Source organism: Methanomassiliicoccus sp. (genome assembly GCA_033485155.1).
In the GTDB taxonomy this organism is placed as follows: Archaea; Thermoplasmatota; Thermoplasmata; order Methanomassiliicoccales; family Methanomassiliicoccaceae; genus UBA6.
The window spans coordinates 1-112,759 of sequence record JAWQJJ010000005.1; the positions used below are offsets into that span (position 1 = coordinate 1).

125 protein-coding genes, 3 tRNA genes and 1 rRNA gene (1 of these 129 cut by a window edge) are annotated in these 112,759 nt (G+C 56.8%); 63 read left to right on the forward strand and 66 right to left on the reverse strand.

The window, feature by feature from the left end; all coding sequences use genetic code 11:
• Window positions 1-968 precede the first annotated feature (968 nt).
• The gene (locus tag SA339_08200; GenBank protein ID MDW5563194.1) at window positions 969-1,508 is read right to left on the reverse strand and encodes a hypothetical protein; all 540 of its coding nucleotides are present in this window, start codon (window positions 1,506-1,508) and stop codon (window positions 969-971) included.
• A gap of 672 nt (window positions 1,509-2,180) precedes the next feature.
• Between SA339_08200 and SA339_08205 the strand changes: the two genes are divergently transcribed.
• Window positions 2,181-2,732, forward strand: coding sequence for a hypothetical protein (locus SA339_08205; protein MDW5563195.1), 552 nt, complete (start codon window positions 2,181-2,183; stop codon window positions 2,730-2,732).
• A 1,586-nt stretch (window positions 2,733-4,318) separates the two neighbouring features.
• Here SA339_08205 and SA339_08210 read toward each other — a convergent pair.
• From SA339_08210 to SA339_08240, 7 genes are all read right to left on the reverse strand, one after another.
• A tRNA-Ala gene (locus SA339_08210) sits at window positions 4,319-4,395 on the reverse strand.
• Between the two features lie 167 nt (window positions 4,396-4,562).
• Entirely contained in the window at window positions 4,563-6,209 is a 1,647-nt protein-coding gene (ilvD, locus tag SA339_08215; protein MDW5563196.1) for a dihydroxy-acid dehydratase, read from the reverse strand.
• Window positions 6,210-6,339: 130 nt separating this feature from the next.
• Window positions 6,340-6,651 carry a 30S ribosomal protein S10 gene (gene rpsJ, locus SA339_08220; protein ID MDW5563197.1) on the reverse strand — a complete coding sequence of 104 codons (312 nt, stop codon included), beginning with the start codon at window positions 6,649-6,651 and terminating at the stop codon, window positions 6,340-6,342.
• A gap of 34 nt (window positions 6,652-6,685) precedes the next feature.
• Window positions 6,686-7,963 (reverse strand): translation elongation factor EF-1 subunit alpha, encoded by a 1,278-nt coding sequence (tuf, locus tag SA339_08225; GenBank protein MDW5563198.1) that lies wholly within the window; start codon window positions 7,961-7,963, stop codon window positions 6,686-6,688.
• A gap of 81 nt (window positions 7,964-8,044) precedes the next feature.
• Window positions 8,045-10,243, reverse strand: a complete 2,199-nt coding sequence (locus SA339_08230; protein ID MDW5563199.1) for an elongation factor EF-2 — start codon at window positions 10,241-10,243, stop codon at window positions 8,045-8,047.
• A gap of 25 nt (window positions 10,244-10,268) precedes the next feature.
• Window positions 10,269-10,862, reverse strand: a complete 594-nt coding sequence (locus tag SA339_08235) for a 30S ribosomal protein S7 (protein MDW5563200.1) — start codon at window positions 10,860-10,862, stop codon at window positions 10,269-10,271.
• Between the two features lie 4 nt (window positions 10,863-10,866).
• Window positions 10,867-11,295 carry a 30S ribosomal protein S12 gene (locus SA339_08240; GenBank protein MDW5563201.1) on the reverse strand — a complete coding sequence of 143 codons (429 nt, stop codon included), beginning with the start codon at window positions 11,293-11,295 and terminating at the stop codon, window positions 10,867-10,869.
• Between the two features lie 365 nt (window positions 11,296-11,660).
• Here SA339_08240 and SA339_08245 point away from each other — a divergent pair, with 365 nt between their 5' ends.
• On the forward strand, window positions 11,661-12,344 hold the full coding sequence (locus SA339_08245; protein ID MDW5563202.1) for a hypothetical protein: 684 nt from the start codon (window positions 11,661-11,663) through the stop codon (window positions 12,342-12,344).
• Here SA339_08245 and SA339_08250 read toward each other — a convergent pair.
• The 4 genes from SA339_08250 to SA339_08265 form a co-directional block, all read right to left on the reverse strand.
• Complete coding sequence (locus tag SA339_08250) at window positions 12,341-12,919, reverse strand: DUF99 family protein (GenBank protein MDW5563203.1); 579 nt, start codon at window positions 12,917-12,919, stop codon at window positions 12,341-12,343. The genes SA339_08245 and SA339_08250 overlap by 4 nt on opposite strands.
• Entirely contained in the window at window positions 12,916-13,269 is a 354-nt protein-coding gene (pth2, locus tag SA339_08255) for a peptidyl-tRNA hydrolase Pth2 (protein ID MDW5563204.1), read from the reverse strand. The genes SA339_08250 and pth2 overlap by 4 nt, the downstream gene beginning before the upstream one ends.
• Window positions 13,270-13,434: 165 nt before the next feature.
• Window positions 13,435-14,286, reverse strand: a complete 852-nt coding sequence (locus SA339_08260; protein ID MDW5563205.1) for a site-specific integrase — start codon at window positions 14,284-14,286, stop codon at window positions 13,435-13,437.
• A gap of 63 nt (window positions 14,287-14,349) precedes the next feature.
• The gene (locus tag SA339_08265; protein MDW5563206.1) at window positions 14,350-14,526 is read right to left on the reverse strand and encodes a hypothetical protein; all 177 of its coding nucleotides are present in this window, start codon (window positions 14,524-14,526) and stop codon (window positions 14,350-14,352) included.
• Between the two features lie 97 nt (window positions 14,527-14,623).
• Here SA339_08265 and SA339_08270 point away from each other — a divergent pair, with 97 nt between their 5' ends.
• Window positions 14,624-14,845, forward strand: a complete 222-nt coding sequence (locus SA339_08270; GenBank protein MDW5563207.1) for a hypothetical protein — start codon at window positions 14,624-14,626, stop codon at window positions 14,843-14,845.
• Window positions 14,846-15,270: 425 nt separating this feature from the next.
• Here the strand turns inward: SA339_08270 and SA339_08275 are convergent, their stop codons facing one another.
• From SA339_08275 to SA339_08300, 6 genes are all read right to left on the reverse strand, one after another.
• A complete protein-coding gene (locus SA339_08275) occupies window positions 15,271-15,678 on the reverse strand; it encodes a hypothetical protein (GenBank protein MDW5563208.1) in 408 nt (135 codons plus the stop codon).
• Window positions 15,679-15,872: 194 nt separating this feature from the next.
• Window positions 15,873-17,093, reverse strand: coding sequence for a hypothetical protein (locus SA339_08280; GenBank protein ID MDW5563209.1), 1,221 nt, complete (start codon window positions 17,091-17,093; stop codon window positions 15,873-15,875).
• The gene (locus SA339_08285) at window positions 17,077-17,769 is read right to left on the reverse strand and encodes a hypothetical protein (protein MDW5563210.1); all 693 of its coding nucleotides are present in this window, start codon (window positions 17,767-17,769) and stop codon (window positions 17,077-17,079) included. The genes SA339_08280 and SA339_08285 overlap by 17 nt, the downstream gene beginning before the upstream one ends.
• Window positions 17,766-18,533 (reverse strand): hypothetical protein, encoded by a 768-nt coding sequence (locus tag SA339_08290; protein ID MDW5563211.1) that lies wholly within the window; start codon window positions 18,531-18,533, stop codon window positions 17,766-17,768. Before SA339_08290 ends, SA339_08285 begins: the two co-directional genes overlap by 4 nt.
• 17 nt (window positions 18,534-18,550) lie before the next feature.
• On the reverse strand, window positions 18,551-19,735 hold the full coding sequence (locus SA339_08295; GenBank protein ID MDW5563212.1) for a hypothetical protein: 1,185 nt from the start codon (window positions 19,733-19,735) through the stop codon (window positions 18,551-18,553).
• The gene (locus tag SA339_08300; protein ID MDW5563213.1) at window positions 19,732-20,067 is read right to left on the reverse strand and encodes a hypothetical protein; all 336 of its coding nucleotides are present in this window, start codon (window positions 20,065-20,067) and stop codon (window positions 19,732-19,734) included. Before SA339_08300 ends, SA339_08295 begins: the two co-directional genes overlap by 4 nt.
• 243 nt (window positions 20,068-20,310) lie before the next feature.
• Here SA339_08300 and SA339_08305 point away from each other — a divergent pair, with 243 nt between their 5' ends.
• From SA339_08305 to SA339_08350, 10 genes are all read left to right on the forward strand, one after another.
• A complete protein-coding gene (locus SA339_08305; protein MDW5563214.1) occupies window positions 20,311-20,994 on the forward strand; it encodes a hypothetical protein in 684 nt (227 codons plus the stop codon).
• A 43-nt stretch (window positions 20,995-21,037) separates the two neighbouring features.
• Window positions 21,038-21,679 (forward strand): CPBP family intramembrane glutamic endopeptidase, encoded by a 642-nt coding sequence (locus SA339_08310; protein MDW5563215.1) that lies wholly within the window; start codon window positions 21,038-21,040, stop codon window positions 21,677-21,679.
• A gap of 1 nt (window position 21,680) precedes the next feature.
• The gene (locus SA339_08315) at window positions 21,681-21,962 is read left to right on the forward strand and encodes a hypothetical protein (protein ID MDW5563216.1); all 282 of its coding nucleotides are present in this window, start codon (window positions 21,681-21,683) and stop codon (window positions 21,960-21,962) included.
• Window positions 21,959-22,180, forward strand: coding sequence for a hypothetical protein (locus SA339_08320; GenBank protein MDW5563217.1), 222 nt, complete (start codon window positions 21,959-21,961; stop codon window positions 22,178-22,180). Before SA339_08315 ends, SA339_08320 begins: the two co-directional genes overlap by 4 nt.
• 14 nt (window positions 22,181-22,194) lie before the next feature.
• Window positions 22,195-22,776 carry a hypothetical protein gene (locus SA339_08325; protein MDW5563218.1) on the forward strand — a complete coding sequence of 194 codons (582 nt, stop codon included), beginning with the start codon at window positions 22,195-22,197 and terminating at the stop codon, window positions 22,774-22,776.
• Window positions 22,773-23,570, forward strand: a complete 798-nt coding sequence (locus SA339_08330; protein MDW5563219.1) for a hypothetical protein — start codon at window positions 22,773-22,775, stop codon at window positions 23,568-23,570. Before SA339_08325 ends, SA339_08330 begins: the two co-directional genes overlap by 4 nt.
• Window positions 23,560-23,721: a hypothetical protein gene (locus tag SA339_08335; protein ID MDW5563220.1), complete on the forward strand. Its 162-nt coding sequence runs from the start codon at window positions 23,560-23,562 to the stop codon at window positions 23,719-23,721. Before SA339_08330 ends, SA339_08335 begins: the two co-directional genes overlap by 11 nt.
• A 169-nt stretch (window positions 23,722-23,890) precedes the next feature.
• Window positions 23,891-26,578 carry a polysaccharide deacetylase family protein gene (locus SA339_08340; GenBank protein MDW5563221.1) on the forward strand — a complete coding sequence of 896 codons (2,688 nt, stop codon included), beginning with the start codon at window positions 23,891-23,893 and terminating at the stop codon, window positions 26,576-26,578.
• A complete protein-coding gene (locus tag SA339_08345; GenBank protein MDW5563222.1) occupies window positions 26,575-26,853 on the forward strand; it encodes a hypothetical protein in 279 nt (92 codons plus the stop codon). Before SA339_08340 ends, SA339_08345 begins: the two co-directional genes overlap by 4 nt.
• 4 nt (window positions 26,854-26,857) lie before the next feature.
• A complete protein-coding gene (locus tag SA339_08350) occupies window positions 26,858-29,485 on the forward strand; it encodes a hypothetical protein (GenBank protein ID MDW5563223.1) in 2,628 nt (875 codons plus the stop codon).
• 20 nt (window positions 29,486-29,505) lie between these two features.
• On the opposite strand, the gene SA339_08355 is transcribed toward SA339_08350, so the two are convergent.
• The 18 genes from SA339_08355 to SA339_08440 form a co-directional block, all read right to left on the reverse strand.
• Window positions 29,506-29,766 (reverse strand): hypothetical protein, encoded by a 261-nt coding sequence (locus SA339_08355; protein MDW5563224.1) that lies wholly within the window; start codon window positions 29,764-29,766, stop codon window positions 29,506-29,508.
• Window positions 29,763-31,019 carry a hypothetical protein gene (locus SA339_08360; protein ID MDW5563225.1) on the reverse strand — a complete coding sequence of 419 codons (1,257 nt, stop codon included), beginning with the start codon at window positions 31,017-31,019 and terminating at the stop codon, window positions 29,763-29,765. Before SA339_08360 ends, SA339_08355 begins: the two co-directional genes overlap by 4 nt.
• Before the next feature lie 68 nt (window positions 31,020-31,087).
• On the reverse strand, window positions 31,088-31,939 hold the full coding sequence (locus SA339_08365; protein ID MDW5563226.1) for a hypothetical protein: 852 nt from the start codon (window positions 31,937-31,939) through the stop codon (window positions 31,088-31,090).
• A 318-nt stretch (window positions 31,940-32,257) separates the two neighbouring features.
• Complete coding sequence (locus SA339_08370) at window positions 32,258-32,599, reverse strand: hypothetical protein (protein MDW5563227.1); 342 nt, start codon at window positions 32,597-32,599, stop codon at window positions 32,258-32,260.
• Window positions 32,596-32,823 carry a hypothetical protein gene (locus tag SA339_08375; GenBank protein ID MDW5563228.1) on the reverse strand — a complete coding sequence of 76 codons (228 nt, stop codon included), beginning with the start codon at window positions 32,821-32,823 and terminating at the stop codon, window positions 32,596-32,598. The genes SA339_08370 and SA339_08375 overlap by 4 nt, the downstream gene beginning before the upstream one ends.
• The gene (locus SA339_08380; GenBank protein MDW5563229.1) at window positions 32,820-33,464 is read right to left on the reverse strand and encodes a tyrosine-type recombinase/integrase; all 645 of its coding nucleotides are present in this window, start codon (window positions 33,462-33,464) and stop codon (window positions 32,820-32,822) included. Before SA339_08380 ends, SA339_08375 begins: the two co-directional genes overlap by 4 nt.
• 458 nt (window positions 33,465-33,922) lie before the next feature.
• Entirely contained in the window at window positions 33,923-34,219 is a 297-nt protein-coding gene (locus SA339_08385; protein ID MDW5563230.1) for a hypothetical protein, read from the reverse strand.
• A complete protein-coding gene (locus SA339_08390; protein MDW5563231.1) occupies window positions 34,216-34,569 on the reverse strand; it encodes a hypothetical protein in 354 nt (117 codons plus the stop codon). The genes SA339_08385 and SA339_08390 overlap by 4 nt, the downstream gene beginning before the upstream one ends.
• A 360-nt stretch (window positions 34,570-34,929) precedes the next feature.
• Entirely contained in the window at window positions 34,930-35,088 is a 159-nt protein-coding gene (locus SA339_08395; protein MDW5563232.1) for a hypothetical protein, read from the reverse strand.
• A gap of 245 nt (window positions 35,089-35,333) precedes the next feature.
• Window positions 35,334-35,579 (reverse strand): hypothetical protein, encoded by a 246-nt coding sequence (locus SA339_08400; GenBank protein MDW5563233.1) that lies wholly within the window; start codon window positions 35,577-35,579, stop codon window positions 35,334-35,336.
• Entirely contained in the window at window positions 35,576-35,887 is a 312-nt protein-coding gene (locus SA339_08405; GenBank protein ID MDW5563234.1) for a hypothetical protein, read from the reverse strand. The genes SA339_08400 and SA339_08405 overlap by 4 nt, the downstream gene beginning before the upstream one ends.
• A complete protein-coding gene (locus SA339_08410; protein MDW5563235.1) occupies window positions 35,887-36,045 on the reverse strand; it encodes a hypothetical protein in 159 nt (52 codons plus the stop codon). Before SA339_08410 ends, SA339_08405 begins: the two co-directional genes overlap by 1 nt.
• Window positions 36,045-36,296, reverse strand: coding sequence for a hypothetical protein (locus SA339_08415; GenBank protein MDW5563236.1), 252 nt, complete (start codon window positions 36,294-36,296; stop codon window positions 36,045-36,047). Before SA339_08415 ends, SA339_08410 begins: the two co-directional genes overlap by 1 nt.
• Window positions 36,293-36,610: a hypothetical protein gene (locus SA339_08420; GenBank protein MDW5563237.1), complete on the reverse strand. Its 318-nt coding sequence runs from the start codon at window positions 36,608-36,610 to the stop codon at window positions 36,293-36,295. The genes SA339_08415 and SA339_08420 overlap by 4 nt, the downstream gene beginning before the upstream one ends.
• A 4-nt stretch (window positions 36,611-36,614) precedes the next feature.
• Complete coding sequence (locus tag SA339_08425) at window positions 36,615-36,854, reverse strand: hypothetical protein (GenBank protein MDW5563238.1); 240 nt, start codon at window positions 36,852-36,854, stop codon at window positions 36,615-36,617.
• Complete coding sequence (locus SA339_08430) at window positions 36,847-37,305, reverse strand: hypothetical protein (GenBank protein ID MDW5563239.1); 459 nt, start codon at window positions 37,303-37,305, stop codon at window positions 36,847-36,849. Before SA339_08430 ends, SA339_08425 begins: the two co-directional genes overlap by 8 nt.
• The gene (locus tag SA339_08435; GenBank protein ID MDW5563240.1) at window positions 37,305-37,673 is read right to left on the reverse strand and encodes a hypothetical protein; all 369 of its coding nucleotides are present in this window, start codon (window positions 37,671-37,673) and stop codon (window positions 37,305-37,307) included. The genes SA339_08430 and SA339_08435 overlap by 1 nt, the downstream gene beginning before the upstream one ends.
• A gap of 158 nt (window positions 37,674-37,831) precedes the next feature.
• Window positions 37,832-38,170, reverse strand: a complete 339-nt coding sequence (locus tag SA339_08440) for a hypothetical protein (GenBank protein MDW5563241.1) — start codon at window positions 38,168-38,170, stop codon at window positions 37,832-37,834.
• 833 nt (window positions 38,171-39,003) lie between these two features.
• Between SA339_08440 and tgtA the strand changes: the two genes are divergently transcribed.
• Window positions 39,004-40,956, forward strand: a complete 1,953-nt coding sequence (gene tgtA / locus SA339_08445; protein MDW5563242.1) for a tRNA guanosine(15) transglycosylase TgtA — start codon at window positions 39,004-39,006, stop codon at window positions 40,954-40,956.
• Here the strand turns inward: tgtA and SA339_08450 are convergent, their stop codons facing one another.
• From SA339_08450 to SA339_08460, 3 genes are all read right to left on the reverse strand, one after another.
• Window positions 40,957-41,184 (reverse strand): KEOPS complex subunit Pcc1, encoded by a 228-nt coding sequence (locus tag SA339_08450; protein MDW5563243.1) that lies wholly within the window; start codon window positions 41,182-41,184, stop codon window positions 40,957-40,959.
• A 75-nt stretch (window positions 41,185-41,259) separates the two neighbouring features.
• On the reverse strand, window positions 41,260-41,643 hold the full coding sequence (locus tag SA339_08455; GenBank protein ID MDW5563244.1) for a hypothetical protein: 384 nt from the start codon (window positions 41,641-41,643) through the stop codon (window positions 41,260-41,262).
• Between the two features lie 4 nt (window positions 41,644-41,647).
• The gene (locus SA339_08460) at window positions 41,648-42,004 is read right to left on the reverse strand and encodes a hypothetical protein (protein ID MDW5563245.1); all 357 of its coding nucleotides are present in this window, start codon (window positions 42,002-42,004) and stop codon (window positions 41,648-41,650) included.
• A gap of 119 nt (window positions 42,005-42,123) precedes the next feature.
• On the opposite strand from SA339_08460, the gene SA339_08465 reads away from it, so the two are divergent.
• Complete coding sequence (locus tag SA339_08465; protein MDW5563246.1) at window positions 42,124-42,645, forward strand: nitroreductase family protein; 522 nt, start codon at window positions 42,124-42,126, stop codon at window positions 42,643-42,645.
• A gap of 25 nt (window positions 42,646-42,670) precedes the next feature.
• On the opposite strand, the gene SA339_08470 is transcribed toward SA339_08465, so the two are convergent.
• The 5 genes from SA339_08470 to SA339_08490 form a co-directional block, all read right to left on the reverse strand.
• Window positions 42,671-42,743, reverse strand: a tRNA-Gln gene (locus tag SA339_08470).
• A gap of 91 nt (window positions 42,744-42,834) precedes the next feature.
• A complete protein-coding gene (locus SA339_08475; GenBank protein ID MDW5563247.1) occupies window positions 42,835-44,076 on the reverse strand; it encodes a tRNA (N(6)-L-threonylcarbamoyladenosine(37)-C(2))-methylthiotransferase in 1,242 nt (413 codons plus the stop codon).
• Between the two features lie 46 nt (window positions 44,077-44,122).
• Window positions 44,123-45,574 (reverse strand): hypothetical protein, encoded by a 1,452-nt coding sequence (locus SA339_08480; GenBank protein ID MDW5563248.1) that lies wholly within the window; start codon window positions 45,572-45,574, stop codon window positions 44,123-44,125.
• 129 nt (window positions 45,575-45,703) lie between these two features.
• The gene (locus SA339_08485; GenBank protein ID MDW5563249.1) at window positions 45,704-46,222 is read right to left on the reverse strand and encodes a flavin reductase family protein; all 519 of its coding nucleotides are present in this window, start codon (window positions 46,220-46,222) and stop codon (window positions 45,704-45,706) included.
• A gap of 196 nt (window positions 46,223-46,418) precedes the next feature.
• Window positions 46,419-46,985, reverse strand: a complete 567-nt coding sequence (locus SA339_08490; protein MDW5563250.1) for a hypothetical protein — start codon at window positions 46,983-46,985, stop codon at window positions 46,419-46,421.
• Window positions 46,986-47,232: 247 nt separating this feature from the next.
• Here SA339_08490 and SA339_08495 point away from each other — a divergent pair, with 247 nt between their 5' ends.
• Window positions 47,233-47,925: a hypothetical protein gene (locus SA339_08495; protein ID MDW5563251.1), complete on the forward strand. Its 693-nt coding sequence runs from the start codon at window positions 47,233-47,235 to the stop codon at window positions 47,923-47,925.
• Window positions 47,922-48,206, forward strand: coding sequence for a winged helix-turn-helix domain-containing protein (locus SA339_08500; protein ID MDW5563252.1), 285 nt, complete (start codon window positions 47,922-47,924; stop codon window positions 48,204-48,206). The genes SA339_08495 and SA339_08500 overlap by 4 nt, the downstream gene beginning before the upstream one ends.
• Before the next feature lie 98 nt (window positions 48,207-48,304).
• Here SA339_08500 and acsA read toward each other — a convergent pair whose 3' ends face one another.
• Window positions 48,305-50,059: an acetate--CoA ligase gene (gene acsA, locus SA339_08505; GenBank protein ID MDW5563253.1), complete on the reverse strand. Its 1,755-nt coding sequence runs from the start codon at window positions 50,057-50,059 to the stop codon at window positions 48,305-48,307.
• A gap of 20 nt (window positions 50,060-50,079) precedes the next feature.
• Window positions 50,080-50,235 (reverse strand): hypothetical protein, encoded by a 156-nt coding sequence (locus SA339_08510; protein ID MDW5563254.1) that lies wholly within the window; start codon window positions 50,233-50,235, stop codon window positions 50,080-50,082.
• A 370-nt stretch (window positions 50,236-50,605) separates the two neighbouring features.
• Here SA339_08510 and SA339_08515 point away from each other — a divergent pair, with 370 nt between their 5' ends.
• From SA339_08515 to SA339_08535, 5 genes are all read left to right on the forward strand, one after another.
• Window positions 50,606-50,968 carry a four-helix bundle copper-binding protein gene (locus SA339_08515; GenBank protein MDW5563255.1) on the forward strand — a complete coding sequence of 121 codons (363 nt, stop codon included), beginning with the start codon at window positions 50,606-50,608 and terminating at the stop codon, window positions 50,966-50,968.
• Window positions 50,969-51,115: 147 nt separating this feature from the next.
• Entirely contained in the window at window positions 51,116-52,144 is a 1,029-nt protein-coding gene (locus SA339_08520) for an ATP-binding cassette domain-containing protein (protein ID MDW5563256.1), read from the forward strand.
• Window positions 52,141-52,926 carry an ABC transporter permease gene (locus tag SA339_08525; protein ID MDW5563257.1) on the forward strand — a complete coding sequence of 262 codons (786 nt, stop codon included), beginning with the start codon at window positions 52,141-52,143 and terminating at the stop codon, window positions 52,924-52,926. Before SA339_08520 ends, SA339_08525 begins: the two co-directional genes overlap by 4 nt.
• Window positions 52,927-53,185: 259 nt before the next feature.
• Entirely contained in the window at window positions 53,186-54,025 is an 840-nt protein-coding gene (locus SA339_08530) for a hypothetical protein (protein MDW5563258.1), read from the forward strand.
• A gap of 179 nt (window positions 54,026-54,204) precedes the next feature.
• Entirely contained in the window at window positions 54,205-54,768 is a 564-nt protein-coding gene (locus SA339_08535; GenBank protein ID MDW5563259.1) for a flavodoxin family protein, read from the forward strand.
• A 127-nt stretch (window positions 54,769-54,895) separates the two neighbouring features.
• On the opposite strand, the gene SA339_08540 is transcribed toward SA339_08535, so the two are convergent.
• The 3 genes from SA339_08540 to SA339_08550 all read right to left on the reverse strand — a co-directional run bounded on the left by SA339_08540 (window position 54,896) and on the right by SA339_08550 (window position 56,475).
• Window positions 54,896-55,462 (reverse strand): DUF1269 domain-containing protein, encoded by a 567-nt coding sequence (locus SA339_08540; protein MDW5563260.1) that lies wholly within the window; start codon window positions 55,460-55,462, stop codon window positions 54,896-54,898.
• A gap of 309 nt (window positions 55,463-55,771) precedes the next feature.
• Entirely contained in the window at window positions 55,772-55,963 is a 192-nt protein-coding gene (locus tag SA339_08545) for a hypothetical protein (GenBank protein MDW5563261.1), read from the reverse strand.
• 179 nt (window positions 55,964-56,142) lie between these two features.
• Window positions 56,143-56,475 (reverse strand): hypothetical protein, encoded by a 333-nt coding sequence (locus SA339_08550; GenBank protein ID MDW5563262.1) that lies wholly within the window; start codon window positions 56,473-56,475, stop codon window positions 56,143-56,145.
• Window positions 56,476-56,809: 334 nt separating this feature from the next.
• Here SA339_08550 and SA339_08555 point away from each other — a divergent pair, with 334 nt between their 5' ends.
• Together SA339_08555 and SA339_08560 are read left to right on the forward strand one after the other, a co-directional pair.
• Window positions 56,810-58,180, forward strand: a complete 1,371-nt coding sequence (locus SA339_08555) for a DUF1254 domain-containing protein (protein ID MDW5563263.1) — start codon at window positions 56,810-56,812, stop codon at window positions 58,178-58,180.
• A gap of 222 nt (window positions 58,181-58,402) precedes the next feature.
• A complete protein-coding gene (locus tag SA339_08560) occupies window positions 58,403-63,199 on the forward strand; it encodes an Ig-like domain-containing protein (GenBank protein ID MDW5563264.1) in 4,797 nt (1,598 codons plus the stop codon).
• Between the two features lie 188 nt (window positions 63,200-63,387).
• Here SA339_08560 and SA339_08565 read toward each other — a convergent pair.
• A tRNA-Ser gene (locus SA339_08565) sits at window positions 63,388-63,474 on the reverse strand.
• An 830-nt stretch (window positions 63,475-64,304) separates the two neighbouring features.
• Here SA339_08565 and SA339_08570 point away from each other — a divergent pair.
• Both SA339_08570 and pyrG read left to right on the forward strand, forming a co-directional pair.
• A 16S ribosomal RNA gene (locus SA339_08570) occupies window positions 64,305-65,772 on the forward strand.
• A 368-nt stretch (window positions 65,773-66,140) separates the two neighbouring features.
• Window positions 66,141-67,775, forward strand: a complete 1,635-nt coding sequence (gene pyrG / locus SA339_08575) for a CTP synthase (glutamine hydrolyzing) (GenBank protein MDW5563265.1) — start codon at window positions 66,141-66,143, stop codon at window positions 67,773-67,775.
• Window positions 67,776-67,991: 216 nt separating this feature from the next.
• Here the strand turns inward: pyrG and SA339_08580 are convergent, their stop codons facing one another.
• Window positions 67,992-68,717, reverse strand: coding sequence for a 4Fe-4S binding protein (locus SA339_08580; GenBank protein MDW5563266.1), 726 nt, complete (start codon window positions 68,715-68,717; stop codon window positions 67,992-67,994).
• 210 nt (window positions 68,718-68,927) lie between these two features.
• Here SA339_08580 and SA339_08585 point away from each other — a divergent pair, with 210 nt between their 5' ends.
• From SA339_08585 to SA339_08610, 6 genes are all read left to right on the forward strand, one after another.
• The gene (locus tag SA339_08585; protein ID MDW5563267.1) at window positions 68,928-70,016 is read left to right on the forward strand and encodes an MtaA/CmuA family methyltransferase; all 1,089 of its coding nucleotides are present in this window, start codon (window positions 68,928-68,930) and stop codon (window positions 70,014-70,016) included.
• A complete protein-coding gene (locus SA339_08590; GenBank protein MDW5563268.1) occupies window positions 70,016-70,849 on the forward strand; it encodes a corrinoid protein in 834 nt (277 codons plus the stop codon). The genes SA339_08585 and SA339_08590 overlap by 1 nt, the downstream gene beginning before the upstream one ends.
• A gap of 44 nt (window positions 70,850-70,893) precedes the next feature.
• The gene (locus SA339_08595; GenBank protein ID MDW5563269.1) at window positions 70,894-72,006 is read left to right on the forward strand and encodes a hydantoinase/oxoprolinase N-terminal domain-containing protein; all 1,113 of its coding nucleotides are present in this window, start codon (window positions 70,894-70,896) and stop codon (window positions 72,004-72,006) included.
• Complete coding sequence (locus tag SA339_08600) at window positions 72,006-73,580, forward strand: methylamine methyltransferase corrinoid protein reductive activase (protein MDW5563270.1); 1,575 nt, start codon at window positions 72,006-72,008, stop codon at window positions 73,578-73,580. Before SA339_08595 ends, SA339_08600 begins: the two co-directional genes overlap by 1 nt.
• Before the next feature lie 86 nt (window positions 73,581-73,666).
• On the forward strand, window positions 73,667-74,302 hold the full coding sequence (locus SA339_08605; protein MDW5563271.1) for a translation initiation factor IF-2 subunit beta: 636 nt from the start codon (window positions 73,667-73,669) through the stop codon (window positions 74,300-74,302).
• 94 nt (window positions 74,303-74,396) lie between these two features.
• Entirely contained in the window at window positions 74,397-75,572 is a 1,176-nt protein-coding gene (locus tag SA339_08610) for an MFS transporter (GenBank protein MDW5563272.1), read from the forward strand.
• Here SA339_08610 and SA339_08615 read toward each other — a convergent pair.
• Complete coding sequence (locus SA339_08615; protein MDW5563273.1) at window positions 75,560-76,081, reverse strand: hypothetical protein; 522 nt, start codon at window positions 76,079-76,081, stop codon at window positions 75,560-75,562. The genes SA339_08610 and SA339_08615 overlap by 13 nt on opposite strands.
• 61 nt (window positions 76,082-76,142) lie before the next feature.
• On the opposite strand from SA339_08615, the gene SA339_08620 reads away from it, so the two are divergent.
• The 6 genes from SA339_08620 to SA339_08645 all read left to right on the forward strand — a co-directional run bounded on the left by SA339_08620 (window position 76,143) and on the right by SA339_08645 (window position 79,891).
• Window positions 76,143-76,694: a pyridoxamine 5'-phosphate oxidase family protein gene (locus SA339_08620; protein ID MDW5563274.1), complete on the forward strand. Its 552-nt coding sequence runs from the start codon at window positions 76,143-76,145 to the stop codon at window positions 76,692-76,694.
• A gap of 90 nt (window positions 76,695-76,784) precedes the next feature.
• Window positions 76,785-77,705, forward strand: a complete 921-nt coding sequence (locus SA339_08625; GenBank protein MDW5563275.1) for a presenilin family intramembrane aspartyl protease PSH — start codon at window positions 76,785-76,787, stop codon at window positions 77,703-77,705.
• Window positions 77,706-77,747: 42 nt separating this feature from the next.
• Window positions 77,748-78,395, forward strand: coding sequence for a metallophosphoesterase (locus SA339_08630; protein MDW5563276.1), 648 nt, complete (start codon window positions 77,748-77,750; stop codon window positions 78,393-78,395).
• Window positions 78,396-78,570: 175 nt separating this feature from the next.
• Window positions 78,571-79,077, forward strand: coding sequence for a cysteine peptidase family C39 domain-containing protein (locus tag SA339_08635; GenBank protein MDW5563277.1), 507 nt, complete (start codon window positions 78,571-78,573; stop codon window positions 79,075-79,077).
• Between the two features lie 93 nt (window positions 79,078-79,170).
• Window positions 79,171-79,554, forward strand: coding sequence for a 30S ribosomal protein S8e (locus SA339_08640; protein MDW5563278.1), 384 nt, complete (start codon window positions 79,171-79,173; stop codon window positions 79,552-79,554).
• Between the two features lie 37 nt (window positions 79,555-79,591).
• The gene (locus SA339_08645) at window positions 79,592-79,891 is read left to right on the forward strand and encodes a signal recognition particle subunit SRP19/SEC65 family protein (protein MDW5563279.1); all 300 of its coding nucleotides are present in this window, start codon (window positions 79,592-79,594) and stop codon (window positions 79,889-79,891) included.
• 46 nt (window positions 79,892-79,937) lie between these two features.
• Here SA339_08645 and SA339_08650 read toward each other — a convergent pair whose 3' ends face one another.
• Window positions 79,938-80,228, reverse strand: a complete 291-nt coding sequence (locus SA339_08650; protein ID MDW5563280.1) for a DUF211 domain-containing protein — start codon at window positions 80,226-80,228, stop codon at window positions 79,938-79,940.
• 151 nt (window positions 80,229-80,379) lie between these two features.
• Between SA339_08650 and SA339_08655 the strand changes: the two genes are divergently transcribed.
• The 3 genes from SA339_08655 to SA339_08665 all read left to right on the forward strand — a co-directional run bounded on the left by SA339_08655 (window position 80,380) and on the right by SA339_08665 (window position 83,390).
• Window positions 80,380-81,813 (forward strand): NAD(P)H-hydrate dehydratase, encoded by a 1,434-nt coding sequence (locus SA339_08655; GenBank protein ID MDW5563281.1) that lies wholly within the window; start codon window positions 80,380-80,382, stop codon window positions 81,811-81,813.
• A 39-nt stretch (window positions 81,814-81,852) separates the two neighbouring features.
• The gene (locus SA339_08660; GenBank protein MDW5563282.1) at window positions 81,853-82,530 is read left to right on the forward strand and encodes a metallophosphoesterase family protein; all 678 of its coding nucleotides are present in this window, start codon (window positions 81,853-81,855) and stop codon (window positions 82,528-82,530) included.
• A 62-nt stretch (window positions 82,531-82,592) separates the two neighbouring features.
• Window positions 82,593-83,390: a metallophosphoesterase gene (locus SA339_08665; protein ID MDW5563283.1), complete on the forward strand. Its 798-nt coding sequence runs from the start codon at window positions 82,593-82,595 to the stop codon at window positions 83,388-83,390.
• A gap of 1 nt (window position 83,391) precedes the next feature.
• Here the strand turns inward: SA339_08665 and SA339_08670 are convergent, their stop codons facing one another.
• From SA339_08670 to SA339_08690, 5 genes are all read right to left on the reverse strand, one after another.
• Window positions 83,392-83,994, reverse strand: coding sequence for a GyrI-like domain-containing protein (locus SA339_08670; GenBank protein MDW5563284.1), 603 nt, complete (start codon window positions 83,992-83,994; stop codon window positions 83,392-83,394).
• A gap of 87 nt (window positions 83,995-84,081) precedes the next feature.
• A complete protein-coding gene (locus SA339_08675; protein ID MDW5563285.1) occupies window positions 84,082-85,596 on the reverse strand; it encodes a Ni/Fe hydrogenase subunit alpha in 1,515 nt (504 codons plus the stop codon).
• The gene (locus SA339_08680) at window positions 85,593-86,603 is read right to left on the reverse strand and encodes an oxidoreductase (GenBank protein MDW5563286.1); all 1,011 of its coding nucleotides are present in this window, start codon (window positions 86,601-86,603) and stop codon (window positions 85,593-85,595) included. Before SA339_08680 ends, SA339_08675 begins: the two co-directional genes overlap by 4 nt.
• Before the next feature lie 17 nt (window positions 86,604-86,620).
• On the reverse strand, window positions 86,621-87,127 hold the full coding sequence (locus SA339_08685) for a hydrogenase iron-sulfur subunit (GenBank protein MDW5563287.1): 507 nt from the start codon (window positions 87,125-87,127) through the stop codon (window positions 86,621-86,623).
• A gap of 2 nt (window positions 87,128-87,129) precedes the next feature.
• A complete protein-coding gene (locus SA339_08690) occupies window positions 87,130-90,150 on the reverse strand; it encodes a CoB--CoM heterodisulfide reductase iron-sulfur subunit A family protein (GenBank protein ID MDW5563288.1) in 3,021 nt (1,006 codons plus the stop codon).
• Window positions 90,151-90,667: 517 nt separating this feature from the next.
• Between SA339_08690 and SA339_08695 the strand changes: the two genes are divergently transcribed.
• The 13 genes from SA339_08695 (at window position 90,668) to SA339_08755 (ending at window position 98,973) form a co-directional block, all read left to right on the forward strand.
• A complete protein-coding gene (locus tag SA339_08695; GenBank protein MDW5563289.1) occupies window positions 90,668-91,354 on the forward strand; it encodes a zinc ribbon domain-containing protein in 687 nt (228 codons plus the stop codon).
• A 130-nt stretch (window positions 91,355-91,484) separates the two neighbouring features.
• Window positions 91,485-92,549: a cell division protein FtsZ gene (ftsZ, locus tag SA339_08700; GenBank protein ID MDW5563290.1), complete on the forward strand. Its 1,065-nt coding sequence runs from the start codon at window positions 91,485-91,487 to the stop codon at window positions 92,547-92,549.
• Window positions 92,550-92,568: 19 nt separating this feature from the next.
• Window positions 92,569-92,880: a hypothetical protein gene (locus tag SA339_08705; protein ID MDW5563291.1), complete on the forward strand. Its 312-nt coding sequence runs from the start codon at window positions 92,569-92,571 to the stop codon at window positions 92,878-92,880.
• Between the two features lie 101 nt (window positions 92,881-92,981).
• Window positions 92,982-93,704 carry an archaeal proteasome endopeptidase complex subunit alpha gene (gene psmA / locus SA339_08710; GenBank protein MDW5563292.1) on the forward strand — a complete coding sequence of 241 codons (723 nt, stop codon included), beginning with the start codon at window positions 92,982-92,984 and terminating at the stop codon, window positions 93,702-93,704.
• A 12-nt stretch (window positions 93,705-93,716) separates the two neighbouring features.
• Complete coding sequence (locus SA339_08715) at window positions 93,717-94,421, forward strand: ribosome assembly factor SBDS (protein ID MDW5563293.1); 705 nt, start codon at window positions 93,717-93,719, stop codon at window positions 94,419-94,421.
• Between the two features lie 111 nt (window positions 94,422-94,532).
• Complete coding sequence (rrp4, locus tag SA339_08720; GenBank protein ID MDW5563294.1) at window positions 94,533-95,234, forward strand: exosome complex RNA-binding protein Rrp4; 702 nt, start codon at window positions 94,533-94,535, stop codon at window positions 95,232-95,234.
• A 10-nt stretch (window positions 95,235-95,244) separates the two neighbouring features.
• Entirely contained in the window at window positions 95,245-96,024 is a 780-nt protein-coding gene (gene rrp41 / locus SA339_08725) for an exosome complex exonuclease Rrp41 (GenBank protein MDW5563295.1), read from the forward strand.
• A 2-nt stretch (window positions 96,025-96,026) separates the two neighbouring features.
• Window positions 96,027-96,800: an exosome complex protein Rrp42 gene (gene rrp42 / locus SA339_08730; protein MDW5563296.1), complete on the forward strand. Its 774-nt coding sequence runs from the start codon at window positions 96,027-96,029 to the stop codon at window positions 96,798-96,800.
• A gap of 5 nt (window positions 96,801-96,805) precedes the next feature.
• Window positions 96,806-97,111 (forward strand): 50S ribosomal protein L37ae, encoded by a 306-nt coding sequence (locus SA339_08735; GenBank protein MDW5563297.1) that lies wholly within the window; start codon window positions 96,806-96,808, stop codon window positions 97,109-97,111.
• A 2-nt stretch (window positions 97,112-97,113) separates the two neighbouring features.
• Window positions 97,114-97,248, forward strand: a complete 135-nt coding sequence (locus SA339_08740) for a DNA-directed RNA polymerase subunit P (protein MDW5563298.1) — start codon at window positions 97,114-97,116, stop codon at window positions 97,246-97,248.
• A gap of 24 nt (window positions 97,249-97,272) precedes the next feature.
• Window positions 97,273-97,494 (forward strand): KEOPS complex subunit Pcc1, encoded by a 222-nt coding sequence (locus tag SA339_08745; GenBank protein ID MDW5563299.1) that lies wholly within the window; start codon window positions 97,273-97,275, stop codon window positions 97,492-97,494.
• Entirely contained in the window at window positions 97,487-97,873 is a 387-nt protein-coding gene (locus tag SA339_08750) for a prefoldin subunit beta (protein ID MDW5563300.1), read from the forward strand. Before SA339_08745 ends, SA339_08750 begins: the two co-directional genes overlap by 8 nt.
• Before the next feature lie 137 nt (window positions 97,874-98,010).
• Window positions 98,011-98,973, forward strand: a complete 963-nt coding sequence (locus SA339_08755; protein ID MDW5563301.1) for a DHH family phosphoesterase — start codon at window positions 98,011-98,013, stop codon at window positions 98,971-98,973.
• Here the strand turns inward: SA339_08755 and SA339_08760 are convergent.
• Window positions 98,964-99,668, reverse strand: a complete 705-nt coding sequence (locus tag SA339_08760) for an HAD family hydrolase (GenBank protein ID MDW5563302.1) — start codon at window positions 99,666-99,668, stop codon at window positions 98,964-98,966. The two genes, SA339_08755 and SA339_08760, sit on opposite strands and share 10 nt — an antisense overlap.
• A gap of 78 nt (window positions 99,669-99,746) precedes the next feature.
• Window positions 99,747-100,790 (reverse strand): tyrosine--tRNA ligase, encoded by a 1,044-nt coding sequence (locus tag SA339_08765; protein ID MDW5563303.1) that lies wholly within the window; start codon window positions 100,788-100,790, stop codon window positions 99,747-99,749.
• Between the two features lie 339 nt (window positions 100,791-101,129).
• Between SA339_08765 and glnA the strand changes: the two genes are divergently transcribed.
• A complete protein-coding gene (gene glnA / locus SA339_08770; protein MDW5563304.1) occupies window positions 101,130-102,578 on the forward strand; it encodes a type I glutamate--ammonia ligase in 1,449 nt (482 codons plus the stop codon).
• 68 nt (window positions 102,579-102,646) lie between these two features.
• Here the strand turns inward: glnA and SA339_08775 are convergent, their stop codons facing one another.
• The 4 genes from SA339_08775 to SA339_08790 all read right to left on the reverse strand — a co-directional run bounded on the left by SA339_08775 (window position 102,647) and on the right by SA339_08790 (window position 105,209).
• On the reverse strand, window positions 102,647-103,138 hold the full coding sequence (locus SA339_08775) for a hypothetical protein (GenBank protein MDW5563305.1): 492 nt from the start codon (window positions 103,136-103,138) through the stop codon (window positions 102,647-102,649).
• 179 nt (window positions 103,139-103,317) lie between these two features.
• The gene (locus SA339_08780) at window positions 103,318-103,464 is read right to left on the reverse strand and encodes a hypothetical protein (GenBank protein ID MDW5563306.1); all 147 of its coding nucleotides are present in this window, start codon (window positions 103,462-103,464) and stop codon (window positions 103,318-103,320) included.
• A gap of 109 nt (window positions 103,465-103,573) precedes the next feature.
• Window positions 103,574-103,858: a MoaD family protein gene (locus SA339_08785; protein MDW5563307.1), complete on the reverse strand. Its 285-nt coding sequence runs from the start codon at window positions 103,856-103,858 to the stop codon at window positions 103,574-103,576.
• 1 nt (window position 103,859) lies between these two features.
• Entirely contained in the window at window positions 103,860-105,209 is a 1,350-nt protein-coding gene (locus SA339_08790) for an FAD-dependent oxidoreductase (protein MDW5563308.1), read from the reverse strand.
• A 145-nt stretch (window positions 105,210-105,354) separates the two neighbouring features.
• Here SA339_08790 and SA339_08795 point away from each other — a divergent pair, with 145 nt between their 5' ends.
• Together SA339_08795 and SA339_08800 are read left to right on the forward strand one after the other, a co-directional pair.
• Window positions 105,355-106,353 (forward strand): archaeosine biosynthesis radical SAM protein RaSEA, encoded by a 999-nt coding sequence (locus SA339_08795; protein ID MDW5563309.1) that lies wholly within the window; start codon window positions 105,355-105,357, stop codon window positions 106,351-106,353.
• Between the two features lie 10 nt (window positions 106,354-106,363).
• A complete protein-coding gene (locus SA339_08800) occupies window positions 106,364-106,684 on the forward strand; it encodes a DUF5611 family protein (GenBank protein ID MDW5563310.1) in 321 nt (106 codons plus the stop codon).
• Window positions 106,685-106,700: 16 nt separating this feature from the next.
• Here the strand turns inward: SA339_08800 and SA339_08805 are convergent, their stop codons facing one another.
• A complete protein-coding gene (locus tag SA339_08805) occupies window positions 106,701-106,997 on the reverse strand; it encodes a hypothetical protein (GenBank protein MDW5563311.1) in 297 nt (98 codons plus the stop codon).
• Between the two features lie 289 nt (window positions 106,998-107,286).
• Between SA339_08805 and SA339_08810 the strand changes: the two genes are divergently transcribed.
• Window positions 107,287-108,543 (forward strand): APC family permease, encoded by a 1,257-nt coding sequence (locus tag SA339_08810; protein ID MDW5563312.1) that lies wholly within the window; start codon window positions 107,287-107,289, stop codon window positions 108,541-108,543.
• A 24-nt stretch (window positions 108,544-108,567) separates the two neighbouring features.
• Here the strand turns inward: SA339_08810 and SA339_08815 are convergent, their stop codons facing one another.
• A complete protein-coding gene (locus SA339_08815; protein ID MDW5563313.1) occupies window positions 108,568-108,891 on the reverse strand; it encodes a hypothetical protein in 324 nt (107 codons plus the stop codon).
• 690 nt (window positions 108,892-109,581) lie between these two features.
• Here SA339_08815 and SA339_08820 point away from each other — a divergent pair.
• The 5 genes in view from SA339_08820 to SA339_08840 are tightly spaced (at most 9 nt apart) and all read left to right on the forward strand, a layout consistent with a single transcriptional unit that may run on beyond the window.
• Window positions 109,582-110,583 carry a 50S ribosomal protein L3 gene (locus SA339_08820; protein MDW5563314.1) on the forward strand — a complete coding sequence of 334 codons (1,002 nt, stop codon included), beginning with the start codon at window positions 109,582-109,584 and terminating at the stop codon, window positions 110,581-110,583.
• Window positions 110,584-110,588: 5 nt separating this feature from the next.
• Window positions 110,589-111,359: a 50S ribosomal protein L4 gene (rpl4p, locus tag SA339_08825; protein MDW5563315.1), complete on the forward strand. Its 771-nt coding sequence runs from the start codon at window positions 110,589-110,591 to the stop codon at window positions 111,357-111,359.
• 2 nt (window positions 111,360-111,361) lie between these two features.
• Window positions 111,362-111,643: a 50S ribosomal protein L23 gene (locus SA339_08830; GenBank protein MDW5563316.1), complete on the forward strand. Its 282-nt coding sequence runs from the start codon at window positions 111,362-111,364 to the stop codon at window positions 111,641-111,643.
• Window positions 111,644-111,652: 9 nt separating this feature from the next.
• Window positions 111,653-112,348: a 50S ribosomal protein L2 gene (locus SA339_08835; GenBank protein ID MDW5563317.1), complete on the forward strand. Its 696-nt coding sequence runs from the start codon at window positions 111,653-111,655 to the stop codon at window positions 112,346-112,348.
• A 5-nt stretch (window positions 112,349-112,353) separates the two neighbouring features.
• On the forward strand, window positions 112,354-112,759 hold the 5' portion of the coding sequence (locus tag SA339_08840; GenBank protein MDW5563318.1) for a 30S ribosomal protein S19. Its footprint extends 56 nt past the window's final position; only the first 406 of its 462 coding nucleotides appear in the window; it begins with the start codon at window positions 112,354-112,356; its stop codon lies beyond the right edge, outside the window.

The following is a 112,759-nucleotide window of genomic DNA, read 5'->3' on the forward strand; positions in this document are numbered from 1 at the left end:
TGGCGATATGCAAGAAGATCGTGGAGCGTCACGGCGGCAGAATATGGTTCGAGAGCGAACCGGGCAAGGGGACGACGTTCTTCTTTACGATCCCGACATGATCCCCCGGCGTCGCTATGGTGGGTTAGACGCCCTATGCGCCGAGCATCGGGCCCTTCGTCTAGATATTCCAGATGACCCAGTCGGTCAGCCCATCCTATGTGATCTTCCGCACAATACTGAGCGTCAGATATTCGTGGGACAATGTGTATTCTCAACAATTTCACAAGTGTAGCCCAATAACTTAGGTGGATCCGAATTACCAATGAAGAATGTCTCAGGTAGAGATGTATCGAAAGTGATGTCGGCCACGATGGTCTGCCCTGCTGGTACAGTGATGACAGCGTAGTCTCCTGTCCAATTCCCCCATGAGGAGCTGTTTCCGATGTAGCTGATGCAGTGTAGTTCCACCGTCTGATCTGCCGATCTGCCATTGACCAGAGTGACGCTGTAGGTCACATTGGCCGTATGTCCGTCAAGAGTCAGTCTTGCTGAGTATCCATCGATATGAGTTCCGTTTAGAATATACCGGAAAGCGATGACAGCGGCGATTGCAACAATTACCACGGCGACAATGGCTAGAGTGGCGAGCCAGAGTTTTCGAGTCTTTTTTTCTTTGGTGGTGGTAAATGGGTTCTTCGTTTCCGTTCTTACTTTTTCCTCATCGGATTATTTTAATTCATCTAATTTTGACTCTGGCATTAACTTCCCCGAACGATGTATCCGATTACAATCAAATAAAAACCATACATTCAGAACCTATTGAATAGATTACGCCTTTAAGCGATAGGAAGCATTCAGCATACATTAGCACGCAGATCATATCACTTCCGTAGACATGGCTGGTTAAACAATTCTCCGATTCCTTCCGCTTCCCCGGATGATTTTAATTATGGTCAGTTGAATTCCTGGCGTCAATATCTTCATTTTTAAACCATCTTCTCAGCCTGTATTTGTGCAACCTGAGTAATGTTCGAACTGGTCCATCCGAATGAATTGTTCCAGCCGAACTGCATGATTGCCAAATAACTGCCTTTGACGACATAGATATTCTGACATTGATCGACATCGAGTATTGTGTGCATATCATCCAGCATAAACGCCGCATCGCCGGCTGCTATCAAAGCAACGTTTCTAGATGTATTATTTTCGAATCCAGAGAGTATGGAGCCGAATATTACTCGAGCTGCTTCGGTCGAATTGAAATGGTATAGATCGATAACAATCGCCGCTTGCATTCCGGTTGAGTTTGTCCATTCCATCGATGACGTGCATGAGTCATCAGATACTACATAGTTCATAGCTGGACCATAAATGACGTTTTGCTTCCACCCTTTTTCATGCAAATCCGAGACGATGAGAACTGCTTTCTCAGATGGCGTCCTGATAGGCGTGGATTGGAATAGAGTCATGCTAACCAGAACAATTGCTACAATGGCGACAGCTATCAATATCAATTTCCTATTCATGCTTCCCCGATTTGAATATAGCAGAACCAAACTTTATGGTTATCTTCAGAATAATCGGAGCGACGTTTGCTTCCTGCACACCATGGGTGTGTCGTTCATTGTATGCGAGGAGATTGCGAAAACTACCGAGGAGATACACCTCGCTCGCACTGGCCAATGACTACGCGAAGGTGCAGACTCTGCTCCTCTCGATCATGCTCATGGCGCGAATGGACGACGATCGAAGGGGAATCGCAGCGGCCATGCTCTGCCCTAAGCTTGAACGAGACATCGCTCAAAGACACTCTCTTGCCACTAAGTCCTGATACTATCTGCGTCATGGGATCGAGCTCCGATGGTCACTCAATAGCGTCCTCAGGCTCGATGAGGCTGTAGTCCTGGCATCCATCGTCAGCGAGGAATAGCGACCGAGGAATCCACCCACACTGGAACAGCGTCCCTCAAATCAGTTAATTATATTCCAGCCTGCCCTAAAAGGGCAATTCTGGAAAGGTCTGTAAAATAGTGGATGGACCGGGATTTCTGAACGAGAAAGTTACTGTGTAGGTCCTCAAAATACCCCAAATCGGGCAAATCGCCCTGAAGTTATGAAAAGTAAATAAAAACCCTTCATTTTCTTTTATTTATAAAAGTGTTATTTATCTCCCAACCTCATTCAAGATGGGGAATTGGATGAAACGGATTCATTTAGTGATAGCGATTGTAGGCATTGTAGCTGCTATTATCATCTCAGGGGCGGCGGTAGCTGGCGTCTTCGATCCGCCTCCGAAGAATGTCATTCTCAAAGCGCAAGACATGGAATTGATACCGGGTCTTCATGGCGATTGGACTCAGACCACGCTAGATCTGCGGAACATAACCTATTCGCTGGATGGGGCGAAAAATACGGCGCTGTCCTGCATGGAACTCGAGAACGCCACAGGACACAGTTCGTGTACGATCATAGTGGCGGAGATGCATTCCGCGGAACAGGCAAAGGAGCAATACCTCGAGGCCATATCCCCGAATTCATTTCAGAATAGCAGTTTCTGGAACCAAACATCCCTAGACTCTATTGGTGATGGAGGAGTAATGTTCACAAGCAACTCGCCAACACCGCTGACGGGCTGTTGGGTTTTCTTCCACAAGGGCGTCTACATGGTGAAGATGTTGGGAGTGGGAGACGTTAACGAATGCCAGTCAATTATGCTCAGACTTGCGGAAGCTCAGGCTGACAGACTCTAGATGGAGGCTGCGATGAAAATACCAAACCATCTTCTTTTCCTTTTTTTATCCCCAATATATCAGCGGGAGAGCCCTAAAGCCCAGCCTAGAGAGGATGCTCCGTGAGGGCAGAGCTCGACACTTCGATGCCGTTCTAATTGTCAGGTTGGACCGATTAGCCCGATCGGGAAAGCAGCTATTGGGTATCATAGAGAACCTCGACAGTTTCAAAGTGGCCCTGGTCTGTATGGATCAGGAAATGGACACCAAAAGCCCCTGCTGGAAGACTCCTTTTGACAGTCCTTGGGGCGGTCGCAGAGCTCGAGTTGGACTTGATAGGGAAGGGACTAAGGCGGACTCGCTAGAGCCCGGGCGGAGGGCAGGAAGCTAGGGAAACCGCCTAAGCACGAGCTCACCGAAAAAATGGAGAGGCTTCGAGCCCAAGGCCTTCCCTTCGGCAGATCGGGGAGAGATTGGGCATCAGTCATCAAACTGTCAAGCAGAGGATCCGTAGGGCTAGGGTACAAAACCGGGTGGATTCCCAGAATGATGCCAGTTAAATCGCTTACCGATGCCCGAGACGGGGCTTCGGAATCGTTCGATAAATTTACGTCTATCTCTGCCCATTGTTCCCTTCAGAGGAGCTAAGATGCCTAGAGTATGGAGGCTCCTCGAGGACGAGATAGAGGACTATCTAAAGGAACTAGAATCTGGACAGAGAAGCCCGGAGACCATCAACGACTCCGCCGGACCTTGGTTTACATGTTTGGAGCCTTGAGGGATGCAAAAATGACGGTGAATCCTCGCGAATTTGCCGAAAGGAGCTGGATTACCTCAAGGACGATTTCTTAGAAGGGCAGTCAAGCAACTACCGATCTAACCAGATAAAACGCCTCTTTAAATTCCTGAGATGAGCGGGAAACAACGAGGTAAGGTGCATTAGACTGAGCTATGGCAATCTGGATTCGCCTAATATCAAATGGCTAAGCGATGACGAAGCCCTGAGCCTGAAGCTCAATGCTACTGGCATTGCCAAGATGATAATTCATTGTGAGCTGGATCTTATGACGGACAGGATTGAACTCCTAAGGCTAAAGGTAAGCGATTTCAAAACTGGCAGAAATCCTTCATCCATGTCCATGAAAAGGGCAGGTATGGAGGGAAACATGCCGACATCGCTTGGCATCCAGAACTGCTGCCATATTAGAGAAACATCTTACCGAGGTTCGAGAGAAAGAGGTTCAGAAGGCGCTCAGGAAACAACCCTTGGTTGTTGCGCCCGACAATCTCTTTATCTAAGAACGGAACGGGTAACTTCACGCATACAAGAAAACGGCCATTGACTCATTTCTAAAGAACTTTGGCCGGACCCTAGGAATGGAGATCTCCAACCATGACCTAAGGCGAACGGGCGGCAGAATGATGCATCGGGCAGGAGTCCCTATCGAGGAGATAGCTAGGGTATTGAGGCATTCGGACACGAAGGTTACAATGCACTATCTAGGGCTTGATAGGGACGATATGAACCGAGCAATGGAACAATACCGCTAGTATCAGAAAAATGTGATTTGCCCTAAAACGGGCATTTTTGAAGTTAGCCAGTGTAATGGTGGACGGACCGGGATTTGAACCCGGGGCCTCGTGATTGCAAATCACGCGATCTTCCGAGCTGATCTATCCGCCCTTGTCTCCCTCGTAGCGCCATTTCGGATAAATAGGTTCCCATGTACCCAGCATAGCGTGCAAAGGTAATATGGAAAAAAGATAGCGACCTCGGTGGTACATTCACGGACTAAGCCGTGAACCGGCGCGGACCACGAGGCCGGTCGTTCTCCGATGGTCGGGGCGACCTCACTTCAGCACGGCGCCCTGGGCCCCGCTCCCCACCAGCTTGCGGTACTTGGCCAGGATGCCGGTCACCGGACGATCGACGATCCGCACCTCCTTGAGCCGGCATTCCATCTCCCGATCGGTGATCTCGAGCTGCAGCTTGCGGCCGGGTATATCGATGGTTATTGCGTCGCCTTCCCTCACCGCGGCGATCGGACCCTTGGCATAAGCCTCCGGGGACACGTGACCGATGCACGGCCCCCGGGTGGCCCCGGAGAACCGGCCGTCGGTGATCAGCGCGACGTCGTTGGACAGGCCCATACCGGAGATGAGGGAGGTGGGGGAGAGCATCTCTGCCATGCCCGGACCGCCCTTCGGCCCCTCGTAGCGAATAACGACAACGTCACCCTTGACAATCCTGCCGGCCATGATGGCTTCCATGGCCTGAGCCTCCGAGTCGAACACCCTCGCTCTCCCGGCGAAGTGCATCATCTTCTCCGAGACCGCGGCCTGCTTCACCACCGAGCCCTCCGGGGCGAGGTTGCCGTATAGCACGGCGATCCCCCCCTGCTCGTGGAACGGACGGCTAAAGGGACGAATCACTTCCTCGTCGGCGATGACTGCTTCATCCGCGATCTCGTAGAGCTTCCTGCCCGAGGCGGTGTCCTCGTTGGACAGCTGACCCTTGAGCCGCTTGAGGATCGCGGGGATGCCCCCGGCGCGCTCCAGGTCAGCGATGTGATAGGGGCCGGAAGGACGGATGGAGGTGATATGCTTCACCTGCCGCGACAGCTCATCAAAGGTGCGCAGATCGATCTCGATGCCGAACTCGTGGGCGATGGCCGGCAGGTGGAGGGCGGTGTTGGTCGACCCGCCGATGGACATGTCAACCTTGATGGCGTTGAGCATCGAGGCCTCGGTGACTATGCTCCGAGGCGTCACGTTGTCGCGGACGAGCTCCACGATGCGGCGGCCGGTGGCGCGGGCGATCTCCCGCTTCTTCTTGCTGATGGCGAGCGACGTGCCGCAGCCCACCAGGCTCATCCCCATGGCCTCGGTCAAGCAGGCCATGGTGTTGGCCGTGAACAGGCCGGAGCAGGAGCCCTCTCCCGGACAGGCAGCGCACTCGACCCTCATGACCTCGTCCGCGGTCCTCTTTCCGGCGGCGTGCTCCCCCAGCGCCTCGAAGATGTCCTGGAGGTCGATCTCCCGCCCGTCCAGAGTACCCGCTTCCATCGCTCCCCCGGTGACCATGATCGCCGGGATGTTGAGGCGGCCGGCGGCCATCAGCATGCCCGGGGTGACCTTGTCGCAGTTGGTTATCCCGACCCACCCGTCGAACATGTGAGCATTGTCCATGATCTCCACGCAATCGGCGATGGTCTCTCGGGAAGGGAGAGAGAACCGCATGCCCGAATGGCCCATGGTGATGCCGTCGCACACCGCCGGCACTCCGAAGACGAAGGGCACACCCCCGGCCTCCACGATCCCCCGCTTGACCTCATCCACCAGCTTGTTGAGGTGGACGTGCCCGGGGACGATCTCGTTCCAGGAGTTGGCGATCCCGATGAACGGCTTGTCCATGTCCTCGGAAGTCACACCTGAAGCTCGCAGAAGGCTCCTGCTCGGGGCCTTGTCCAGTCCCTTCTTGACCTGATCACTCCGCATCTTATCGGAGCATGATACGACTCAGGATAGAAAATGTTTCTATGCTTTCGAACGAAGGAACACGAGCAAACGAGTGAATGAAACAAAAAGAAAATTGGTGGGTAAATCGTTTCAGAAGGGGTTTCGCCGCTTAGGACCTGAGGACGATCTCGATATTGACGCCGTCAGGGACCTGGATCCTCATGAGCTGGCGCAGTGCACGCTCGTCAGCGTCTAGATCAATAAGACGCTTGTGGATCCTCATCTCCCACCTGTCCCAGGTTTCCGAGCCCTCTCCGTCGGGGCTCTTCCTCACCGGGACCACCAAGCGCTTGGTGGGCAGGGGGATAGGTCCGCGGATGGCGACACCGGTCCTCTGGGAGATCGACTTGATCTGTCCGCAGACACTGTCGACCTTCTTGGGGTCAGTGCCGCTCAGCGATATTCTTGCTCTCTGTGCCATAGATTAGTCCCCCAAAAATTTGGGAGGAAGGGGTTTACATTACCCTCTTCTCGACGTCCAGGCAGATACCTGCAGCAACGGTCTGGCCCATATCCCTGATAGCGAACCTGCCGAGCTGGGGGAACTCCTTGGCCTTCTCGATGACCATCGGCCTGGAGGGCTGGATCTTGACGATCGCAGCGTCACCGGTCTTCAGGAACTGGGGGTTCTCCTCCTTGACGGCACCGGTCGCGGGGTCCAGCTTCTTCTGGAGCTCCAGGAAGGTGCAGGCCACCTGAGCGGTGTGGATGTGGAAGACGGGGGTGTACCCGACAGTAATGACCGAGGGGTGGTTCAGGACCATGATCTGGGCGGTGAAGGTCTTAGCCACCGAGGGCGGGTTGTCGACCGGACCGGCCACATCGCCGCGCTTGACATCATTCTTGGCGATGCCACGGACGTTGAAGCCGACGTTGTCACCGGGGTAGGCAGCGGGAAGCTGCTCGTGGTGCATCTCCACGCTCTTGACTTCACCGACGACGTGGGCGGGCTCGAACATGACCTTGGTCTCAGGCTTCAGCACACCGCACTCGACACGGCCCACAGGGACGGTGCCGATACCGGTGATGGTGTATACATCCTGGATAGGCAGCCTGAGCGCCAGGTTGGTGGCCTTTGCGGGCTCCTTCAGGTTGTTCAGCGCATCCAGCAGGGTGGGCCCCTTGTACCAGGGCATGTTGGCGGACGGCTTGGTGGCGTTGTCGCCCTTGAAAGCGGAGTAGGGGATGAAGGGGACCTCGTCGAGCTTGAATCCGATGGACTTCAGGATCTTGCCGACTTCTTCCTTGACCTTCTTGTACTGCTCCTCAGAGTAGGCAGGCTTGGTGGCGTCCATCTTGTTGAGGCCAACGATGATCTGCTTCACGCCAAGGGTCCTGGCCAGGAAGATGTGCTCCTTGGTCTGGGCCTGAGGTCCAGCGCCAGCGTCCACGACAAGGACTGCGGCATCAGCCTGGGAGGTACCGGTGATCATGTTCTTGACAAAGTCACGGTGACCAGGGGCGTCAATGACGGTGAAGTAGTACTTGTCGGTGTTGAACCGCTTGTGGGCGACGTCGATGGTGACACCTCTCTCCCTCTCTTCCTTCAGGGAGTCCATGACCCATGCGAATTCGAAGGTCGCCTTTCCCTTCTCCTCAGCCATCTTCCTGTACTTCTCGATGAGGTACGCATCTACGTTTCCAGTGTCGGCAAGCATCCTGCCTACGGAGGTGGACTTGCCGTGGTCAACGTGACCGATAAAGACTAGATTCAAGTGTGGTTTCTCTGCCATTTTTACTGCCTCCTACGTTTATATACTGTTATATGAGTTTTTACTCCATACCATTTTTCGTATTTAATCGTTGTTCAGCGCTCAGCCCGAATAGTACGCAGCGTCGTACGGCTCTGGCTTCAGTCCCTTCCGGGTCCTGATCTCGGCTACAACCTTGGTCTGAATTTCGTTCGGGACTGGTACGAATCCCGAGTTCTCAGTGGACCAAAGGGCACGGCCCTGGGTGGCACCGCGGATGGCGGAAGCGAATCCGAACATCTCGGCGACCGGCGCCTTGGCGGCGATAATCGTCGCCTCGCCTTCCTGATGAATGTCCTCGATGGTACCGCGCCTCTGCTGCAGCTCGCGCAGGGCGTCGCCCATGACGGACTCAGGGCAGTTGATGTAGATCTTGGTGAGCGGCTCCATTAGGATCCTGTTACCAAGGCACATCGCACCGTAGACAGCGGACCGGAACGCGGGGATGACCTGCGCCGGACCCCTGTGGATGGAGTCCTCGTGGAGCTTGGCATCCACGAGCTTTACCTTCAGCCCCATGACCTTTTCCTGGGCGAGCGGTCCGAGGTTCATTGCCTCCTCGAATCCCTGCTTGCACAGTTCAATGGTCTCGTTCAGGTATTGGATACCTTTGGTACCGTCGATGAAGACGTTGTTGTCCTTGAACATGACAACGCCCCTAGCCTCGTCACGGTCCATGCCCAGGTCCTGCAGCTTCCTGGCCAGTTCCTTGGCATCCTTAATCTTGCCCTCGACCACCAGTTCGCCGCTCTTGATGGCGTCGACGATGGGCTGCTCCAGCTGGGATACCTCCACGAAGAAGCGGTTGTGCTTGTTCGGGGACTTGCCCTCGAAGGCGGGGCTCTTGTTCTTGACGTTCTCCCTGTACACCACGATGGGCGGGGAGGACTTGATCTCGACCTTATGATCGTTGACGATACGGTAGGTGGTGATCTCGAGGTGCAGCTCACCCATGCCCGACAGCAGGTGCTCGCCGGTCTCGTTGTTGATCTCGACCTGGATGGAGGGATCGGCCTTGGCCACGGTCCTGAGGACCTCGACCAGCTTGGGCAGGTCCTTCATGTGCTTGGCCTCGATGGCCACGGTGACGACCGGCTCGGTGTAGTGGGAGATCTTCTCGAACGGCTCCATGGCCTTGTCCGAGCTTACGGTGGAACCGGCCATGGCATCCTTCAGACCGGCCACGGCAACGATGTTGCCCGCTTCCATGTGGTCGATGGGAATCCTGTCCGCGCCGACGCTAAGGGCGATGGTCTGGGTCCTCTGGGGATTGGGCATTCCGGACACCCATAGCTCCATGCCCCTGGTGACGGTGCCGGAGAACAGACGGCCGATGGCGACCTCGCCAGCATGGGGGTCGACGATGATCTTGGTGATCATTAGGGCGACCGGACCCTTGGCGTCGCAGTTGAGCATGGTCTTCGCGACCTCGGACTCCTTGTCGCCCTTCCAGATGACCGGGATACGGATCTTCTGAGCGTCAAGGGGGTTGGGGACGTGCTCGATAACCATGTTGAGCAGGACCTCGTGGACCGGGGCCTTCTTGGCCAAGGTCTTCTGGTCGTTGTTCTTGCAGTACTCGTAGACCTTGGCGAAGTTGATGCCGGTCTTCTTCATGGACGGGACGTTGACCGCCCAGTTATGGAACGCGCTACCGAAGGCAACAGTGCCGTCCTCCGCCTTAACCTGCCATTCCTTGTTGAGGGGCTCAGGCAGCTGGGAGGCGATACGGCGGTTGACCTCGGTGATGATGGTCACGAACTTCTTCTGCATCTCCTCGGGAGTGACCTTCAGTTCGTTGATCAGGCGATCCACCTTGTTGATGAACAGAACAGGGCGGACACGCTCCTTGAGGGCTTGCCGGATAACGGTCTCGGTCTGGGGCATGATGCCCTCGACCGCGCAGACCAGGATAATGCAACCATCCAGAGCGCGCATGGCCCTGGTGACGTCGCCACCGAAGTCGACGTGGCCGGGAGTGTCGATCAGGTTGATCAGGTACTCGCTGCCGTTGTACTTGTGAACCATCGAGGCGTTGGCGGCGTTGATGGTGATACCACGGGCCTGCTCCTGCTCATCGAAGTCGAGCAGTAGCTGCTTACCGGCGAGGTCCTCGGACATCATGCCGGCGCCAGCGATGAGGTTGTCGCTCAAGGTGGTCTTTCCGTGGTCGATGTGGGCGGCGGTCCCGATGTTCCTGATGAACTCAGGATTCTTGGAGATCGCTTGGGCCCTTGCGATGTTGTCTTCCTTGCGTCCCATAAGATTTCACCTATGTTAATCTTGATTACCGAGCCGATGATGCAACGCGCTCCAGCTCCTCCTTCTTGGCAACAGAGAACGAATTCATGTCGCCCTTGGAAGCAAGGATGAGCTCGTCGGCGAGGCATTCCTCTACCGGCTTCTTGTTCTTGAAGGAGGCGTCCACGGTTCCCTTGGCGATGTTCCTGAGGGCGATGTCCAGCCTCCTGCAGGGAGCCACGTCCACGGCCTTGGGGACGGAAATACCTCCGAACTGCAGCCGAGTGATCTCCTCACGGGGAGCGGCGTTCTCGAGCGCTTCCACCAGAACCTGCACAGGGTTCTTCTTGGTCTTGTTGGCGATGATCTCGAAAGCGTCCTTGACCACTCCCAACGACTTTGCCTTCTTGCCAGTGTACACCTCGGTCCTCATGAGGTTGTTCACCAGGCGCTCGACGATGCTGACCTTGGACTTTCCGAAGGACCGGTTGGCATGCTTGCCCCCAGTGTGGGGGATGGCGACGGGGGTGAGGTCTATGTACTTGGCTAGGCCACCGTCCCTGATGCCAATCCCGGTCATCTCGTACTTGCCAAAGAGCATTACGCCGCTAGCGATTTGAGCTTGAGTTTCTCCTTCCACAATATCACCTCACCGGCTTCTCCTTGCGACCCCTGACGAGCTCGTTGAGGGAGACATTGTTGACCTGGACGACCTTGTAACGTACTCCAGGAATATCGCCGTAGGACCTTCCCAGCCTGCCGCCGATACCCTCTACCATGACCTCGTCATGCTCGTCAATGAAGTTGATGGCGCCGTCACCGACAGCGAACGCGGTGATCTGACGGCCGTTCTTGATAAGTTGGACCTTGACGCACTTTCTGATGGCGGAGTTCGGTTGCTTGGCCTCGATACCTACCTTCTCCAGTACGATGCCACGGGCCTGAGCCGCACCCTCCAGGGGGTCGGACTTCTCCCGGAGCTTCAACATTCTCCGCTTGTATGTGCTATCTGACCATCTGAATTTCTGACGGTCGACCTTGAGCTTCCTAGCCGTGTAAAGACCTCTAGCCAAATGATTCACCTTCTTTGTGAGAAGCGGGCTCCTTATTATGGTAGTTATATTTAAGGGTTAAGGGTTTTTCAGAGACCGTTCAGGCTACTCTTATTAGGCATCTATATTAAAACTATTCGGTAAGAGAAAAAACATGCTGGCCAGGCCCAAAGGACGGGAGGAGAGGCGCCCCGGGGCTCACCGGGGTGAGGACGAGAGGAGAACGCACAATTGTATACATTCGCACCAATATTAACGCCAACGGGCTCTCTTCCGGCGGTCCGGCAACGAAGAGTGGGCGGCTCGACCGCCTGAGCAATCCAGATTCTCTGAACGGGGTCGAAAGAGATTTATCGAGATGCCTCAATCCCCTACTGGGATGGGATATGGGCGACGAAAGGGATGCGGCCCGTCGGTTGAACAAGGCACAGCGCATTATAGAGTATGGCTTGGCAGTAGCTGTGCCCCTGCTCCTGACGCTGATGCTCTACTCTTATGTGATATATAACGATCTGTTCACGCCGCTGTTCGTCCTCGTCGTGGTATTCGCCGCGCTGATGGTCGTTCCGGCATACATGGCCCTCCGGCTCCACTACGACTGCTGGGCCCGCAACACCATGCCCCAGCGCCTGGCCACCGGACTGGTGGGAACGATCTACATCTCGGCGGCCTCGGTCTTCGGGGTGTCCCTCATGTCCACCACCAAAGGCCTCGACCCCGAGCAGCCGCTCACCTTTGCCGTGTTCGCGTTGCTGGCCATGCTCCTGATAGCGGTGATGGCCTACAACTCGAGGTTCAAGGCCCAGAACGAAAGAACCGACATTCGGTTCTTCCACAAGGAGAGCGACACCCTGGCCACTGAGATCCGGACGGTTTGCGACACCCAGAAGATCGGCTACAAGGTGATAAAGAACGGAAAGGTCATCACTATGGAGCTACCGGACAGCAAGGTGTTCATCACCCTCCGGAAGCAAAAGCCTTCCGCCACCGAGGTCATGGTGGAGTGCCAGGACCCTGTCGGCACCGAGTTCTGCTCGACCCTGAAGCAGTCCCTGGATCAGGAAGCCTAGGCCCGGCCGTGGGACTCGCCCCGCACCATCGCGCTCGATATCAGGTGGGCAATCCGCAGCGGCTCCGGCAGGCGGCCTTGGACGGTGCATTCCCCCAGGATCATCTCCAAGGCCTCCGCATCCATCCCGGCGATGGAAGCGAACAATGATCTTCTGCGGGGACCGATCTTGAAGAGAGGGTTCCGCTTGATTATTCTCAGCCGCTCCTGCCAGTCGGGAAAATGAGCTCGGAGGGCCGCCTCCATCTTATCGAAGTCGGGCATCTCCCGGGTGACCGTGGCGCAGGGGATGCCCGTCCGGCGGTACATCATGTCCACGTCGATGACATTGAAACCCCCGACAGCCACTCCGTCGAAGAGGATGAGGCGAAGCTGTTCCCGGTACCTCGACCGTCCGACCATGGCCGAGATGGCCTCGTTGGCATCGCTACCGTCCACTTGGACCTCGGTGCGCATGATCCCCTCGATGTACATCGGCAGGCGGGCCACCACCCCCACGACCAGAGCCCTCTCGGACCGGAAGTCGAACGGGGAATCGTCGATGCCCAGGATGCGCACGTGCCGCTTCACGCTCATACCAGCTTGAGGTGCCCGGTGACCTTGTCTAGCACGTCGTTCGGTCCCGGGCCGATACCCAGGCAGGTCACGGTATTGGGCGGGATCTCAGTCATGCCCGCGTCGGTGATCAGCGACGTGACCAGCCGGAGGGCCTCAGCGTTGCTCTTGACCTCGTACAGGTCATCCAGGGTCGGTACCTTGACCACGACCTTGCGCTGCCCCTCGGCATACCAGCGGTCGAACCATTCGGGGCTCCTCTTCTTGGCGGCGAGGGCGCAGTTGACCGCGGCGTGGGCCACCTGCGCCGCCATCTTCCCGGCCGACAGCTTGAGGTCCCAGCGCACCACGATCACGAGCTTGTATTCCATCAATATCACGACGATGCCTGGTTAGCGTGTGCCTGCTTATAATCCTGATGAATCTGGCCGTGAGGGGCTCCTGGATCGACGATCGGCCGATAGGCTCGGGCCTCGGGTAAAAGACTTTTAAACCGACTTGTGACTGGATAGAAGAACTAGGTTCAATTTCGATGCTTAATGGTACCTCGGCTGAAATTTGTCCACAGAATTGTCTAAATCGGAGTCTTTGAGGCCGAGATATTGAATTGTGGTCTCCACCCTTTCGTGACCTGCAAATCGCTGGATCTCTGGGAGCGACATCCCGGCGAAGTAAAGATCTCGAAGGCAGGATCGCCTGAAGGTGTGAACGTCCAGAGATATGCCGATCCGCTTTCCATGACAATGAATTGCGGAGTAGATCCCGTCGTCTGTATATGGTCCGACTGGATGACCGTTCCTGGCTGGATGGAGCATGAAGAATTCGTTCCTTATCGTCCTCCTCCACGCCATATAAGGTTCGATCGCTTCCCAGAACTGCCTGGTCAATCTTATTCGCCGACCTTTGGATCCCTTTCCGAGAACAGTCAAATGATCCTGGTCGACCTCCGACCACTTCAGCTCTGAAAGTTCCGTTTCCCTGAGTGCTGTATATATCAATATCAGCATTAGGGTCTTCGTCCAGAGATCTTCGCATGACGAGATCACTGCAATAGTCTGTTCTTTCTCCAACCATCGAACTCTTGATCTCGTTACCTTGATCCGCAGCCGGAACTTTTCCGGCCATGATAGTCCCACATGCTCTAGGAAGAGCAGCATTACCATCATGTATCCCATCTGCGTCGAGGTTCGATACTTCTTCACATGCCTTTGATACTCTTGGGCATGGGAAGCTTCCCACTTCTTCGGGTTGTCCGGCCAGTTGTGTGACTCTCCGAACTTGATCGCCTGTAGAATTTCGCTCTTGTAGGTCTTCAGGGTTGTCTCCGGATAGTTCTGTTCCCTCAACTTCTCTATCCATTCGAGAGCCAATTTCCTGCTCGGTCTCATCCGTGGCATCCACCGCCCCCCCGAACTTTACAATGACTATCTGGTTAGGCAGCGGAGCAGAGCTCACGCCGAAACCTCCCCGATTCCACGAATGGCCTTCTGGATGATCAGGCGCTTGCTGTTGGGGTCCTGTAGGATCTCATAGGAATCACCTTCCTGGCAGCCAATATAATCCAGGCCTTCGGCCGGTATGCGGCTGTTATAACGGTCCTTGACCTGGCGAACTCCTATCAGTTTCATTGCTCATAGTAATGGGCTTCTACGTATTTAATATATCTCATAGACTTTGAGATAACTATATCTATATTGGTATGAGAATAGTAATTAAATGTAGTAAATGGTATGGCGCATAAGAATGAAACTAAAACGTTTAGATGGTGTCTCGAAAGTTCAGGGGTTCAATCAGATCACAATAGTCAAGGATGCCAGGGAGATACTGGGAGCTACGAAGGGGGATACAATAGGTTTTTTTGAGATCGAAGGAACTCCAGGAATTGTCGTGATAGCGAAGGTAAGTGTCGTGATTTCGAGTGACTTTGAAGTAAAAGTTGACGATTGATCTCTTTTCGAGCATCCTCCAAAATTATTTTCATTTTTTCATCCGTGATGCTTATCTCAGGGAGTCTTTCCAAGTATAGTTCAAGACAAACAGTTTCAGAGTTCCCATCTTTTAGCGCGATTCTATATTTTGCTCGCAGTTTCAATTCCACGTCTAAAATATCATCAAATTCCAAACTCTCAACATCGCAGATCATTTTAGTCCTCCTCCAACTTTTTCGAACCCCCCCCCCCCCCTGGAAAGAATTGGAAAGGATTTCTAGACTCATAATTAGCTGGAACTCGGGAGGTTGGCCACGTACTTCCTTACGTCATTTTCAACGTATCATAAGAATTATTGAAATATAGATAGATATTTCTCCAAGAGGTCACCGAAAGTGAAAAAGACCAGGGAAAAAAGATGGATGAAAGTGTTTTAGAATAGGCTCATTCAAGCCACCTATCATAACTGTCGAGCGAGGTCCCGAACGGAATATCGACCTTAATATCATAGCTTGCAGTCTCAGCCGGAGCTAATGTGACCTTCAGAGTGTTCTCATAAGAATTAGTCCCGCTCAAGATCTTGACATGGATCGTCTTCATTCCAATGGCATCCCCGGTATTGGTTACCTTAACAGTTACCGTCGCATCTCCCCAAACACTCTGATCGATGCTCGAGGTGACGATCTGCAGGTTCGCCTTCGGGACATAGGTCGGAGTATCATCCGACGTGGATCCTGATCCTGAACTCCCGGAAGAATTGGCATTTGAAACGACCAGGAGAGTCGCGAATATGATCACGATCAAAAGCGCTACTACACCAATTACAAGGGCTGCAATGTGCAATGGTTTCAAGAGGCTTCCCCGATTGACTATTTTGATGGAAGCTTATCAAATTATATTTTCAATTATCACTCAAAAATCCTGCATATTTCCTATAATGTGGAGGCGCGCACGCATATTGCATGAAACTTATCACCAGTATCACCAATGGTTATAATTCAACATTTCAAACTTTTGCAAATTTCTAAATAGAAGTTAAAGTTTTATTATGTAACCCCCATCGCAGTTAGCCATCTGGATATGGTCGACTGATTCACCGGATGATCATCGAGTGAGACACATTCTGCGATCTGATTCTGCGTCATGATGCCTTTGACATAGCAGATCTTCGCGAACGCCATGTAATCTTGTTTTGTGATCTGCGACCGATCAAGGTTCAAAAAGTCAAGGATGAGCTTGAATGCATTGACCTCTTTTCCTTCCTTATACGCCATCTCTTCCTGTTCGATCAGATAATCATGCATCGCATCGATGTCGAGGTCATCAAGCCTGAACGAACCGGGGTGTCCGGTCTGGAACTTGAGCTTAGTTCCAGGGACCTGATAAACCATCTCATCGACCGTACTCATACCCTTGATCACAAAGTGAACTCTCATTATCTCTTTCTCTATCTTTTGAACATGCCATACACCCATTTCTTGAATGGCGGTTGGAACTTCTACCTCTCTTTGCGACAGCGCGATGATATTCAATCCGATCTTACGACATAGATAGAGAAGCTTCTTCAGATTGACCCAATCGCCCTTTGTGGCCTTTTCCTTGCTTACTACCTGCAGGAACTCATCCAGGAACGCGAAGGTAAGCTTTCCTTGGAATAGATTATTGATCGCAAGTTCGACCAGTCCGCGTAGGCCGAAAATCCTTGTTACTCCAGGAGGAGCATCTTTCATCACGATGTTGGTCGCTACGCATTGACCCATTTCGAGAACAAATTCCATCATCCGGCAGGCAAAATCACTCTTACCAACTCCCAAAGGCTTGCCCTTTGGTCCGCTGATATATCCGAATGATCCTGGCTCTTTGATGGCATCAGTGAAATATTCCTTGGAGCAATGCGAGAATATCCGTCCACGCTTAGACTTGGAAGGATAGACGCCCATAGCCGCTACCCTAGTCATTGGATCGAGAGATTGGAGGGTTTTATTCATCAAACCAAAGACCTTATCGATGAAAACACGCTGGAAGTCCTGATCATTATAATTATCCCTGAATACCCAGGAATCGCGATCAACATCCTTGGGGTCTGAATAGCTATAATTTATGAAGATGAGCATTTCCTCATAAGCTTTATCAGATGCAATGGTGCCAGCAAGTCTCACCAGCTTGTATCTGGTCCATTCATCTTCCTCAACCAATTGGAAGATCTCATCTAACGCTCGCTGTATCTGCAATCGAACTTCCATCATTTGCTCAGAAGCTTCGGCCATCTCCCCTCCTCTGGCGAAGCTTTTCCTCTTCACTCAGCATCTTTTCGGCTCGAGGCCTTTCAGCTATGATATTTACAATCTCCTCTGGTTTAATATAGGAGGTAAGATAGGCCAGCTTCATAACCTTGTAATAGAGCTGCCTGGCGGTGCAATTGATACTTCTATAGCCATTCTCTTTTTGAGCATCAAGGGCCACGGCATAGTCTTGGATATTGCACACCAATTCACTATTCTTGACCTCGCTCAAGCTTGCCTTTTCTTCTTTATTCTCTCTGCTTGATACATAGCCGAAGACCTTCATTTCTCTTGAATCATTGACTCCTGCTTGGTCCGATCCAACAGTAACGATGTTGCAAGCATTCATCATATCTTCGATCTCATCGAATAATCGGCGCCACTCTGGATGCTTCTCTTCATTTCCAAGAACCAGAGGAGCTAAAACCGACATGATAAAGGAGGTCGACATCGTACAGCGATGGTTGAGTTCCTGTTCACTCTTGGATTCGGCGATCCATATGTGGCTAGTCATGATCATAGCTTTAGTTGCATCAAAATTAAAATCATCATGACTCATCGCCGCCAGCACTTGCATGTATCTTAGGAAAGTGGAACTTTCCTGAGCCGTCTGGATAGTAGGGAAAGGTAAGACGGATTGAGGCTGATTGCCAGCTTTCATCTTTCCTCAACCCCCTCTTCCTCTTCTCTTGGAGCATCCCAGCGCTTTCGTTCCACGCTAGTACCTCTACTAGCGAGCATCGCACGTTCGTGCGCGCCAGCCTGATAGATGCTTCCCTTATTGATCGAGTCAAGTTGCTTCTGTAGGGATGAGATCGTGGAATTGGCCTGCTCCCATAAGGATCTGAAATACTTCTCTTCCTTCTGAATGGCGGTCAGCTTCTTCCGGTTCTCATGTGGCGCCCAGAACACCGCAATCGGCCCTTCCGGATCGAAGGCTACGCTCTGCACCATGGTCTTGATTTGCTCCGGGAGCCATTCGAAAGGCTTGTACTTCCCTCCCGGCCGGACATTCATCTTGTACCAATCGGGAGATGAAAATATCCAGACATTGGTCTCCTCTCCTGGTATGGTGACCAAGCAATCGTCGCGGACCACTAGGCAGCCATGTTTCTTCCCTCCCTTGATATAATACGGACCCTGGCACCCATTGGCCAGGAATAAATGAAAGGTATGAGGGTCCTCATCCTTTGCACCTGGAAGTTCTACACTCGCCATAGGCTGATCTGTGCATATCGAGGTATGAATTCCGAAGGCCTCGGCATGGCAGCTATGTTTTCTCGCAACCTCCAGGCCCCACAGGCCGAATAGGATGAAGATGAGAGCGATCATTCCAAGGAAGAGAAGACTGGATACCTGAGTCTTCGGGTACGGGAAGATGAAAGTTATGATGAATAGCCCTAGCATTCCAAGGCCGATCAGCAATAGAGCGGTCCAGTTCCTCATTGCCCACCCTCCTGCTCAATAGGCTTCTTAGGCTTGGCCGGCGCGCGCTTACGTGGCGCAGCTGACTTCTTCGTCTCCTTGGGCTTGGTGACCTTGGGCTTAGGCTTCACCTCTTCCTTCGCCTCTTCGATCTCCTCCTCAACCTCAAGCTCCTTGACGCTCACATGATCATCATTCATAGGATCCTCTCGGAACAATGGCTTTCTCTGCGGTCTCTGGGGTCTCGGCCTCGGCGGAGGTCGGGAAAGAAGCCGCTTCAATAATCCTGGCTTGGTCGGCTCCTGAACTTCGACCTCCTCAATTGCATCCTCAACCACCTTTTTCTTTGGAGCCTTGATCTCGCTCTCTCCTACGTCCTTCTTGATCTCGATCGGATTAAGGGGAAGAACCACACCCTTCTGCGCTGGGTCCGGACTCGGCACTACCACATATCCATTGTCGACCGGCTTTCCTTCCTTGAGCAGCTGAGCCCTTAACCGCTCCATCTTAGCCTTCATGCCATCATGAAGGAAGGTCATCTCACCATCCGGAGGTGGGTTCATTAACAGGTACCATGTCGCCTTGATCGAGGACTCGAGGCCCTGAGCTCTCTTCATCGCCGACCAGTTCCAGTTGCGCCAATCCTTCCGGTTCACCCAGACATACGCCATTGTTCCGCCTGCGAAGAATAAGGTCATCAGGCCGAACCACTTGATCTGCTCAAGATTGTCATTCAGCAAGGCAACCTGCTTGGCATACTCCAGGGTGATATTCTGCTGTCTCTGATACTCGGCCTCCAATGCCGCTATCTTGGCCTTGCTCCAAGTCTCATAATCGAATAGGACGCTGATGGTGCAATTAGCGACCTCTGTACCATCCAGGGAGACTGAAGCGTAGTAGGTTCCGGCAACCGCGCTGATCGGGATGGTAATATTCACCGTGGCCAATCCTCTTGGGTCAAGCTGCGCGAACTCCTCCCCGATCTCGATGCCCTGGCTAGAATTGTCTCCGGAAGTCAAGGTAACGAAAACATAGCTCATCGGTGTACCGCTGATGGCGAAGGACACGTTATCGCCGATGAAGGCGAAGTCTGGAGTAGGCTGGACGCTGAAGCTATAAGTTCCGGTAGCGGCCGATGCTGGCGGCGTGACAAATACTACAGCGAGAGCAATGGCCATCAAGGCGATCAGAGAGCGCTTCATCTCTTCTCACCCTCCACGATCAAAAAGGCCTGAAGCGTAGCCATGGGATTACTAGATAAGATCAGACAATAATCGCTCATCTTCTCGAAGAAATCCCTTATTAGCGCCCAATCATCCTTTCTGATGTCGGCCTCATACTTCACGCTACCAAGGGTTGTGATGAGGTTCTGGCTAACTTCCGATAGATGCTGGAGCTGGCCCAAAGGACCGCCGTACAATTTTAATGCCTCCGGGATCAAGGCATGAAAGAGAATGAGCGAATCTGAATCCTTCAGCTCGAAATTGCTCTGGAAGACCCGCATCTGTTTGATCGCCCTGGGGTCCCATTGCATTCGATAATGGAAGGATGGTGCCTCTTCAAAACCCTGGGGGCTATTAAAAGTCATGAATAGTACAGCAAATAATTAACTATTTTAAATTATAGGCACTTAGGCTATAGTGTATAAGTGTTTTGCGGTACTTCCTTTAATTTTCACCATAAGTCATTAAAAAATAAAGCAAGTATTATATACTAAGGGAGTTCGCTCCCCCGCCCAACGAATGCTCTCCGTCGGGGAGCGGGATAGTGAAAGAAAATGGATCTCTTGTTCGGTTTGACCGCCGGAGCGATGCTCTTCCTTGGCGTAGTCGTCTTCCTTATCGGGTGGATCGGGTTCGGTATCCCCAAGAAGTACGGCTCGTGGATCAAGGTAATCGGCGGAATAATGGTCCTCATTGGCGCTGGGGCTTATGTTGGACTCATCGGCACTAGCGGCACTCCCCAGGCCACGATCGAAACCGCGACCTACGACATCGGCTACACCGAGTCCCAGGCCTGGCAGACCTATGATTCTGAGACCCACGTGATCACGGTCGCCATGAACTACAACCTGACCAACAAGGCCTTCGTTGGCGGGACTGGCTCCATTACCGGCGTCTTCGCCCTCACCAGGTCCGATGCTCTGACCACCGATGCCAGCGCTCTCGGTACCCTCGGCAACGTGGCCATGGTCGATGTGACCGGCGCCTCTCCTGAGCCCATCCTGGCCCAGAACTCCGACAACTCCTACCAGTTCGTCTGGACCAAGGCCTCTGGCGCCACCGTTCACCCTGATGTCTCCGTGCTCGTGCCTGCCGGCGATAGCGTCAATGTGACCCTGACCGTCACCTTCAACGCTGATGCCGTGGACGCGATGGCCCACTACGAGACCCAGGACGTGACCTTCACCCTGGCCGGTGAGCAGTTCACCATCCACGCGATCCTGGCCACCGTGGCATAAACCCCTTCCCTCTAACTCTTTTTCAAACGAGGGAGACGTATGCATGAGCGACCAGGGTGTGAAGGTACTAACGAGAGTGGCAAACTCGGAGTTCGCGTTTGTCCTATCGGTAGCCCAGCTGGTCGCTCTGATACCGCTCAGGATCTACCTGCCAGACCTGGACTGGAATGTAGCGATAACCTACATGCTGATCCCGGTTCTCCTGACGTACTACGGGAAGCGGCTCCCGGACCTCATTCGGGGCGTCCGGCTGGTCGACATCATGTGGTATGGCACCATCGCGTTCACCCTTACCACCGTGGTCACGCTCTACCTCTTCCGCGTAGTTTTAGGCACCACGCTAGGAACCCTGAATCCGCTGGAAGCGACCAGCGTGATAGCGACGCAGGTATTGTTCGTGGCTCCGAGCGAGGAACTGGCCTTCCGGTTCGCCGTTCCTTCATGGTTGAGGATGAAGTTCCCGAGGTCCTGGAAGTTCACCCCGATGCTGATAGCCTCGGCGACCTTCGCGCTCTTCCATTATACGGCCTACGCGGGCTCGTGGACCTCGATACTGATAGCGTTCATCATAGGACTGATCTGGGCGCTGGCTTACAGCCGATGGGGGCTCGGCGCCACAATAGGATCCCACTGCGCTTACAACCTGGTCGTTGCCGGCATGTGGTCACTCATCGGAGGTCTCTGACATGAGTTCTGCAATGTCGTTACTCGGAAGCTCAAAGCTCCTGATTGTACTCTTGGTGCTGGGAGCCATCTTCTCATGGGTAGGTCTGGCCTTCTTCGGAGTGGCCATCCTATCGGCTGCGATAATAGGGGCGCTGATCGGGATATTCATTCCCGCCATCCTCATCCTGGTGGCCTTCCTGGTGCTGATCGGCATAGTCCCGACACCCGGCTGGCAAATGAGGATGATCATCAGCATTGGACTGATCATAGTCGCCTGGATCATCTCCAAGGGGATAATATGAGCATCTGGCCGATAAGCTGGTTCGAAGGCGCGGTCCAGAGCCAGACTGACCACATGATGTCGATGATAATACTCGTCGTGGTCGGACTTTTCATCGCTGTGGCTGGGCTCGCGATCGTGGCAAGGAAGATCCCCGTCCCTGGAGGCATCTGGGGCCAGTACATAGTCGGCTTCGGGGTCACCATCTTCGGGCTTCTAATGGCAGCGGGAGTGATGTGATGATACCAAAGAGGATGAAAGACAGGAAAGGAGCGATGGGGCTGGCGGTCTCGGCCCTCATCGTGATCATGATAGTCATCATCGCTGGGCTGACCATGTACGTCATTGCCGGTGATGTTCTGACCGGCAATCCGGATGACGATACGCCATATAAGCCTGGAGACAACAGCACCTCGGCGCCGATCTTCGCCTACTTCACCGTAGTTGCTCACTGCAAGTTCGATAACTCGCAGTACGACAACCACGTGATCTACGGACTCAACTCGATCGACGTTACCTGGAACTCCGATCCGTCAAGCGAGAGCATGACCATCTTCGATGGCTTCGGAAAGCTGGCCGACTGGTTCACGGCGCATGATGCGAAGTACAAGGTGACATACAAAGTCACGTCTCCGGCTGAGGCGGGTTATTCAAAGACATATACCGCAACTGGAGAACAGCACGTTGGAGCCTTACAAAGCAAGAATGTTGATGTCTCCATGCCTGGCTCTCCCGGGATTCGCTACGAAGGCCCATACACTGTTCTGGTGACGCTCTTCGATGGCGATGGCAATGTTGTGAGCTCCCTATCCAAGACTGTGCAGGTGACGAAATGAAGCGACTCTTCCTAGTAATTGGCGCCATTCTGGCGATCGCCATCCTTGGTTTCGCTATCCTAGGTCCCGCATTGACCAAGGGGGCCAGCGATGCATGGGATGATCTCAACGGGAAAGATGAATCGGTCCAGGCCACCGCGACCATCTATATCGCCGATGGTAGCGGCAATATCATGACCGCTGATGTTCCCATCGGTGATGCTACTCCAGGAGAAGCGATGATGCTGGCTTTCGGGCAGGGCATCAGGGGAGTTCAGTTCGAACCGCTTTCGTACTCTGCATCCACCTCTAAGCTGTGGTTCACCGGCGTCAACTATCAGATCTGGGGCGTGGTCAATGCCCAGCTGACCAGCAATAATGCCCAGTTTACTAAGGTATCAGCGACCTTCACCGGGCTCTCTGGTGCTACCCAGCGCGATGCTCCAGGTGTCTCTCCGAATCACCTTACCAGCGCCTACAAGATGCTGGGAAAGGATAAGTCGACCTCATCCTTCACCGTCACCCAGACCAGCGGCCTGGGCAATGGTGCGACCGTCAGCCTTAACCAGGATACAAAGGCCTCGGATGATTCGGATAGGTTCTGTTACTTCAGCGACTCCGTTAGCACTTCGATCCTCAGCGGGGATTACGTCGATGGTTCGATGATAAAGGTGAAGCTGGAGGTCTACGGCACGACTCCGGATGGCCAGCAGAGCTACAACTACTATAACGCGGACATCCTGATCAGCGCTAGCAGCTGGGATAGCGGCTATGTCTCGGCCTCGATCACCGGAATGAGCGCAGGTGGTATCTGAGGTCGGCATGGCCTACTTCAAGGAGCGCGAAAAGGAGATCGCGCGGTTCGATCTCCCGGACCGTCAGCGGGAAGTAAGGAAGATCCAGGAACAACATGCCGAGAAGCATTCGGGAAAGGATCCTCCGATACCAAAGGAGCGGAGGCTATGATCTCGGATCATGCCTCTCAAACCCCTTTCATTTTAATCCTACCTAGACGATATACTTTTCTAGGGGTGGGGAAATGAACTTTTCCAGAACATTCGCTCTAACCATCCTGGCAGTTCTATTGCTGTCAGGTTTCGCTTGCTTGATGGTCGCTCCCAGCGGGATCTCTCCCATGGGGAATGCCAGCGCAACCACGGCACATGGTGGTTACCTTTGCATCACCTTCGATGATGGCACTCAGGGAGAATATGATAATGCATTTGGAACGCTGTCATCATATGGAATTCCTGCAACCGTTTACATGCCTTCTGATTTTGTCGGGATGGATGGGCGCCTGACCGCTTCTGAACTCATCGAGATGCAAGATGCAGGATGGGAGATCGGAAGCCACGGCAAGACCCATACCGACTTCACCAATCAATCAGCCGAGACTTATACAGCGGAGATGGCCGACTCCAAGGCCGCTCTAACGGCACTCGGGCTGAACGTGGTCTCTCTGGCCTACCCTTTCGGGGGCAATAACGCAGCCATACGCGCTACTGCTGCCACTTACTATGAGAGGATGAGGACCGCCAATGATTATGAGATCTACCAGAACCACTTCACCTCATCGGTCCGCAATGTCGGCGTAGTATTCCCAACCACCATCACCGATGTCAATGCTGAGCTGGATCGTGCCATCGCCACCAACTCATCGATATGCTTCATCTATCATCAGGTCCTGGCCGGGGGGGTCATCGACGGCACATCGTACACAGTAACCCAGCTCTCCGATGCCGTGATAGCCAAGGAGACCGCCAACGGCCTGCAGGCTCTCAGGTTCAGGGACCTGAGCAGCATTGGCACTACCGATATATGCGAGTGGGTAGCGACCGCCGATGGCGTCTTCTCCAACGCTGCCAATTGGGCCGATGGCGTAGTTCCAACCACCGGCAAGAACATACTGCTCTCTTACAGATCCAACAAGAATATCACCTTCGATACTGCCATCACTCTCGGCGACATCTATGGCACGATCGATTATACTGGCTCTCTGATCCAGGGGTCGGTCGCGCTTCACTATCGGAGCATGAACATGGCCGGAGGGGTCTACACTCCGAGCAGCACGGCCGCTTACACCAACATCTGCGATAATCAGCTGAGGCACCGTGGCACTATCGGCAACAATGGTTACCTGACCATCAACGGGGTCGGCGTCGATCTCAATTCCGGCGCTACCTGGACCTCCCTGACGGTCAACGGCGCCATTCGATTACAGCAGACCTGCGGTTACAAGACCCTGCATGTCGCGTCCGGAGCCAGCATCAGCATCATTGCCACGAAGAACTTTATCCTCAATACCGGAGGAACCTTCGACAACCAGGGTACCATCAATGGTCCGGGTGGCGTGGTCTTCTACGTCACCGCAAACTACAACGTGAATCTAGGGGTCATCAACGCGCCGATACGCTTCAACGCGCCTTCCTTCACTTCCAGTTCCTATACCGCCTCGCTCTCGGCGAATGCGGTCATGGGGAGTACCTTAGGAGTGGATTCGAGCCATGCCTCGAGGACCGCAACCCTGGATGTCAATGATAAGGACATCAGCTGTACGGGAGTTTCAGTAACCGTAAGAGCGGTCATGATGGGCGGTACCGGGACCATCACCGATAGCGGCAACTGGGATACCAGCGCCGGTACCTGGACGCCGGAAAGCTCCAAGCTCATCTTCACCGGGACCAGCGCCACGGTCAAGACCGCTGCCGCCCAGACCTTCTATGATCTCACCGTAGCAGCCGGCGCTTCCGTGACCCTGCAGAGCGATGTGGTGGTCACCCATGCCTTCCATCTCAATGGCACGATCAATAAGAACGGCCATAATCTGACCGTCCCGGCCGGATACGAGAACCAGATCACCAGCACCCCTACCTATAACGTGGCTCAGGATGCGGCCTATTCCTACACTCCGACCGCCAACCAGGTAGGGACGTTCAACGCTACCAGCTCAGCCTCATGGCTCACCTGGGATGGCTCAAAGCTGGTCGGAACTCCCAACGCCGGCGATGTCGGTTCGGTCAACGTCGATGTATCCTTCACCAATGGGGTCTCGACCGTCCACCAGCTCTACACCATGAATGTAACCAATGTGGCGCCGGTCTTCACCGTCGACCCCATCGACAGCTGGAGCTACGGAAATACTTATCTCTTCGATGCCCAGACCAATGAGGAGGGGCTTGGAGTAACCTATTCCTTCACCACCAGCAGCACATCGATGGACTTCTGGATAGAGCCGGACAGCGGGGTATTGAGGGCGCACATAACCGACGTGAACGATACGCAGATCTCGATCATCGCCAACGATGGTCATGGCGGGATCGCATACCAGAACTACACTCTCCATGTGACCTCTGCCCCTTGGGATCACGAGATCACCATCCTCTATACTGAGGGTCTGAACTACCGCGTCAGCTTCGATTTCGCCATGAACGACAGCGCGAAGGGGAGCATCGATCGCATACAGTGGAACTTCGGCGATGGAAACGGCTCGAGGGATATGACCCCGGTTCACACCTATGACCAGCCGGGAAAGTACCTGATCACATGCTGGGTCCGTCTTACCGATGGCACTGCCAGCGCCAAGAGCATGGAGATATCCGTAGGCGATCCGCAGACCGTCGCCAACATCGATAATGCGGTCATGGAGAAGCTTACCCAGGCGCTCTATATGGTCGCCTTGGTGGTCGTGGCCGGCGCTGTTCTGATGTTCGCCTATGCTCGCTACTCTGGACTTCGCGGACGATTCAATCAGATGGTCCTTTACCTGATAGCGGTTGGCATCGTGGCCATCTCCATCATCATCGTAGGAGGTGCATTGATATGAAGAGACTTGGATCCGACAATGGCGCTTTCATCCTCAACATCGGATGGCTGGCCCTAATATCATATGCCGTGATAACGGTGTGCAGCATCAGCGTGTACCTGCATCATGCCGATCTCCTGCAGGATACCTTCATGGCATCGGTCTACTCATGGTCCTGGCTCATCTTTGGCCTCTGCATTGGGTTTTCAGTTGCCTCAAAAATCACGGATGCACGAATCTGCATCCTACTCATGGGAATTGCCTGCTCTGTCTGGTATTTCGTGGTCATGGGGTGATGGCGTGAGGAAGAGCATAGCGATCGCCCTGGTCGCCCTCCTCATGGCCTCTTCGCTCCTGATCATCGGCCCGGGAACGCAGCAAGCCAGCGCCAGCTCTACCACCATAGTTTACAGCACTTCGCAGGATGGAGCGATAGGCACCAACTATACTACTGATGTTCCTTTCGAATTCTACACTACAGGCACCAGGATGAACCTGGGGCCGTTCACAGCCGATTTCTATGGTAGAGGCTATTTCTTCTTCGATCTGACCTCAATAGTGCCATCGGGAGCGGTTGTAGATTCGGCGACGCTTAATCTGCACTTCGCCAGCGTTTCAGGCACCAAGAGCATGGCGGTATATTCTGGCAATCTGGGCTCGACTCTGGATCTCTCGGACTGGGGGCAGGGAGTTACCAACGGCACTTATCTCGGAACCGCTGTGATGTCCGGGACCTCTGGATGGACCTCGATCGACATATCCTCATCATCCATCACATCCTCCATGCTGGGTATCGAGATGGCCATGGTGAATGAGAAGACCTTCTGGAATTCTGCTGGGATCCATACATCAGAGGCCGAAGTAACCTACAGGTCCTATCTCTCCATAACTTATCATTTCGTTGGATCCCTAACTTACCAGTTGTCGGGGGGCGGTCAGTATGGGTCATCCATACCGCCGATCGTGAGCGCCTATAACAGCACCCATGATACCTACCTCTTCGAGTTCGACACCTGGACCGGAGTTAATAACGTCACGATAGCCAAAGGAAGCTCATCCTGGGCGCTGCTAGCATCAACTCCCCAGGCTACGAGCGTCACCGATAACGCGACAGTGATCAAGCTTACCGGAGTGGTGTCTCCAGCTACCTATCGCGTTTATGTGAGCGTTCCAAGGACTTCCATGAGCACGATCCATGTCGGCACCTACGTATCGAGCACAGGGGAGGGTCTGGCCTTTGAGACATTCCATATGAGGTATTGTCTCGGATTGACGTACAATGCTTCGGCGGCGCAGGAGATCGTCGATGCGAACTTCCTGGTGCCATACGGTCCTAGCTACACCATCGCCGTGCTGGATTACTTCGGGAACGTGATAGCGACACAGAGCTTCGTGGCCAGCGCTGATGTCAAGTACATCAGCATACCGCTGGACATCTACAGCTTCAAGAGCTATAACCAGCAGGACGATTTCGCGCGGTTCAGGATCTACTACAACAATACCGGCGATCCCCTGAGCTTCTATCTTGCTCCCCAGGAGACCGTAGAGCGGTTCCTGCGTCCAGGCGCTTATACCGTGGTAGTTACGAACTACCCGGCCGCAGTGGCCGCTACCAGTCAATACTTCAACCTCACGATCTCTGATGCCGAGTTCCTGATGTTGAACGGCACCACCATAAGCCGGGTCATCAGCGATGTCGCCGGCGTCATGGCTCTACAGCAGGTCATAACTGCCGCTGTGACCCCAGATATGGTCTTCATACGCGAGAACATGCCCTCGGTGCCTACGGAGGCGGTAGAGTACATCCATCCATGGAGCGTGTTGACCGCTACGAGAGAGCAGGACGGCACCGGGACCAGCATCGCTCTCGGCCTGCCTTATCCCAATGTCGCCGGCACTACGTACACGATCATCAGCGATAAGGTCTACATCTCCGGACAGTACGCTACGTCCATCTGGGTGAACGATACCGCCGGCACCTCGATCTATACGGCGGCGAACCTGCCCAGCTCCATCACTCTGGCCGGTCAGAACGTTACCATCGAGTCCAGCGCCCCGATCACCGCGCAGAGGGTGACCGAGTTCCGTTCGGAGACGCTGTTCTACTGGCAGTTCTTCACTACCCAGAAGAAGTATGATGTGACGCTCTCGATCAATGACACGATGGCCCAGGACCTCAAGGACCTTAACTGGTTCGTGGGATGGCCGGAGAACCGTTCCGTCGATCTCAGCTCGGTCAAGGTCTACGACGTGGATAACGATGTAACCCTGGTCGCCGGACTGAATTATGACGTGACCACGGCCGGGATAAGGTTCCACTTCGACAGCCTTTTAGCCGGAGCCTCGAGGACGTTCCAGATAACCTGCTATGACAGCAACACCACCAGCGGGCAGAGCGTCCCGATGATCTACGTCGACATAGCCGATGATACGACCTTCGAGGGCACCGAGTATCAGCACTGCCATGCTTCCTGGACATCGAACTACAGCGCTACCTACGAGGGCCTGCTTAACATAAAGCTCGACATCACCGGCTCCCAATACATCAAGAGCGCCAGCGTGGTAGTGGTCGACGCCACCAATAACCGCCAGCTGGACCCCACCGAGTATTATGTCAGCGGGAACATCGTGACCATCAATCACGCCATGGTCGCGACCGGAGCGGTGCAGGCCTATGACGTGTATTTCAAGATGGACTACGCGCAGGGAAGCGGCTGGAGCATCACCGAGCCGCTGATGATCCTGCCCGGAGGCTTCCCCATAACCGGCCAGTTCATCGGTCTCGCGGCCATCCTGGTCGTAGCCGCGTTCACCGTTATGGACTATCTGAAGTATGGCAGCATCTCGAAGATCTGGGGAGGGCTACTGATCACCACGGTCTCCATCGTGATGATCGTGTTCATGCTCTATGGGGGCGTTATAGCATGATCCGACCCAAATTAAACCCCTTACCCTTCCATCTTTTTAATGTCCCTGATGTTGATCGATGCCCTCTTTATCTCGATCGAGAAGGTCATGATGAGGGCTTGAGCGCATATTCTGTCATGTCCGCAGGCTAGGCAGTAGCGAGAGCCTGTGGCATGGTGACCGAAGCACTTTTTTGGCTCGTAAGTCTGGGATTTTTTCTGTATTTTCAGCTCGATCCTGGGCACTTCCTGATTATTATCCATGATCATGATGGAAAGTGCCTCCGAAGGTGCCTTTTTCAAGCGCTCACCGCCAAGATCCCGAACTTGGTCGCTAGCATGAGCGCGGCGAAACCTGTAAGGACGACGCCCAGAGCTAGCACCCTGGAGCGCCGCTTATAGGTTCCTATCATTGCTACGGCAATTCCTCCGGCCATGAGATAGTAAGGGACCTCTCCGGCCGCTCCTATGTTGTACAGGTTCGGGATGCTGTTGACGATCGCGCCAGCGCCGCTCCCGCCGCTACCGTTCCCCGGGGTGATGTGCTGAGCATCGAGAAGTGATCCTCCGGTGTAGGGGTAGTTGTTCATCGGGTTCATGACCATGGAAGTTATGGCCTGCCCCCCATTGGCGAAGATCCTCGACTCGGCATAGGTCCAGCGAACGTAAGTGTTTCCGGCATTGTAGCCTAGCTCTGACCAGTAGAGAGGAATGCCATCGTTCTCGGCCCAAGCCTCTGGATCGGCGAACAGATACTCATCGGTCGCGGTCGCATAGTAATGACGAGAAGCGATCTCCCATCCAACCTTTCCTGTGGCTAGGTCGAAGTCGCTCTGACCCCATCCGAACATGGCACCCTGGCCGGCAACGCCCATGGTGCGGGGCTGCGCTCCTGAGATCTTGGTTGCCGAGCATACCGCCTTCTCCCAGGAGTTTATGCCATTCTTACCGTTGTGGGATGCCCAGTAGGAGTAGTAAATGGCGTCGTAATCCGGCTCATTCCAGAGATCGAACATCCCGATGCCGTCCTCTCCCTTGACGGCGCTTATGGTCGACTTAACATAGGTGATGTAGCCAGAGTAGGCGCTCGAGGAGGTATCGAAGGCCGATCCGCTCCCGCCGAAGGTGAAGGTATCAGTCTCGGCGGTCCCGGCCATTACCAGGCAGATCCACACGCCATGATCGGCCGCTTGCCTTGCCATGGTCTTCAGGAGGGTGAAGTATTCGCTCTGATGGTTGGCCCAAGCATCATACTGGATTGACGATCCCCACTTATCGCCGGCTCCGATGCGGACCAGGTTCATTCCATAGTAATTGCACAGAGCGAAATATTGATGAAACAAGGTCTCGGCGTCGCCGTTCTGGGTGATGGTTCCTTGGGGTCCCGGAAAATTCTGGTTCTTACCACGATAAACAGCCTGGTCCTCAATGTAAGACAATATGGCGAACTGCAGGACTGTGGTATCACATACCCCATAGAGTTCATCCGATAGCTTGGAGCCATCGACGGTCAGCGTGTGGCCGCTGGTTCCGATCCTTGCCGCCTGCACGTCCATCGGAATAGAACAGAGTAAGAGGACTAAGCAGAGTATGATGGCAAGAGAAGAAGCCAACCGATTGTGGCTCATGGGTTCACCTTGAAGGGCCACCAACTCCTTACCTCGGTCGCTTCGCCAATATAAATTCCCAGAGGGGCCTTGGAGATCTTATTGAGATGAAGGAATCCTTCTTGATGAAGATCGGCATCACCGAAAATCGTATCCGTTGTTAGGTGGCATTTACCATCGCCACCCTTATTCATGATGCAATGTGCATCATTGATGTGAGTTCCGCCGAGATCTGTTCCTGAGACTGGATAGTGATCGACCGCTCCGAAGGCATGACCGATCTCATGGGCAGCACACCATCGCCAGTAATGGTCGGTGATGTAGTAGCTAACTCCATCGTTGGAGAAGCCCAAGACGACCCTGGCCCCCCCATAAGTATTCATGTTGCGTGGTCCGTGGACGGCCCATACAATAAGGTCGGCGGAATCGTAGATGGATGAGAATTTATCCTCATTGTAGCGTACGAATGAGTCGACGATCTGAGTGCTTCCGTCGCTCGGATCTAGCTGATCGACATAAAGCTGAGTGACTTTGTAATCATAATAGGAAAAGGACATATGCACGCCGTATTTTTCATAAAATTGCTGGACGGAATATTCGCCAGCGATGGGTGTTTCCATTATGTTCTTTAGAGCATTGATCGCGGCCGGATCCTTATTGACTCCATAATAGAGGTAGACCACCGCGACCTTTACTTTGCCATCAGATACATCGACCGAATAGCTATCGGAACTCTTGGCCAGAAGACAGTATGCTCCAAAGGCTCCACCAATGAGCAATATTACGATAATGATAGCCACCAGTGGCGCTAGTGCTTTTGAGTTCCCCCACTTCTTGATCTTTAAAGCGGGCGCTGAACGGCGATGCATGGTAGTAAATATACTCCACAGTTATAATTTATTATTGGTGGTTATATCCTTTATATATTGAAATTATAACCTATAACTGTGGGGAATATTGATTCGGAATAGTTATCAGAGTAGCTAGGATAGGTTGCGGTAGTGTTGTTCGATTCGTTCTCCACGTGATCGATCACAATGACCAGCTGCTGATCATTGTTCTCGGCATCTTGAGCACCGACAATGACATAGGAGAACATCGCAGTGACACAGATCCCCCATAATGTGAGTCCGATCGCCAATCTCTGTCTGTATGATCGAGCCAATAAACCATCTCCTTCAATTCATTCATTTCTGCTCGGTCTGTGTCTCGACGCTGGCCTGAGATAAAGGGGGGGCCTTGCTCAGACCCTCCCTTCTTAGAGCCTCTTGTATCTCTTGGATGCGCTCATCCTTGGCCTTGGCATTCGTATTCAGTCTCTCTTTCTCCCATTCCGGGAATTTCTCATCAATAGCTTTCGATTGAAAGCGCATGAAAAGAAAGAAAGCCGCTAATCCACCTATCAGTAATGCGATGGCCCAGTTGTATTCAATCAATCTATTAAAAAACAGAATTGTTGAGCTTATGACTAATGCCAGGCCCAGTATTAGGTACATTCCTGCCATGTCAGAATAGGTTAATTTTCTCATTCCTTTCCCTCCGAATGTCGTGTCTCTTCCTTCTCATCCGATATTACCCCCAAATATGGGGGCGCGCCTAACATAAGAATTGGAAAAGCTGCCATCCTGGCAAGATGAGCATTGAAACCCCACCCTGGTATCTTTTTCCAGAGAAGAATCTCGCCAGCCAGGATTAGCCCGAAGGCAAGACAGCCCAGAAGGATGACGAAACCGGTGATAAAATCCTCGATCATATGCCAAACCTCGTACAGTCGGAGTATATTCTAGACCTCTGTCGAATGTTAAGGTGTAGGTAGATCTGAGTAACTTCGATGGATGCGTGACCAAGGTTATTCTTCACCACTTCTAAGGGAATCCCTTTATCTAGCTGCCAGGTCGCGCATGTATGCCGTAGCATGTGAGTATTCATTGAAAGACCTGCACGAGGAGCTATCACTTCGGTGACATGACGTTGGAGGGTTCTCTTCGAGCACTTGAAGAGTTTATTATCAGGCTTCAGCTTCTCTTCGGCAATGTAACATTGTATCAGGGCGATGGTCGAAACGTCGATCGGAGCATACCTGTCCTTCGAGAACTTTCCTTGCCGCACGAACACCGAGCGTTGATTTGGGTCAATGTCCTTAACAAGTACGTTCGTGGCTTCATTTACCCGGAGTCCGGCGTAGAGCATTATCCGACAAGCGATAAGGTCCTCGATGTCATCGACCGCTAAGAGGAACCTATCCTGTTCGTCGTATGTGAGAATCTTCGGGAGGACTAGACCGCCCCGGACCCGTTCGCCTTCCTCTTCCTCCTCTTCCTTTAGATCCTCTCTAAGCTCTTCGTCCTCCTCGGAATTTGTCACCTTTGTTTTTTCGAGGGGGTTTTCGAGCATCTAGACCCCCCTAAACGAGCCCTTTTCCTCGTTTTCTTGCATCTTATTTGAAATTGTGTGAAAGCTCACGATATCACCGCCCTATGATTTCTCCATGAGAGTCCGAGGTTCGCAAGCGCGAAAACAGTCCAAGCGGTCCAACCGAAAGGGGTTAGATAGACCGCTACTAGAATGGAAAGAATAGCTCCGGTCATCATTGAGAGTTCGAAGCCCCTCCAACGATGCGGAGTCATGAAGTCGCCTAAAGTGTGTCGGATGCTACCGCCTCCTTCTTCTTTTCGTTCGCGCCACGGTATCCCTGGCATGATTCCCTGGTGTATCTTCTAACCGCAGGAGGGGCAGAGTATGAAAAACACCAACACCCTTTGATGTCTTTGCATGGTCCGTCTGGACCTGTAAAGCAAATAGACTTTTTTGAGGGCATATTTACACCTTCTTGGGTAGTTGAGGACGGTTGGTCATTCGGACCGCCTCACGTCATAGTATGGGCCAATGTCCCGCACGACCGATCCGTACCACACATTTCCGAAGTAGTAATCCCTGATGCGGCCATGACCAGACCATCTAGTTCTTAGCTTCTCCTTGGGAACTTCCTTGAGGCCTCGGGACTTTCTAATCTCATTACCCTTCGTGAAGGTATATTCCTCTGCATCGATCGCGCTTTCGAACTTTTCATCTACATCGACCCAGGGCAATCTTGGGCGATACCAATCAACGAATTTTGACGCCTTACTATCAGAAGGATGAGAGGTCACGGAAACTCCCCCCTAAGCATTCTCTGGAGGTCAGCGTTCATTTCATCAGCGAACATCTGGCTACGAGTCTCGCTGCGTTCCCAATAAAATTGGAGCGCGTGTTGCCAACTCAGGTCGTGATAACGCTCAGCGGCCTCATCGTCCCCATAGATGTAGAGATCGTATTCGATGCACCGCGATTCATCGAACCAAAAGTGATCCTTGCAAAGGAAGAGCGCTAATTGGTTAGCTTCGTTCTCATCTCTGGCCCAGAAGTCCTGACAGTCTCCATCCGAGAACATGACCTCATAATGTCCAGGCATTTCGAGAAGATGAGGCCAACGCTCGAGCTTAGTTGTGATGATGCCCATCGCCTCCTTTTTTGTTACCATCCTATCATAACTAGGACTCAATCGGACCACTCCTTTACATCCCAACATTCCAGGGGCTTCATCATCCCAGAGTCATCTTCATCGAAGCCAGGATATGCTGGAGTCGAAATGCCTGGGTTCTCAGCCGTACAGACTAGATCATCCTCACACCAATGCTGACAGGTCGCACATTTACGGCCTTTCCTCCAACTTTGGTCCAGATCAGGAAGAAGAAGTCTGAATGCGCTGGCTAGGATTGGGTCGCTCCTATCGGCTCTAACCCATCTGGCGATTGTCCATTCCGTATCACAAGCCAGCATTACCGAGTTGAGCTGCTTACTTAACATCCTTCTCCCGGTTTTAGGACACATATGCATCGGCCCCCATGGTCTGCACTTGAGGAACATTGTCCTTGGTCATGTTCTCGGCACGAGCCTTCATGTGCTCCAGTTCCGCGCCCCAGATCTTCTTGAAGGCAATCGCCAACTCACGGCCTTCTGGCGTCAGCTGATAGCACATTATCTTTGATCGCTGGCATGATCTCTTTTGAACGGGCCAGTCGGATATATTAGCTCTGAATTTTTCGAGAAGCCCGGATGCTTCAAGCAAGGTAAGTGATTTGTATAAGTTTGACCCGTTTTTGATGCCCAGGCCATTACAGATGCCCCGGACGCATGTCGCGAATGGCATCAAGTACCTGTCGGATATGCGGAAATCCGAAAGGTACATTAGCGCCATGATGCCCGTTTCCGATAGGTAGGGTATCATCTCTTGCTACCTCCTCCATGGCGATCCTTCCAGACCTCCGGGTGGCGCTCGTAGTAGTGTTCGATCTCAGGAGCGCGCGGCATCTTACCATACTTTGCGCGGAAAGCGTTCTGGAAGCCGTCGTAGGTCGGCGCCGAGTAAGGGTCCGTCCTCTTAGCATCTATGGCCCTCTCGGCGATGTCTACCACCTTAACCGGGCGGTTCTTCGGTGAGGGATTCAAGAATTGGTCGAGATTACTCATGCCGACCCCTTCCTTTCCTTATCCATGCGGTCTTTTACTCGGGCAAGGAGTATCGTTAGCGGTGTGCTTCCTGCGAGCACAAGAAAGATTGATGCTACTGAGAGTCCAGCCTTCGATATCCCTGCTAATGGGTTTTCATCGGTCCAGAAAGGTGCGAAAGCAAGGATTATAACGCCGAATAAGCCTAGCATGAAGATAACCATCGAGTAGACATAGATCACTGGCCAAGTGACCAGGATTCGATGGTAGGCCTCATCATCCCTGATGGCCCAGGCGATCAGGTCCTCCCGGGAGGTCTTGAACTTCATCAGATCACCCCGGCGATCATGAAAAAGCCGATCGACATCATGGTGATGGCCAGGACCATCAGGCTTACGCGCGCCCAGAAGGTCTTCGGAGTTAGGGCCTTGCCCCTAAGCGAGTATGGACGTTGGACCTTCCTGTAGGGATTGATCCTCTCATTCATCAGAATCCCTCGAGGAACTGCTGGCCCTGCGGATTCAGGACGACATGCCCGGCTTGATCGACCACGACGCGGTTTCCGGAGATTTCAAGCTCCATCTTTGCGCGGAGAGGAAGGAAACCTCTTACCATCCGGACGTTGCGACGGTAACGCTTGACCCAGATCAAGCGGTTCGGCGACTTCAGGCACTCCTTGATGATAACGCCCTTATGCTGCTCGGTCATGTACTTCGGGTTCGGTATTCTGGGGCTCATTCCGCGAACACCTCCGGGAAGTAGACGACGCGGCCATGAACGACCTCGGCCGGGACCTGGAGTTCTTGGAGGTGAAGCATCGTCTCCATGCGAACGTAGGTCAGGTCCTCGCCAATACACAGGCCGAGCTCATCTATGATCTCATCAAGATGTATGTTCCTAGGCTCAACGCGAAGGCGATTCCAGACCGCTCTCAGGACGTTCTCGCGTGTCGGCTGAAGCATCTCGACCGCTGTGTTCTTCCAGTTGTTATTACTGAGGATTTTTGCTCTCTTCCCACACCACAATTCTTGCTTTCGCTCGCATGTCGGCATTTTATCACCTGATCTTTGGGTTTATAAAAGTGCCCTGCCAGACCTCTCCATTCTGTATATACTGGGAGCGCAGGAGTTCATTCAACAGTATCTCTGCAGCCTGTGGTTCTTTCGTTTTTAGCTTCTCAAACCACAATTGCCAGACTTTTCTCTGTCCCTGATCTCTTGATACTTTCCAATCTTTGAACTTTAAGCACCGCTGATACCATTCATTTTCGAATGCGCGGCGACTAACATCAGCCATCGATTGTCCTCCCCACCCTCGTTTGGCTAACTGCCGTCAGAAGCTTCTTCGCGAAGTCTGACTTTTTTGGATCCTCGCTTTCAACTTGTCTCTCAAAAAGAGCTTTCAATCCAGGGCTTTCGCGAACACGCTGGATGACAAAAGGTTGAATTTTAACTTCGCCTCCATGGAATTGATCCTCATCAAGATCCATTAGGCCAGTGACCAATTCTTCCATGGTGCCCAATGTTGCAAAATTTATCTGTGGGATAACATCCAGCTTTGCGAGCTTTGAATCCTTTACAGCCTTTCTGAACTTTGCAGCGGCAACAGGACCTTCGCGTTCATCGATCTCCCTTGCTGTTAGTATCTCATCTTCATTGAGACCTTTATCAGCCGCGTTCGGTCTTGGTCCATCATCTTCCTGCTGATGGATATCCCTTATCAGATCCTCATAAGCAGTATAGGCCATCAAAGATCACCATCTACGATCTGTGACCTCTCTCGGCCGGCGGCGCGCGTTTGAACGCTGTAATCGGGTTCCTCTACCTCGATCGCATTTTCTGGAACTCCCTTGAGCTTACGGACCCTTGAATATGCTTCATCAGAAAGCCTATAGCCGAACTTATTGACCTTTCTAATATAACCGCAATCCTCGAGGATCCTGCGCTTATTGCGATGCGTCCTCGGATCTTCCAAGTAGAATGGTCTGCTCCGGAGCATCTTTTGCATGTCCGACCAACTGAAGGATCCATGCTCACTCTCCAAGGCAAGATCTGCGAGGCCTCTAAGGAGCTCATCGATATCCGCTTCCCTTCGTTTCACGTCGAACTCGTTCATATTCCACCCTTGTGTGTTGTGTTGTGTTGTGTTGTGTTGTGCTGTGTGCCTCCTTTTGCGAGGCTGTGCCTTGCCAGCGAGCGCTAATTTGTAGAGCTTGCTATGCTAGCGCTACCGCTAGTGCACCGTTGTCGCGACGCAAGCAGCGAGGGGGTAAATTAGGGGGAGATGACGGACACAAAAAATGGTCCATCAAAATACCTAAAATACATACTGGCTATCCTCAAACTGCTCTTGTCTTCAGTACCAATCTCTACAGGGTCTTCCTTTAGAGAGAGGCACACAACAACACAACACAACACATAGAGACATCTTGTGTACGTGTTTCCTATCTGGATGGCCATTTTGCCGAAAGTGCCACCCGAACGTTCGTAAAAATGAGTTGGGAATGAACCCTTCTCATTCTTTTCCTCTTGTGAATCGAGGAGTGTTAGGTAATGCCTCTTTTCGAGGTATTCTTGATAAAGGATATCAGCCCGGACGAAGGGAGAGATCACTTTGAGATCCTCCCAATCGTCCTAGTCCCCTTCAAGTATGAGATGAAGCAACTTATCCGGTACCTGGTAAGCTCCAATGCCGCCTTCGCCAGTTCTTTCATCTGGAGTTCCATTCCAGGAGATGCCCAGCCCCTCCAGCATTGCGGCTCATAATAGCATTTGCGACTATAGGGAGGGACTACCGCCGCATAACATGGGCACTCAGCTATCAGATCGCCAGGCCTTGGTTTTAAGGCATTCCTTGCAACTAGCGGGCAATACTCAAATTTAGTAGGGTGTGAAGGGATCGAGGTGCTCTTATTCCTGTAGGATAACGGAATATCCTCGATCCCAGCACAGTTAGATACGTCAACGATCGCTACTTTAAGTTGAGCGAACTTTTCCAACTCTGAAGCGAACGGATGAGAGGAAGGAGAGCCGGGGTCGGTGGCTGTGGGCCTTCCGGGGGGAAGTTGATCTCCCAGCTCTCCATTGTTCAGAAGCATCCCCCCGTATTGACGGCAGCAAGACGGGCAAGCCTTGCTACCGCCTGAGGGGTTTTGGGGATTTCTTGTGTAAATGGTTTCACTAAAAGATCATCGTAATCGCTTTGGAACACGTAGCCGCATCCGAGGCAGGACGATGACTCCGACAGGAAGACGATCCTATTAAGATCGCACATCACGCCGGGATGCAGGGCGCAAGGCACAAGGAGTTCACGGCCGCGCCGGCGGAGGACCACCATCAGCGGGACCCCCGAACCAAGATTCCTAGATTGGAATTGTACCTGTCCAGCTCAGCCAGATATGACGAATGGCTAAAGACTTATTAACCGACCTGCCATCCCTTGGAACATGTTCGAGCTCATCAGGCGCGACGGCCTGGCCAGGATCGGGAAGCTGGATACCCCCCATGGGCAGCTGGAGACGCCGGCGCTCCTGCCGGTGGTGAACCCCCGCCTGGTGACCGTCCCTCCCCGGGAACTGCACGACGTGTTCGGCTTCCGGGCCCTTATCACCAATTCCTACATCATTAGGAACGATCCCAAGCTCAACGCCAGGGCCAAGGAGGTCGGTCTGCACGAGATGCTCGACTTCCCCGGGGTCATCATGACCGACTCCGGCACCTTCCAGTCGCACATGTACGGTGAGGTCGAGGTCAAGAACGAGGACATCATCAACTTCCAGCGGGACATCGGCACCGACATCGGTACGGTGCTGGACATCTTTACCGAGCCGGACTGGAGCAAGGAGAAGACCTCTCACGCGGTCGATGTCACCATGGACCGGACCATCGAGGCCGCTCAGCTGAAGGGTGGCATGCTCCTCGCCGGCGTGGTGCAGGGCTCGGTGTTCGAGGACCTGCGTGAGGATTGCGCCCGCCGCCTGGCGCTCGTGGATGTGGATGTGCACCCCATCGGCGGAGTGGTGCCGCTCATGGAGCAATATAGGTTCACGGAGCTGGTCGACGTCATCGTGGCGTCCAAGAAAGGGCTGGACCCCAGCCGGCCGGTCCACCTGTTCGGCGCTGGGCACCCCATGGTGTTTGCCCTAGCCGCCCTCTTGGGCTGCGACATGTTCGATTCCGCCTCCTATGCCAAGTTCGCCCGGGACGACCGGTTCATGTTCCCCGAGGGCACCGCCAGCCTGGTAGACATGAAGGGAGTGCACTGCCACTGCCCCGCCTGCCAGTCCCATTCCTACCAGGAGATCGTGGCGATGAAGCCGGCGGAGCGCACGGCGCTCATCGCCCGCCACAACCTGTGGGTCTCGCTGGAGGAAGTGCAGCGGGTCAAGCGGGCCATCCTCGAGGGGGACCTGTGGGAGCTGGTGGAGAGGCGCTGCCGCGCCCATCCCGCCCTGCTCAGCGCCCTGCGCCGGCTGGCCAGGCACAAGGGATATCTGGAGAAGTTCGAGCCCTTGAGCCGAGACAACAGCCTGCTGTACACCGGTCCGGAGACCCTGAATCGCCCGGTGTTCCTCCGCTACGAGCAGAGGTTCTTCGAGCGTTACAAGTACCCTGACACCGAGGTCATGGTAGCATTCGAGGAGTCCGGGAAGCCGTACGCCAGGCACTACCAGAAAGAGATGGCCGATGTGCTGGAATCGTGCGATGCCCACTTCTTCGTCGCTTCGCCGGTGGGTGCCGTGCCCATCGAGCTCGACGAGATGTATCCCGTGGCCCAATCGTTGTTCCCCGAGCCCGTGGACCGGGAGACCAAGGAGCGGATCAGGGAACAGATGGAGCACCTATCTCATGAGCACCCCTATGCGCTCGGAGTAGCGTGGGATGGACAAGCTACGATCGACACCCTGGAGATGATGTGCCGGAAGAAGCCATCATTCGACATCGACATCGCCAGGGTGCGGGCGGTATGCGACTACCAGTTCGGCAAGGGTGCGGCGGACATACTGCTGAAGGGCAGGGTTACGATCAAGAAATCGGAGACCACCGGCAAGATCAGGAACGTGCTTGTGGACGGGGAGCACATCCTATCCATGCGCGCCAACGATGGCTTTTTCACTCTCCGCCCACCGGGAGCAGTGCGACTCAAGAACGGATTCCCCGCCCCCCGGCTCAGGGTGACGGTCAAGGATGATTCCATACCATTCAACCGTGAGGGCAAGAACGTGTTCAACGCGTTCGTGATCGAGTGCGACCCCGAACTCCGCCCCATGGACGAGGCCCTGGTCGTGGATCAGAAGGATGAGCTGGTCGCGCTCGGGCGGACCATGCTGACCAGGGACGAGATGTTCTCCTTCCGCACCGGGATCGCTGTCAAGGTCCGCGAGGGCATCAAGCTCTGATCACTTCGACGCCTGCACCGTCTCCTCGGCCACCCTGACGCATGCGAGGAGGTCTTCCATGGTGTGTAGCATCTGGGGGCAGGTGTCGGAGCGCGAGCGGATGATGACCTTCATCCCATCCCGCTCCGCCTCGGCGTAGGGGGCATTGTCCGGGGATATCGCTTCCATCACCGCGATGGCATCCCTCTCCGTTTCGTACTCCAAAACGATCTCGCAATCGACGCTCACGAACAGTAGATGATCGGTCCGGAGAAATAGGTTGGCATGGGGGCGCGCACATCGAACCCCCCGCCCAGCTTATGCCTATTTCATTTCGATTACCTTGCCCACGTTACGGCACTTTGTGAGAACCTGGAACCGTGTGAGGGCTGGCGGTATCTTCACTAGGCCGACCTTCACAATGGCCCCCACATGCTGGTCGAAGATCTCCCAGTCGATCTTGTCCTCGAACTCCAACGTCTTGATATTCGAGAAGATGACCGTCCCCTCTAGTGAGTCCAGGTCCTTCTTGGAGACACTGAGGTCCGACAGATCGCCGATGTGATATGTCCGGGTGCTAGTCTCGTCGATCAGGGCCCGCATGACCATAGTGGTCAGTTCGCCGATGGCCACGCCGCGTTTCTTCGCCTCGGCGGTGAAGCGAGCGTAGACCTCGTCGTCGATCCCTCGAATGGTGACATCAGTCATTCGTTCACCTCCTTTTGCGTGTTGCCGCGGCCACGATAAAGGCGCCGCCCGCGATCATCAGCAGGATCGAGAAGGCGGCGTACCACGGCAAGACAATGCCGAAGAACGACATGAACCAAATGAGGCCGAAGGTGAACAGCAGCGTACCGATCACGCCGCCCAGCCATTTCAATGCGGGCTGGACGAAAGGCATGGACATGGCCTCCTCGAACTCTTCTGCCTCACGTTGCCGTTCCGCCTTCTCATATTCCGATGGCAATCGCTCCTCCCGCTCTTGCAATTGAGTCCGCAGATTCTTCCTGAATTTGGAATCAAGCTCCGGTTCATTGGTGCCATTATCATTCGTCACCATTATCACCATTGCAACAATATCAACATTACACCTATAAACCTTTCCTTCAGCGCCGCCCTTACAATTCCACATGTAGAGAATGATTAATAGTCTGCAATGCGATACTCTAGTCGAGCTGGGAGGGAGTCGTGCTGGACATTATCGAATGCTTCGAGAAGAGAAGGAGCGTCAGGGCGTTCACCGACGAGCCGGTACCGGAGGATGTCATTGAGAACGCCCTCTTGATGGCCAATCAGGCACCCTCGGCCGGGAACCTCCAGGCCAGGGACTTCGTCGTTGTTCGAGACGAAGGCATGAGGGCAAAGCTGGCGGACGCCTCGCCCGGCCACAAGTTCCTGATGGACGCACCGGTGATGATCGTATGCTGCGCCAACCTCGATCGGGTAATCGAGTACGGCCCCCGAGGCAAGGACCTGTACGCCATACAGGACGTCTCGGCCTCGGTGGAGAACATGCTGCTGTACATCACCGCCCGAGGGTATGGGGGTTGCTGGATCGGGGCCTTCGACGAAAGAAAGGTAGCTGACACTTTGGGACTCCCGAAGCACGTCCGCCCCCTGACCCTGATCCCGATCGGGAGGCCGATGAGGGAAGGTACCAAGCCGCCCAGGGTGAAGATCGAATTGCTCGTGCACAACGAACGATGGTGATCTGTTATCGGTTGGAGAGAAGAGGTAGCCCCGGGCAGATTCGAACTGCCGTCGCTGGCTCCAAAGGCCGGCATGATTGACCACTACACTACGGGGCTATGGCGGCACCGGGGTCCGGGCCGACATCCTGAGGTATATTGAAAAGATATTTCACTCTTTACCCTCGGCTAGCCGTCGGCGACCCTGAGGTCACAGGGTCCTGCCGAATAGATGGGTCGGGGCGCTGGACACGACCTCCGCGTCCAGCCAGGTGCCCAGCGGCAGCTTCCCCGGCAGGACCACCGGCTTGTACGACGCCGTCCGGGCGATGGAGGTGCCGCTCTTGCCCTCCTCGGTCACCAAGACCTTCTCCCGCCTCCCCACCAGGGCGGCGTTGACCGCCGAGGATATCTCGAATCTGAGGCGAGACAGCTCTCGCGAGCGCTCTTTGGACACCCAGCCCGGCACCTGATTGCGGGCTCTGGCCGCCGGGGTCCCCTGGCGCGGGGAGAACCGAGTCACGTTGACGGTGTCCGGGCGGACCTCGTTCAGCAAATCGACGGTGGCGCGGTGGTCCTCCTCAGTTTCCCCGGGGAAGCCGGTGATGATGTCGGTGGACAGGGTCATGGACGGCGAGGCCGCCCTCAGTCTGGCGACCAGGGATGTGAACTCCTCCGGCCGGTAACCGCGGTTCATTCCTTCCAGCACCGCCGCGCTGCCGCTCTGCACCGGCAGGTGGGTGAACTGGTACACCTTGGGCGAGGTCCACGAAGGGAGGAAGCGGTCGATAATGCGGCCGAGGTTATCGGGGTTCATCATGCCCACCCGCACCATGAACTCCCCTGGCAGGGCGGTGATCCCGTCCAGCAGGGCGGAGAGATCGGTGCCCCGGTCGAAGCCATAGCATGCGGTGTCCTGGGCGGTTACCAGAAGCTCCCGCGCCCCCGCCTGCAGCGCGGACCTGGCGGCGGCGATGAGGGAGTCGGCGGGATAGCTGGCCAGAGTCCCTCGGGCGAACCTGGTGATGCAGTAAGAGCAGGCGCCGATGCACCCCTGAGCCACCGGGAGCACCGAGGTCACCGGGCAGGACTGGACCACTAAGGGCGACGCCTCGCCCCGCCCGAAGGCGCTCTCCACCACCGACGAGAACGAGGGATAGTCCCGAGGAGCCATAATGATGGCGCTGGGCGCATGCTTGATGATCTCGTCCGCTTGCACCGAAGCCATGCACCCGGCAACGATGATTTTCTTGCGCTGCCCGTTGAGCTCGGCCATGCGCTTGAGCATGCGGTTCTCGGTCTCCTTGATCACCGTGCAGGTGTTGAGAACCACCAGATCCGCGTCCCGGGGGTCGTCCACCACCTCGTGACCCAGAGCGGCGAGCTTCTCGGCCAGCTCCGCTCCCTCGCCCTGGTTCATGGTGCAGCCGTAGGTCTCCACGCGGACCTTCACGGCACGCCATCGGGACCTCGATATAAGTGTTTTTATCCGACCTACGTCAGCACGGGATCAGCGTGTAGTACCAGCTCTCGACCTCCGTTGGCCAGCCGATGGGCATCACCGAGGTACACTCGCAGTAGTAGTACCCGTAGCTTTGACCGTATCGATAGGTCCTGACCTCCCAGGAGAGCAGCTGGTCCTGAGATAGAGTATATTTGGTCCCGTTGTAAGTGAAGCTGACCTCACTGGGCAGGTCGGACCGATCGAAGTACAGCCCCACGGCCATGTGGCCGACGTCGCTGTTGGGCGTGGAAAGACTAACCAGTACCGCGTCGAGGCCAAAGTACGAAGTCTGGATGAGGGAAGCGAACAGGATGGAGGTGTCCTCGCAGTCCCCCACCCCGTCCACCAGCGTCTCCACCGGGTACCGCGGATATTCTTCCTCGCCGGTGGTGTTGAGGTCCGAGTCGTAACGGATATTCTGGACGAAGGAGAGGACGAAGCAGGCAGTGGTATACTCGTCATAGCCTTTGCTTGCGGCCATGGCCGAGAGCTGAGCCGCCGTCTCGTTGACCGCCTCGTCGTATGTCACGTAATTGGCGTACTCCTGTTCGCTGTGCATGGTCCCCCGGGGCAGGGTCTTCGCACCCCAGTAATCCTCGGCGGAGACGTTGGTACTGAGCGTCCAGGTGCTGTCGTCGGCATAGAATGTCCACGTCCTTGTCACCGTGTAGGTAAGTGGGGACACGAATAGTGCCCTCTGGGGAGACCAATCGGTCCATCCATCGCCTGTCTCGGCCGCTACCCTCCAGTAATAAGTGGTGTTCACGTCGGTCATCTCGGACGCAGTATAGTTGGTCCCGCTCACTTCAGCCGAGGTCAGGATATCAGTGAAATTCGCGTCGGTGGAGATCTCGACCCTGTATGCGCTGGCGCCGGTGACGGTGGTCCAGGCTAGCACTGGGATCTCGTCGATGTAGATTGTGTTGTTCAGAGGAGCGACAGGGGTAGGGGAACCTGACGGGCTACCTGCGGTGAAGGACCAGACATCGCTCCATATCCCATAGGCGTTATTGATGATCGGGCAGACCGACCAATAGTAGGTCGTTCCGATCTCCAACCCGTTGAGCACGAGGCTGTTCTGCCTGGTCGTCACGTTATAGGGGTCGGTAAGGTCGCTGCTCTCCGAGACCCGCAGTCCGAAGTAGGAAGCAGCCGAGGAGCTGTTCCAGGACAGGGTAGCGGTGCTACCGGAAACGGTGGCACCATTGCTGGGAGAGACCAGAGTGATGCTGGAGGAGGTATCGCCGGCGTTCCCGCCCACCAGGGTCGCCGTGGTGGTCTCCACGACCGGGATCATTATCGAAGCGCCGATCAGGAAGTATACTAGGCTCAGGGACACCGCTATGATGGACCAGTTCCTTTCGCTGAGGTCCATCCCCTTGCGGGAGGCTTCGTGTCCATCTCGCAAGCTGGCCGGCTCGTCCCACGCCAATCGTTCTTCGTTCATTCAATCCTCACTATTTGATACTAATATCGATAGTAGCTATTAAAGATAATGGCACATTCAATTAAGATGATAACGACCGCCCGTGAACGATGTGCCGGACGAGGGTCGGCCGGGAGACGAGGCACCGATCTATGATCTCACATTCCCCTTCGGACCCATAGCTATCGGCCTCTGGCCGACGGTCACGAAGGTATGATAAGGCCTCTCGGGATCGCCGGTGACCGCTACCACCTCTCCGACGAACAACGTGTGGTCCCCTACCTCGTGGGAATCGAAGAGCCTGCATTCGAAAGCGACCGTACACCCCTCGATCGTCGGCGGTTTGACCTTCCTGCTAGGGGTGGCCGCCAGGCCGCTCCGAGCGAACTTATCCTCGCACCGGCCGGAGTGGAAGCCGCAGTATAGGGCCTGTTTGCTCTGTTCGGCGGAAGGATAGCAGATGACGAACTCCCCGCTATTTTTGATGAGGTCATGGGAGTACCGGGTATGGCCGATGGACACTGCCATAAGGAAGGGGTCGAAGGAAAGCTTGGTGACCCAGGAGACACCCAGGACGTTGGCTCTGCCTTCCTTGTCCGCCGAAGTCACCAACACATAGGGCAACGGAGAGGTCATGCTGAACCCCACGTTGGAATCGATGTCTTCCATGCTGAAAGTGAGTAAGTCGGGGGATTAAATACGTTAAGGTGAAGGTACTGGAAAGGCCGAAGGCGATTGATTGGTGCATTAGTTCGTTGAGCCTTGGCCACGAACGGCGCCGGGCGGGGCTGAAGTGAGGCCTTCTTCCCGGCCCGTTCATGTAAGGGATTCAATGGAGGGGGCTAGATCACTGGTAAGAGCCGCTCTAAGCCATCACCCGGCCCTGGGTCGGATCCCTGGTCACGCTCTCGTTCGCTCCGGACCCCGAGCCTATCGAGCTGTCTTGGCCGTAACCATGCTCGGTGAACGCCTGCCCGTTCATATTGTTCCATTGCCACTGGTGGGCATAACAGAGGTTGGCCTCCGTATCGTTCATGTTCATGCTGGTGAAGCCTCTCATTTGCTGGTTCTCGGCGCATATCATGTACTTCGAGCCATCTGAGAAGTTATACATCGCCTTGCCGTTCGCATCGGTCATCAGTGTGGTCATTTCCATCACTCTGAAAGTGAGATGCTCGCCGTCAGAGGTGATGTTCATCCGGCATATGTTGACCTGTACCCCGCTGAGAGGTACGCTTTCCCCGTCGACGGCGGTGGACACCTGAACGGCTTCGCCGGCCACGTTGGAACCGTAGCTCTGAATGGAGACCGCAGGGGTCTCCGATCCGACCGCCGTAACGTCGTTCTGATCGATGAGCAAGGCGATCGCCAGTCCAGCTACCATCAGCGCACCTACGGCGCCGATTACCATCATCTTGTAGGTTGGTTTCATTCAATGCCTCTGTTCGGCAAATCGATGTCTTGTTTTATCTCAGGTCGGAAAGAATCATATGGATGATTCATTCAAATTATAAGATAATATTAAATCAGTTCTATAGCCTGGCTTGGGAGAGCGACGCGGCGATCCGTTTTACCTATCGTTAAGAGACACGGAGCCATTAGAGTCTTTACGGGAGATCATGCGCTTCATTCAAATATTCAATATATATCAGGAGATAAAACGAATTTAGTGTGACCTCATGTTCCCGCCACGCTGGTTCCTGCCATACGATGCGCTTTTTCAGTTGATCACCGCGTTCGTTGCCCTAGCCGTCGCCCTGTATGCCATGAAGGGCCACCAATTGATCAAGGACAGCACATTGCAGAAAATATTCCTGGCATTCCTGCTGTTGGCAGTTGGATTGTTCATCAACGGGATCACTCTCAGTTACACCTACGCCCTGGGGATCTCATTCACGGCGCCTTCAGATCCGCTCTCCATAGCGGATGTCGGCTTCTGGGCGTATTATGGGATGAGCATGCTCGCATACTCTTTCCTTATCTTTGCCTATGCCAGCCGCCTAAGGGAGTCCACAGTCGCTCTTGGAGGGGGAGTGATGGGGGCAGGAGGGAATGGCGGTGGGGCAGGGGGAGGCGGGGGCATGTGGGGCGGAGGCAATGGCAGTACATTGCTCACCCTGGGGCCGCTGATGGAGCTAATCCTGGTCATCCTTCTCCTGGCGATAGTCATAGCTCAGTTTGCTCATCTGGTCGTGAAACGAAGTCGTTACTCGATCATGGTCACGTTCAGTTTCCTCCTGTTGCTGATCAGTCACATCTTGATCATGTTCAGCCCGGTCGAGGACATTATCTACGTCTTCGGACGAGTGTTCGAGCTCTCTGGCTTCATCTCGCTCTTCGCAGTGCTCTATGGCCTGAGGAGGGGCGGATGAGGGGGCCTCAGAAGTACCGCTCAAAGGGCCGCATATTCGCTGACATCCTGAGGGCGATATCGGAGAGCTCTCCGGCCAAGGTCACGCACATACTGTACCGATCCAATCTCTCGCATGACCGCCTCTCCAAATACCTGCAGCAGTTGGAGGAGTCGGGCCTCATCGATAAAGAGCAAGAGGGGGAGCGTGCGTTCTACTCAATTACTGACGAGGGACAGAAGTTCATTGTCGAGTTCAGGCGGATGGAGGAATTTGCCGAGGCGTTCGGCCTCGATATTTGACCGATCGAGCGACGTTTGAAAAAACTCCCGGACGACCGCATATTACTATCGGCCGTCCGGGCCTGCATCCGGGACCCTCGGATGCTTGGTAGTTGCCCTCAATCCTCCAGCGTGGAGAGGTCCCCCAGCGGCTGACCGAGCTCCTTGGCCTTGAGCACCCGGCGCATGATCTTGCCGCTGCGCGTCTTCGGCAGCGTGTCGACGAACTCGATCTCCCTCGGGTACGCGTAGTATGCCAGCCGAGTCTTGACGAACTTGGTGATGTCCTCCTTCAGTTGGTCGGAGGGAGCGTGCCCCGGGCGCAGGGTGATGAAGGCCTTGACGATCTCGCCCCGCAGCTCGTCCGGTTTTCCGATGACCCCGGCCTCGGCGACGGCGGGGTGCTCGATGAGCGCCGACTCGACCTCGAACGGTCCGAGCCGCTCGCCGGAGGTCTTGATGACGTCGTCAGCTCGGCCCAGGAACCAGAAGTAGCCGTCCTCGTCCTTGTATGCCTGGTCCCCGGCGATGTACCAGCCGGGGACGCGGAAGTACTCCTTGAACTTGGGAGTGTTCCTCCAGATGCCCAGCATCATCGACGGCCAGCCCGGCCGGATGGCCAGGAAGCCTTCTCGCCCCGGTGGCAACTCATTACCCTCCTCGTCGACTATTCCGACCTTGACCCCCGGGATCGGTTTACCCATCGACCCCGGCTTTATGGCCATGCAAGGATAGTTGCATATCGTAATCGCTCCGGTCTCGGTTTGGAACCACGTATCATGGATGCGGCGGTCCAGGACCCTCATTCCCCACCGCACGACCTCGGCGTTGAGGGGCTCTCCGATCGAGCAGATGTGGCGCAGGGAGGATAGATCATACTCCTTCACCGCATCGTCACCGGCCCTCATCAGCATCCTGAGGGCCGTCGGAGCCGTATACCAGACGGTGATCCCGTAGTCCTGCAGGATCGCGTACCAGGTCCTGGGATCGAAGCGGCCTTCGTAGGAAACGATCGAGGTACCAAGGCACCACGGTCCGAAGATGCCGTAGGTGGTGCCGGTGACCCACCCGGGGTCGGCGGTGCACCAATAAATGTCATCCTCCCTGAGGTCGAGGACGTTCTTAGAGGTGAAAAGGTGCTGCACCATGGCCTGGTGTCCCAGCAGCACGCCCTTCGGTTTCCCGGTCGAGCCCGAGGTGTAGTGGATGATGTACGGCTCGTTGGGGGCCATGTCGACGGTTCGGAACGATGGGTCACCGGAAGCGAGTATGTCCTCAAAGCTCACCGTTCGCTCGCCGAGGTCCGAATTGTCACCGACGATGATGAACTTCTGAACGTCGACCAAGTCGTCCATGATCGGCTCCAGCCGCTTGTACAGATAGGGAGAGGTGATCACAAACCGGGCGCCGCAGTCGAGGGCCCGGTCCTTGAACGCCTCCGGCCCCAGCGCAGAGAACAGGGGGCCGGCGATGCCTCCCATTTTAACGATACCGAGCATCGACATGTACAGCTCCGAGGTCCGGTCCAGGAATACGAAGATGCGGTCGCCCTTGACCGCTCCGAGCTTCGTCAACCCGCTGGCCAGTCGGGTGGTGATGTGGGACATCTCCCGGAAGGTGAATTTCTTGACCTTGTCGCCGGCGGTGATCGAGTACAGTGCGATCTTGTTCTTCCTCCAGTTCCGAGCATGGCGATCCATGGCCTCCGCGGCGATGTTGTGGACACCGCCGTTGGACCAATCGAACTCCTTATCCATAGTCGCCCAATTGAACTCCCTCCAGGCCCTCTCGTAATCCTCGAGGTTGCCCAATCCGAGAGATTGGATCGTCTCCTTTGCCGGTTCAGGGCCGGCCACATCCGTCACCGCTCTCATCTCCTCAATCTGGCTTCCGTTCAGCGTGTAATCACCCTATCCACGTGGTCCTTGAATTTCCTGTAGATTATCAGATCAGCCCTATCCTCGTCCAGTCTCCATGCGTCAGCCTGGACGTTCGTTCCCCTATCTTGTTGTTCCGCGGCCTTCGATGCCCTGAGCATGCGTTCTACCATGTCTCCAACCCCCTCGCAATCGTGAGGTCGCTCGGACCCTATCCAAGCGCCTCGACTATACCAGCGATACCGCTACCTTGACAGCAAAAAATTGTCTAACGCCAAAGAGCAAGGTATTCGTTCGCGTACATAGGAAATTAATCGACCATAAGTTAAATATTTCTACGACAAAGGTCGAAGCTACATCGAGCGAGAGACCGACTATCATCGAGCCAGCATCATCGTTAGACTTCGTCAACCTCCCGTACCACGGTCAGGGCCCTGAGCTTATTACTTGAGGGAGCATGGGAACCGCAACATCCTCGGTCTCCGCATCGAAGGCGTGAACGTTATTAATATTCCGACTTGGCAGAGGCTTCACGGTGACCCAATGGCCGAGATGACAATGAGCGAGAGGAGCGACACCGTGGAGGGGTGCATCCAGGCATGCAGAGAGTGCAACGAGACCTGCCTGGGGACGATGACCTACTGCCTCAGTAGGGGAGGAGAGCACGCAGAGGTCAGCCACATGAAAATGATGCGCGATTGCGAGGAGATTTGCAGCACGAGCGTGCAGAGCATGATCAGGAGCTCGAAGTTCTCGCCTGATTTCTGCGATCTTTGCGCTAAAATATGCGACGAGTGCGCGGCCAGCTGCGAACAGTTCGACGACGACCGGCAGATGTCCGCCTGCGCCGAGACCTGCCGCAACTGCGCTAAGGCGTGCAGGGATATGTCCAGCGTGCCGATGTGAACATAGTCCGGAGAGAACGGCACCAGCGTACAGTGGTAGAATGCCATTGCTATGGAGCGGACCATGATGCTGGTTTAACTGAGCCTGCAATGCGATTTGGAAAAGGATTAAATCACGGGCGGTGAGTGATACCTATCCAGGTCGTCGATGGGGGACGGCACCGTGGATGACATCATAATCGTTGACCGGCTGGAGAAGAACTTCGAGGACATCAGGGCGGTGGACGGCATCTCGTTCTCGGTGCAGCGAGGCGAGATATTCGGTTTCCTCGGCCCCAACGGGGCCGGCAAGAGCACGACCATCAAGGTCCTCACGACATTGATCAGGAAGGACGAGGGAGAGGTCCTGATCGATGGCCTGGATCTGTCGAAGCAACCGGATCAGGTAAGGCGAATAATCGGCTATGCCTCGCAGGAGGTAGGGGTCGACAACGACCTCACGGCGAGGGAGAACCTCTACATCCAGTGTCGATACTACCACCTGCCGAAGGAGAGGGCGAGGGAGAAGGTAGAGAGCCTGTTGCGAACAGTCAACCTGGCGGGGGCCGGCGATAGGAAGCTGTCGACATTCTCCGGAGGCATGCGGAAGCGTCTGGACCTGGCCACCGCACTGGTGTCCGATCCCAAGGTCTTGTTCTTGGACGAACCGACGACCGGCCTGGACCCCAAGAGCCGCAGGGAGCTGTGGGATTACATCAGGCTCCTCAACCGCCAGGGGGCCACCATATTCTTGACCACCCAGTATATGGAAGAGGCGGACCAGTTGGCCGACAGGCTGTGCATAATCGACCAGGGAAGGATCGTCTCCGAGGGAGTGCCGGAGAGCCTGAAGGCCCAGATCGGCGGGGACACTATCGCCATAAGCTTTCCTGACGATCCTGAGCTGATAAGCAGGGCAAAGGACCTGCTCGGCGGGCTGCCGCAGGTGCGAGACATCCGGGATTGCGAGATCGACGACATCTGCGAGAATGGCCTTGTGCTTACCGTCACGGACGGGTCGTCGGCCATGCCCCTGGTGGTCCGCACGCTCGACGGACAAGGGATCGAGATCAAGAAGCTGACCCTGGCCGAGCCGACGCTGGACGATGTGTTCCTCAAGCTCACGGGAAGGACGCTCAAGGTCAGTGAGAAGGAGGATGGAAGCAGGAAAGGCAGGCGGGGGAGGCGATCCCGATGAACATGGAGTGGGGCTCGGAGATCGGGACGGTCTTCTACCGCTGGATCATCAAGCTGAGAAGACGGCCGATCTATCTCTTCTTCTCCCTCATACAGCCGCTGGTGTGGTTCCTTCTGTTCACTCAGGCGTTCTCGGCCATCGGGGACATCCCTGGCTTCGCCCAGATCACCGGGACCAGCGACTACATCACCTTCTTCACCGCGGCGGTCATCATCCAGACCGTGGCTTCATCCGCCTTGCAATCGGGCATAGGCATGGTCAACGACATTGACAGCGGCTACCTGGATAAGATGAAAACGGCACCGATACGCAAATCATCCATCCTGCTGGGCAAGGTCCTAAGCGACGGCGTGAGCATCGTCATCCAGGTGGCGATCATCCTCGGGCTCGCTCTCCTGGTCGGCGTGCGGATCGCCACCGGTGTGCCGGGCATCATCCTGATCCTCCTGCTGTCTATGGTCTTCGGCATAGCCTGGTCCGGAATATCACTGTTCGTCGGGCTGAAGACCAAGAACTCGGAGACCACGCTTTCCGTCGGCCTTCTGACCACCTTTCCCTTGCTATTCCTCTCCACCGCGGTGATGCCCAAGCCTCTCCTGCCGGAATGGGTGCAGAAGGTGGCCACCATAAATCCAATCTCCTACATCAGCGACGCCCTTCAGGGGCTCATCATACGGGGGTTCGAATGGAGCGCGATCGGCAATGCCATCATCGTGACGATCATCATAGGCATCATATCCCTGGGGGCGAGCATAGCCTTGTTCCGCCGAGCGGTGTCCTGATCCCTTTCCAACAAGTCGGGCATCGGCGCCTCACTTGGTCCAGGAAAGTTAGAGGATGGTCGTGTGGAACCGTCCCGGGCTCCTTTCCGATGATTTTGACGCGGTTCTGAGCTCAGCCCACATCCGCAGTTTTCATTGCGAGGAGGGGGTGACGATCTACCATGGCCAGCGATGCTAGCCAGCTCGCTGGATGAGCACGGCGCATCGGCCGATTATAAATAGTGACGGCCTACGTAGAAACCAAGGAGGTGAGGCCTGAATGGCCGACTTGAGTGAAGCGTTGAACAACATGTGGAATACCATCATTGGGGCGATCCCTTCCATCATTGCGGCGATAATAATCATCATCGTCGGTGTCGTGATCGGGATCCTGGTAGGCCGAGCGTCCAACAAGCTTGTGGAGAAGTTTGGCCTCGAAAGAGCGTTCGATAACACCAGCGCAGGCAAGGCGTTCAGAGAATCAGGCATGGACCTATCCAACATCGTCGGATGGTTCGTTGAAGGGTTCATCGTCATACTGGCCCTCATCTACGCCATCGAGACGCTGAACGTCGGAGGGTCCTTTGGCATCTATCTCATATCGATTGCTGACTACCTGCCGCGGCTCCTCGCCGGGATCCTGATCATCATCCTCGGAGTGGTCTTCGCCGATCTCCTGGCATCGTTCATCGGCAAGATGATTAAGCCCATGTTCCCGCCGCAGAAGGGCGAGATCGCGGACATGCTGAAGAACCTCCTGTTCATCGGCCTGATCGCCTTCGTGCTGCTGCTGGCCTTTGATACCATGCTGCTATCTGGGACCACCATCTACCCATTGATCCTCGGCTTCGTGATCATCGGTGTCGGCCTAACCCTGACCGATGGCCTGGTTAAGTCGATCATCGACGAACACGCCGAGTTCAAGGAGGTCGCGGGATATGCAAAGTTCGTCCTTTACTCCATATTCCTCATCATCGGCGCGGGTGCGATCTTTGCCACTTTCCCGGGGGTCACCAACATCGTGGCCAACATCTCCTGGGCCTTCGCCATTGCTCTGGCCATCATGCTCCTGCCGATGGCGTACGGCATGACCAGGAGGATGGGGGACCGCATGAAGTAGACCTCAGACCCCCCCCCCTTTTATTTTTTTACTGCCCTCGACATCCATGGCCAGCGCATCGTCACATGGCGGTGGAGAATGCAGCCGTTAGGCGTGGCCCGTCCAGCGAAAGACGTTTATGCCGTGGAGCGGGTGTGGATATTCAACCGGCCCTATCGCCGGGCAACGGAGAGGTAACGATGAAAGTGGTAGTTTTAAACGGCAGCCCCCGCAAGGACGGCAATACCGCCGCGCTGTTGAAGAAGATGACCGAGGACCATGCGGACGTGGACCTGAAGTACTTCGACCTGGTGGACATGAAGATCAAACCATGCATCTCCTGCATGTACTGCAAGACCCACGAGCTGTGCTCCATCAAGGACGATATGAACAAGGTCTACAATGCGGTCAAGGAGGCGGACGCCATCGTCCTGGGCTCCCCCATCTACATGGGGGCGGAGACGGCATGGCTCAAGGGCGCGGTGGACCGCATGTACGCCTTCCTGGCCCGCAACCCCAACGGCCCTGGCTATCAGACCAAGCTTGACGGAGGGAAGAGGGCTGTGGCGGTCTTCACCTGTGGCAATCCTCAGGGCGACAAGGTATATTCGTTCATGAACGACCGGTTCTACTCGTGGCTCGGCCTGGCCAGTGTCAACGAGGTCAAGTCGTTCATCGTCCCCGGCGTCAACCCGACCATGAACGTTATGGACCTGGTGGCGGCCCAGAAGGCGGTGGATGAGGTAAAGCAGTTCCTGCAGTGAACCGGCACCAGGGCCCGTGGGCCCTGGCTCCCATATTTTTCGAGTCCCTTAATGCCCATCAAAGTTCGATCAAGAAATGAAGAAGCGCCTCGGTGAAGCCGCCCGTGCTGCACCGGACGCTTTTCTCTTATATCCTGGGAGCCACCTTGGCGGGCTCGGCCGTCGCCTCCGGGGGAAGGGTCACATCGCCCTTGGCCTCCATGTGCTGGATGACATCTCCGGACAGTCCCTGGGTCCATACATCGGTGGCCTGCTTTCCGATCTCCTCCTTGACCTCCGGGACCCATTGATCCGCCACCAGCACGATGATGGCCGAGCTGTTCGGTTTCATCTCCGAGGCCATGGTCTTGATGCGGTGCTCGTCGAAACCCTTGTTCCTCAGTTCAGCGCCCAGAGCGCCCAGGATGCCCACGCCCAGGGCGGCCCAGCCCACCGGGCCCGCGGCGATGCCGATGATCCCGCCCACGACAGCACCGGTGATGAATCCTTTGCCGGCCCCAAAGTCCTTGGTCTCCCTGACCTTGAGCTCGCCATCTGCGGTCTTGGTGAGAACAGCGGCATCTCTGATCTCCATCCTTTCACCCCTGCTCTGTTCCTTTCTGATCATTCTCAGACCTTCCCATGAGCGTGTCCCGCCGGTCAGGTCATCATACCTTGCCACCACTATGGTCATCGGCTCTTCTTTTTTCGCCATCATATCACTCCCAATGACCTGCATCACCATTGCGATGCGAGATCGTGGTTACGTGGCCGGTCACCGTATAAATAGAACGTTACTAGGCTGGTACCTAGGCCGAATGGAGTGAATCGATGAAGAATAACTGACGCATCCCCATCGCCTGAGGGGGCGACCAAAGGGCCAATGATTGGATCCCTATCAAGGAGTCATGTAGTCAGGAATACGAGACGCTATGTCCGATCCGGGCCTAGATGATCGCCCACTTGCAGGATAAGATCATTCGAACGATGGCACGCAGGGGAGCATGACCATCGGTGTCAAGCATCAGCAATCCAGAGCCGCCTTGATGGCTTCTGCGTCCCCATGAGCCAGACCGTACCGGCCGTCCTTGGTGTATTCGAGCATCAGCGTGTATTCAGTGGAGTGCTGAAGGCCATTGGAGTCGACCCAGATGAGATATGTGCCGACCTTGGTCCGCTCGATGCTGTCGATCGAAATATTGCTTGAATGGTTCATTTTATTCATCCCCCGATATCCAACTCATAATCTATGGTATCAATCTTCCCCAGTGAATATCACCGGATGCTAGTCAGCACCAGGCCGAGCTAACCGACGCTCGCCGACCTTCCAGTATGCGGCAATCGTCCCCTGAAATCCAGAGGCCCCGAATCAGAGGTGCTCGGCCGGGAGAGACCTCAGGTACCTTGGTTCTCCTTCCGCTGCCGGTTATCCTCCGGCCCGAAGCGGTCCGGAATGCGCGATCGAGCTTTGGCGTCGGCGACCCCTGAGGGCACCTGCTCCAGCCCTCTCATCTCCTTCACCAGGTCCGTTCCCTTCTCCGTTAGGTGGAGGTGGGTGTTCGGACCGCCGATGATGCCCTCGGCCATGAGGTGGTTGACCGCTCTATCGATCCCGACGGATGGCAGATGGTTCTGCTTGGCGATCCTCTCCGCGCTGATCTCTCCGTTCGATAAATCCTCGACCACTGCCAAGCTGTACTTGTCCCTCATCATCGACTGCGCGTCCATGCGAACACCGTGCGTTTCTGGGCCTTCCGATTATTTAACGATTTACAGGGGTCTGGAGAGCGTGGCTGGCCGTGTTCTGTTGTATGATGAACACAGATGAGACGTCCCCTGTATGATGATGTTTTATTCATCTCGAACGGCCCGCGAGATCGGCGTTTCGAGAAGGCGAGCATTACCATGAGTGCGACGAGGCAAGCATCAATGGCGGAAATGGGCTTCGATGGAGGCGCACTGCATCAACCTCTCGGGATCCATCCCGGGCACCTCGAACGCGGCCAGATAATGGTTATATACCGTTCCTTGACCTAGCATTGACCATGCTGGAGGAGAGTAAGTGAGAAGCGCCCACCTAGTGCAATCGCCCCGATCTCCAAGCTCCAAGGTCGACGTGCAAGAGATCCATGAGATCGGCATCGAAGCTTACCACTACCTCTATCCGCTCATCCTCATGGACATCACTAGGCGAGTCACGACTAACCACGAGCCAGGGACCGGACCGAGTTTGGGAATGATGAATGCCTTCTCTCACATGTCCGCCTTCCCTAGAGCGGACTTCCGAGAGGTAGTGCGTCCCAATTTCGACACTCTCTATTCGAGCGCCTGGCTCGACCTGACCGAAGAGCCGATGGTCGTCACCGCCCCCGATACCGCCGGCCGCTACTATCTTCTCCCCATGCTGGACATGTGGACAGATGTGTTCGCCGTCCCCGGGAAGAGGACGAGCGGCACCGGGGAGGGGCATTGGGCAGTCGTCCCTCCTCGCTGGAGCGGATCGTTGCCGGACGGCATGCTGCGCATCGAGGCTCCCACCCCCTATGTGTGGATCATTGGTCGGACCCAGACCAACGGGCCGAAGGACTACGATGCCGTGCATGAGGTCCAGTCAGGATTCTTGATAACTCCCCTCTCCCAGTGGGGCAAGCCACCATCGATAACCAAAACGAGAAGCGACCCTGGCGTGGACATGCAAACCCCGCCCATGGTGCAGGTGGCCACCATGTCCTCTCCAGACTACTTCTCCTACGGTGCGGAGCTGATGAAGCTGCATCCTCCTCACTCCACTGATTGGTCCCAGATCGAACGGTTCCGACGGATAGGGCTCGAGCCGGGGAAGAGCTTCGATCTGGACGGGACAGCTCCCGAAATCAAGGATGCGCTCGAGAAGGCTACCGCGGACGGCCTGAAAGGGATCAGGGAAGGGATCTCATCATTCGCGCCGATCGTCAACGGTTGGCAGATGATCGCCGAAGGAGTGGGGGTGTACGGGAACGCTTACTTCAAGCGCGCCATCATTGCGATGATCGGCCTCGGGGCGAACCCTCCGGAGGATGCGATCTACCTCGTGGGCCTGGCCGATGCAGGCGGCAATCCTCTCGATGGCTCGAACAGGTACGTCTTGCACTTCGACCGGGACGAGCTACCGCCGATGGAGGCGTTCTGGTCACTGACGATGTACGACTCGGAGGGGTTCCAGGTCGCCAACGGCCTGGATCGTTTTGCCATAGGGGACCGCGACGACCTGATATACAGCGAGGATGGTTCCCTGGACATATACATCCAGAGCGAATCCCCGGGAGCGGACAAGGAATCTAATTGGCTGCCTTCCCCCGCTAACGGGCGGTTGGGGCTTACCATGCGCATCTATGCTCCGAAGGCTCGGGCCCTTGATGGGAGATGGGTGCCGCCCTCGGTGAGGAGGTCATAGCGGCACTGATAAGTCGGGACCGTGGATTTAGACGCCAGATGGTGGGACCTATGATGTGTTTGGCATCCACAAGGCGGACAATGTGTCATTATCAATATACATATATTATATGAATATTTTTTTAGTTTGTCATTGCACATACCCCGCCCATATGGGAGTGGGGACGTGGGATCGCAGCCGAAAAAATACTCTTTATTTCTCACGCTAGCAGTTCTAACATTATTGATCGCCTTCCCGGTCATGATCATTCCGGATATGGGGGGCGCTCGCTCCGAGGGCCACACGTTGGGCGACAACGTCACCTCCAAGACCGTAAACACCACGATCCTCGGCCGTTTTATTGAGAACGACGGCCAATGGGACCCGAGCGTTTATTTTGAAGCGACCACTGAATTCGGTGCGGCGGCGTTCACCTCTGACGGTTTCTCCTACCTTCTGCCGACACCCGATGGACGATATGATGTCGTCACTTACTCATTCATTAACGCCAGGCAGGTGAGACCGGACGGCATTACCAGGCTCCCTTCCGTATCCAATTATTTCCTCGGGAACGACTCAGGATCCTGGCACACTGGAGTCTCCGAATACGACGGGATAACATATCGTGATCTGTGGGGCGGCATCAGCATTTCATTCTACTTCGTCGATGGCAAGCTCAAGTATGAGGTCTCCGTGGATTCCTATGCTGACGCGGACCTCATCGCTATCCGGGTGGACGGTGGAATGATCTCGGTGCAGAACGGCGATATGATCATCACTACCACCAACAACACTCTCGTTGACGGCTCGCTCACGGCATTCTACAAGGACGGCCATGACGCGATAGGCGCGTCCTTCGCAGTGAGCAATAATGTATACTCTTTCAAACTGGCCGGACATGACGCCTCGAGGGCGCTGGTCATCGACCCCCTGGTATACTCCACCTATCTTGGCGGGAACGGCGTCGAAACCGGATACAGTATCGCGGTAGATGCTTCGGGTTGCGCGTACGTGACCGGGCAGACCTCGTCCTCCTTCCCCACGACCCTGGGTGCATACCGCACCGCCTACGTCGGCGGTTCAAACGACGTGTTCGTCAGCAAGTTCAGTACTGACGGTTCAAAGCTCCTGTACTCCACGTACCTCGGGGGTAGCGGAGACGATTGCAGCTATGGTATCTCCGTCGACTCATCGGGCTGCGCGTACGTGACTGGGCGCACCGATTCATCGAACTTCCCCACTCTCAATGCATACCAGGCCACGTCCAAGGGCTCGGACGATGCCTTCGTGACCAAGCTCAGTGCAGACGGTTCCAGTTTAGCATACTCCACGTACCTCGGCGGTAGCGGAGACGATTGCAGCTATGGTATCTCCGTCGACTCATCGGGCTGCGCGTACGTGACCGGACAAACCTATTCACTGGGCTTTCCCGCCTTTGACTACAAGATCCTCTATGGCGGTTCGGGCGATGCCTTCGTGACCAAGCTCAGTGCAGACGGCTCAGACATCTTGTATTCCACGTTCATCGGCTTATTGGGTTCCGATTGCGGTTATGGGATTTCCATAGACTCATCGGGCTGCGCGTACGTGACCGGGAAAACCAACTCGCTTCTCTTCTCAACGATAGGCGCGTTCCAGACCATCTACGGTGGTTCGGTCGATGCCTTCGTGACCAAGCTCAGCGCCGATGGCTCAAAGCTCCTATACTCCACATATCTCGGAGGGAACGGGGAAGACTGTGGTTACGGCATCTTCGTCGACTCGTCGGGATGCGCATACGTCACCGGACAAACATCCTCATCCATCTTCCCAACACTGAACGCATTCCAGAGCGCATCCGGCGGATCGCCGGACGCATTTGTGGCCAAGCTAAGTTCTGACGGTTTCAAGCTGGCATATTCCACGTACCTCGGCGGTAGCGGAGACGACTGCGGCTACGGCATCACTGTCTCCGGGGGAAGCGCGTTCGTGGTCGGGTACACCGAGTCATCCGACTTTCCGACCAGGGATGCGGACCAGGCCGCCTATGGCGGTTTGGGCGATGCCTTCGTGACCAAGCTCAGTGCAGACGGTTCAAATCTCATATATTCCACATACCTCGGCGGGGGAGGTTCCGATTGCGGCTATGGTATCTCTGTCGACTCATCGGGATGCGCGTACGTCACCGGACAAACCAATTCATCGAACTTTTCCCACGCTGGTGCTTACCAGATCGCATACGGTGGGGGTTCGGAGGATGCTTTCGTCCTCAAAGTAAACCCAGTTCGTCCCCCCAGCGCTCCGACCGATCTGACGGCCATACCGGGCAAGACCAATGTCTCCCTTTCCTGGGAGGCACCCGCAAGCATCGGTCCCGGTGTTGATTATTACCTTCTTTATCAGAATGGGGTGAAGGTCGCCCAGGTGACCTCGACTTCTTACCTGGCATCTGGTCTGACCACGGGCCAAAACTATGAGTTCAACGTATCGGCGCATAACGCGGGCGGGGCCGGTGCCAATGCTAGCATCGCAATCTTGCCGAAGATCTACATTACGGTACAAGCGACACCGTCGGCGCATTATGCCAACGCCTCCACCGCATCATCGATAACCGTGACGGTGAATTCCTCGAGCAGCCTGTCTTCGATTGGGCTATCGAGCGCAAATGTCAGCCACTATGTGAACGGTGCTCTCGTGGGTAACAACGTCATAGCTGCCAACGGGAAAGCGTATGAGAACACCGCACCGCTGGATCTGGCGGTCGGCATCAACCTATTCGTGTACACTTTCAACGATAGCGTGGGTAACTCGATGAGCACCAGCATAACCGTCACCTATGACGTGGTCGATCCTTCGTTATCGATCACTTCACCTTCCGATGGCTTGTTGAGCAGCACTGACAGCGTGTTGATGGGATGGACCGCCACCGATGACCGATCCGGCATCAAGGCTGTCGAATACAACCTTGATGGGGCAGCCTGGATCACTACAAGTGCCACTGGCAATTATGCGTGGAACGATCTTGCGGACGGCCCCCACACCTTTTCTCTCAGGGTCGTCGACTACGCTGGAAACATGAACGCCAGCGAAGTGGGGTTCACGGTAGATACGACCAGGCCTACCTTGACGATCCTATCGCCGACAAACGGCTCGTGCGTCGATGCGAGCTCGCTGACCGTGGAATGGTCCGGAATCGACAATGGTTCAGGCATCGCCTTCTACAATGTCAGCATAGACGGACAGACGCCAGTAAGGGCCTATGAGGCGAGCCGTTCGTTCAGCAGCCTCACGAATGGGGCTCACGTCGTTGGCATCTCTGCGTTGGATGAGGCGGGCAACGAGCGGTACGCTGAGGCGGCGTTCATCGTTGACCTCGTTACGCCAATGGTAACGATACTCTCGCCTCAGAACGATACGTACAATAACACCGGTTCTGTAACCATCACGTGGAAGGCCGACGACACGATATCCGGCCTGGATTCGGTGAGATACAGTCTGGACGGAGCCGGCTGGATTGAGACCGCCGACTCACAGGCCATCTGGTCAAACCTCACCAGCGGCGTCCGCGTCTTCTATCTATGGGCAACCGACAACGCGGGGAACAGCAACATCACGTCCGTGACCATCGTCGTGGATTTGGTCAGACCAACAATGGTCATTGATGCTCCGGGCAACCGCACCTACAATAACAGCGGGAGCGTAGAGGTCAGATGGGGCGCCAGCGATGACCGATCCGGCATCGATCATATTGAATACCGCCTCGATGGCGGGGCCTGGAAGGATGCCGGCGGAGCGGGATACTATCTCTGGTCCGGCCTATCTGATGGTGAGCATACCTTCTCGCTGAGAGCGACCGACGGCGCTGGCAACGAGAACACCACGCTTGTCGTGTTCATTGTCGATACGGTCAAGCCGTTACTAACGATCGATTCTCCTGCCAACGGCTCATATGTTAACACGGGCTCGGCGACAGTATCGTGGGAAGGAAGCGATGCTCTCTCCGGGATCGCCTACTATGATGTCGCGATCGATAACGGCGCTTTGGTCCGGTCGTCTGGACCAGACCATACCTTCGATGACCTTACCGATGGGCCTCATCATATCAGGATAATAGCGACGGACAGATCAGGAAATGAGAGGATGGCTGAGGTCAATGTCACTGTCGACACGATAAGGCCCAGCCTCGCCATCATCTCACCGGACGGAGGAACAAGGGTCAACTCATCAGCGCTGACGGTCATCTGGTCGGCCTCCGACGAAAATGGAGTGGATTACATCCTCGTTCGCATTGATGGCGGTGCATGGCAACTCCTCGGGGCGGGCGACCGTACCAAGATCCTCAGCCTTGTGGACGGCGAACATGTGATCGACATCGATGTTTTCGATGCTGCTCAAAATGTTCAGGGAGCTAGCGTGATCGTGATCGTTGATACTCTCGCCCCGACGGCGCTGATATCGCCGAGCGGGAACGACGTTGCGATCGTCTCCGCGATTAGCGCATCGTTCTCCGAAGCGATGGATGAGAGCTCAGTGAAGATGTATGTTAACGGCATCGACGGCGCATTGTCATGGAACGGCAATATGGCCACCCTCGTTCGGTCCTTCGACCTCGCTTACGGCTCCACTTACAATGTGATTGTCAGCGGTAAAGACCTGGCCGGGAATGAGATGATCCGCTCGTGGTCCTTCGCGACCCTGGAGAACGAAGGCATCATCAATGGAACGCTGGTGGATTCAGACGGCAACCCGGTCGCTAACGCGACCGTCTTGCTCAGCAATGGCAATAGTACCATCACCACCTCGAACGGATACTTCGAATTCACCAATGTTACTCCTGGAACTTATCTTTTAATCATTACCAAAGATAATGTGGAGATAGGTAGGCAGAACGTCTCGGCGAATGCCGGTGAGGTCACCATCCTGGTCGTAGTAAGTTCGGAGCACGGCGGAGCCTCTGACGACGAGATGCCAATAGTCATTGGAGTCGTAGTGGTAGTTGCCGCCCTATTCATAATATTCCTAACCACATTCCATCGAAAACAAGAGGAGGAGAAAAAATAGGGGAGCGGAGGCTCCGCAACCCCTAACCCCATTCCAGGCAATGGCGGGTACACTGAGCGCGCCTCGCCCCAGGGCAATATCTATCCTCGGAAGATCAAAAATAAGCATATTGTGACGCTAGTGGGTCATCTGGCCCATGCATCGAAACGGCTAAATTGAGCGTATTTTCGGATTACTGGATACAAAAATGGCGCGAAGGGGGGGATTTGAACCCCCGAGACCGTGCGGTCACAGGATTAGCAATCCTGCGCCTTACCGGGCTGGGCCACCTCCGCTCTGATGCCACACAATGAGATGTCTCACTTAAACTTTTTTGTCCCAGGAATGCTTGGCAATCATTCCAGATGGGTCGACATGTTGGGCAATATGGGCTCTTCGTCGCCATTGAACGCTCCTCCGATACTATTTGTATATAGTGAAGGTACCATCAGAGGCAGATAATGTGGGCAATCCAACCCCATAAATCGCTCGCTCCACTCGTCGCGACCGGCCAAATCGGCCGGCGAGCGCCCGCGAAAAATGGCGGCGGGTGCCCTTCCAAACGGGTGGAACACACGAAGGAAGAGCACTGCCGCAAACCTTATATACCAGAGCTGAATAAGGAGATTCAGCTGTGAGATATGGAATAACACAGAACCCATATCTCCCATACACACGAATCGAAGAAAAAAGTCTTTCACCCTGCGTGAAAAGGCTTATATATGACTTCGGTTTTAGTGGGGAAAGCGCGGATGTGGTAAAATAACATACACATCCTCGCAAAAACGCAAATCCCGGGCATGCAAATGCTTAAATATAACATCTGCATTCGAGGGAAAGCTGCGTTTGACAGCAAACGATGCTGCGAAACGGTCCTGAGCGACGGTCGAAAGGCCGGCTATGATGCGATCGTATCCAAAGCTTCGTACACATGACATGGAGAACTAAGATCTCCGCGAATCTCGCGTGCTCTCTTGGTTCTGACGTTCGATGCAATGTAACCAACCCAATATAATGCAAGAACAAGGAATAATATCACAGCGTGGTTACGCTGGTGAAACTTGGTAATCCTGCCAACCTATAAGTTTGTGTGTCCTGACGGCAACTTCTGTTGCTTAAGGAATGGATTCCGGTTGATCCTGCCGGCGGCCACCGCTATTGGAATACGATTAAGACATGCGAGTCGAGAGACGTAAGGTCTCGGCGGACCGCTCAGTAACACGTGGATAACATGCCCTAAGGAGGGGGATAATCTCGGGAAACTGAGGATAATACCCCATAGGTCTGATCTGCTGGAATGCTTTCAGGCCGAAAACTCCGGTGCCTTAGGATTGGTCTGCGGTCTATCAGGCTGTAGTGGGTGTAACGGACCCACTAGCCCGTGACGGATATGGGCCTTGAGAGAGGGAGCCCAGAGATGGACTCTGAGACATGAGTCCAGGCCCTACGGGGCGCAGCAGTCGCGAAAACTTCGCAATGGGGGCAACCCCGACGAGGGAATTCCAAGTGCCAGCACTTTGTGTTGGCTGTTCTTCTGTCTAAAAAACAGGAGGAGTAAGGGGCGGGTAAGACGGGTGCCAGCCGCCGCGGTAATACCCGCGCCCCTAGTGGTGGTCGATATTATTGAGCCTAAAACGTCCGTAGCCGGTCTTCTAAATCCTTGGGTAAATCGGGCAGCTTAACTGTCCGAAGTCCGGGGAGACTGGGAGACTTGGGACCGGGAGAGGTCAGAGGTACTTCTGGGGTAGGGGTAAAATCCTGTAATCCTGGAAGGACCACCGGTGGCGAAGGCGTCTGACTAGAACGGATCCGACGGTGAGGGACGAAGCCCTGGGGCGCAAACGGGATTAGATACCCCGGTAGTCCAGGGTGTAAACGCTGCGGGCTTGGTGTTGGGGGTCCTTAGTGGGCGCCCAGTGCCGGAGAGAAGTTGTTAAGCCTGCTGCTTGGGGAGTATGTCCGCAAGGATGAAACTTAAAGGAATTGGCGGGGGAGCACCGCAACGGGAGGAGCGTGCGGTTCAATTGGATTCAACGCCGAAAAACTCACCAGGAGCGACGGATATATGAAGGTCAAGCTGATGACTTTACCTGATTTTCCGAGAGGTGGTGCATGGCCGTCGTCAGTTCGTACCGTAAGGCGTTCTCTTAAGTGAGATAACGAACGAGACCCTCACCATTAATTGCTAGTCTCTTCTCCGGAGGAGGCGCACATTAATGGGACCGCTGGCGCTAAGTCAGAGGAAGGAGAGGTCAACGGTAGGTCCGTATGCCCCGAATCCCCTGGGCAACACGCGCGCTACAAAGGGTGGGACAATGGGCTTCGACACCGAAAGGTGAAGACAATCCTGAAACCCATCCATAGTTCGGATTGGGGGCTGTAACCCGCCCCCATGAAGCTGGATTCCGTAGTAATCGCTTGTCAACATCAAGCGGTGAATATGCCCCTGCTCCTTGCACACACCGCCCGTCAAACCACCCGAGTTGGGTTTCAGTAAGGATGTCTCTAATTGGGGCCTTCGAACTGAGATTCAGCAAGGAGGGTTAAGTCGTAACAAGGTATCTGTAGGGGAACCTGCAGATGGATCACCTCCTACGTTAACAAACAAAGCAAGGAAAGGCAATCGTTGCCTCTTTCTGCCCAATTCCTGGTAGGATACCAAGCACCAAAACCAATTGCATCGAACGTCATTGTCAGTTTTTTCATTTTTCTGATGCGTTAGCGATAGAGCCGTCTTTGTGAAAATTACCTCATCACTGCTCAATCGATACAGACCATTCTCCAACACCGCAGGAGCAGGGAATCAAGATGTTACAAATTGCTGATCTCCGAAGGACGAGCAGCGATATGGGGTTAACTTTAGCATCATGTCGTCTTGGACCCGCACACGATCTGGACGACGTTGATACTGGCTACACATCTCGGAAGTGCTAAATACGCCCAAAGTTTATGGTCAAATCCCATGGAGACGATGAAATATATTTTCGTCACTGGTGGGGTCATTTCTGGATTGGGGAAGGGCATCACTGCTTCTTCCATCGGCCGACTCCTGAAATCTCGCGGCCTGGAAGTCACTGCCATCAAGATCGATCCCTATCTCAATATCGACGCCGGTACGATGAATCCATTCGAGCACGGCGAGGTGTACGTGCTCGATGACGGGGGCGAGGTGGACCTCGACCTCGGCAACTATGAACGATTCTTGGACATCAGCCTGGGGAGCGATCACAATGTCACCACCGGCAAGGTGTACCGCACGGTCATCGAGAAGGAGAGGGCCGGGGAGTATCTCGGTAAGACCGTGCAGATCATTCCGCACATCACCAACGAGATCAAGCGCCGCCTGATGACCGTGGCCGATGCGTCCGGGGCGGACGTGTGCATCGTCGAGCTCGGGGGCACGGTCGGCGACATCGAGTCCATGCCCTTCCTCGAGGCGGTAAGGCAGATGAACACCGAGATGGGGCGGGGTCAAAACTGCCTCTTCGTGCACACCACCCTGGTCCCTATGCTCGGTACTGTGGGAGAGCAGAAGACCAAGCCCACCCAGCACTCGGTGAAGGAGCTAAGGGCTATCGGCATCCAGCCGGACATCATCGTCGCCAGGGCGTGTGAGCCGCTCGAATACTCGATTAAGCGCAAGATCTCCCTGTTCTGCGATGTGCCGCTGGAAGCGGTCGTATCGGCACCGGATGCCAAGTCGATCTACGAGGTCCCCATCGTCCTCGAGGAGCAGGGCCTCACCGACTATATCCTGAAGCGGCTGAGCATCGATACCCAGGGGAAGGATCTCAGCGCGTGGAGGGAGTACCTCGACCGCATCCTGTACCCGTCGAACACCGTGCGGGTGGCCATCGTCGGCAAGTACACTCATCTCGCTGACAGTTATCTTTCGCATCTGGAGGCTTTCCATCACGCCGGGGCCGAACTGGGAACCAAGATCGAGTGTCGGTTCTTCGATTCCGAGAAGGTGGAGAAGGATGGGATATCGCAAGAGCTCGCCTGCTGCAACGCCATCCTCATCCCCGGAGGCTTCGGGAGCAGGGGCATCGAGGGCAAGGTCATGACCGCCCGGATGGCCAGGGAGAAGAAGATTCCCTACCTCGGAGTGTGCCTGGGCTTCCAGATCGCCACCATCGAGATCGCCCGGGACCTGTTGGACATGAAGGGGGCCCATACCACTGAGCTGGATCCCAACACCGAGTTCCCGGTGGTGGACCTCCTGCCGGAGCAGCGGGGAGTTAAGGACATGGGCGGCTCGATGAGGCTGGGGGCCCAGAAGGTCCTGGTCAAGGAAGGGTCCAAGGCCGCGGCGCTGTACGGCAAGACCGAGATCGCCGAGCGCCACCGGCACCGCTACGAGGTGAACCCCGATTTCATAGATCGCCTGGAGAGCGCGGGGTGGGAGTTCACTGGTCGGTCCGAGGACGGCGTGAAGATGGAGATAGGGGAGCTGAAGGGGCACCCGTATTTCGTGGCCTGCCAGTTCCACCCAGAGTTCAAGTCCCGGCCGAAGAAGCCTTCGCCCCTGCACGTCGGCCTCATCAGGGCGGCCCTGGAGCACAAGGCCCAGCGGGTGGACCGCCAGGTCCTCTGAAACCATTTATCCTCTTCCTTTTAGCTCCGAACCTTATCGAACGGACCGAACTTGGCGATGCTCCTCGACCTCATCGACATAATATCCCTCGCGCCCGGTGACCTCACCCCGATCCATAGCTCCGCCCGGAGGTTCGTAATGCTACCCTACCAGTGTTTGGTTGAAGATCGGTGCCCAACCTACCGACTAACGGCCGATAATTATTCGAGCCTTCGCTCAGCCCAGCGGGCGCTTCACCGGGCAGGCCTTGAGGCACATCCCGCATCGCAGTCCCCCCAACTCGCCGAACATGTACTCCTTGCACCTATGGCGATCGATCTCTCCGGAAGCCGATAAGGCACCCACCGGACAGGCCTCGACGCATCGGCGGCAATCCTTGCACTTCTCGCTCAGCAGGCTTCGTTCCCGGTCGGTGGGCCCGAGGTCGGCGTCGGTGATTATGCCCATGAACCGGACACGGGGCCCGTACTGGTCGGTAATCAAGTTCTGGCTCAGACCGTACTGCCCCAGTCCGGCCAAATATGCGGCGTAGCGCAGCGATATGCCGCCCCTGAGCGTCTCCCGGTCTGCGTACCAGTAACCGAACTCGCTCCCTTCCGCGGGCTCGATCGTCGCTTGGTGTCCCCGCCGCTCTAGCCACCGTCCGAGATCGAAGGATATCTGCCGCAGACGAACCGTGGCGGCGAGCAGCGAGTTGGTGTACTCTCCCCGCCCCTGGGGCAGGGGCTCGATGGACCCTTGGAGCAGGGCGACCCCTACCACGACCACCGCGCGGCAATCGGACATGATGGCTTGGGGTCGGCCGCCCCTGTAGCTGTCGTCGAGGAACCCCTCGGCCGGGGCGATCCCGAACAGGTCGGCACCCAGGTCCTCGCTCAACTTCAACAGCCCATCGGTCAACTCCTTTATCTCCATCGCCCCGAACATGGTGTCGGGAGACATCAATGTAGCGATAGATAGGTGAAACGTTACCGAGGTGTGACAATGATGATGCTTGCTGCAAACGATCTGATTACAATTTTCCTTTTCTGGATGGAGAAACCATCCATGTTCGACTTTTAATAACTTAGAAGACGGTGATGAAGCGACCAAGCATGAGGTCTTTTCACGTCGTGCTAGGTCCGATGGAGGAGGCATTCAATGGCTAGTGAAATGACACCGACACGTAGAGCACTCGCTGCAGTTCTCGGAGGAAGGGTGGACTATGTTCCGCCCGCGAATCCTCTCGCACAGACGACGAACGAACTTATGAGGTTCGCAAACGCAGAGTGGCCCAAGGCCCATTTCGACGCAAAGATGATGGCCGATCTGGCTGCGGCACCTTATGAGGTGTGCGGTATCGAGGCCGCCAGGCCGCAGTTCGATATTTCTTTGGAGGCCGAAGTCCTGGGGTGCAAGCTGGACTGGAACAAACCAGATAGGCCCCCGGTGATGGGGCCAGCCTACATTGATCCCGGGGACATCACCTGGCCCGATAATTTGGAGGAAGCAGGAAGGATCCCTCATGTGCTAGGCGCCATAGACATATTGCGCAAGCGATATGACGGCAACCTACCGATCATTCCCGTCCTGACGGCCCCCTTCACGGTGGCCGGACACATCGCGGGGGTGGAGAACCTGGTGATGATGACCGTGACCGATCCAGATAAGGCTCATACGTTCATCAATGCAGCCACTGATTTCTGCATCGAGTATGGGAGGTTGCAGACCGCCTACGGGGCGCACATGCTATTCCCGGCCGACCCCTCGGCCTCGGGGGATCTGATCTCCGGAGAAACATACAAGGAGTTCGTTCTCCCGTACCACAGGAGGATGGCCGCTGAGATCAGTTGCCCTCAGATCCTTCATATCTGCGGCAATACTCGGGCCTTATTACCTTACATCCGGGAGAGCAACATCGACTGCTTCTCCTTCGACAGCGTACCCGCATGGTACGTCCGCAAGACCCTGGGCAACCGGATGTCCATCCTGGGGAGCTTGGATGTCATCGACCTCATGCCTAACGGCACCCCGGAGCAGGTTTACGCCCGTACGGTGGAATGCATCCGACAGGGTGTGGATGTCGTGGGCTCGGCCTGTGATGTGTCCTATGGAACTTCCCTGGACAACCTAAAGGCGTACGTGCGAGCGTGCAGAGAGACCCCCATCCCGGATTATGATGACGTCGAGTCGATGGTCCGCGAGATCGGGGCGGGCAAAGCCAGGAGGATGAGGGCCGAGAGTCTCGGAGGTGGTATGTAATGGTCAGGCACATGGATGTGTTGGTAGAAGAAATGCTGGAGTTGAGGGCAAGAGACCCTGCACGTTACCGGCGGCTCATCCAAGAGGGCATGCTGGTTGAGCTGGGCTTCGACGTGACGACCGGAGATTCCAAGATGCCTACGGTCGAAGAGATCAGGGCCAAGTACCGCCCCCATGAGGCATCCTACGCCGCCATAGCTGAGTCAGTCATCGCTGGCAACCGGGCAAGGGTAAAGGAATTGATCTCCTCCTCACTGGACCAGGGCAAGGATCCGGTGGACCTGGTCACCAACGCGCTGATGCCGGGCATTCAGACCCAGTGCGAACTGTACGATCTGGGTAAGGCGTTCGTGCCGGAGATACTGATGTCTAATGACGCCATGCAGGGCGGCATCCAGCTTTGCCAGGCGAAATTAGGAGACATTCCCAAGAAAGGCAAGCTCGCCACCTTCGTGGCCGAGGGCGACCTCCACGATATCGGCAAGAACATAGTGGCGGCCATCCTGAGGGCCAACGGCTTTGACGTCCTCGATCTGGGGAGGGACGTCCCCACCGCTAAGGTGGTGGCCACGGCCAGGGAGAATGGGCTGCAGATGATCAGCGGCTCTACCCTGATGAGCACGACCAAGGCCGGTCTGAAGAGAACGGCCGAGACTCTTGAAGAGGAGGGTGTCAACGTTCCCCTAGCCTGCGGTGGAGCGGCTGTATCCAAGAGTTTCGTGGATACTTTCGGCAACTCCGTTTACGGGAGGTCTCCGCTGGATGCGGTCAAGATCGCCTCGGAGATCTGCTCGGGCAAAGACTGGAAGGAGACCCGGAACGCCCTCCACTAGGCGGAAACCTTTTCCCTTTTCCTTGACCGAGGGATAGCTTGAACGTGGCGGGAATCGGTGCTGGCGGCTCTTTCACCGACTGCGTGCTTCTGGAGATGCCGGGAACAAAGGTCATCCAGACGACCAAGGTCCCAACTGAGAAGGGAGATCTGCCGGCAAGCGTGTTGAGATGCTTCTCCGCATTGTCCATTCCTTCCCCCTTCCTTCTGTCCCGGTTATGTGTCTCTACCATTCTCGCCACCAACGCTATGGTGGGGGGCACGAGGAAGGATGTATTCGCCCTGTGCATCGGCATCGCCCCCAAACGCTCGATGGAAAATACCGGCGAGGTCGCGGTGATCGATGGGAGACATGATCCCACGGGTCCGGAGGTCCGGCTCCTGGGTCTACCGGCTTTACGGTCGGCGATCCACAGGTGCGCCAAGAGTTCCTTCGTCATCTCGGCCCGCTTCGAAGCAAGGAACCCCGAGCATGAGCTGATCGCCTACCGGGGGGTCCTGGAAGCTTGCCCCCAGGCTATAGTGGTGAGAGGGAGCGACCTCACCAGAGTGCTGGGAATGGAGGACCGTTTGTACCTGGCAGCCAAGAATGCCGAGCTTATCCATGTTATGAGGTCGCTGATGAAGGAGATCGCACCGGCTATCGCCGTCCCCGAAAGCTTGATTTACTTTCTGAAGGGCGACGGAAGCCTGGTATCAACCGAGGAGGCGACCCTCCGACCCATCCTCAGGGTAGAGATTCCAGTGGTGGGGATTGGCGCTCCGGTCCACTCATTCCTCGACCTTGTGACGGGATGGATCGACTGTCCGATCATCATTCCCCCGCACCATGAGGTGGGCAACGCCATGGGCGCGGTCTGCACCGAAGTGCTGGGTCGGATGGAGGTAATGCTCCGATACGAACCCGGGCTCGTTCAAGGCGATGAGGTGATCGCCGATCATGCTACCACCGGCGACGGCCAGAAGGTGTCCGGGTATCGGGAGCGGGCGGTCGTCTTTGCCATCGAACAGGCCACTGACGAACTACGGGAGTACATGGAGCACAGCGGCATCCGAAGCTCTGATACCAAGGTCGAGGTCAGGGACATAACCTGTATGGAATGGAGCCTCCGCAAGGTGGCCGAGACCGTGGTTAGCATGACCACGGGGGAGAGATGATGCAGGCGATTTCGATCGACATAGGGACCAGTGGAATACGAGGGCAGCTGCTCGACCTCAGACGGCGAAAGGTCCTCCGAACTTGCTTAACGTCACGCAACCCACTGCCCGGGGCCAATGTTATGGATCACCTGGACTTCGCTATGGAGCAGGGGCTGGCGCTGGCCCACGAGGTATTGATCGGGGCGGTCAGGCAAATCATCAATGTACTCGACCCTGCTTCGCTGGAGCGGATCGCGGTGTGCGGAAACCCCATACAGATATCCCTGTTCGAAGGAATCGAGATCAGGGATCTGGCATACGCCGGGAAGAACAAGCTTAGATCACAGGGCATAGAGCCCCCCGATCGCAGAGGTCATATCGCCAACGGAGGGAGCCTCGGTCTCGGAGTGGACGTTGAGGTGCTCATTCCCCCGGCCATCCGCCACGAGATCGGCGCCGATGCGCTGGCCATGATGCTCAAGTCTGGATTTCTGGAGGGCGATCGGTGCATGGTCACCGATTACGGCACCAACGCCGAGATGGCGTTGAAGGTCGGCGATGACATTTACACTGGCTCGGCCGCGGCCGGTCCGGCCATCGAGGGACAGTCGATCAAGGCGGGCATGCTGGCCTCCCCGGGCGCGATCAGCGACATCATACACACTCCCGAGGGGTGGCAGACCCTGGTCCTTGACGACCGTCTCGAGCCCCAGGGGGGCGCCCTCATCGGCCTGAGAAGCAATGCCCTTAAACTACGGGGCCTCCGGGCCAAGGGCATAACTGGCACTGGAGTCATCGCCCTGATATGCGCAGGATCAGAGATGGGGCGAGTGATACTGCCACGCATTACGGGAGGTGACATATTGCTTGATCGTGGGGTCCGGTTCACCACGGCGGACCTGTTGGAAGTGGGGAAGGCTATCGGAGCCATCCGGGCCGGGCACATGACGCTAATGGTCGAGGCCGGCCTCGACCCCGGGAGCCTGGGCACGATGTTCATGGCCGGGGCCAGCGGCACCTATGTCGACGCTAGGAAGGCCCAGTCCGTCGGCATGGTGCCTGCATTGGCCTCCCGGATCGTTCAGATGGGCAACACCTCTTTGGAGCTGGCCAAGGATCTCGCGGTGGAGCCTGAGCTCCTGGACCGCCTCAACGACATGCGAAGCCATCTGCTCGCCCGTCATGTGATGTTTGCCACATCTCCAACCTTCAGCGACATATATCTCCAGGAACTAGCATTCTGGACGGAGGGCATGCCTCGCGAGAGGTACTTGAATAACCTCGCCTCCTTAGGAGTGCCCGTTCCCGTCCCGCCCCGGGAGCCGACGATCATCGAACGAAGGAGACGGACGGATATCTGGGAGGTCGGAGGGTCGCTCGATATCATTGACATCTCGGTCCGCCTTGAGGGCTCGTGGGAATGCAACCGCTGCTTGCGATGCGTCAAAGCCTGTCCTGAGAGAGCATTAACACAGAAGAGTGATCGCTTCATGGTCGACACCGGGAGATGCCTGGGGACTGCCTGCCGCCGCTGCGAGGAAGCTTGCCCCCAGCGCAGGTTCTCGTTCTCCGAGATGATGCTTGAGGGTTGACTACGCCGATCGTCTGGTCCGCCTCGCGGGCTCTCCAGCACATAGCTAGGTTTATATCGCCGGAGCAGCTTGGGAGAATGGATTCTATGCCTGATGACGATTACTTATCATTACTAGGTCGTGCCAAGGAGAAGCTTCCCGAGACCATCGAGAAGCACGAGAGGTTTCATGTTCCAGAGCCGGATATCTTCCTGGAGGGGAAGATCACCGTCATCCGTAACTATGGGCAGATCGTCGACGCCTTGCGCCGGGATCCAGATCACTTGTTGCAGTACCTGCTCCGGGAGCTGGGCACACCAGGGCAGATTGAGGGGCAGCGGCTCGTGCTGAAGGCCAAGCTTACCCCGGCCCAGGTCACCGACCGCATCATGAACTATACCGAGACGTTCGTGCTGTGCTCGGAGTGCGGTAAGCCGGACACGAGGATCAACAAGGAGGGCCGCATCCTCGTCCTGGAGTGCGAGGCCTGCGGAGCCCACCGACCCGTGAACGTGCGGAAGTCCACCCGAGCTGCAGAGAAGGAAGGCATCAAGGAAGGCGGCATCTACGAGGTCATGGTCGAGGACGTCGGCCGCAAGGGCGACGGGGTGGCCAAGCTCGACAAGTACATCATCTACGTACCTGGGGCCGCCAAGGGCACCAAGCTCAAGGTGAAGATCCAAAAGATCTCCGGAAACGTAGCCTTCTCGGTGCCGGCCCCGGCCGACGCACCGCTGAGCTGAGGCCCCCGGGGGACCGCCCCGTCCGATGCCAGGTGGTCCCACGTCCTTTTTCTCCACTCGCCTAGGAAGTACGGCACGGCAGTACGTCCTAGCAATGGGACTAGCCAACCTGTCGATGTACGTCTTCCAGGGCTACTTCATCTTCTACCTGCAGGACAGCGGTTTGAGCTATCTGCAGATGAGCGTCATCTACGCTGTCAACCTCATCCTCAGCGCTTTGCTGAGCCTGCCGATGGGCAACCTCGCCGATCGGTATGGGCGCAGGCGGTGCTTCGCCCTGGGGGCCGCGGTGATGAGCATATCGATGGTCATCTACGCCTTCAATCGCGCATTCGGCATGTTCCTGGTGGCTGAAGCCTTCTGGGCTTCCGGCTGGGCCCTGCTCAATGGATCCAACGAGGCGTGGATCGTCGACCAGTTGAGCAAGGAGGGGCGGACTGGTGAGGCTCCCCATGCCTTCACCGTCATGATGAGCGTATCTTATACCATGGGCGTGGTCGGGGGAATCATCGCCTCCGTACTGGTGCTCTTCTCCCTGAACATGCCCTTTCTGGGAGCTGCCATCATCGCCCTGGTGTGCGCATCACTGGTGTGGACGAGGCTGCCGGAGAATTACGGCGCGGAGAGGGTTAGGCTGAAGAGCATCCTCGCCGACAGTCTGAGCTTCTACAAGCGCAGCAGGGCGCTGCAGTTCCTCACTGCCGGGGAGACCTTTAGGTACATCACCTCGGTGATCTACCTCTTCCTCTATCAACCGTACCTGGTGGCCATCGGGCTGGGGGAGGAGTACCTTGGTATCTACTTCTCGGTTCTCATGCTCACAAGCGCTGCGGGCAGCCTGGCCGCTCCCCGCCTGGCTGAGCGCTGGGGGGAGCATCGCGTGATGGCCATGTCCAGCGCCGGCCTGGTGGTCGGGTTCGTCCTGCTGGCGCTGTCCCCGGGGCTGGCGGCGTCCTGCCTCCTGTTCGCGGTGTGCGGCCTCTCCACCGGCCTGGGATGGCCCCCGATGATGACCTGGAGGAACCGCCTCGTGCCGTCGAGGATCAGGGCCTCCGCCCTTTCCCTGTTCGCTTCCTTCACCTACCTCGCCGGAGCGGTCATCTCCATGGCCTTGGGCGCTCTGCTGGACTCGAGCTCGCCCACTGCTGGCTTCGTCTTTGCCGCCCTCATCGGTCTGATTTCGATACCCATGTACTTGCAGGCGGCGAAAAAGAAGTACTGGGAGGCCCCCGCTTCGGCCGCTGGCCGAGAGGGACCTCAGAAGATATAGCTGGCGCAGGAGCGGTCGAACCCCTTGACCAGCTCCATGTTCAGGTCCTCGGGCGGCTCGGTAGGAACCGCGTAGGTGAGGTAGGGGAAGAACTGGGTGATATCGGCGGCCATCCTGGTAGCGAGGTGTTCACGGCCGAACAGTCTCTCGCTTATCTCCAGCGCCCTTTTCCTGGTCAAAGCCTCATCCATGTACCCGACGGTGTGGATGTACTCATGCAGAAGGATGTGAAAGCAGTACGCTTTGTAGAGCTCTGGCTGCTCCCGAAGTATGCGGTTCATCGGCCCCTTGTTCATGACGATGATGTTGGTGGCGACCGGGTAGAAGCCCCCGACCCAGGAGTCCGGACGACCGCCCAGCTCGGCGATCCCCAGCATCAGCCCGCCCCTCGACAGCCCAAGCTGAGCCTGCACCGCGTCCTTGACGACCTCGAAGATGTCCGCCAGGCTCTTGGCCTTCTCGAGCCTGACCGGATAAGTGGAACCGGTAGTTGTTAACCCTGTGTTCACGTGTTTTATCGAGGTTTGTCCACTAGATAAAGATTATGGCAGAAGCTTCCGCGGAGGACCTTTGACCTGTTGGGCCCGCTCGTTGTTCGCCCGCCGGCAGGCCAACTTTTTCATCGAGGGGCGCGTTGGTCCGGACATGTTCGGCAAGATGAGGAGAAGGAACCAGGCGCTATCGGGCGATGAGTGCCTCGATATACTAAGATCGTGCTCCACTGGCATCCTTGGAGCGGCGGGGCCCGATGGATATCCATACGCCGTTCCCCTCAACTACGCCTACGACGACGGCAGGATTATATTCCACTGTGCACGGGAGGGGCACAAGCTCGACTGCATCCGCCATAGTGAGAAGGTCTCGTTCTGCGTGGTCCAGAGCGACCAGGTGGTTCCCCAGGCGTTCGCCACCGACTATCGGAGCGTGATCATCTTCGGTCGAGCGAGGGTGCTCACCGACGACCGTGCCCGCCGCCAAGCACTGGAGAAGTTGAACGAGAAGTACTCTCCTCAGTTTCCCGAGGAGGGAAGAAGGGAGATCGAGAGGGGCTGGAATGCGGTCTGCATCGTCGAGATCGAGATCGAACACCTGACCGGGAAGGAAGCTAAGAAACCGATCTGACGGGGGCCCCGCCACCTCCGCCTGGGGCTCGAAGAGCGAGAACGGTTCCCTCCTCGGCATCGTTATCTAGCCGGAATACCTAGTAGTGGCGTGCGAAAGAACCTGCCCCTACTGGCGATGGCCGGCATCTATATCCTCGTGCAGGTCTGCGCTGTCCTTCTGGCTCCTCTGTTCCTGCCCGAGTTCACGGCGTTCCCGGATCCTAACTCGCCGACCAACCCGTTCATCTACATCTTCATGGTGCTGGTGATGACTGCCATCATCCTGATCCTGATCAAGTATGGGCGGCAACGCATCGTCCAGGCCATCTTCTACGTCAGCATCTTCATCACCCTGCTTTACGTCTTCCTGCCCATCTTCCTGCTCTTCGACAGCGAGGGCATCCTGGCGCTCATCGCCTCGCTGGCCATCGCCTCCCTTCTCCTCGTCCTGCTGGCCAAAAGCGGGGAGTGGTACATCATCGATGCTGTAGCCCTCATCATCGGGGTGGGGGTCACCGCCATACTGGGAATGTCCTTGGGCATTCTCCCGGTGGTCATCCTGCTGGTGATTATGGCCATCTACGACGCGATCTCGGTGTACAAGACCAAGCACATGGTCGCTCTGGCCGAGGGCGTGGCTCCGTTGCGCCTGCCGGTGCTTTTCGTTGTCCCCAAGGAGAGGGGCTTCACCATGGACAAGATCGAAAAGGGAGGGATCGTGAAGAAGGAAGGTGGGGAAAGGGAGGCGTTCTTCATGGGGGTGGGGGACGCGGTCATCCCCGGCATCCTGGTGGTCTCGGCGTCCCTCTACCTTCCCGCTGCCGCGGCGCCGCTTCTAACGGCCAACCTGTGGGCGGCGACGGGGGCCATGATCGGCGGCCTGCTCGGCTACCTGGTCCTGTTCCGCATCGTTATGCGGGGCAATCCCCAGGCGGGGCTGCCCTTCCTCAACACCGGCGCTATACTCGGTTACCTGGCTGCCTATGCCCTAGCCTACGGCACCGTGGGCCTGAGCATGCTGGGCCTGTGAAAAGGATATTTGAACCGGGACGGACATGAAGGAGGTATCATGATGCGGTTCCTGGTCCTTTCGGACATCCATGGGCGGGAGAGCGTAGCCGATTGGGCGAAGGCTCTGGCGGCCGAGCATCGGGCGGATGCTTACATCGTCCTGGGGGACATCACCCACTTCGGCCCCGGATCATGGGCCGGAGAGTTCCTCGCCCGGCTGGACCGGCCGACCTATGCCATACCGGGCAACTGCGACCCGCCCGAGCTCGTCTGTCGGGAGATTGAGGCTCACGCGATATCGCTCCATAAGCGCAAGGTCGCCGTCGAGGGCATCACGTTCATAGGATTGGGGGGTTCGAACCCCACCATTTTCGAAACCCCCTTCGAGCTGGAGGAGGAAGACATCGAAAGCGCCCTGCGGCCTCTGATGGAGAGGAACGCGGTGCTGGCGGTCCACGCGCCTCCTAAGGGCATCAACGACCTCGTGGGCAGCGGCCTCCATGTGGGGAGCGAAACCATCCTCCGGTTGGTGAACGAGTTCCATCCCCGGGCGGTGCTATCCGGCCATATCCACGAGGCCCGGGGGATCGTGGAGAGGAACGGCACCCTGTTCCTCAACCCGGGAGCGGCCAAGGACGGGAATGCCGCCCTCCTGGAGGTCGGTGAGGATATCAAGGCCACCCTGCTCCAGAGGCCGGGCGGGAATTGATCTCCACGCCAAGAGCATAACATTAGTTAATAGAAATATTAATTAAGGTCCTCCTCCACCCCGGTACTAGGGGATCATCTTGGGGACATCATCTTTGAATGTCATGCGGTGCGCGCCGAGCGCTCGGCCATCAATCAGATCGATGGAGAACTCTGGCGCAACCATCCTTTTCGATGTGCCGTGCGTAACCCAGGGCACCGACTACTCCTGCGGAGCAGCATCCCTCCAGGCCGTGTTGTCATACTGGGGGACGGACCTGCCGGAGAGCGAACTTATGGGTCGCCTGCATACCTCGCCCCACCACGGGACCCACGAGGAGGACATCGTTCGAGTGGCGAAGGAATTGGGCTTCGCCGCAACCATGGAGACGGGCCTTACCGTCAGAGACCTCGCCCTATCCGTACAGGAAGGGATACCGGTCATCATCGTGGCCCAGGCGTGGGCTGAGGAGCAGAGCGGCGATTTCTCGTGGGCCGACGATTGGGACCACGGCCACTACATGGTGGTGATCGGCGTCGACAACGATCACGTGTGCTTGGAGGATCCCGCCCTAGAGGAATGCCGGGAGATGCTTCCGATAGATGATTTCGAGGAGCGATGGCACAGCATCCTGGGAGTCTCACCTTCTGCCCCCGACACGGTGTTTGTCCAGCATCTGGGCATCTTCATTACCAGATCATAGGAGGTTAGCGCCGCCAGCTATTCGGCGGGGCGGGGAGGCTGTCGGGGAACAAAGGCTTTTATATCACCTTTATTTTAGTGGCAGAGGATTAGTATGGCATTGTGGCAGGGCAAGTCGAAGCGGAAGCCTACCGGTGGCCGCCTGGTGAATAACAGAAAGAAGAGGCGCTACGAGATCGGGCGCGAGCCCCTATTGACCAATCTCGGTGAGGAGAGCCTCAGGCAGTACCGCACCATGGGGGGCAACACCAAGGTCAAGATGCTCAGCGCTGCTTATGCTAACGTTGTGGATCCCAAGACCAACCAGGTCAAGAGGGTAAGGATCGTCACCGTCAAGGTCAACCCGGCCAACCCCAACTACGTTCAGCGTAACATCATGAACCGCGGGGCTACCATCCAGACCGACATCGGTATGGCAAGGATCACCTCCCGGCCCGGACAGGACGGCACCGTCAACGCCGTTCTCCTCTCGGAGTAGGCCAAACCATTTATCCCTCTTGGGGGATTGACCGACCATGGTCTTCGACGCGGACAAGGCGTGGGTGCTGTGGCCGGAGTATTTTGACAACTCTCGTACCCGGGCGGAGGGGCGCAGGGTCCCCAAGAACCTGGCGATACCCGAACCTCAAATGTCGATGATCGTCAAAGCGGTCGAGAAGCTGGGGCTGGAGTGGAAGCTCGAAGAGGGAAAGGCCTACCCCGGGTCCTGGTGGAACAAGCAGGGGCTGTTGCTCGTCGAGAACAACATGCCCAAGTCCAAGCTGTTGCCCCGGGTGGCAGAGATGCTACGCTCGGTGCCCAGGCCGCAGGCGTGAATAAAAAGATCTCGCGCCTTGTCGGCGGGGGAGAGGACCGTTGCGTTCAGCGGTCCTGCAGAGTCTCTACTTCTTCCACCAGCCGCTTGCCCGCGGACACACTGTCGACCGAATGGATGACCGCTCCGGCCTCGGTGATGGCAGTCTCGACATCATCGAACACGATGGCGTTGCCCTCGATGGTGATCTTTACGGTCTCGGTATCCTGGTCCACCTCGACGATGGTGATGTTTACTCCAGAGGTGCCCGACAGCACGCTAAGGCGCTGGGACAGCTCCACTATCCCGGGGTGGTGTGGCTTCAGTACGTCTAAAACTACCCTTTTTATATCGCTCAATTACTCTTCACTGGTCCTGCATTTTGAATGATATCCCAGTATTAAATGGTAGCCCTCGCTGCCTGCCAGCCCTCCCGACCCTCCCCTGGCTCAACTGTCGCCCATCCGGCCAAGGCCAAATTTTAACTTCATCGGCATCATACTCCGCTTTATGCTCCCCTTTCTGGAGGTGCGGGTACTGGACATCAACTCCGAACAGATCGGGGTCCCCATCGACGCGCTCATGGAGAACGCCGGCGAGGCCGTTGCCGAGACCATCACCAAGGAGGTGGGCACCGGCAAAAAGATTGCCGTGGTGTGCGGCGTTGGCAACAATGCCGGGGACGGGTTCGTGGCCGCCCGCAACCTGATGCGGCACAACGATGTCACCGTCCTGCTGGCCAACCCCCCCGGGGACATTCGTACGGATGCGGCCAAGCGGGCCTTCGAACGGGTCAAGCACATCTCCTCATCGTCAGTGGGGGTCAACTTCTCCAAGTTCGATCTGGTGGTGGACGCCCTGCTGGGCACCGGGACGCTTAAGGAAGTGCGTGAACCGTACCGCACCCTCATCAATCGCATCAACGATTCCAAGAGCTACGTCGTCGCCGTCGACGTACCGTCGGGTATGGGTACGGACTTGCAGATAAGGGCAGATCTCACCGTCACCTTCACTGACGTGAAGGAGGGCATGACCCAGGACAACGCTGGCTACATAGTGGTGCAGGACATCGGCATCCCGGTCGACGCCAAGCGATACGTGGGGCCAGGAGAGTATGTTTACTATCCGGTCCGCCAGAAGGATTCCCACAAGGGGGAGAGCGGGAAGCTGCTCATCGTGGGCGGGGGGCCGTTCACCGGGGCGCCGGCCCTGGCTGGGCTGGCAGCATACCGCATGGGAGTGGACCTGGTCAACATAGCCACCCCCTGGATGTCCTATGGGCCCATCGCTTCCTACTCTCCCAACCTGATCGTCCACCGGCTATCGGAGGACGTCCTCGGCCCGGAGGACGTACCGACGGTCAGGCGGTTGATGGAGAGCGCCGACGCTGTACTCATCGGCCCCGGACTGGGGATGAATGAGAAGACCGGAACGGCGGTCAGGGAGATTGTAAAGGGGTGCGGGCTGCCGATGGTCATCGACGCTGATGCCATCGCCGCCGTCGCCAAGGACCCTTCGGTGTTGGAAGGTAAGAAATGCGTGATCACCCCCCACGCGCGCGAATACCAGTCACTCACCGGGCATGAGCTCCCAAAGGAGATGGAGGCCCGCATGGTGGAGGTGGCGGAGAGCGCGAGGACGCTGGGGGTGGTCCTCTTGGTCAAGGGCATGGTCGACGTCATCTCCGACGGCGGCTGGACAAAGCTCAACCGAACCGGCAACGCCGGAATGAGCGTCGGGGGCACCGGTGATGCCCTGGCCGGAGAGGTTGGCGCCCTGCTTTCCAAGCACCTCTCCCCGTTCAACGCCGCGCGCATCGCTGCCTTCACCAACGGGGCGGCTGGGGACCTGGCCTTCGATCGCATCGGGTACAGCCTCATGGCCACCGACGTCATCGACAACCTGCCAGAGGTCCTGCGCCGTAGCCTGAAGAAGGTCCATTGAGACGCCAGAATGAAATAGCGGCACGGAAGATAGAGGGCCATGAAGCTCGGCCTCATCTCCGATGTCCACGCTAACCTCGTCGCCTTACGGGCGGTGTTGGATGACATGGAGACGAGGGGAGCGGACCCCGTTCTGTGCGCCGGGGACGTGGTCGGCTATTATCCATACCCGGTGGAGACCATCGCCCTCTTCCTGGAGAGAGGGATCCGTTCTATTCAGGGCAATCACGACCGGGCGGTGCTGAATGCCGGGGGCAGGGACATGAACCCGATGGCTGTCAGCGCCGTGGAGTGGACGGCGAGGAACATCGACCCCCGGTCGTTGGCGTTCCTCCGGAGCTTACCCCGGTACCTGTACTTGGAGGAGGACGGGGTGCGCATCGCCGTCTACCACGGGGCGCCCTTCGATGATGACTACTACACCTTCGAGGACGAGGCCGTGGAGGGCCTCCTCCAGATGGCCGGATGCGATCTTCTTGTCCTGGGCCACACCCATATGCCATTCATCCGCCGGCACACGAGCGGGACGATTGTCAATCCCGGCTCGGTGGGGCAGCCCCGGGACGGGGACCCTGATGCCTGTTACGCCATCTTCGATACCGAGACCCGGAGGGCGATGTACCGCAGGGTGCCCTACGACATCTCGGAGGTCGTGGCGCGGACCCTCAGTTCCGGTCTCCCTCGCTCCCTGGCCGACAGGCTGAGGGTGGGACGCTGACCTCCAGAAAGGATGAAGAGAAGGAGCATAGCTTTATCCGGGGCCTCGCTCAGTGAGGGACGATGACCGACATCCTTCCCATCCCCGACCAGCTGGCCCTCGAGATCAGGGGGCCGCAGAACATCATCTGCGTCGGTGACCTCCATGTCGGCCTGGAGTCGGAGATGAGGGCCAAAGGTGTCCACGTGCCGTCGCGCACTATGCACATGGAGCGGGAGCTCGTCGCCCTCTCTGCCGCCCACGACCGGCTGGTCCTGCTGGGCGATGTAAAGAACAAAGTCCCTGGTTCCACCCACCAGGAGCATGCAGAGCTCCCCGGGTTCTTCCGCTCCCTCAAGCGCCACTTCGGCGAAGTTGATCTGGTTCGGGGGAACCACGATACCAATATCGAGGAGTTCCTGCCCGATGGCGTCGCCATCCACCCGTCCACAGGGTTCCGCATCGGGGACGTCGGCTTCGCCCATGGCCATACCTGGCCGTCCCCCGAGGTCATGGCCGCCCGCACGCTAATCGTCGGCCACAACCACCCCACCGTGGCCTTGGAGGACTCCCTCGGTAACATCAGCAAGGAGCCGTGTTGGGTGCGCCTCCCGGTACGGGAGGGGGCGTTAAAGCGGTATGTGGAGCATCCGGAAGAGATCATCATGGTACCAGCGTTCAACCGCAGTCTGGGCGGTTCGCCGGTCAACCTCGCCCGAGGCAGACTACTAGGGCCACTGTTCTCGGAGGGAACGATCGACGTGAGCGAGGGGCGGGTGTACCTCACCGACGGGATCTACCTGGGCACCATTGGGAGCCTGATGGTCCAGAGCACCTCTCGGGTACGAACGCTCCCCCATCGCTCCCGGCCATATTACTGACCTACACAACAGGATGGCGTATGATCGTTCTAAGGTTCTCCGGCGCCGTCCTGTTGAAGTCGCTGAGGTAGATTTCGTGATGCTTGCCCCTCAACTCTCGCCCGCACTCGTGCACGAAGGTGTGCAGGCGATCGACCGTCGGCCGCTCGTCAGCGAACGGTCCCTTGTGCATGATCTGGGCGACGAGACCTTCTTCGAGGCGCTCGAATCTTACCTTGGGCAGGGCGGCGGGATCCTTCTTCCTGCGCAACTCCTCCGTGGCCACTCGCACGCGATCATCGGTTACGATATCGGGCTGCATGATCATCGACGTCCACCTCCAGTTGTCCCGCCTCTCCATGTCCAGAAGAGATATATCGTCGACCCACCACAGGCCTTCCAGCGGCATGACCCCATAGTCGGTCCCTTCGGTCTTCTTGATCATGAACTTCAAGGTGTAGGAGAGGCCGAACAGCGCCTCGAGGGCCTGCCGATAATCCTCTGAGCCATTAGGGTCGCCGGTCCCGTCGATCATCAGGAAGTTCATCGGGGGCACCTCCACCAGCGCCGGCTCTCGGGGAGCGTCATATAGTGGGCGGAGCTGCTTCCGCACATCGATCTTCATGTGGTGCCAATCACCTGGAGAGTATAAAATCGCTCGATATCCTTGCTAAAAAAAGGTGAAAAAGGAAAAGAGTTGGGAAAAAGGGGTTTAGAAGTTCTTGATGTCCTGGTAGATGGACCCGTCGGGGTTCCTGACGATGGCCCTGAGGGGCATGTGGCCGGGCAGGGTATGGGTGGCGCACGAGTTGCAGGGGTCGTAGGCCCTGTAAGCCATCTCCACCTCGTTCAGGATACCGGGCGAGATCTGCCAGTTCTTGATCAGCGCCTTGGCCGCCCTGCGGACGGACAGGTTGATCGGGGCGTTGTTGTTGGTCGTTCCGACCACCAGGTTCACGTCGGTAGTGATACCGTTCTCGTCCGCCACATAGTGGTGGATGAGGGTACCGCGAGGCGCCTCGAGGCAGCCGACACCCTCTCCGGGTTCTCCGGGCGGGGTCTGGATGTCCTTGCTGGTGATCTCGGGGTCCTGAGACAGCTGGAGCATGAGCTCGGCCGCGTGGACCAGCTCGATGACCCTGGCCCAGTGCATGACCATGGTGTGGTGGATCGGTCCGTTGATGCCCAGTCCCTTGAAGAAGTCCTTCATCTGCAGGTAGTAGTCCTGCGCCAGAGGGGTGGTGAAACCGGTCGAAGCGTTGATCCTGGCCAGCGGAGCGCACCGGTAGATGCCGCTCTTGGGGCCGTCGGTGAACCCGTTCCAGCCGATCTTCTTCTGGAAGCAGAACTTCTCGTAGGACCACGGCTCGACATGCTCCCCGATGTAGTCGAGGTATTTGTCGGGGTGGAACTTCCACATCTCCTTACCGGTCTGGTCGACCACACGAGCATCGCCATCGTAGAAGTTGATCTTGTTGTTCTTGTCCACCAGGCCCATGTAGTAGGTCTCGTCGTAGTAGATGCCCGGGTTGGTGATCAGCGCGAGGTAGTCCTCGTTCTTCAGCACCACATCCGTCAGCAGCTGGGCGGTGAACTTGGAGAAGTCAACGGTGGACTTCGCCCAGGTCTCGATCTGAGCCCTCTGCTCCTCGGTGATAGGCTTGCTCATACCGCCGGGGATGCCGCACACGGGGTGGGTGGCCTTGCCGCCCATCATCTCCTGGGTCTTCTGGGCCCACGAGCGGTGCTTGATGACCTCAGCGCCAATGTTCACGCCGACCGCGTCCACGACGCCCAGGATGTTCCTCTTCTCCGCCGGGGCCATGGGGCCGAGCACGAAGTCAGCGGCCGCCAGGGCGTAGAAGTGGGCGATGTGGCTGTGGACATAGTGAGCGGCGTAGAACAGCTCACGGAGCTTCCTCCCTGCGGGTGGGGGCTCGGCCTTGAACACGCCATCCAGGGCCTTGGTGGAGGCCAGGTGGTGCGCGCCAGGGCAGACACCGCACAGACGGGGGGTGATCTTGTTCAGCTCGTCGACCGACCGGCCGATGCAGAACTTCTCGAAGCCTCTCAGCTCGGGCACCTGCCAGTAGGCGTTCGCCACATTACCCTCGTCGTTCAGGAAGATCTCGATCTTCCCGTGACCCTCCAGCCTGGTAATGGGATCGATGGTGATCCTCTTGGACTCGGACTTGTGGGTCGGTTCAGAAATTATCGGACCGGTCATTGCTTAACACCTGCCTTCTTCTCCTTGACTTTCCGCTTGATGATCGACTTGGGCATGGTGAACGCGTAGAACGTTCCCAGCGGGTCCTTGATCTGAGTCATCAGCTGAAGGATCTCATCCTCGTTGAGCTGGGTCTCGTTGTCGGCGGTCCGGAAGATGGAGGCCAGGGCGCTCAGCATCGAGCCTCCCTGATCCATGACCGCAGCGGTCGGGCCCATGCATCCACGGCACGGCTGGTTGGCATCCAGGCACTTCGCTCCGCACCCGGCCCGGGTAGCCGGTCCGAGACAGATAACACCCTGCTCCAGCATGCACTTCTTAGGATCGATGGCGATCTCATAGGGCATGTTGATCTTGTCGATGGTGGTGACCTCCTTGGTCCTGCCGCACTCATCGCAAAGGGTCTTCTGGGAAGCGAGGACTGCACCCTTGGGGGGCAGCGGGGCGCCTTCCTTGACATGCTTCTCCACGACCGCCAGGAACGAGTTGATCTGGTCGGTGGTCGGCGGGCAGCCCGGCATGTAGTAGTCCACGTCGATGACGTCATCGAGGGTGAGGACCGTGTCGTACATGACCGGGAGCTCCAGTTCGCCCTCGGGGGCCTCGAACTTAGGCTGGGGCCTCACATGATTGGGGTTAACGCTGGAGAAGGTCTTGTTGTAGACGTAGTCCTGCAGATCCTTCTTATTGGTCACATTGGCGAGGCCGGGGATGCCGCCAAAGCAGGCGCAGGAGCCGAAGGAGACCACAATGGCCGACTTCTGCCTGAGCAGCTTGGCTACATGCTCGTTCTCGCTGTTCCTGACCGCGCCGTTGTATAGGGTCAGGGTAATGCTCTTGTCGGGCATCGCCTCGACGTCCTTGAGCTTGGTGTCCACCGCAATGGGCCAGAACGCTATGTCGGCCATGTCGGCGACCCCGAGGATCTTCTCATCGATGTCCAGGAGGGCCACGTCGCAGCCACCGCAGCCGGCACCCCAATACTGTGCTATCTTGACTTTTGCCATGATTCCACCTTTTCCTCCTAATGGTGCGAAGCTCCCTCACCGCGGGGGTCTTCACCCTCGGCCTCCGTCAACGGGTTGGGCCCCATCTCTCTGATCTTCTCGGTGAACTCCTTGATCGTGGACTGGAACTTCACGCCCTCGGAGGCGGAGACCCACTCCAGGTGCAGGCGGTCAGGGTCCAGGCCGTACTGCTCGAGGAGCATCTTGAGCAGGGCGATCCTTCTCCTGGCCCGGTAGTTGCCACCGATGTAGTGGCAGTCCGCGGGGTGGCATCCCAATACCAGGACGCCGTCGGCACCCTTGGCGAAGGCCCGGAGGACGAACTCCGGGTCGACCCTAGCCGAGCACATCGACCTTATGACCAGGAAGTTTGTCGGCATCTGGAGCCTGGAAACCCCGGCCAGGTCTGCCCCGGCGTAGGAGCACCAGTTGCAGCAGAAGGCGATGATGCGAGGCTCGAAGCCGCCCTCCGCGGGCTTGGCCGCCGCTGGGGCGGCCTCGTGTCCGTGTTGTGCTGAAGACATGTTCACTCACTCTCCTCGAGCGCGGCGTCGATCGCAGCGATGATCTGCTGGTTCTTGAAGCCCCTCTGCTCCATGGCGCCGGACGGGCAGGCCGCAACGCAGCAGCCGCATCCCTTGCACAGACCCTCGTTGACGATGGCCTTCTTCTTCTCGGGGTTCTTGGGATCGGCCACGATGGTGATGGCCTTGTACTCGCAGACCGGCTCGCAGATGGCGCAGCCGTCGCAGATGTCATCGTTCACCGCTGCGATGATACCCTCGCTCTTCAGCTCGGGCTTGGAGATCACAGTCATGGCACGGGCGGCCGCTCCGGACGCCTGAGCGATGGCTTCGTCGGTGAACTTGGGCCAGTGGGCCAGACCAGCGAGGTAGACGCCGTTGGTGGCGAAGTCGACCGGCCTGAGCTTCATGTGGGCCTCCAGGAAGTACTTGTCCTTGCTGAGCGGCACCTTGAGCATCTTGGCCAGCTCCTCGTTGTCGTGGTGCGGCCGGATGCCGGTGCTCAGGACCACCAGATCGGGCTTGATCATGATGTCCTCGCCCAGGATGGTGTCATTCGCGACCAGCTTCAGGCTGTCGCCCTCCTTGGTGACCATGGGGGGCTTGTCCTCGGGGACCCTGACGAACTTAACGCCCACCTGGCCGGCCTCCTTGTAGAGCTCCTCGCGGAACCCGTAGGTCCTGATGTCCTTGTGGAACACGTACACATCGGCCTTGGGGTTCGCCTTCTTCACCGCGATGGCGTTCTTGATGGCGTTGGCGCAGCAGACCCGGCTGCAGTAGGGCGCCTCAGAGTTCCTGGAACCGACGCACTGGATCATGGCGATCTTGTTGGCGGCGAGGGAACCCTTCTGCATCTGGTCCTCCAGCTCAAGCTGGGTGACGACCCTCTTGTCCTGTCCGTACAGGAACTCCTTGGGCTTGTACTCCTCCGCGCCGACCGCCACAACGATGCTTCCGGTCTCCAGTTCGGCATCGTCGTTGGTCTTCACCTTGAAGTTGCCGACGAAGCCGCCGACGTCCTTGACCTCGGTGTTGAGGTGCACGGTGATGTTCTTGTTGTTCCTCACACGGGTGACCAGCTCCTTGGCGAACTCCCGGAGCTTGCGGCCGTCCTCCTCGTGGTAGATCTTCATGGCGTTTCCGCCGAGCTCACCGGTGCGCTCCAGGAGGTCCACATGGAATCCCTGGGCGGCGATGTCGAGGGCTGCGGTCATACCGGAGATGCCTCCGCCCACGACCACCGAGGAGTGGGTTACCGGCAGCTTGGACTCGTACAGGGGCTCGAGCAGGCGGGATTTCGCCACAGCCATCCTGACCAGGTCTTTGGCCTTCTGGGTAGCCTTGGCGGGCTCGCCCATGTGGATCCAGGAGCACTGGTCCCTGATGTTGGCCATCTCGAACAGGTAGGGGTTGAGGCCAGCCTCCTTCAGGGTGCTCATGAACAGGGGCTCATGGGTACGGGGAGTGCAGGACGCCACCACGACCCGGTTGAGGTTCTCCTTCTTGATGGTGTCCTTGATCTTGCTCTGGGTATCGGCGGAGCAGGAGTACTTGTTCTCCTCCGCAAACACGACGTTGGGCAGGGTCTTGACGTAGTCGACCACGCTGGGCACGTCGACGGTCCCCTTGATGTTGATGCCGCAGTCGCAGACGAAGACGCCGATCCTGGGCTCCTGGCCCTCGACGTTCAGCTCCTCCATCTTAGCCTCCTCGATGTGGCCCCTCTTGTTGGAGATGTAGGCACCGGCCTTGGCGGCGGCGCCCGATGCCTCAGCCACCGACGTCGGAATGTCCTTGGGAGCGGCGAAGGCGCCGGTCACGAAGACACCGGGGCGGCTGGAGGTGAGCGGGCTGTACACATTGGTACCAGCGAAGCCGAACTTGTTGAGGTTGACGTTGAAGATCTTGCCAAGCGCGCTCGCGCCCTTGGGGGGCTCAAGACCGAGAGACAGGACGACCAGGTCGAACTCTTCCTCGGCCACATCCCCGTTGGAGGAGTAGCGGAGGGTCAGGTTCTTGGTCACAGGGTCCTCGGAGATGCTGGCGACCCTAGAGGAGCGGTGCATGGTGATGCCGTACTCCTTCTCGGCCCGGTTGCGGTAATCCTCGAACTCCTTGCCCACCGCACGGATGTCCATGAAGAAGATGTGCGGTACCAGCCCGGCAGTGTGCTCGCCGGCGATGATCGCCTGCTTCATGGCATACATGCAGCAGACGGAGGAGCAATAGGTGTTGCCCACCTTCTCGTCCCTGGACCCGACGCACTGCAGGAAGGCCACCTTCTTAGGGGTCTTCTGGTCGGAAGGCCTGACAACATGTCCACCGTATGGGCCGGTGGCGCTCAGGAACCTCTCGAACTCGAGGGAGGTCACGACGTTGGGGTACTCACCATAGCCGTACTCCTTCTTCAGGCGGGCGTCGAACACGGAGAACCCGGGAGCGAGGATGATTGCTCCGACATCAAGGGTCTCCTCGACGGCCTTGTCCTCATAGTTGATGGCACCGGCTGGGCAGTTCTTCTCGCACAGACCACAGCGGCCCTTAGTAAGCTTAAGGCACTTGCTAGAATCGATCGAGTACTTCAGCGGCACAGCCTGGGCGAAGGGGATGTAGATGGCCTTTCTGTTCACCAGGTTAGCATCATACTCGTTGGGCACCTTCACTGGACACTTCTCAGCGCAGATACCGCAGCCCACGCACTTGTCCATGCTGACGTAGCGGGGGTTGTGGCGGACCTTCACCTTGAAGTCGGGAGCCTCGCCGGCGACATCGATGACCTCGGACATGGTCATGAGGTGGATCATCGGATGCCTGGCAGCCTCGACCAGTTTGGGCGAAAGGATACACATCGAACAATCGTTCGTCGGGAAGGTCTTGTCCAGTTGGGACATGACTCCACCGATGCTTGGCGTCTTCTCAATCAGGTAGACCTGGAACCCCGACTCCGCAAGGTCCAACGCGGTCTGTACGCCGGAGATACCTCCTCCGACGACCATTACTGCACCTGTCTTTTCCGACATTTATGCTCCTCCAAAATTCTTCTCCATAGATAATTCGTCCATGTATGATGTACAATACACGCGTCCTTTGGCCAGTTTTTTCACGGTCCTCAGAGTTGTTCCTGTCCCGCTTACGAGCATCGATCCTCCTCTAACCGGACCTGGCCCCCGAGTGGGTCCATTTCCGGTCGATTCCGACATACTGGACAAGTAGCTTCCGAAGGCCAAGAACCGCGGCTTTTTCGCGTGTGAACATTGGTCATGGCCTGGGTGCTTTTTGCCGGAAATGGAATGTTCGTATATTAACATATCGAAGATTGCCCCACATCGTTTTTTATGGACCCACTTTAGCAAGGTCGTTTAAAAAAGTTTCGTTGTCCAAGGGATTTTTTTACGAACGTTCGTAAGTAGCCTTCGGATGGATCTCCCTGACGGGAGCCAGTCTCATTATCAACCCTACTAACAAAGAAAGAAGGGGCTTAAAGGGGAACAGCGGTAAAGCGCCCGTGTTTGGAACCGCTCTCTCGTTGGGGTCCCTATGAGGGGATCCGGATTCGGGGAGCTGATCAGGAAGCTCATCTACATCCGTCGACCCCGTGGTGATGAGGATAAAACCCATAACGAACGTCCCCGCATCATGGTGACCGGGGCGAAGGCCCAGGTCGAAATCTGCCAGATCTGCATGGGACGCATCAAGGAAGGGACCGAGTACGTCCGCTGCGGCTCCGGCAGAGTGTTCCACTCGGTCTGCCTGGCCCGGCTGAGCGGGTGCCCTTACTGCAAGCGTACCTTCGCCATCAAGGGGCGGGAGAGCGCCACCTCCCGAGAGATGACAGAACCCATCGTGCCCGTTCCCGTCACCGAGGGACCGGCTCCGATGGTCGAGGAGACCGCACTCTGCCCGGTATGCGGGGAGAGGGTTTCCAAGAACTCATCGGGGTGCCCGGCCTGCGGCGCGATATTCGTCGCTGATGGGGGCATCTTCCTCTGTCCGGGGTGCGGTTCGCCGGTCAAGGAGAGCGATGCGATATGTGCCAACTGCGGGGAGCCCTTTCGGATGTTCGTCCCTCGCAACTGCCCGGTCTGCGGGAGTTCGGTAGGTCCCAGCGAGGACAAGTGCCGATGCGGGGCCATCCTCGGCGACCGGTGCCCAGAGTGCGGTGCTGTCCTGGCGCAGGAAGACATCGTGTGCTCCAACTGCGGAGCCGCCTTCGAGTTCATATGATTGGCCGGGACTAAAACGGACAGCGATGCCTTCGGTGCTGAAGGCGTCAACATCACCGCTGGGAGCTAGCTATATACATTTTTATATTATTGATTTAATGTACAATCAGTTCTTCAGTAGTGGGATGCACATGAACACGACAGTAAGCAGCACTGGACCATACAATTCCAGTGTAGATTATGGCGCAGGGGTCCCAGGGTTCGGACCGGGCAACACGGACGATGACGAGCTGCGGCAGTTGGTGGAATCGATACGCATCGGGATCACCATCATCGGATGCGGGGGCGGTGGATCCAACACCATCAACCGACTGACCCGGACAGGAATCTCCGGTGCTACCCTGGTCGCCGCCAACAGCGATGCCCGTCACCTCCTGGCAATCCAAGCGCCCAACAAGATCATTCTCGGGAAAGCCTCCACTAGGGGCCTGGGGGCTGGGGCGATCCCCGACGTCGGAAGGAAAGCGGCCGAAGAGGCAAGAGAGGAGCTACGCAAATATGTCGAGGGCAGCAAGGTAGTCTTCGTGACCGCGGGCATGGGCGGGGGTACTGGCACCGGATCGGCACCCTTCGTCGCCGAGATGGCCAAGCGGTCCGGGGCCCTGACTATGGGCATCGTTACCCTGCCCTTCAAGGCCGAGGGGCGCCTGCGCATGGAGAACGCCCAAAAAGGCCTGAGGACGCTTAGGGAGTGTTGCGATACCACCATCGTCATCCATAACGACCAGCTGCTGAAGCTTGTTCCCAAGCTCCCCCTGGAGGCCGCATTCAAAGTTGCGGATGAGGTTCTCATGTACGGGATCAAGGGCATCACCGAGATTATCACCCGGCCCGGCCTGGTCAATGTCGACTATAATGATATTGTCACTATAATGAAGGACGCGGGGACTGCCCTGATCGGAATGGGTGAGAGCCGCGACGACAAGGAAAGAGTCAAGCAGGCCGTCGCCGAGGCTATGGAGTCCCCCTTGCTGGGAACGATCGACCTGTCCTCGGCCAAGGGGGCTCTGATCCGGGTCGTGGGCGGACCGGACATGACCGTGGGAGAGGCTGAGAAAGCCGCCGAGCTGGTGTCCTCCAGGCTGAGCCCACAGGCAAGGATTATATGGGGTTGCTCCGTTGAGCCGGAGATGGAGGGCAGGGTGAGCCTGCTGGTCGTCATCACCGGGGTCAGCTCCTCGGTCGGCGACAACTAGCCGGAATCACCCCGAGAACATGGTAGTCAAATCCAAGAGGGGCAGACGTAGGTACATCGCAGTGAGGGCCCGCGAGGCAGAGAGGATGACCGACGAGGCGTTCCTAGGGGCCCTCAATTCCTCGCTGACCCGCGGCGGCGTCCGCTACAAAGTCATCCAGTTCGATGGCCGGGAGGGCATCGTGAGGGTCAGCGGAGCGGACCGGGACCGGGCCCTGGCGGCTCTGGGAGGACCGGAAGCGAGCGCCCTGGTCACACTGCGGACCTCGGGGACATTAAAAACCTTGAGGGAGGGCGTTCTCGGCGGCAGAGTGACGGACACCAGGGCCTGAAGGATACATCTGTGTTGCACAATTTTTTCCCTGGCGCACATATTAAGCTATATATCACCGAAGTGCTTTAGTGAAATCCGCTTAGTCAAGGAGTGACATTGATGCAACCAGGACAAATGGCATATGACCGGGCCATCACCGTATTCTCCCCGGACGGAAGGCTGTTCCAGGTCGAGTACGCGAGGGAGGCCGTCAAGAGGGGCACTACCACGGTAGGTTTGAAGTTCAAGGACGGGGCAGTTCTCATCGTCGACAAGCGCATCGCCAGCCGCCTCATGGAGCCTAGGTCCATCGAAAAGATATTCCAGATCGACGAGCACATCGGATGTGCCACTTCCGGACTGGTAGCTGATGCCAGGGTCCTAGTGGACCATGCCAGGGTTACCGCCCAGATCAGCAAGATAACCTATGATGAGAGGATCAGCGTGGAGATGCTGGTCAAGAAGATCTGCGACTACAAGCAGAACTATACTCAGTACGGCGGGGTAAGGCCCTTCGGCACTGCCCTCCTCATCGCCGGTGTGGACGACCAGGGCATACACCTCTTCGAGACCGATCCGTCCGGGGCGCTAGTCTCTTACAAGGCGGGAAGCATCGGAGCCGGTCGCAACGTCGTCATGGAGGTCTTCGAGGAACAGTACCAGGAAGGGATGGAGATGGAGGATGCCATCGTTCTCGGGCTCAAGGCGCTGAAGAAGGCCACCGAGGAAGAGAAGCTCAACCCCAAGTCGGTCGAGATCGGCATCGTTCGCCAGGGATCCAACTTCCGCCGCCTCGAGGACGGCGAGGTCGAAGCAGTGGTGGAAAAGGCCAACACCGCATAGGCCTGTGCGTAAATGGTCGACCTCGAAGACGCGATCGTTGCAAAGCTGGAGTCTCACGGGGAGACTTTCGAGATCCTCATCGACCCCAAGGTCGTCAACCTTATTCGGGAGGGCAAGGAGGTCGACCTGGCCGACCACATGGTCATCGACGAGATCTTCCGCAACGCCCATAAGGGCACCCGCCCCGAAGAGAAGAAGGTCAAGGAGGTCTTCGGCACCACCGACCCTACCGAGGTCGCCAAACACATTATCTTGAAGGGCGAGGTCCAGCTGACGACCCAGCAACGCAAAGAGATGCTGGAGAGCAAGCGGAGGCGCATTATAATGGAGATCGCCAGGAATGCCATCAACCCTCAGACCTCCGCCCCCCACCCTCCAGCCAGAATCGAAGCGGCGATGGAAGAGGCAAGGGTCCACGTGGACCCCTTCAAGTCCGTGGAATCGCAGATCGAGCCCACCCTAAAGGCCCTCCGCCCCCTGATCCCCATTCGCTTCGACAAGGTCCGCATCGCTGTAAAGCTGACCGGGGAGCAGTACGGGCGGTGTTACGATTACATCGCCCAGGCGGGGAAGGTCACCAAGGACGAGTGGCAAACGAACGGCAGTTGGATTGGCATCGTGGAACTGCCGGCAGGCATGCGCGACGATTTTCTCGGGAAGCTAGCCGAGAGGACCAAGGGGGATGTTGAGACCAAGATCCTCAAGGGCGCCATCTGAGCGAATTCTTAAGATATAAGATAATATACGCCGTCACAGGTCGAGCAAAGACATTTAAGAATGTAGACCATCAACAAGATATTCGTGTGTTAATTTCAAAGGAGATATGATATGAACAGTGAAGGGTCGAGACAACCACGGGAGATAGTCATGCCCGGTGACCTCCTGGATGGCGACAAGTTGAAGCCTGGGGCGGGTACCTATGTTTCTGAAGGCAAGATCTACGCCGCCCTCCTTGGTATCAAATCTGTAAAATCGAACTACGTGAACATCATTCCCTTGAGCGGCCGCTATATACCTGCCGTAGGGGACAGCGTCATCGGCAAGGTGGAGGATATCGGTCCCTCCAACTGGCTAATCGACATCAATTCTCCCTATCCTGCCCCGTTGCACGTGAACGAGGTCCCTTGGAGGGTCGAGTTCGGTGACACTGCGAGATACATGAACGTGGGCGATGTGATCCTGGCGAAGGTGCTCATGGTGGACGAAACCATGAGAGTGCAGGTCACCATGAAGGACCAGGGATTGAGAAAACTGCAGGGAGGACAGATCATCGAGATCTCTCCCAGCAAGGTGCCCAGGGTGATAGGGAAGAGCGGCTCAATGATCCAGATGATCAAGGGATATACGAACTGCCGCATCTTCGTAGGGCAGAACGGGAGGATCTGGCTCGATGGCGAGGTCGACAACATCATGCACGCCATCAAAGCCATCCAGATGATCGAGCAGGACGCCCATTCCTACGGGTTGACCGAGAAGGTGAAGGCGTACCTTGAGGCGGGGTCCCAGCAGTCCGCCCCGAGCTCGGAGTGAGGTGAAGCTGATGTCCGGAATGACAACTGATATCGATCTGATCGATGACAATGGAATAAGGATAGATGGAAGGAAGGTGGACGAGCTCCGGCCGTTGAAAATTGAGGCCGGCGTGCTGAAGAGAGCGGACGGGTCCGCCTATGTAGAGTGGGGGAAGAACAAAGTCCTGGCCGCCGTGTACGGGCCGAGGGAATGTCACCCCCGCCACATGCAGAACCCGGCCAAGGCCATCGTCCAATGCAAGTACAACATGCTCTCGTTCTCCGTGTCCGACCGCAAGCGGCCCGGACCGGACCGGAGATCCATTGAGATCTCTAAGATCATTTCCGAGGCGCTCGAGTATGTGGTGTTCACCGAGAACTACCCCCGCGCCTCCATCGACGTATACATCGAGGTTCTGCAGGCCAACGCCGGCACCCGATGTGCCGGCTTGACCGCCGCCTCCGTGGCCCTGGCTGACGCTGGGATTCCCATGAAGGACCTGGTCCCCGCGGTCGCCATCGGCAAGGCCGATGGGCAGATCGTGCTGGACCTCAACAAGGAAGAGGATAACTACGGCAACGCCGACCTCCCCATCGCCATGATCCCCCGGACCGGTGAGGTCCTGCTCATGCAGATGGATGGCCACATGACCATGGAGGAGTTCGACCGTGCGCTCGAGTACGGGAAGAAGGCTTGCCAAATGGTGTACGATGTCCAGAAGGACGCCCTTCGCCGGCGCTACGCTGTGCAGGCCGCCAGCGGAGAGGGTGAGGACGAGGCTCCCCAGAGCAACGGAACGGAGGCCTGAACATGTCCGAACCGGTTATGTCTGAGATCAAGAAGGGGCACATCCACAAGCTGCTGTCCACCGGCAAGAGGGTTGACGGGCGTGCGCTGGACGAGTACCGCCAGATCAGCATCGAGACCAATTACATCGAGAGCGCCCAAGGTTCCGCCCGGGTCCGCCTGGGCAACACCGACGTGCTCGTCGGAGTGAAGATGGAGGTCGGGTCCCCGTTCGCCGACACCCCCGACCGCGGTGTGTTGACGACCAACACCGAACTCATCCCGCTGGCCTCCCCGACCTTCGAGTCGGGGCCCCCAGACGCTGGCGCCATTGAGCTGGCCAGGGTCATCGACAGGGGCATCCGAGAGAGCGAGATGATCGACCTCAAGAAGCTGTGCATCAAGCATGGTGAGGAAGTCTGGATTAACTTCCTGGACATCTACGTCCTTGATTACGACGGCAACCTCTTCGACGCTTGCTTCCTGGGTGCCATCGCCGCGCTCAAGACCACCATCGTGCCGGCGAAGGAGAATGAGAAGGGCGAAGACTATCCCATGCCTCTGAACCATCTGCCCATTCAGACCACGGTCGTAAAGATAGAAAACTCTATATTGTTTGACCCGACTCTCGACGAAGAGAAGGTCGCGGACGCTCGCCTGACCGTCACTACCGACGAGAACGGTGACCTAAGGGCAATGCAGAAGGGACTCTCCGGCGCTTTCACGCTGGATGAGGTCAAGCAAGTGATCGACATGTCCCTGCAAATGAGCAAGGGCCTCAGAAACATCATAGGGTGATAGTAATGTCCAAGTCAACAGAGAAGGCTGGCAGCTCGGGAAGGTTCGGCACTAGGTACGGCGTGGTCGTCAGGAACCGCGTCCGGGACATCGATAAGATGAGGACCGCGGCCCACGAGTGCCCCAACTGCCACAGGAACAGCGTATCGCGCGTCAGCAGCGGCATCTGGGAATGCAGCAAGTGCGACACCAAGTTCGCCGCTGGGGCCTACTCCCCGATCTCCAAGAAGGAGACCTCTGAGGAGTTCAAGGCAGCCCAGGCTGCCAAGGTCGAGAGCGAGGTCAGCAACGACCAGACCAAGGGTGCATAAAGATGTACAAGTGCGGGAACTGCAACGAGCCTATCCGCTCCAACGTCAACACCGTGGGCATCCAGTGCGAGAAGTGCGGTTCCAAGATCTTCTATAAGGAGCGACCTAACGTCAAGAAGGTCATCAAAGCCCGGTGAAGGATGCCTCGGGCAACCCTTCGCTTGGCCACCCCACACGGAAAGGCCGTGTGGGGCGCGCTCCATCCCGAGGTTGGAAGGGAGATCCCTCGCACCAAAGTCAAGCTGGCCCCTGGTGAAGGGGAGATCATCCTCGATATCGAGGCCTCCGATCTCGGGGCCTTGCGAGCCGCACTAAATTCATATCTTAGGTGGATAAGACTCTCGGAAGAGATCGGAAACATGGTAGGTGAAGAACATGAATGAACTTAGCCCCAAGGTCCAAAATCAGATCGCTCAGTTCCAGCAGCTCCAGCAGCAGTTGCAGGCAGTGCTCAACCAGAAGTTCCAGATGGATGCCCAGCTGAAGGAGATACAGCGCACCACGGAGGAATTGAACAAGTCCCCCGAGGATGTTGTCATCTACAAGTCCGTCGGCTCCCTCATGATCAAGGCGGAGAACAAGGAGGCTGTCCTCAAAGAGATCGAGGAGGACAAGGAGACCATGGAGGTCCGGGTCAAGACCCTGGAGAGGCAGGAGAAGTCCCTGAAGGACCGCTACCAGGTGCTCCAGGATCAGCTTAACAAGGCTCTCTCCTCCGGCGCCGCCCCCATGGGACCCATGGGCAGGACGCTTAGCGAGTAAAAACCTCTTCCCGGCATTCCCGGCCCTTCCAGTTTTTTCATCTTTCTACAGAGCTTACCGCATTCTCATGTCACATCGCTCCTGCCCATGCCCCTCTCGGGGAAAGGTCTAATATCCCCGGGGCATACCGTTTTGGGATGCTGTCCACCATCGTCCAGAAGCTCATGTCTGGAAAGAAGGTCGTCCTATTGCACGGCAACGCCGACCCCGATGCCTTGGGCTCGGCCTACGCCCTCTATCGTGCCTTTCCCGATATCACAGTCGCCGCCCTGGGCGGCCTCGATCGCCTGGCCAAGGTTATGGCCATAAATCTCCAGTTCGAGGTGCTGAGCTTCGTCGACCTGGACGCGTTCGACACGGTGGTGGCAGTGGATTCCTCGTCTATGGAACAGGTCGGCGTCGACCTAACCGGGCGAGATATCGTAGCTATCGACCATCATGCCCCCTGTGGGGATTGGGACGAGGCTCTGTTCCTTTGCGACGAGACCAGGCGCAGCTGCGCGGAGATCGTGTTCGAGGTCCTCAAGGTGGCGGGGACCGCAATCGACCGCCGTATAGGGCTGGCCCTGGCCGTAGGCATGCTCACCGACAGTGGTCACTTCCGCTTCGCCAACGCCGCCATGATGCGCACGTTCTCCGAGGTCATGGATGCCAGCGGCATCAACATGGACGAGGCCATGGACCTGACCGACCTTGACCCCGACGTCTCGGAGCGTATCTCTCAGCTCAAGGGGGCGCAGAGGATGCGCTTTGATCGCCTAGGGGACCACATAGCAGCCATCTCCTTGGGGAGCGCCCATGAATCCTCTGTATGCAAGGCCATCCTCAACATCGGCGCCGATGTCGCGTTCGTGGGCTCTCAGCGGGACGAGAAGTTCCGCATCAGCGCCCGGGCCCGGCAGGACATCGTCAGGAAGGGGTTGCATCTCGGGAAGCTGCTGGACGATATCGGCGGCGAGACCAGCAACAACGGAGGGGGGCACGCCGGCGCTGCCGGTCTGACCGGAGTAGGTGACGTGGAGGCCATCCTCAACATCTGCCTGTCCCGCTCCATGGCCTTCTTCCGAGAGCACCGAGACGCTGTCCGCTCTCAGAGCTGAAGGCGATCGGCAAGCTCGTACAGATTGATCACCCGATCATATCCCTGGCCGACGAACTCCACCCGGCGGTCCAGCAGCACCCCCGGTATGCCCATCCTTCTAGGCCCGTCGACGTCCCACACCGGGTTATCGCCAACGAACAGGCATTCCTCCGGACGAGCCTTGGCGACCTCCAAGGCGTGGGTGAAGATGTGTGGATCTGGTTTCCTCCACCCCACGTCTCGGCAGAACACCGTCCCGCGGACCCGGGAACCGATACCCGTCCTCGCGAGCTGTTCCCGCCATAGATCGGCCGGGCTTCCCCAGGTAGTGTTGGACACTATGACTGCCTCGTACCCCTGCGTAAGCAGAGCGTCGAGGAATGGTAGAGCGTCTTCGAACACCCTCGCCTGTCCGAACAGCGGAGTCATGAACGATCGGCACATGGCCGGAAGAAGAGGGGTATCCTCTGCCCTCAGGTCGAAAGTGATGGACAGACGATGCTCCAGGGGACGCACCACTGGGTCGTTGGGGCTCTGGGCGCTGAGGCCCCATCTGGCTTCCAGGGCATCGAGGGAGAGCACTTCCCGCCCGCTCTGCATCAAAGTCCGGCGGGCCGAGTCCAGGGACGATGGCAGGACCAGGCCAGGCAGGGTATGACCGAAGAAGTCGACCAAGGTCCCTCCGAGATCGATGAGCAGCACGCGTGGAGTCATGTGATGAACCAGGGCATGCCAACTCAAATACCTGACGATTGACGCTTCAGCCCTGTCCCCTTAAGACAAAAAAAGGGTTCAGAGGAGGCCGATGGACCTCTTCATGGCGATGAAGTTTTCGGGGTTCCTCTCGAAATACTCCCGCGCTGGAGCTAGCTGATCGCTGAGGGCCTTAGCCACTCCGTTCTTCAGGTCCATAGGGTGCAGCTTCCCGGCGACGTAGGTCTCCTCCAGCTCGGCGTAGGAATGGAACTCCAGCCGACCTCCGAACTTCTCCGGACGGTCGATGGCGAACACCGGGCTCTTTTGGAAGAGGATCATCTGGCAGATAGCAAGCATAGGATTCCCGGCGACCTCCGGCGGGCAGAAGGCCTTCTTGATCTTGCGGTCGATGTCCTCTGGGGCGTCGTGGATGAGGATCCCGCTGTCGGGATCGGACTTTGACATCTTATTGGCGATGGGGTCCATGCGGTTGACGCCCTTCAGCCCGGGGAGCAGAGGGGTGTGCAACGCTACGGGCACCTTCCATTTCAGCTTCTCCCCGGCCTCGCGGGCCAGCATGTGCGCCCTCCTCTGATCTATGCCAGAATAGGCAAGGTCGATGTTCATCCGGAATATGTCCGTCGCCTGCATCAACGGATATAGGAACTTCGAGGAGTCAAGCTCGGCATCGTCCTCCTTGCGCCCCATGATGGTCATGGCACGCTTGATGCGGGACAGGGAAGTCACCTTCCCCACCTTCATGACCATCTCCCAGTACTCCATACCCATGATCTCTGAGGCCAGCACGAACTTGACCTTGTCCCGGGGAACTCCCAGCGCTTCGAAGCAATCCTCCATGTACCTGGCGCAGGTGCGTATCCGCTCGATATCCCCGCCCAGCTTGTCGTTGATGTAGGCGTGCCAGTCGGCGAAGAAGATGGTCACTTCGAAGCCGGCGTCGACAAGGTCTTTGACCTTGTTGGCGCAGATGACCCAGCCCAAATGGACGAGCCCAGAGGGCTCGAACCCAATATAGGCACGGGGAGACGGATTGGTGGCGAGGAGGTTCTTTAGCTCCTCGACGGTGACGATCTCCTCGGTGTTCCTAGCCAGCAGGTTGAACCTCTCTTCGGCGTCCATATCACTCGGGTACCGATTCCCTGAGCATTATTTATCATTTCGGACCGGCGGCAAGGCGGGCCTTGAGCAGGGGTCCCGTCCGGCCCTAAGGCCGCTTCGGAGCACAAGGAAATATGCCAGAAGGAATCAAAAATTCCAATGGTACATATGTATCATAACGTTATTTCTACCTCAACATTTGTCTCACAAGAAAAATTTATATTACGCATTTGTCTACGGTGATTCGTCCCGGGCGAGGGCGATCATATCTTATGAGCATGCTCACCGGAGCCCAGGCCGGACCGGAGGTCCATGCCGCCGCTAAGCCCGGGGGACGAACGGCAGAAGGATGTGAGAGGTATGTCAGAGATTTCGAAGCTCAGCGCCGAAGAGAAAAAGGCGAAGGCCATGGAGATGTGCTCCTCTGGCCAGGTCAAGATGGTCGATTTCAAGTTCACCGATGTGCCGGGCACGCTCCAGCACATCTCCTATCCATCGGGACGGATGTGCGAGGACCTGCTGGAAGACGGTGTCGGGTTCGACGCCTCATCCATTCGAGGCTTTGCGTCGATCAACGAGAGCGACATGCTGCTAATGCCGGACATGAAGACGGCAATCCTGGACCCTGCTTGCAAGGTGCCAACCCTGTCGGTCTTCTGCGACGTCCGTGAGCCGGTCAAGGGCGAGCGGTACGAGAAGGACCCCCGGTACATCGCTCAGAAGGCCGAGGCCTACCTGAAGAGCACCGGCATCGCCGATACCGCGTACTTCGGCCCCGAGCTTGAGTTCTTCGTCTTCGACTCCGTTCGGTTCGAGCAGAACCAGCACTCCGGTTACTACTACATCGATTCCGATGAGGGCATCTGGAACTCCGGCAACAACGTGAACGGCTTCAACCATGGCCATCGTCCCCGGAACAAGGAGGGTTACTTCCCCGTTCCCCCCACCGACTCCCTGCAGGACTTCCGGTCCGAATGCGTCATCAACCTGATGAATGCTGGCATCGAATGCGAAGTGCACCACCATGAGGTCGCTACCGCGGGGCAGGGCGAGATCGGCATGCGCTTCCAGACGCTCACCAAGATGGCCGACCAGGTCATGATGTATAAGTACGTACTGAAGAACACCGCCCACGCCCATGGCAAGACGATCACGTTCATGCCCAAGCCACTGTTCGGTGACAACGGTACCGGCATGCACGTCCACCAGAGCATGTCCCTGGAGGGCAAGAACGTCTTCTACGACGCTGACGGCTACTCGCTGCTGTCCCAGAATGCGCTGTACTACATCGGCGGTCTGCTCGAGCACTCCGCTGCCCTGCTGGCGCTCACGAACCCCTCGACCAACTCCTACCGTCGCCTGGTCCCCGGCTTCGAGGCTCCCGTGAACCTCGTCTACTCCCAGAGGAACCGGTCGGCCGCGGTGAGGATTCCGGTGTACTCCAAGAGCCCAAAATCGAAGCGTATCGAGTACCGCCCGCCAGACTCTACCTCGAACCCCTACCTGGCGTTCTCCGCCATGCTCATGGCAGGTCTGGACGGTATCAAACACAAGATCAGCCCGGGCGAACCGCACGATATGGACATGTTCGAGCTTTCCAAGGAGGAGCTGGCCAAGATCCGCACGGTGCCTGGTTCACTGGAGAAGGCCCTGGACTCGCTGAAGTCGGATAACGCCTTCCTGCGCCAGGGCGATGTCTTCACCAAGGACTTCGTCGACGGCTGGATAGACTACAAGCTCCACAAGGAGAACGACTACGTCCGCCTGAGGCCTCACCCCTCGGAGTTCTATCTGTACTTCGACGCGTGAGCTGTGACCGGTGAAGATTAAATCTCTTCTGCCCGTCAAACCCCTTCAAACCCTTTTCATATTTATTCTCATACCAGGAGGCCGTTTTCGGTCGGGCGGGTAAGGTCCTCCTCCTCGAAATGCAGCCTGGTCATGCCATTCCCGCCGGTCATCACTGCGGTGAACCGTCCAGGGTGATGCTTGTTGAGCATCCGCCTGACCGCCTTGCCTGGGTTGAGGACGAATAGCTCCTCACCCCTCCGGAACCCGCGCATGAAGTCCTCCACCATGTCCAAAGCGATATGCCGCCCCCGCTTGCTCGGGACGACATAGAGGACATCGATCCTCCTGCTCGATGAAGTATAGGTGTAGAACCCCACGATCTTGGGAAAGTGGTCCTTTGTTATGACCAGCTTAGCCTCTGACCCCTCGTCGACATATGGCAGGTTGATGTGTTCCGAGGGCGCGTAACACCATCGGAACCGGCCATCCTTGCCCTCCTCATTACACTGCTCGACGAGTTCGTTGATGATCCAATAGTCCTTGTAGTTCCTAGCCTTGATAAACTTGAACCGTCCCACCCACTCACCACTCTCGTCCCACTATGCGAACCGTTCAAATACTGGATCTCGGCACGGTTATTATGGCCGTAAACGATATAGAACTGACGACCTCGTTTACCTTTATCATAGTGGAAAAATGATGCTCAAGGCCGCGTTGGAACGCGGCCCTATAGCATGGTGGTTTTTGCGGCCAATTATCAGGCGCCCGGTGCTTTGGGCGCGAGATTCACGCTACTGGGTACGGGCTCGGGATACTTCAGGGACGGGATCGCGTCCTTCTCGCCCTGCAGTCCGCTCAGCAGGCGGGCCGCCGTCTTGGCTTGGAGGATTTCCGAGTCTCTCATGTCGATTCCTCCGCATCCCTGACGACAGACCAAGTGCACAAATATATTGGAGCGACTACTATTTCAAGCGACCGATAATATTATCGGTCTTGATATATAGATGGCATTTTCATCCGCCCGCGGTTATAGGGAGGATGGAAACCGTATCTCCGTCCTTCAGCGTGGCCGACGTCCCTCCCAGATGTTCGATATTCTTACCGTTGACCAGGACGAACAGCATGTCCGAGAGGGCGCCGTCCTTGGGATAGAGATAGCCGCGCATGGGCGCTCCGAACCGAGCTGTGAGCTCACTCAGCAAATCTCCTACCGTCGTCCCCGGGAACTCGACTTGGGCCTGGTGCCCACCTATCACCGAGGTAAGCGGCCCGAAGGTTCGGATGGCCACTTGCGTCATCTCATAACCTCTGCACGAGGTCCTCTGCCGCTGCATTGACGACGTCCTTGACCATCGAGGTCGGCGGACAGTAGGCGTTCTCGAAGGAGTTGACGAACTCCTCGGCCGTGACCCCTTTGAGTATGGCAGCGGTCAGCCAATTGATGCGACCGGTCACCTCGCTACCGGCCACCACCTGCGCTCCAAGCAGCCTGTGGGTCTCACGGTCGGCGATGAGCTTCACCAGGAGCTTCCTCCCTCCGGGGTAGTATCTAGCGCAGGTTAGCCCAGTCGCCTTACCCTCCACAACGCTAAGGCCGTAGTATTCGGCCAGTCCCTTGGACAGCCCGGTCCCTCCGACCTGCAGGTCCCCGACCTGAGATACCCAGGCGCTCAGCACGGCGGGAAAGGTGGCGTACTTGCCGGCGGCGTTGAGGCCGGCGACCCGTCCCTGCCTCACCGCGGTCGCCCCCAGTTGGCTCATGGTCGGCCCAGGGGCAGCAGCGCTCTGGCACATTACAACGTCCCCCGCCACATATACGTCCTTCAACAGCCGGCCCTTTCGGTACGGCTGCAGCGTCGGGGAGACTCTGACCGCACCCAGGGCCCCGATCTCCAGGCCCATGGCATTTGGCAGCTGGAGATTGGCCCGGACTCCGGTGGCCATGATGACCATCTCGCAGGGTATCTCGGTCTTGCCGGCCACCACCGCCTCAACCTTGCCTGTGCCCTTGATTGCCCCCAACGGAGTGCTCATGACGAACTTTATGCCAAGACCTTCGCAGTAGTCCTGGACCTCCTTGGCCATGTCTGAGTCACAGATACGGGGGATCACCTGAGGGAACATCTCCACCACTGTGACCTCCTTCCCGGCGTGCCTCAGCGCGACCGCGATCTCTAGGCCGATGACACCAGCGCCGGCGACGACCACCGAGCGTGTGGTGGGCATGGCTTTCTGTACGTCGATCCCGTCCTGGATGAAGCGGACCTTGTATACCCCAGGCAGGTCAGCGCCCTCGATGGGGGGTACGAACACCGTCCCCCCGGTTGCCATGATCAGGGCGTCGTACGGGTGGACCGAGCCATCGACGAGCTTGACCGCCTTAGCGTCTACGTCCACCGCGCTGACCATGGCCTTGGTGCGCACCTCGATCCGCCGCTCGCGTCGGTAGAACTCTGGATCATGCATTACGATGGACGCGAAGTCCTTTATCCTGCCTTCGAGGACGAACGGTATAGCGCAGGGCGAGTAGGAGATGTGCTCCTCGGTGGTGAAGACCGTTATCTCAGCGTCCTTGTCCGCTGCCCTCGCCGAGGACGCCGCAGTCATCCCCGCAGCCCCCGACCCGATGATGATTATCCTCTTGGCCATGCCTTAACCTTCTGGTCCAGGATTGACCGTACAATATTAAAGGGTTGGTAGGTAGGAGCCTGGCCGGGCTCACACCTGCGCCCATCGACGAGGGGAAAGGAAAAGTAATAATCGAAGAGCCCATGTCCATCGGGAAAGTGATGAAATGGTCCGTTTGAGCGCCGAGGAGCTGCAGAACCCTGTCAGCATCTGGAAGGAACAGGATGTCGTCGATGACCGGAGGGTCGACGCGTTCGTCGTCATCCTGCGAACGAGGGGTTGCTGGTGGTCCTGGCAGAAGGGCTGCACGATGTGCGGCTACAACGCGGTCAGCTCTAAAGCGGTCACCACTGAGGATCTAAGAAGGCAGCTGGAAAAGGCGGTGCAAAGGTACCAAGGCGAGGGCATGGTGAAGATCTATACCTCCGGCTCGTTCCTCGATCCCGAAGAGGTCCCGCTTGACCTGCGCTCCGAGGTACTGTCGTCCTTCACGGCGGCAGAGAGGATACTCTTCGAGAGCCGGCCGGAGTTCATCACCGACGCGAACCTCAAGGACATCGATCCCCGGTCGGCGGTGGCCATCGGATTGGAGACGGCCAATGAGGAGGTACTGAGGCGATGCGTCCGCAAGGGCTTCACCGTCCAGGATTATCAAAGGGCGGCGGAGGTGTTGCTCGAGCGTGAGCTGCCCCTGCGCACCTACCTGCTGCTCAAGCCTCCCTACCTCACGGAAAGGGCGGCGGTGCAGGACGCCATCGCCTCGGCCCTCTTCGCCGCACGGTTCTCGGAGAGTGTAAGCGTGAACCCGGTGAACGTGCAGAGAGAAACGGTGGTCGACGCCCTGTGGAAACGAGGCAACTATCGTCCACCATGGCTATGGTCACTGGTCGAGGTGCTCCGGCAGGGCCGGGAGAACACCGATACCCGGATAATGTCCTCTCCCTCAGGGGGCGGGACCGCCCGTGGCGTCCACAATTGCGATCACTGTGATAGAAAGATACTTGATGCGGTCCAACGCTTTTCGTTCAGCCAGGATCTCGATGACCTCGGGGGGCTGGGGTGCGGATGCCGCGAGGAGTGGACCGCCATAATGGACCTCCAAGATACCATGGGGACCGCCGTGGACGTGGCCAGGTACTTGAGCGATGAGCTGGAGTTCGATTAGAGGGATTCAAATGGAGTTCGATGTGAAGAAGGGACACGGTGCCAGTCTGGAAGGCGATGGTCTACGGGACCTGATGAAGAGCATCCTCGGGGAGGTCAAAGAGGAGAACGGAGCGCTGGTCACCTCCTTCGGCGCGACCACCCGGTTCGAGGTCAAGTTGCTGAGCAAGAACGCTCTGTCGGTGATCAGCACCTCAGACAAGAACGCTACCACCGAGGCGATGATGGAGTCGAACCGCAAGTATAACGAGTTCATGGAGAAGGCTACTGGGTTCAACGCCAAGGAGAGATCCAAGCGCCTACAGAAAAAGGCTAAGGAAGGCAAGCTCTGATCAAGCGCGGGGCAGCCTATCGCTTCCCCCCGCCCCCCCGGCGAGCCAGCTCCTGAGGATGTTGCCGATAGTAGGCGCTGAGCTCGACGGCGGAGGGGTTCCGGCCGTTCAAGCGCTTGAACTGGTCCTTGAACGCTTCGATGGTGACGGCATTTAATGGATCGACGATATCAAAGTTCAGAAGGGTCCTCTGGGCCGGATCGGCCCCTCTTGGCTTGATCAGTGCATCCCTCGACGACCAGAAGAGGGGCGGACCACATATATTTTCCCAAGTCGATTTTGAATATGTGATGAGTACGGGGGTTTCGCCCATGCATCTGGATTCGGGGGATGACCGAGATGCTCTCGTTCCTCTTCCTCATCCTGCACATTTGACCTAAAAAAACGGCCGATCAAGACAAGCGATGAAGCACAACTTTCGTTGAGGAGATTAATGGGCCCCTATTTCCAAGAGGTGCTTTCGCCCGAGGCACCGATTTGAAGTGAAATTATCCGCTTTCCGATTTTTATTGAAACATCCTTCAATACTCTTCCTTGGAAGTTTGATAAACTGGTAGCGTCGATAATTCTTCACGATGCCGCCACTCAAGGCCACCCCAGGGTTGAAACCCAGTCTGAACCTAACAGATGCGACGGCCATAAACATCGGGGCCATTATCGGTTCGGGCATATTTGTTGTCACAGGAATATCGGCCGGATATGCGGGCTCAGCGATCGTGGTGTCAATCGTGATCGCCGGAGTCGTGTCCGTTCTGACGGCCATGAGCATCGTGGAGCTGACCCTCTGGGATCCTAAAGAAGGAGGAGTCTATGATTATGCATGCAGGCTCATCTCGCCCCTGGCCGGATTCATATCTGGCTGGATATGGGCTTTTTCTAATACTCTGATAGGTGCGGCGGTGGCATTGAGCTTCGCCTATTACCTCGACGCGATCGTCCCCGGTGTGAGTGTCAACATTGTGGCTGCCCTCATCTGCCTGGTATTCACGGTGCTGAACTACCTGGGTGCGAGCCATTCCTCCGAGATCAACAACATCATTGTCGTCGCTAAGCTAGCTCTTCTCTCGTTCTTCGTTGTGTTCGGGCTGCTATTCATCAATCCTTCCAATTTCTTACCGTTCGAGCCTCTTCAGATGGGGGTGCTCGTCGGGGCATTCTACATCTTCTTCTCTTTCGGGGGGTTCGCCCGGGTCACGGTCATTGCTGAGGAGATCAAAAATCCGAGGAAGAACATACCAAGGGCCATCTTCCTATCGATCGCCATCTCGATCGTTTTTTACATCCTCGTCGCGCTCGTGGCGATCGGCGTGGTCGGTGCCCCCGCTCTATCCGGCTCCAGCTCTCCACTGGCTTATGCGATGGGGAGGACGGGGAATCAGTTAGCCGTCCTCCTGATATCCATCGGTGGGATATTGGCCACCGCCAGCGTGCTCATCACGACCATATTAGGCGTTTCCCGGATGGAGTATGCCATGGCTCGGAGGGGGGACCTACCGAGGCGGCTCAGCTACCTTCAAAAGCGTCATGGTACGCCTTACTGGAGCATTTGGATAACCGGAACGATAATCATAATCCTTGTCCTGTTCGTCGACGTCGTTAGCGTGGTGGCACTAAGCACCTTTACTCAGATCGTGTATTACATGGTCGCCAATCTATCTGCATTTCGTCTGAAGGGGGTGAACCGGCGATATCCAAAGTCCGTACCCGTGCTCGGCCTCTCATCATGCGTAGTCCTCCTCCTCGCATCGGTTTTCATCGCCCCTCAGGCAATCGTTCTCGGGACATTGGGAATCGTTTCCGGTTTGATTATCTGGGCGATAAGTACTGAGATCACGAAAAGGTCAAAGTACGATCAATAGGAAAAAGAAAGATAAAAAGAGGTTTTACCAGCAGGCACGAACTTTGTCCCTAGTCTGGTCCTGGTCACAGGTCAGGTCCTGGCACGATCCATCCTGTAACTTTTCCTGGTCCTGGATATGGTCCTGGTCACAGGTTGCATCCTGGTCTACAGTTGGATCGAGACATGAACCATCCTGAGCCATTATTCGGTCTGGATCGCAGGTTTGATCCTGGACCTGGTCGCGGATATGGTCGAGGTCGCCGTTCCATTCGCCGGTCGCTCCGTAGCCAAGAGCAGAAGCGTTGCCGCTCATGAGCACGATGGCTACTCCAGCGACCATCAGGGCGGCAAACGCTCCGAATACCAATTTTTTGTTGTGTTTCACTTAGACACCCGTAAATCATTAACACAATACCATTAAATTACCAATGCGAAGGAATCGTATGTATGAATCGTATAGTTTTTGACCTCAGAAGGTGCCCATGGTTCTACTGCCCTAGGTCGGGCTTTGCCCGGTGTTTGATCCTGAGGACAGACTAGGATCTCCCCTCGCTCCCACCTCTACCTGCTTTTAGAAGTATGGAACTTGATCTGTCAGCACCCGATCGAGGGCTGAATTTATGTCGAACTCATTGCCTTCGACGCCATAACTAACAGTTCCCCTCGCGAACCTGCTTTAACCTCTTTGCGGAAATCCGGCCCTCCTTGGATTGATATCGGTCTTGAAAGCCCATTCAGGAAGGGCGAGCATTGAACTCACTGATTGCCCATGCTTCAGGAATGTTCCCGAAAAATGGAATACGGCATGGCCAGATAGTATGATGACACCCACGGCAGGTTTAAATATAACAACCATAATCCCACAGGCACGCTGTAAGCGCTGAGGACGTTCGACCAGACGCCATGGGCAATGCTCCGCATCCCAATTTCCCCTCTAACTCCATTCTCGGAGGGTGGATAACGCGTCACGGTCGAAGGTGCTGACCTCGAGCGATCGAGTAAGAAAGAGGCGCAAGCACAGAGAGTGGATTCTCTCAATGAGAAGAGAGGGAGAATCATGCCAAACAAGAGACGTCCAAAACAAGGTTCGCATGCGTATTCGCCCAGGAAGCGAGCGATTAGCCAGACGCCCAGGTTAGACTCCTGGCCCGAGATCAGCGAAGGCCCTAAACTGCAGGGTTTCGCCGGATATAAGGCCGGGATGACCCATGCATTCGTGGTGGACTTTGACAAGAACAGCCTCACCGCGGGTCAGGAGATCCAGATCCCGGTCACCGTTCTCGAGGTGCCCCCGATGAAGGTCGCCGCGGTCAGGGTCTATGAGAGCTCCCGCTACGGTCTGAGGACTGCTGGCGAAGTATGGGCCAGCGGTCTCGACCAGACCCTCGCCCGGAGGCTCCCGATTCCCAAGAACCAGGATGCTGAGAAGGCCTGGAGCGAGCTGAGCAAGAAGGACATCGAGGATGTCCGCGTATTGACCTACACTCAACCAAAGATGATCACCGGCGTGCCCAAGAAGGTCCCCGATCTGATGGAGACCCGTGTCGGCGGCGGTTCCGTGACCCAAAGGCTCGAGTACGCGAAGGGATTGCTCGGAAAGGAGATCACCGTCACCGAGTTCGCCAAGGACGGCGCCATCATCGACGTATCCGCGGTGACCAAGGGTAAGGGGTTCCAGGGCGCCATCAAGAGATGGGGCGTTAAGCTTTTGTCCCACAAGAACTCCAAGCACCGCAGGATGGTCGGGACCCTTGCCCCCAAGAGGCCCGGGTTCGTTCGGCCCCAGGTTCCCCAGGCCGGTCAGGTCGGCTACCACCAGAGGACCGAATTCAACAAGCGGATCCTAAAGATCGGGGAGAAGGGCGACGAGGTCAACCCCAAGGGCGGCTTCATTCACTACGGCAGCGTAAGGAACAACTACGTTCTTATTCACGGCTCCGTACCGGGCCCCACCAAGAGGCTCATCCGTCTAAGGGACCCCGTTAGGCCGGCCGGTACCGTGCTCAAGGAGGCGCCCAATATGGTGTATGTCTCCACCGAGTCCAAGCAGGGGGCTTGAAGATCATGCCCAAGAACAATGTCAATATCTACTCTGTAAAAGGCGATGTCGTCAAGAGCGTGGAGCTCCCCGCCGCCTTTGCCACCGACTACCGGCCGGACATCATCCACCGTGCCGCCGTAGCCGAGCATGCCAACCGGCGCCAGGCCTACGGGCCGAGCCCCACCGCGGGTGTCCGGCACGCCGTCTCCCAGTGGGGTAAGGGCCGCGGTACCTCCCGTGTCCAGAGGCTCACCCAGGGCAGCAAGGCCGCCGAATCCCCCAATAACGTTGGTGGTCGCCGGGCCTTCCCGCCCAAGCCGGAGAAGGACTACTCCAAGAAGGTCAACCGCAAGGAGAAGTTCAAGGCCAAGCTGTCCGCGCTGGCCGCCCTGTCAGACCCTGAAATGGTTAAGAAGAGGGGGCACCAGTTCGATGACGGGCTGACCATGCCCGTGATCGTGGAGGACGACTTCGAGAGCCTAGCCACCACCAACGATGTCGTGTCCGCCCTGGAGAAGATCGGCGTCTCCGCCGACCTGGAGAGGGCCAAGGACGGCAAGAAGGTCCGTGCTGGCCGCGGTAAGATGAGGGGCAGGAAGTACAAGACTCCCCGCAGCATCCTGGTCGTCGTTTCGGCCCAGGAAGCACCCGTGTTCATGGGTGCCAACAACCTGCCGGGCGTCGAGATCGTGTCGACCGAGGGACTGAGCGCGGGTGTGCTGGCCCCAGGCGGCGTGGCAGGAAGGCTAGCGGTCTTCTCTGAGTCCGCCATCAAGAAGATAGGAGAGTGGTGAGCATGGTCAAGTCGGACATCCTTCTCCACCCTTATGTTACTGAAAAGACAATGAACCACATGACCGGGACCCCTACCCAGGACTTCAAGGACGGCAACCGGATTGAGTTCGTCGTCCTCAAGGAGGCCACCAAGAAGGAGATCAAGGAGGCCTTCGAGAAGCACTTCGACGTCAAGGTCCTCAAGGTCTGGACCAAGATCACCAAGGAAGGAAAGCGCGCCACCATCCAGCTCGCCGAGGGTTATTCGGCCGAGGACATCGGGATGAGGATTGGAGTGTTCTGAGGGGATAATATGGGAAAGCAACTCAGACAGCAAAGACGCGGCAAGGGCGGCGCGGTCTACCGCAACCCTGGCCACAGGCAGCTTAGCAGCATTCGGTATCCTAACGTCGATGCCGGCAACGGCAAGATCGTCGACCTTATCCACGCCCCGGGGCGCAGCAGTCCCCTGGCCAAGGTCGACTTCTCCGGGGAGAGCGTCCTAATGCTCGCCGCCGAGGGCATGATGGTCGGCAAGACCATCAGTTACGACCTCGGGGCGACCGACCTCACTCCCGGCAATGTGGTCCCCCTCAGCTCCGTGCCCGAGGGGAGCTTCGTTTACAATATCGAGGGACAGCCCGGTGACGGCGGAAAGTTCGTCCGCGTGGCCGGAGCGTCCGCGACCGTAGTGAGCAGAGGCGACAAAGTGGTCGTCCTCATGCCATCCGGTTCGTTCAAGACCTTCGACCCCCGGTGCCGGGCTTCGCTCGGAGTGGTGGCCGGAGGCGGTCAGAGAGAGAAGCCGTTCGGTAAGGCTGGGAACAAGTTCCATGCTTACCGCAGCAAGGCTAAAGCGAACTTCAAGGTCAAGGGAGTGGCCATGAACGCGGTGAACCACCCCCACGGCGGCGGTGGCCACCCCCATGTGGGTAAGCCGAGCACTGTCAGCCGGAATGCATCACCCGGACGTAAGGTCGGCCGCCTGTCGCCCAAGCGGAGGAAGTGATCTAGATGGCAAAGGAGAAGATTGGCGGTCAGAAGGCCGCGCGCAGGAAGCAGCGCAAGAAGAAGGGCGGCATCACCGCTCGGCGCAAGAAGGAGTTCACCTACCGTGGCTTCACTATGGAGGAGCTGCTGGAGATGCCCTTCGATGAGATGGTCACTTTGCTCCCGTCCCGGGCCAGGAGAACCTTGGCCCGCGGAATGAACGAAGAGCAGAGGACCGCATTCGAGGTGCTCAGGTCCGGGAACCGTGAGGTAACCAGGACCCACCGCAGGGACGTCCCCATCATCCCCCAGTTCGTAGGGAAGAGGGTCGCCGTCCACAACGGTAAGGAGTTCTTTGAGTTCGAGATCAAGCCCGAGATGATCGGGCACTTCACGGGCGAGTTCGCCATGACCAGGCACGAAGTGAAGC

Coding starts and splice junctions, on each gene's coding strand:
- SA339_08200 (MDW5563194.1), bottom strand. CDS start 1,508: ATGAATAGGAAATTGATATTGATAGCTGTCGCCATTGTAGCAATTGTT.
- SA339_08205 (MDW5563195.1), top strand. CDS start 2,181: ATGAAACGGATTCATTTAGTGATAGCGATTGTAGGCATTGTAGCTGCT.
- ilvD (MDW5563196.1), bottom strand. CDS start 6,209: ATGCGGAGTGATCAGGTCAAGAAGGGACTGGACAAGGCCCCGAGCAGG.
- rpsJ (MDW5563197.1), bottom strand. CDS start 6,651: ATGGCACAGAGAGCAAGAATATCGCTGAGCGGCACTGACCCCAAGAAG.
- tuf (MDW5563198.1), bottom strand. CDS start 7,963: ATGGCAGAGAAACCACACTTGAATCTAGTCTTTATCGGTCACGTTGAC.
- SA339_08230 (MDW5563199.1), bottom strand. CDS start 10,243: ATGGGACGCAAGGAAGACAACATCGCAAGGGCCCAAGCGATCTCCAAG.
- SA339_08245 (MDW5563202.1), top strand. CDS start 11,661: ATGGGCGACGAAAGGGATGCGGCCCGTCGGTTGAACAAGGCACAGCGC.
- SA339_08250 (MDW5563203.1), bottom strand. CDS start 12,919: ATGAGCGTGAAGCGGCACGTGCGCATCCTGGGCATCGACGATTCCCCG.
- pth2 (MDW5563204.1), bottom strand. CDS start 13,269: ATGGAATACAAGCTCGTGATCGTGGTGCGCTGGGACCTCAAGCTGTCG.
- SA339_08260 (MDW5563205.1), bottom strand. CDS start 14,286: ATGAGACCGAGCAGGAAATTGGCTCTCGAATGGATAGAGAAGTTGAGG.
- SA339_08265 (MDW5563206.1), bottom strand. CDS start 14,526: ATGAAACTGATAGGAGTTCGCCAGGTCAAGGACCGTTATAACAGCCGC.
- SA339_08270 (MDW5563207.1), top strand. CDS start 14,624: ATGGTATGGCGCATAAGAATGAAACTAAAACGTTTAGATGGTGTCTCG.
- SA339_08280 (MDW5563209.1), bottom strand. CDS start 17,093: ATGGCCGAAGCTTCTGAGCAAATGATGGAAGTTCGATTGCAGATACAG.
- SA339_08285 (MDW5563210.1), bottom strand. CDS start 17,769: ATGAAAGCTGGCAATCAGCCTCAATCCGTCTTACCTTTCCCTACTATC.
- SA339_08295 (MDW5563212.1), bottom strand. CDS start 19,735: ATGAAGCGCTCTCTGATCGCCTTGATGGCCATTGCTCTCGCTGTAGTA.
- SA339_08300 (MDW5563213.1), bottom strand. CDS start 20,067: ATGCAATGGGACCCCAGGGCGATCAAACAGATGCGGGTCTTCCAGAGC.
- SA339_08305 (MDW5563214.1), top strand. CDS start 20,311: ATGGATCTCTTGTTCGGTTTGACCGCCGGAGCGATGCTCTTCCTTGGC.
- SA339_08310 (MDW5563215.1), top strand. CDS start 21,038: ATGAGCGACCAGGGTGTGAAGGTACTAACGAGAGTGGCAAACTCGGAG.
- SA339_08315 (MDW5563216.1), top strand. CDS start 21,681: ATGAGTTCTGCAATGTCGTTACTCGGAAGCTCAAAGCTCCTGATTGTA.
- SA339_08320 (MDW5563217.1), top strand. CDS start 21,959: ATGAGCATCTGGCCGATAAGCTGGTTCGAAGGCGCGGTCCAGAGCCAG.
- SA339_08325 (MDW5563218.1), top strand. CDS start 22,195: ATGAAAGACAGGAAAGGAGCGATGGGGCTGGCGGTCTCGGCCCTCATC.
- SA339_08330 (MDW5563219.1), top strand. CDS start 22,773: ATGAAGCGACTCTTCCTAGTAATTGGCGCCATTCTGGCGATCGCCATC.
- SA339_08340 (MDW5563221.1), top strand. CDS start 23,891: ATGGGGAATGCCAGCGCAACCACGGCACATGGTGGTTACCTTTGCATC.
- SA339_08345 (MDW5563222.1), top strand. CDS start 26,575: ATGAAGAGACTTGGATCCGACAATGGCGCTTTCATCCTCAACATCGGA.
- SA339_08360 (MDW5563225.1), bottom strand. CDS start 31,019: ATGGACGTGCAGGCGGCAAGGATCGGAACCAGCGGCCACACGCTGACC.
- SA339_08365 (MDW5563226.1), bottom strand. CDS start 31,939: ATGCATCGCCGTTCAGCGCCCGCTTTAAAGATCAAGAAGTGGGGGAAC.
- SA339_08370 (MDW5563227.1), bottom strand. CDS start 32,599: ATGAGAAAATTAACCTATTCTGACATGGCAGGAATGTACCTAATACTG.
- SA339_08375 (MDW5563228.1), bottom strand. CDS start 32,823: ATGATCGAGGATTTTATCACCGGTTTCGTCATCCTTCTGGGCTGTCTT.
- SA339_08380 (MDW5563229.1), bottom strand. CDS start 33,464: ATGCTCGAAAACCCCCTCGAAAAAACAAAGGTGACAAATTCCGAGGAG.
- SA339_08390 (MDW5563231.1), bottom strand. CDS start 34,569: ATGGGCATCATCACAACTAAGCTCGAGCGTTGGCCTCATCTTCTCGAA.
- SA339_08395 (MDW5563232.1), bottom strand. CDS start 35,088: ATGTGCTATCAGCTGACGCCAGAAGGCCGTGAGTTGGCGATTGCCTTC.
- SA339_08400 (MDW5563233.1), bottom strand. CDS start 35,579: ATGAGTAATCTCGACCAATTCTTGAATCCCTCACCGAAGAACCGCCCG.
- SA339_08405 (MDW5563234.1), bottom strand. CDS start 35,887: ATGAAGTTCAAGACCTCCCGGGAGGACCTGATCGCCTGGGCCATCAGG.
- SA339_08410 (MDW5563235.1), bottom strand. CDS start 36,045: ATGAATGAGAGGATCAATCCCTACAGGAAGGTCCAACGTCCATACTCG.
- SA339_08415 (MDW5563236.1), bottom strand. CDS start 36,296: ATGAGCCCCAGAATACCGAACCCGAAGTACATGACCGAGCAGCATAAG.
- SA339_08420 (MDW5563237.1), bottom strand. CDS start 36,610: ATGCCGACATGCGAGCGAAAGCAAGAATTGTGGTGTGGGAAGAGAGCA.
- SA339_08425 (MDW5563238.1), bottom strand. CDS start 36,854: ATGGCTGATGTTAGTCGCCGCGCATTCGAAAATGAATGGTATCAGCGG.
- SA339_08430 (MDW5563239.1), bottom strand. CDS start 37,305: ATGGCCTATACTGCTTATGAGGATCTGATAAGGGATATCCATCAGCAG.
- SA339_08435 (MDW5563240.1), bottom strand. CDS start 37,673: ATGAACGAGTTCGACGTGAAACGAAGGGAAGCGGATATCGATGAGCTC.
- tgtA (MDW5563242.1), top strand. CDS start 39,004: ATGTTCGAGCTCATCAGGCGCGACGGCCTGGCCAGGATCGGGAAGCTG.
- SA339_08455 (MDW5563244.1), bottom strand. CDS start 41,643: ATGACTGATGTCACCATTCGAGGGATCGACGACGAGGTCTACGCTCGC.
- SA339_08460 (MDW5563245.1), bottom strand. CDS start 42,004: ATGGTGATAATGGTGACGAATGATAATGGCACCAATGAACCGGAGCTT.
- SA339_08480 (MDW5563248.1), bottom strand. CDS start 45,574: ATGAACGAAGAACGATTGGCGTGGGACGAGCCGGCCAGCTTGCGAGAT.
- SA339_08485 (MDW5563249.1), bottom strand. CDS start 46,222: ATGGAAGACATCGATTCCAACGTGGGGTTCAGCATGACCTCTCCGTTG.
- SA339_08490 (MDW5563250.1), bottom strand. CDS start 46,985: ATGAAACCAACCTACAAGATGATGGTAATCGGCGCCGTAGGTGCGCTG.
- SA339_08495 (MDW5563251.1), top strand. CDS start 47,233: ATGTTCCCGCCACGCTGGTTCCTGCCATACGATGCGCTTTTTCAGTTG.
- SA339_08500 (MDW5563252.1), top strand. CDS start 47,922: ATGAGGGGGCCTCAGAAGTACCGCTCAAAGGGCCGCATATTCGCTGAC.
- acsA (MDW5563253.1), bottom strand. CDS start 50,059: ATGAGAGCGGTGACGGATGTGGCCGGCCCTGAACCGGCAAAGGAGACG.
- SA339_08510 (MDW5563254.1), bottom strand. CDS start 50,235: ATGGTAGAACGCATGCTCAGGGCATCGAAGGCCGCGGAACAACAAGAT.
- SA339_08515 (MDW5563255.1), top strand. CDS start 50,606: ATGGCCGAGATGACAATGAGCGAGAGGAGCGACACCGTGGAGGGGTGC.
- SA339_08520 (MDW5563256.1), top strand. CDS start 51,116: ATGGGGGACGGCACCGTGGATGACATCATAATCGTTGACCGGCTGGAG.
- SA339_08525 (MDW5563257.1), top strand. CDS start 52,141: ATGAACATGGAGTGGGGCTCGGAGATCGGGACGGTCTTCTACCGCTGG.
- SA339_08530 (MDW5563258.1), top strand. CDS start 53,186: ATGGCCGACTTGAGTGAAGCGTTGAACAACATGTGGAATACCATCATT.
- SA339_08535 (MDW5563259.1), top strand. CDS start 54,205: ATGAAAGTGGTAGTTTTAAACGGCAGCCCCCGCAAGGACGGCAATACC.
- SA339_08540 (MDW5563260.1), bottom strand. CDS start 55,462: ATGGCGAAAAAAGAAGAGCCGATGACCATAGTGGTGGCAAGGTATGAT.
- SA339_08545 (MDW5563261.1), bottom strand. CDS start 55,963: ATGAACCATTCAAGCAATATTTCGATCGACAGCATCGAGCGGACCAAG.
- SA339_08550 (MDW5563262.1), bottom strand. CDS start 56,475: ATGGACGCGCAGTCGATGATGAGGGACAAGTACAGCTTGGCAGTGGTC.
- pyrG (MDW5563265.1), top strand. CDS start 66,141: ATGGAGACGATGAAATATATTTTCGTCACTGGTGGGGTCATTTCTGGA.
- SA339_08580 (MDW5563266.1), bottom strand. CDS start 68,717: ATGTCTCCCGACACCATGTTCGGGGCGATGGAGATAAAGGAGTTGACC.
- SA339_08585 (MDW5563267.1), top strand. CDS start 68,928: ATGACACCGACACGTAGAGCACTCGCTGCAGTTCTCGGAGGAAGGGTG.
- SA339_08590 (MDW5563268.1), top strand. CDS start 70,016: ATGGTCAGGCACATGGATGTGTTGGTAGAAGAAATGCTGGAGTTGAGG.
- SA339_08600 (MDW5563270.1), top strand. CDS start 72,006: ATGCAGGCGATTTCGATCGACATAGGGACCAGTGGAATACGAGGGCAG.
- SA339_08605 (MDW5563271.1), top strand. CDS start 73,667: ATGCCTGATGACGATTACTTATCATTACTAGGTCGTGCCAAGGAGAAG.
- SA339_08610 (MDW5563272.1), top strand. CDS start 74,397: ATGGGACTAGCCAACCTGTCGATGTACGTCTTCCAGGGCTACTTCATC.
- SA339_08630 (MDW5563276.1), top strand. CDS start 77,748: ATGCGGTTCCTGGTCCTTTCGGACATCCATGGGCGGGAGAGCGTAGCC.
- SA339_08640 (MDW5563278.1), top strand. CDS start 79,171: ATGGCATTGTGGCAGGGCAAGTCGAAGCGGAAGCCTACCGGTGGCCGC.
- SA339_08645 (MDW5563279.1), top strand. CDS start 79,592: ATGGTCTTCGACGCGGACAAGGCGTGGGTGCTGTGGCCGGAGTATTTT.
- SA339_08655 (MDW5563281.1), top strand. CDS start 80,380: ATGCTCCCCTTTCTGGAGGTGCGGGTACTGGACATCAACTCCGAACAG.
- SA339_08660 (MDW5563282.1), top strand. CDS start 81,853: ATGAAGCTCGGCCTCATCTCCGATGTCCACGCTAACCTCGTCGCCTTA.
- SA339_08665 (MDW5563283.1), top strand. CDS start 82,593: ATGACCGACATCCTTCCCATCCCCGACCAGCTGGCCCTCGAGATCAGG.
- SA339_08670 (MDW5563284.1), bottom strand. CDS start 83,994: ATGAAGATCGATGTGCGGAAGCAGCTCCGCCCACTATATGACGCTCCC.
- SA339_08675 (MDW5563285.1), bottom strand. CDS start 85,596: ATGACCGGTCCGATAATTTCTGAACCGACCCACAAGTCCGAGTCCAAG.
- SA339_08680 (MDW5563286.1), bottom strand. CDS start 86,603: ATGGCAAAAGTCAAGATAGCACAGTATTGGGGTGCCGGCTGCGGTGGC.
- SA339_08685 (MDW5563287.1), bottom strand. CDS start 87,127: ATGTCTTCAGCACAACACGGACACGAGGCCGCCCCAGCGGCGGCCAAG.
- SA339_08690 (MDW5563288.1), bottom strand. CDS start 90,150: ATGTCGGAAAAGACAGGTGCAGTAATGGTCGTCGGAGGAGGTATCTCC.
- SA339_08695 (MDW5563289.1), top strand. CDS start 90,668: ATGAGGGGATCCGGATTCGGGGAGCTGATCAGGAAGCTCATCTACATC.
- ftsZ (MDW5563290.1), top strand. CDS start 91,485: ATGAACACGACAGTAAGCAGCACTGGACCATACAATTCCAGTGTAGAT.
- SA339_08705 (MDW5563291.1), top strand. CDS start 92,569: ATGGTAGTCAAATCCAAGAGGGGCAGACGTAGGTACATCGCAGTGAGG.
- psmA (MDW5563292.1), top strand. CDS start 92,982: ATGCAACCAGGACAAATGGCATATGACCGGGCCATCACCGTATTCTCC.
- SA339_08715 (MDW5563293.1), top strand. CDS start 93,717: ATGGTCGACCTCGAAGACGCGATCGTTGCAAAGCTGGAGTCTCACGGG.
- rrp4 (MDW5563294.1), top strand. CDS start 94,533: ATGAACAGTGAAGGGTCGAGACAACCACGGGAGATAGTCATGCCCGGT.
- rrp41 (MDW5563295.1), top strand. CDS start 95,245: ATGTCCGGAATGACAACTGATATCGATCTGATCGATGACAATGGAATA.
- rrp42 (MDW5563296.1), top strand. CDS start 96,027: ATGTCCGAACCGGTTATGTCTGAGATCAAGAAGGGGCACATCCACAAG.
- SA339_08735 (MDW5563297.1), top strand. CDS start 96,806: ATGTCCAAGTCAACAGAGAAGGCTGGCAGCTCGGGAAGGTTCGGCACT.
- SA339_08740 (MDW5563298.1), top strand. CDS start 97,114: ATGTACAAGTGCGGGAACTGCAACGAGCCTATCCGCTCCAACGTCAAC.
- SA339_08750 (MDW5563300.1), top strand. CDS start 97,487: ATGAATGAACTTAGCCCCAAGGTCCAAAATCAGATCGCTCAGTTCCAG.
- SA339_08755 (MDW5563301.1), top strand. CDS start 98,011: ATGCTGTCCACCATCGTCCAGAAGCTCATGTCTGGAAAGAAGGTCGTC.
- SA339_08760 (MDW5563302.1), bottom strand. CDS start 99,668: ATGACTCCACGCGTGCTGCTCATCGATCTCGGAGGGACCTTGGTCGAC.
- SA339_08765 (MDW5563303.1), bottom strand. CDS start 100,790: ATGGACGCCGAAGAGAGGTTCAACCTGCTGGCTAGGAACACCGAGGAG.
- glnA (MDW5563304.1), top strand. CDS start 101,130: ATGTCAGAGATTTCGAAGCTCAGCGCCGAAGAGAAAAAGGCGAAGGCC.
- SA339_08780 (MDW5563306.1), bottom strand. CDS start 103,464: ATGAGAGACTCGGAAATCCTCCAAGCCAAGACGGCGGCCCGCCTGCTG.
- SA339_08785 (MDW5563307.1), bottom strand. CDS start 103,858: ATGACGCAAGTGGCCATCCGAACCTTCGGGCCGCTTACCTCGGTGATA.
- SA339_08790 (MDW5563308.1), bottom strand. CDS start 105,209: ATGGCCAAGAGGATAATCATCATCGGGTCGGGGGCTGCGGGGATGACT.
- SA339_08795 (MDW5563309.1), top strand. CDS start 105,355: ATGGTCCGTTTGAGCGCCGAGGAGCTGCAGAACCCTGTCAGCATCTGG.
- SA339_08800 (MDW5563310.1), top strand. CDS start 106,364: ATGGAGTTCGATGTGAAGAAGGGACACGGTGCCAGTCTGGAAGGCGAT.
- SA339_08805 (MDW5563311.1), bottom strand. CDS start 106,997: ATGGGCGAAACCCCCGTACTCATCACATATTCAAAATCGACTTGGGAA.
- SA339_08820 (MDW5563314.1), top strand. CDS start 109,582: ATGCCAAACAAGAGACGTCCAAAACAAGGTTCGCATGCGTATTCGCCC.
- rpl4p (MDW5563315.1), top strand. CDS start 110,589: ATGCCCAAGAACAATGTCAATATCTACTCTGTAAAAGGCGATGTCGTC.
- SA339_08830 (MDW5563316.1), top strand. CDS start 111,362: ATGGTCAAGTCGGACATCCTTCTCCACCCTTATGTTACTGAAAAGACA.
- SA339_08835 (MDW5563317.1), top strand. CDS start 111,653: ATGGGAAAGCAACTCAGACAGCAAAGACGCGGCAAGGGCGGCGCGGTC.